At 35.8% G+C, this 115,343-nt stretch carries 107 protein-coding genes and 1 riboswitch (1 of these 108 running past the window's edge); of the genes, 62 read left to right on the forward strand and 45 right to left on the reverse strand.

All coding sequences use genetic code 11. The features are described 5' to 3' along the window. Positions 1-114: 114 nt before the first annotated feature. Complete coding sequence (locus NU09_RS03415) at positions 115-2,418, forward strand: acyl-CoA dehydrogenase (RefSeq protein ID WP_129749854.1); 2,304 nt, start codon at positions 115-117, stop codon at positions 2,416-2,418. A 31-nt stretch (positions 2,419-2,449) separates the two neighbouring features. On the opposite strand, the gene NU09_RS03420 is transcribed toward NU09_RS03415, so the two are convergent. From NU09_RS03420 to NU09_RS03455, 8 genes are all read right to left on the reverse strand, one after another. Further along, complete coding sequence (locus NU09_RS03420; RefSeq protein ID WP_129749855.1) at positions 2,450-3,088, reverse strand: NAD(P)-dependent oxidoreductase; 639 nt, start codon at positions 3,086-3,088, stop codon at positions 2,450-2,452. Positions 3,089-3,165: 77 nt separating this feature from the next. Continuing rightward, complete coding sequence (locus tag NU09_RS03425; RefSeq protein WP_129749856.1) at positions 3,166-3,981, reverse strand: helix-turn-helix transcriptional regulator; 816 nt, start codon at positions 3,979-3,981, stop codon at positions 3,166-3,168. 24 nt (positions 3,982-4,005) lie between these two features. Next, a complete protein-coding gene (locus NU09_RS03430; RefSeq protein ID WP_129749857.1) occupies positions 4,006-5,040 on the reverse strand; it encodes an o-succinylbenzoate synthase in 1,035 nt (344 codons plus the stop codon). Further along, positions 5,040-5,717 (reverse strand): metal-dependent hydrolase, encoded by a 678-nt coding sequence (locus NU09_RS03435; protein WP_129749858.1) that lies wholly within the window; start codon positions 5,715-5,717, stop codon positions 5,040-5,042. Before NU09_RS03435 ends, NU09_RS03430 begins: the two co-directional genes overlap by 1 nt. 27 nt (positions 5,718-5,744) lie before the next feature. After that, a complete protein-coding gene (locus NU09_RS03440; RefSeq protein ID WP_129749859.1) occupies positions 5,745-6,647 on the reverse strand; it encodes a 1,4-dihydroxy-2-naphthoate polyprenyltransferase in 903 nt (300 codons plus the stop codon). 29 nt (positions 6,648-6,676) lie between these two features. Further along, on the reverse strand, positions 6,677-8,191 hold the full coding sequence (locus tag NU09_RS03445) for a PH domain-containing protein (protein ID WP_129749860.1): 1,515 nt from the start codon (positions 8,189-8,191) through the stop codon (positions 6,677-6,679). After that, positions 8,181-8,723 (reverse strand): PH domain-containing protein, encoded by a 543-nt coding sequence (locus tag NU09_RS03450; protein WP_129749861.1) that lies wholly within the window; start codon positions 8,721-8,723, stop codon positions 8,181-8,183. The genes NU09_RS03445 and NU09_RS03450 overlap by 11 nt, the downstream gene beginning before the upstream one ends. Beyond that, positions 8,711-9,553, reverse strand: coding sequence for a 1,4-dihydroxy-2-naphthoyl-CoA synthase (locus NU09_RS03455; RefSeq protein WP_129749977.1), 843 nt, complete (start codon positions 9,551-9,553; stop codon positions 8,711-8,713). The genes NU09_RS03450 and NU09_RS03455 overlap by 13 nt, the downstream gene beginning before the upstream one ends. A gap of 237 nt (positions 9,554-9,790) precedes the next feature. Here NU09_RS03455 and NU09_RS03460 point away from each other — a divergent pair, with 237 nt between their 5' ends. Then, positions 9,791-10,987, forward strand: coding sequence for a serine hydrolase domain-containing protein (locus tag NU09_RS03460; protein WP_129749862.1), 1,197 nt, complete (start codon positions 9,791-9,793; stop codon positions 10,985-10,987). Between the two features lie 5 nt (positions 10,988-10,992). Here the strand turns inward: NU09_RS03460 and ygiD are convergent, their stop codons facing one another. Genes ygiD through NU09_RS03480 form a run of 4 tightly spaced genes read right to left on the reverse strand, consistent with a single transcriptional unit; the run spans position 10,993 to position 15,020 of the window. Then, positions 10,993-11,823 (reverse strand): 4,5-DOPA dioxygenase extradiol, encoded by an 831-nt coding sequence (ygiD, locus tag NU09_RS03465; RefSeq protein WP_129749863.1) that lies wholly within the window; start codon positions 11,821-11,823, stop codon positions 10,993-10,995. 9 nt (positions 11,824-11,832) lie between these two features. Further along, positions 11,833-12,666, reverse strand: coding sequence for a S1 RNA-binding domain-containing protein (locus tag NU09_RS03470; RefSeq protein WP_129749864.1), 834 nt, complete (start codon positions 12,664-12,666; stop codon positions 11,833-11,835). A 50-nt stretch (positions 12,667-12,716) separates the two neighbouring features. Further along, the gene (menD, locus tag NU09_RS03475) at positions 12,717-14,372 is read right to left on the reverse strand and encodes a 2-succinyl-5-enolpyruvyl-6-hydroxy-3-cyclohexene-1-carboxylic-acid synthase (protein ID WP_129749865.1); all 1,656 of its coding nucleotides are present in this window, start codon (positions 14,370-14,372) and stop codon (positions 12,717-12,719) included. Positions 14,373-14,414: 42 nt separating this feature from the next. Continuing rightward, positions 14,415-15,020: a glutathione peroxidase gene (locus tag NU09_RS03480; RefSeq protein WP_129749866.1), complete on the reverse strand. Its 606-nt coding sequence runs from the start codon at positions 15,018-15,020 to the stop codon at positions 14,415-14,417. 87 nt (positions 15,021-15,107) lie between these two features. Between NU09_RS03480 and NU09_RS03485 the strand changes: the two genes are divergently transcribed. Next, the gene (locus NU09_RS03485; protein WP_129749867.1) at positions 15,108-15,425 is read left to right on the forward strand and encodes a potassium channel family protein; all 318 of its coding nucleotides are present in this window, start codon (positions 15,108-15,110) and stop codon (positions 15,423-15,425) included. A 30-nt stretch (positions 15,426-15,455) separates the two neighbouring features. On the opposite strand, the gene ccsA is transcribed toward NU09_RS03485, so the two are convergent. Next, on the reverse strand, positions 15,456-18,629 hold the full coding sequence (gene ccsA, locus NU09_RS03490; protein ID WP_129749868.1) for a cytochrome c biogenesis protein: 3,174 nt from the start codon (positions 18,627-18,629) through the stop codon (positions 15,456-15,458). Positions 18,630-18,821: 192 nt separating this feature from the next. On the opposite strand from ccsA, the gene NU09_RS03495 reads away from it, so the two are divergent. The 7 genes from NU09_RS03495 to NU09_RS03525 all read left to right on the forward strand — a co-directional run bounded on the left by NU09_RS03495 (position 18,822) and on the right by NU09_RS03525 (position 28,021). Next, on the forward strand, positions 18,822-20,753 hold the full coding sequence (locus NU09_RS03495) for a M1 family metallopeptidase (RefSeq protein ID WP_129749869.1): 1,932 nt from the start codon (positions 18,822-18,824) through the stop codon (positions 20,751-20,753). 67 nt (positions 20,754-20,820) lie between these two features. After that, the gene (locus NU09_RS03500; protein WP_129749870.1) at positions 20,821-21,579 is read left to right on the forward strand and encodes a Rossmann-like and DUF2520 domain-containing protein; all 759 of its coding nucleotides are present in this window, start codon (positions 20,821-20,823) and stop codon (positions 21,577-21,579) included. Next, positions 21,563-22,090: a KdsC family phosphatase gene (locus NU09_RS03505; protein WP_129749871.1), complete on the forward strand. Its 528-nt coding sequence runs from the start codon at positions 21,563-21,565 to the stop codon at positions 22,088-22,090. The genes NU09_RS03500 and NU09_RS03505 overlap by 17 nt, the downstream gene beginning before the upstream one ends. 48 nt (positions 22,091-22,138) lie before the next feature. After that, positions 22,139-23,047 carry a geranylgeranylglycerol-phosphate geranylgeranyltransferase gene (locus tag NU09_RS03510; RefSeq protein WP_129749872.1) on the forward strand — a complete coding sequence of 303 codons (909 nt, stop codon included), beginning with the start codon at positions 22,139-22,141 and terminating at the stop codon, positions 23,045-23,047. Beyond that, positions 23,040-23,627: a Maf family nucleotide pyrophosphatase gene (locus tag NU09_RS03515; RefSeq protein ID WP_129749873.1), complete on the forward strand. Its 588-nt coding sequence runs from the start codon at positions 23,040-23,042 to the stop codon at positions 23,625-23,627. The genes NU09_RS03510 and NU09_RS03515 overlap by 8 nt, the downstream gene beginning before the upstream one ends. A 26-nt stretch (positions 23,628-23,653) precedes the next feature. Further along, positions 23,654-26,143: a PIG-L family deacetylase gene (locus NU09_RS03520; protein WP_129749874.1), complete on the forward strand. Its 2,490-nt coding sequence runs from the start codon at positions 23,654-23,656 to the stop codon at positions 26,141-26,143. A gap of 171 nt (positions 26,144-26,314) precedes the next feature. Continuing rightward, complete coding sequence (locus tag NU09_RS03525; RefSeq protein ID WP_129749875.1) at positions 26,315-28,021, forward strand: sodium:solute symporter; 1,707 nt, start codon at positions 26,315-26,317, stop codon at positions 28,019-28,021. 49 nt (positions 28,022-28,070) lie between these two features. Here the strand turns inward: NU09_RS03525 and NU09_RS03530 are convergent, their stop codons facing one another. Further along, positions 28,071-28,925 carry a DUF2911 domain-containing protein gene (locus tag NU09_RS03530; RefSeq protein ID WP_129749876.1) on the reverse strand — a complete coding sequence of 285 codons (855 nt, stop codon included), beginning with the start codon at positions 28,923-28,925 and terminating at the stop codon, positions 28,071-28,073. A 147-nt stretch (positions 28,926-29,072) separates the two neighbouring features. Here NU09_RS03530 and NU09_RS03535 point away from each other — a divergent pair, with 147 nt between their 5' ends. The 4 genes from NU09_RS03535 to NU09_RS17055 all read left to right on the forward strand — a co-directional run bounded on the left by NU09_RS03535 (position 29,073) and on the right by NU09_RS17055 (position 31,992). After that, on the forward strand, positions 29,073-29,534 hold the full coding sequence (locus tag NU09_RS03535) for an SRPBCC family protein (RefSeq protein ID WP_129749877.1): 462 nt from the start codon (positions 29,073-29,075) through the stop codon (positions 29,532-29,534). Between the two features lie 9 nt (positions 29,535-29,543). Continuing rightward, on the forward strand, positions 29,544-30,827 hold the full coding sequence (locus NU09_RS03540; protein ID WP_129749878.1) for a cryptochrome/photolyase family protein: 1,284 nt from the start codon (positions 29,544-29,546) through the stop codon (positions 30,825-30,827). Positions 30,828-30,888: 61 nt separating this feature from the next. Next, a complete protein-coding gene (locus tag NU09_RS03545) occupies positions 30,889-31,755 on the forward strand; it encodes a bestrophin family protein (RefSeq protein ID WP_129749879.1) in 867 nt (288 codons plus the stop codon). 69 nt (positions 31,756-31,824) lie between these two features. After that, complete coding sequence (locus tag NU09_RS17055; RefSeq protein ID WP_165357652.1) at positions 31,825-31,992, forward strand: hypothetical protein; 168 nt, start codon at positions 31,825-31,827, stop codon at positions 31,990-31,992. On the opposite strand, the gene NU09_RS03550 is transcribed toward NU09_RS17055, so the two are convergent. Continuing rightward, positions 31,993-33,099: a serine hydrolase domain-containing protein gene (locus NU09_RS03550; RefSeq protein WP_129749880.1), complete on the reverse strand. Its 1,107-nt coding sequence runs from the start codon at positions 33,097-33,099 to the stop codon at positions 31,993-31,995. A 27-nt stretch (positions 33,100-33,126) separates the two neighbouring features. Here NU09_RS03550 and NU09_RS03555 point away from each other — a divergent pair, with 27 nt between their 5' ends. Next, on the forward strand, positions 33,127-33,651 hold the full coding sequence (locus tag NU09_RS03555; RefSeq protein ID WP_129749881.1) for a GNAT family N-acetyltransferase: 525 nt from the start codon (positions 33,127-33,129) through the stop codon (positions 33,649-33,651). A 117-nt stretch (positions 33,652-33,768) separates the two neighbouring features. After that, positions 33,769-34,458 (forward strand): hypothetical protein, encoded by a 690-nt coding sequence (locus NU09_RS03560; RefSeq protein ID WP_129749882.1) that lies wholly within the window; start codon positions 33,769-33,771, stop codon positions 34,456-34,458. 54 nt (positions 34,459-34,512) lie between these two features. Here NU09_RS03560 and NU09_RS03565 read toward each other — a convergent pair whose 3' ends face one another. Continuing rightward, entirely contained in the window at positions 34,513-36,138 is a 1,626-nt protein-coding gene (locus NU09_RS03565; RefSeq protein WP_129749883.1) for an ABC-F family ATP-binding cassette domain-containing protein, read from the reverse strand. Between the two features lie 145 nt (positions 36,139-36,283). On the opposite strand from NU09_RS03565, the gene NU09_RS03570 reads away from it, so the two are divergent. Next, positions 36,284-37,666 (forward strand): TlpA family protein disulfide reductase, encoded by a 1,383-nt coding sequence (locus NU09_RS03570; RefSeq protein ID WP_129749884.1) that lies wholly within the window; start codon positions 36,284-36,286, stop codon positions 37,664-37,666. Here the strand turns inward: NU09_RS03570 and NU09_RS03575 are convergent, their stop codons facing one another. After that, positions 37,667-38,140, reverse strand: a complete 474-nt coding sequence (locus NU09_RS03575; protein ID WP_129749885.1) for a GyrI-like domain-containing protein — start codon at positions 38,138-38,140, stop codon at positions 37,667-37,669. It abuts the gene before it with no gap. A 137-nt stretch (positions 38,141-38,277) separates the two neighbouring features. Between NU09_RS03575 and NU09_RS03580 the strand changes: the two genes are divergently transcribed. The 5 genes from NU09_RS03580 (at position 38,278) to NU09_RS03600 (ending at position 48,099) form a co-directional block, all read left to right on the forward strand. After that, entirely contained in the window at positions 38,278-38,835 is a 558-nt protein-coding gene (locus NU09_RS03580) for an acetate uptake transporter (protein WP_129749886.1), read from the forward strand. Positions 38,836-38,944: 109 nt separating this feature from the next. After that, entirely contained in the window at positions 38,945-41,773 is a 2,829-nt protein-coding gene (gene uvrA / locus NU09_RS03585) for an excinuclease ABC subunit UvrA (RefSeq protein WP_129749887.1), read from the forward strand. A gap of 29 nt (positions 41,774-41,802) precedes the next feature. After that, on the forward strand, positions 41,803-42,528 hold the full coding sequence (locus NU09_RS03590; protein ID WP_129749888.1) for a TIGR00730 family Rossman fold protein: 726 nt from the start codon (positions 41,803-41,805) through the stop codon (positions 42,526-42,528). Between the two features lie 226 nt (positions 42,529-42,754). Beyond that, on the forward strand, positions 42,755-45,499 hold the full coding sequence (locus tag NU09_RS03595; protein WP_129749889.1) for an aminopeptidase: 2,745 nt from the start codon (positions 42,755-42,757) through the stop codon (positions 45,497-45,499). Positions 45,500-45,693: 194 nt separating this feature from the next. Then, complete coding sequence (locus NU09_RS03600; RefSeq protein WP_129749890.1) at positions 45,694-48,099, forward strand: thiamine pyrophosphate-dependent enzyme; 2,406 nt, start codon at positions 45,694-45,696, stop codon at positions 48,097-48,099. Between the two features lie 41 nt (positions 48,100-48,140). On the opposite strand, the gene NU09_RS03605 is transcribed toward NU09_RS03600, so the two are convergent. Then, positions 48,141-49,493 (reverse strand): NAD-dependent succinate-semialdehyde dehydrogenase, encoded by a 1,353-nt coding sequence (locus NU09_RS03605; RefSeq protein ID WP_129749891.1) that lies wholly within the window; start codon positions 49,491-49,493, stop codon positions 48,141-48,143. 100 nt (positions 49,494-49,593) lie between these two features. On the opposite strand from NU09_RS03605, the gene NU09_RS03610 reads away from it, so the two are divergent. Together NU09_RS03610 and NU09_RS03615 are read left to right on the forward strand one after the other, a co-directional pair. Next, entirely contained in the window at positions 49,594-50,859 is a 1,266-nt protein-coding gene (locus NU09_RS03610; protein ID WP_129749892.1) for an OmpA family protein, read from the forward strand. Positions 50,860-50,934: 75 nt separating this feature from the next. Beyond that, the gene (locus NU09_RS03615; RefSeq protein ID WP_129749893.1) at positions 50,935-51,333 is read left to right on the forward strand and encodes a glyoxalase; all 399 of its coding nucleotides are present in this window, start codon (positions 50,935-50,937) and stop codon (positions 51,331-51,333) included. 50 nt (positions 51,334-51,383) lie between these two features. Here NU09_RS03615 and NU09_RS03620 read toward each other — a convergent pair whose 3' ends face one another. The 3 genes from NU09_RS03620 to fabG all read right to left on the reverse strand — a co-directional run bounded on the left by NU09_RS03620 (position 51,384) and on the right by fabG (position 54,713). Further along, positions 51,384-51,812, reverse strand: coding sequence for an META domain-containing protein (locus tag NU09_RS03620; RefSeq protein ID WP_129749894.1), 429 nt, complete (start codon positions 51,810-51,812; stop codon positions 51,384-51,386). Positions 51,813-51,888: 76 nt separating this feature from the next. Beyond that, a complete protein-coding gene (locus tag NU09_RS03625) occupies positions 51,889-53,916 on the reverse strand; it encodes a hypothetical protein (RefSeq protein WP_129749895.1) in 2,028 nt (675 codons plus the stop codon). 50 nt (positions 53,917-53,966) lie between these two features. Beyond that, on the reverse strand, positions 53,967-54,713 hold the full coding sequence (gene fabG, locus NU09_RS03630) for a 3-oxoacyl-[acyl-carrier-protein] reductase (RefSeq protein WP_129749896.1): 747 nt from the start codon (positions 54,711-54,713) through the stop codon (positions 53,967-53,969). Between the two features lie 140 nt (positions 54,714-54,853). Here fabG and NU09_RS03635 point away from each other — a divergent pair, with 140 nt between their 5' ends. From NU09_RS03635 to NU09_RS03645, 4 genes are all read left to right on the forward strand, one after another. Beyond that, positions 54,854-55,393 (forward strand): GNAT family N-acetyltransferase, encoded by a 540-nt coding sequence (locus tag NU09_RS03635; protein WP_129749897.1) that lies wholly within the window; start codon positions 54,854-54,856, stop codon positions 55,391-55,393. Positions 55,394-55,521: 128 nt separating this feature from the next. Then, positions 55,522-55,695, forward strand: coding sequence for a hypothetical protein (locus tag NU09_RS17060; RefSeq protein ID WP_165357653.1), 174 nt, complete (start codon positions 55,522-55,524; stop codon positions 55,693-55,695). A 242-nt stretch (positions 55,696-55,937) separates the two neighbouring features. Further along, the gene (locus NU09_RS03640) at positions 55,938-56,132 is read left to right on the forward strand and encodes a hypothetical protein (RefSeq protein ID WP_129749898.1); all 195 of its coding nucleotides are present in this window, start codon (positions 55,938-55,940) and stop codon (positions 56,130-56,132) included. 30 nt (positions 56,133-56,162) lie between these two features. Continuing rightward, entirely contained in the window at positions 56,163-56,432 is a 270-nt protein-coding gene (locus NU09_RS03645) for a hypothetical protein (protein ID WP_129749899.1), read from the forward strand. Between the two features lie 58 nt (positions 56,433-56,490). Here NU09_RS03645 and NU09_RS03650 read toward each other — a convergent pair whose 3' ends face one another. Together NU09_RS03650 and NU09_RS03655 are read right to left on the reverse strand one after the other, a co-directional pair. Next, positions 56,491-57,111, reverse strand: a complete 621-nt coding sequence (locus NU09_RS03650; RefSeq protein WP_129749900.1) for an L-threonylcarbamoyladenylate synthase — start codon at positions 57,109-57,111, stop codon at positions 56,491-56,493. A 75-nt stretch (positions 57,112-57,186) separates the two neighbouring features. Next, the gene (locus NU09_RS03655) at positions 57,187-59,526 is read right to left on the reverse strand and encodes an ATP-dependent helicase (protein WP_129749978.1); all 2,340 of its coding nucleotides are present in this window, start codon (positions 59,524-59,526) and stop codon (positions 57,187-57,189) included. Positions 59,527-59,726: 200 nt separating this feature from the next. Between NU09_RS03655 and NU09_RS03660 the strand changes: the two genes are divergently transcribed. The 5 genes from NU09_RS03660 (at position 59,727) to NU09_RS03680 (ending at position 62,780) form a co-directional block, all read left to right on the forward strand. Then, entirely contained in the window at positions 59,727-60,251 is a 525-nt protein-coding gene (locus NU09_RS03660) for a hypothetical protein (protein ID WP_129749901.1), read from the forward strand. 82 nt (positions 60,252-60,333) lie between these two features. Further along, on the forward strand, positions 60,334-60,729 hold the full coding sequence (locus tag NU09_RS03665) for a hypothetical protein (RefSeq protein WP_129749902.1): 396 nt from the start codon (positions 60,334-60,336) through the stop codon (positions 60,727-60,729). 22 nt (positions 60,730-60,751) lie between these two features. Continuing rightward, positions 60,752-60,929, forward strand: a riboswitch (cobalamin riboswitch). Positions 60,930-60,987: 58 nt separating this feature from the next. Then, a complete protein-coding gene (locus tag NU09_RS03670) occupies positions 60,988-61,725 on the forward strand; it encodes a diphthine--ammonia ligase (protein ID WP_129749903.1) in 738 nt (245 codons plus the stop codon). An 18-nt stretch (positions 61,726-61,743) separates the two neighbouring features. Then, positions 61,744-62,127 (forward strand): acyl-CoA thioesterase, encoded by a 384-nt coding sequence (locus tag NU09_RS03675; RefSeq protein ID WP_129749904.1) that lies wholly within the window; start codon positions 61,744-61,746, stop codon positions 62,125-62,127. 62 nt (positions 62,128-62,189) lie between these two features. Beyond that, on the forward strand, positions 62,190-62,780 hold the full coding sequence (locus tag NU09_RS03680; protein WP_129749905.1) for a hypothetical protein: 591 nt from the start codon (positions 62,190-62,192) through the stop codon (positions 62,778-62,780). Positions 62,781-63,457: 677 nt separating this feature from the next. On the opposite strand, the gene NU09_RS03685 is transcribed toward NU09_RS03680, so the two are convergent. Continuing rightward, complete coding sequence (locus NU09_RS03685; protein ID WP_129749906.1) at positions 63,458-65,530, reverse strand: M1 family metallopeptidase; 2,073 nt, start codon at positions 65,528-65,530, stop codon at positions 63,458-63,460. A 106-nt stretch (positions 65,531-65,636) separates the two neighbouring features. Here NU09_RS03685 and recG point away from each other — a divergent pair, with 106 nt between their 5' ends. Together recG and NU09_RS03695 are read left to right on the forward strand one after the other, a co-directional pair. Continuing rightward, positions 65,637-67,739: an ATP-dependent DNA helicase RecG gene (gene recG, locus NU09_RS03690; protein WP_129749907.1), complete on the forward strand. Its 2,103-nt coding sequence runs from the start codon at positions 65,637-65,639 to the stop codon at positions 67,737-67,739. Between the two features lie 9 nt (positions 67,740-67,748). Then, the gene (locus NU09_RS03695; RefSeq protein ID WP_129749908.1) at positions 67,749-68,285 is read left to right on the forward strand and encodes an alpha-ketoglutarate-dependent dioxygenase AlkB; all 537 of its coding nucleotides are present in this window, start codon (positions 67,749-67,751) and stop codon (positions 68,283-68,285) included. Between the two features lie 15 nt (positions 68,286-68,300). On the opposite strand, the gene NU09_RS03700 is transcribed toward NU09_RS03695, so the two are convergent. The 3 genes from NU09_RS03700 to NU09_RS03710 form a co-directional block, all read right to left on the reverse strand. Then, positions 68,301-68,957 (reverse strand): HAD family hydrolase, encoded by a 657-nt coding sequence (locus NU09_RS03700; protein ID WP_129749909.1) that lies wholly within the window; start codon positions 68,955-68,957, stop codon positions 68,301-68,303. Continuing rightward, complete coding sequence (locus NU09_RS03705; protein WP_129749910.1) at positions 68,957-69,613, reverse strand: HAD family hydrolase; 657 nt, start codon at positions 69,611-69,613, stop codon at positions 68,957-68,959. The genes NU09_RS03700 and NU09_RS03705 overlap by 1 nt, the downstream gene beginning before the upstream one ends. Before the next feature lie 75 nt (positions 69,614-69,688). Then, positions 69,689-70,009, reverse strand: coding sequence for a four-helix bundle copper-binding protein (locus NU09_RS03710; protein WP_129749911.1), 321 nt, complete (start codon positions 70,007-70,009; stop codon positions 69,689-69,691). A gap of 150 nt (positions 70,010-70,159) precedes the next feature. Between NU09_RS03710 and NU09_RS03715 the strand changes: the two genes are divergently transcribed. From NU09_RS03715 to NU09_RS03725, 3 genes are read left to right on the forward strand one after another with little or no spacing between them, the layout of a single operon-like run. Beyond that, complete coding sequence (locus tag NU09_RS03715) at positions 70,160-70,702, forward strand: RNA polymerase sigma factor (protein WP_129749912.1); 543 nt, start codon at positions 70,160-70,162, stop codon at positions 70,700-70,702. Between the two features lie 30 nt (positions 70,703-70,732). Continuing rightward, the gene (locus tag NU09_RS03720; RefSeq protein ID WP_129749913.1) at positions 70,733-71,146 is read left to right on the forward strand and encodes a hypothetical protein; all 414 of its coding nucleotides are present in this window, start codon (positions 70,733-70,735) and stop codon (positions 71,144-71,146) included. A 4-nt stretch (positions 71,147-71,150) separates the two neighbouring features. Further along, on the forward strand, positions 71,151-71,591 hold the full coding sequence (locus NU09_RS03725) for a sensor of ECF-type sigma factor (RefSeq protein WP_129749914.1): 441 nt from the start codon (positions 71,151-71,153) through the stop codon (positions 71,589-71,591). A gap of 62 nt (positions 71,592-71,653) precedes the next feature. Here NU09_RS03725 and NU09_RS03730 read toward each other — a convergent pair whose 3' ends face one another. Then, positions 71,654-72,706, reverse strand: coding sequence for a WD40/YVTN/BNR-like repeat-containing protein (locus NU09_RS03730; protein WP_129749915.1), 1,053 nt, complete (start codon positions 72,704-72,706; stop codon positions 71,654-71,656). Positions 72,707-72,880: 174 nt separating this feature from the next. Between NU09_RS03730 and NU09_RS03735 the strand changes: the two genes are divergently transcribed. Next, on the forward strand, positions 72,881-73,408 hold the full coding sequence (locus NU09_RS03735) for a hypothetical protein (protein ID WP_129749916.1): 528 nt from the start codon (positions 72,881-72,883) through the stop codon (positions 73,406-73,408). A 14-nt stretch (positions 73,409-73,422) separates the two neighbouring features. On the opposite strand, the gene NU09_RS03740 is transcribed toward NU09_RS03735, so the two are convergent. Continuing rightward, positions 73,423-73,791, reverse strand: coding sequence for a DUF983 domain-containing protein (locus tag NU09_RS03740; protein WP_129749917.1), 369 nt, complete (start codon positions 73,789-73,791; stop codon positions 73,423-73,425). Positions 73,792-73,885: 94 nt separating this feature from the next. Here NU09_RS03740 and NU09_RS03745 point away from each other — a divergent pair, with 94 nt between their 5' ends. From NU09_RS03745 to NU09_RS03785, 9 genes are all read left to right on the forward strand, one after another. Continuing rightward, a complete protein-coding gene (locus NU09_RS03745; protein ID WP_129749918.1) occupies positions 73,886-74,767 on the forward strand; it encodes an AraC family transcriptional regulator in 882 nt (293 codons plus the stop codon). Between the two features lie 19 nt (positions 74,768-74,786). Next, complete coding sequence (locus NU09_RS03750) at positions 74,787-76,103, forward strand: tetratricopeptide repeat protein (RefSeq protein ID WP_129749919.1); 1,317 nt, start codon at positions 74,787-74,789, stop codon at positions 76,101-76,103. Between the two features lie 85 nt (positions 76,104-76,188). Continuing rightward, positions 76,189-77,403: an RsmB/NOP family class I SAM-dependent RNA methyltransferase gene (locus tag NU09_RS03755; protein WP_129749920.1), complete on the forward strand. Its 1,215-nt coding sequence runs from the start codon at positions 76,189-76,191 to the stop codon at positions 77,401-77,403. Between the two features lie 65 nt (positions 77,404-77,468). After that, positions 77,469-78,050, forward strand: coding sequence for a Crp/Fnr family transcriptional regulator (locus NU09_RS03760; protein WP_129749921.1), 582 nt, complete (start codon positions 77,469-77,471; stop codon positions 78,048-78,050). Positions 78,051-78,121: 71 nt separating this feature from the next. Further along, entirely contained in the window at positions 78,122-78,592 is a 471-nt protein-coding gene (locus NU09_RS03765) for an acyl-CoA thioesterase (protein ID WP_165357654.1), read from the forward strand. Between the two features lie 29 nt (positions 78,593-78,621). Continuing rightward, positions 78,622-79,395, forward strand: a complete 774-nt coding sequence (locus NU09_RS03770; RefSeq protein WP_207209748.1) for a helix-turn-helix transcriptional regulator — start codon at positions 78,622-78,624, stop codon at positions 79,393-79,395. Between the two features lie 67 nt (positions 79,396-79,462). Continuing rightward, the gene (locus NU09_RS03775) at positions 79,463-80,200 is read left to right on the forward strand and encodes an antibiotic biosynthesis monooxygenase family protein (RefSeq protein ID WP_207209749.1); all 738 of its coding nucleotides are present in this window, start codon (positions 79,463-79,465) and stop codon (positions 80,198-80,200) included. 31 nt (positions 80,201-80,231) lie between these two features. Next, positions 80,232-81,482 carry a GldM family protein gene (locus NU09_RS03780; protein ID WP_129749923.1) on the forward strand — a complete coding sequence of 417 codons (1,251 nt, stop codon included), beginning with the start codon at positions 80,232-80,234 and terminating at the stop codon, positions 81,480-81,482. A gap of 165 nt (positions 81,483-81,647) precedes the next feature. Beyond that, positions 81,648-83,072 carry an L-serine ammonia-lyase gene (locus NU09_RS03785; RefSeq protein WP_129749924.1) on the forward strand — a complete coding sequence of 475 codons (1,425 nt, stop codon included), beginning with the start codon at positions 81,648-81,650 and terminating at the stop codon, positions 83,070-83,072. Positions 83,073-83,102: 30 nt separating this feature from the next. Here NU09_RS03785 and NU09_RS03790 read toward each other — a convergent pair whose 3' ends face one another. After that, positions 83,103-83,540, reverse strand: a complete 438-nt coding sequence (locus tag NU09_RS03790) for a nuclear transport factor 2 family protein (RefSeq protein WP_129749925.1) — start codon at positions 83,538-83,540, stop codon at positions 83,103-83,105. 126 nt (positions 83,541-83,666) lie between these two features. On the opposite strand from NU09_RS03790, the gene panB reads away from it, so the two are divergent. The 4 genes from panB (at position 83,667) to NU09_RS03810 (ending at position 87,715) form a co-directional block, all read left to right on the forward strand. Then, entirely contained in the window at positions 83,667-84,485 is an 819-nt protein-coding gene (gene panB / locus NU09_RS03795; protein ID WP_129749926.1) for a 3-methyl-2-oxobutanoate hydroxymethyltransferase, read from the forward strand. A gap of 45 nt (positions 84,486-84,530) precedes the next feature. After that, the gene (locus NU09_RS03800) at positions 84,531-85,220 is read left to right on the forward strand and encodes an RluA family pseudouridine synthase (protein ID WP_129749927.1); all 690 of its coding nucleotides are present in this window, start codon (positions 84,531-84,533) and stop codon (positions 85,218-85,220) included. Between the two features lie 162 nt (positions 85,221-85,382). Beyond that, the gene (locus NU09_RS03805; protein WP_129749928.1) at positions 85,383-86,723 is read left to right on the forward strand and encodes a hypothetical protein; all 1,341 of its coding nucleotides are present in this window, start codon (positions 85,383-85,385) and stop codon (positions 86,721-86,723) included. A 131-nt stretch (positions 86,724-86,854) separates the two neighbouring features. Continuing rightward, entirely contained in the window at positions 86,855-87,715 is an 861-nt protein-coding gene (locus tag NU09_RS03810) for a neutral zinc metallopeptidase (RefSeq protein WP_129749929.1), read from the forward strand. Here the strand turns inward: NU09_RS03810 and NU09_RS03815 are convergent. Beyond that, positions 87,712-87,945: a hypothetical protein gene (locus NU09_RS03815; RefSeq protein WP_129749930.1), complete on the reverse strand. Its 234-nt coding sequence runs from the start codon at positions 87,943-87,945 to the stop codon at positions 87,712-87,714. The genes NU09_RS03810 and NU09_RS03815 overlap by 4 nt on opposite strands. Before the next feature lie 127 nt (positions 87,946-88,072). Between NU09_RS03815 and NU09_RS03820 the strand changes: the two genes are divergently transcribed. Genes NU09_RS03820 through NU09_RS03835 form a run of 4 tightly spaced genes read left to right on the forward strand, consistent with a single transcriptional unit; the run spans position 88,073 to position 93,192 of the window. Further along, positions 88,073-88,570, forward strand: coding sequence for a metallophosphoesterase family protein (locus NU09_RS03820; protein WP_129749931.1), 498 nt, complete (start codon positions 88,073-88,075; stop codon positions 88,568-88,570). Then, positions 88,570-89,853, forward strand: coding sequence for an anthranilate synthase component I family protein (locus NU09_RS03825; protein ID WP_129749932.1), 1,284 nt, complete (start codon positions 88,570-88,572; stop codon positions 89,851-89,853). The genes NU09_RS03820 and NU09_RS03825 overlap by 1 nt, the downstream gene beginning before the upstream one ends. Before the next feature lie 33 nt (positions 89,854-89,886). Further along, a complete protein-coding gene (tilS, locus tag NU09_RS03830) occupies positions 89,887-91,197 on the forward strand; it encodes a tRNA lysidine(34) synthetase TilS (RefSeq protein ID WP_129749933.1) in 1,311 nt (436 codons plus the stop codon). A 6-nt stretch (positions 91,198-91,203) separates the two neighbouring features. Further along, positions 91,204-93,192 carry a protein-disulfide reductase DsbD family protein gene (locus tag NU09_RS03835; protein ID WP_129749934.1) on the forward strand — a complete coding sequence of 663 codons (1,989 nt, stop codon included), beginning with the start codon at positions 91,204-91,206 and terminating at the stop codon, positions 93,190-93,192. 31 nt (positions 93,193-93,223) lie between these two features. On the opposite strand, the gene NU09_RS03840 is transcribed toward NU09_RS03835, so the two are convergent. Then, complete coding sequence (locus NU09_RS03840) at positions 93,224-94,579, reverse strand: FAD-dependent oxidoreductase (RefSeq protein ID WP_129749935.1); 1,356 nt, start codon at positions 94,577-94,579, stop codon at positions 93,224-93,226. A gap of 76 nt (positions 94,580-94,655) precedes the next feature. After that, on the reverse strand, positions 94,656-95,735 hold the full coding sequence (locus tag NU09_RS03845) for a T9SS type A sorting domain-containing protein (RefSeq protein ID WP_129749936.1): 1,080 nt from the start codon (positions 95,733-95,735) through the stop codon (positions 94,656-94,658). 101 nt (positions 95,736-95,836) lie between these two features. On the opposite strand from NU09_RS03845, the gene NU09_RS03850 reads away from it, so the two are divergent. Further along, positions 95,837-97,372, forward strand: coding sequence for a YifB family Mg chelatase-like AAA ATPase (locus tag NU09_RS03850; RefSeq protein WP_129749937.1), 1,536 nt, complete (start codon positions 95,837-95,839; stop codon positions 97,370-97,372). A 264-nt stretch (positions 97,373-97,636) separates the two neighbouring features. Here the strand turns inward: NU09_RS03850 and NU09_RS03855 are convergent, their stop codons facing one another. Continuing rightward, positions 97,637-98,161 (reverse strand): hypothetical protein, encoded by a 525-nt coding sequence (locus NU09_RS03855; RefSeq protein WP_129749938.1) that lies wholly within the window; start codon positions 98,159-98,161, stop codon positions 97,637-97,639. A gap of 543 nt (positions 98,162-98,704) precedes the next feature. On the opposite strand from NU09_RS03855, the gene truA reads away from it, so the two are divergent. Beyond that, positions 98,705-99,448: a tRNA pseudouridine(38-40) synthase TruA gene (truA, locus tag NU09_RS03860; protein ID WP_129749939.1), complete on the forward strand. Its 744-nt coding sequence runs from the start codon at positions 98,705-98,707 to the stop codon at positions 99,446-99,448. Position 99,449: 1 nt separating this feature from the next. Beyond that, the gene (locus tag NU09_RS03865; RefSeq protein WP_129749940.1) at positions 99,450-101,198 is read left to right on the forward strand and encodes an ABC transporter ATP-binding protein; all 1,749 of its coding nucleotides are present in this window, start codon (positions 99,450-99,452) and stop codon (positions 101,196-101,198) included. 365 nt (positions 101,199-101,563) lie between these two features. Here NU09_RS03865 and NU09_RS03870 read toward each other — a convergent pair whose 3' ends face one another. Then, complete coding sequence (locus NU09_RS03870) at positions 101,564-102,049, reverse strand: DNA-deoxyinosine glycosylase (RefSeq protein ID WP_129749941.1); 486 nt, start codon at positions 102,047-102,049, stop codon at positions 101,564-101,566. 176 nt (positions 102,050-102,225) lie between these two features. Between NU09_RS03870 and NU09_RS03875 the strand changes: the two genes are divergently transcribed. From NU09_RS03875 to ligD, 3 genes are all read left to right on the forward strand, one after another. Beyond that, positions 102,226-102,801 carry a ferritin-like domain-containing protein gene (locus NU09_RS03875; protein ID WP_129749942.1) on the forward strand — a complete coding sequence of 192 codons (576 nt, stop codon included), beginning with the start codon at positions 102,226-102,228 and terminating at the stop codon, positions 102,799-102,801. A gap of 84 nt (positions 102,802-102,885) precedes the next feature. After that, the gene (locus tag NU09_RS03880) at positions 102,886-103,668 is read left to right on the forward strand and encodes a Ku protein (protein WP_129749943.1); all 783 of its coding nucleotides are present in this window, start codon (positions 102,886-102,888) and stop codon (positions 103,666-103,668) included. A gap of 5 nt (positions 103,669-103,673) precedes the next feature. Next, entirely contained in the window at positions 103,674-106,220 is a 2,547-nt protein-coding gene (gene ligD / locus NU09_RS03885) for a DNA ligase D (protein WP_129749944.1), read from the forward strand. A gap of 49 nt (positions 106,221-106,269) precedes the next feature. Here the strand turns inward: ligD and sucD are convergent, their stop codons facing one another. The 10 genes from sucD to NU09_RS03935 all read right to left on the reverse strand — a co-directional run. After that, the gene (gene sucD / locus NU09_RS03890) at positions 106,270-107,142 is read right to left on the reverse strand and encodes a succinate--CoA ligase subunit alpha (RefSeq protein ID WP_129749945.1); all 873 of its coding nucleotides are present in this window, start codon (positions 107,140-107,142) and stop codon (positions 106,270-106,272) included. 193 nt (positions 107,143-107,335) lie between these two features. Continuing rightward, positions 107,336-107,698: a nuclear transport factor 2 family protein gene (locus tag NU09_RS03895; protein ID WP_129749946.1), complete on the reverse strand. Its 363-nt coding sequence runs from the start codon at positions 107,696-107,698 to the stop codon at positions 107,336-107,338. A 1-nt stretch (position 107,699) separates the two neighbouring features. Next, positions 107,700-108,629, reverse strand: a complete 930-nt coding sequence (locus tag NU09_RS03900) for a UDP-3-O-(3-hydroxymyristoyl)glucosamine N-acyltransferase (RefSeq protein ID WP_129749947.1) — start codon at positions 108,627-108,629, stop codon at positions 107,700-107,702. A 63-nt stretch (positions 108,630-108,692) separates the two neighbouring features. Further along, entirely contained in the window at positions 108,693-109,259 is a 567-nt protein-coding gene (efp, locus tag NU09_RS03905; protein WP_129749948.1) for an elongation factor P, read from the reverse strand. A 22-nt stretch (positions 109,260-109,281) separates the two neighbouring features. After that, positions 109,282-110,067 carry an acyl-ACP--UDP-N-acetylglucosamine O-acyltransferase gene (gene lpxA / locus NU09_RS03910; RefSeq protein WP_129749949.1) on the reverse strand — a complete coding sequence of 262 codons (786 nt, stop codon included), beginning with the start codon at positions 110,065-110,067 and terminating at the stop codon, positions 109,282-109,284. Positions 110,068-110,077: 10 nt separating this feature from the next. Next, a complete protein-coding gene (locus tag NU09_RS03915) occupies positions 110,078-111,466 on the reverse strand; it encodes a bifunctional UDP-3-O-[3-hydroxymyristoyl] N-acetylglucosamine deacetylase/3-hydroxyacyl-ACP dehydratase (RefSeq protein WP_129749950.1) in 1,389 nt (462 codons plus the stop codon). A 10-nt stretch (positions 111,467-111,476) separates the two neighbouring features. Next, a complete protein-coding gene (lpxD, locus tag NU09_RS03920; RefSeq protein WP_129749951.1) occupies positions 111,477-112,499 on the reverse strand; it encodes a UDP-3-O-(3-hydroxymyristoyl)glucosamine N-acyltransferase in 1,023 nt (340 codons plus the stop codon). Between the two features lie 23 nt (positions 112,500-112,522). Beyond that, positions 112,523-113,767, reverse strand: coding sequence for an HD domain-containing protein (locus tag NU09_RS03925; RefSeq protein ID WP_129749952.1), 1,245 nt, complete (start codon positions 113,765-113,767; stop codon positions 112,523-112,525). Positions 113,768-114,351: 584 nt separating this feature from the next. Next, complete coding sequence (locus NU09_RS03930; protein WP_129749953.1) at positions 114,352-114,585, reverse strand: hypothetical protein; 234 nt, start codon at positions 114,583-114,585, stop codon at positions 114,352-114,354. A 17-nt stretch (positions 114,586-114,602) separates the two neighbouring features. Beyond that, positions 114,603-115,343, reverse strand: partial view of a class I SAM-dependent RNA methyltransferase gene (locus NU09_RS03935; RefSeq protein WP_129749954.1) — the 3' portion only. It continues 429 nt past the right edge of the window; the window shows 741 of its 1,170 coding nt (coding positions 430-1,170); the start codon falls outside the window, past its right edge; its stop codon occupies positions 114,603-114,605.

A 115,343-nucleotide genomic window follows, 5' to 3' on the forward strand; every position in this document is an offset into this window, starting at 1 on the left:
TGTTTAGAAGTAATTATAATATCGTGTTTAACTACTTAATTGAGGCTATAATTAACACTATTTTAAAGATAAAGCATAGGAAAATGCCTATTTTTAAGGATTAATCGAAATAAGATGAATATTACTTTTTTAAATGACCCCAAGCTTTCAATACTCCTACCTGTTATCTATTTAGCTTGGCAGGATGATATTTTAACCAAAGACGAATTTAAGGCACTCAATAACTTTATAAATAATCAGGATAGCTTTACTAAAGCCGAAAAAGAGTTTCTTAAATCAAAGATAGATTTAAATACCCCTCCCGGACGGTCTGAACTTTTTCATTGGAAAGACCTCATAAACCGTGCGTTAAAAAACAATAAGAAGCCGGGTAGTTTAACCCAACTTGGTTTTTTAATTGCCAATGCCGACAGACAGGTTTATACTAAAGAGGATATACAGAAGTTTGAAAGTTCTTTTGCTCAGCTTGAATCGGATTTAGGTATTATGAGCCAGGAAGTGATTTCAGGCCTGTGTGAAACACGTGATACCATTACCAATAAGCATGAAACAGTAGAGAGCTTCAGTACACAAAAAATGACTGCTTTGCTTGATGGAAATCAGGCTCCTATTATAAATAGAATTAAAGAAATCATTAATAGCCCAGAATTCGCTTTTGAAACTTCTACAGATATTACTGTTTACAGGGAAAAAGTTTTGGAATGGTGCAAAATACTGGCTAAAGAAGGTTTTGGTTCTTATGCTTACCCTAAAGAACATGGAGGTTCAGGTGATATAGAAGGTTATTTTACCATTATGGAAACCCTGAGTTATCATGATTTAAGCCTTGTTATAAAATTTGGTGTTCAGTTTGGTTTATGGGGAATGAGTGTTATGTTTCTGGGAACTGAAAAACACTTTAAAAAATATCTTGATGATATTGGTAATCTGGAAATACCCGGAGGTTTTGCTATGACAGAAACTCATCATGGCTCTAATGTAAAAGGTATACAAACCACGGCAACTTATAATCATAAAAACAGGTCTTTTATTATCACTACCCCTACCGAGTATGACCGTAAAGAATATATTGGTAACGCTGCCGTACATGGTGAAATGGTTACTGTTTTTGCTAAGCTCATAATAGATGGACATGATTATGGTGTAAATGCTTTTATAGTTCCTATTAGAGACAAGGAAAGAAATGTATTGAATGGTGTGCGTATTAAAGATTGCGGTCATAAGATGGGACTTAACGGAGTGGATAATGGGATTATTTATTTTTACAATGTAGAAGTTCCTTATGATAATATGCTTGACCGATTTGCACAGGTAAATGAGAAAGGCGAATTTGTAACTTCTATTCCTAGTGACAACCGTAGGTTCTTTACTATGCTGGGAACACTTGTAGGTGGCCGTATAGGCATACCGCGTTCAGCATTAGCAGCAGCAAAAACAGGATTAGCTATTGCGATAAAATATGGTGATAACAGAAGGCAGTTTGGTCCCGATGGCGGATTTGAAGTACCAATACTGAATTACAGGATGCATCAGCAGCGATTAATGCCTTATTTGGCTAATGCTTACGCTATGCATTTTGGATTACAATACTTAACACAGCGTTTTTTAAAACGAACTGAAGATGATATGCAGGAAATTGAGGCTCTTGCTGCCGGAATGAAATCATACTCTTCATGGAACACACGTGATACACTTCAGGAATGCCGTGAAGCCTGTGGCGGTAAAGGATATCTTTCTGAAAACCGTTTGGATGATTTAAAAAACGACACAGAGATTTATACCACTTTTGAAGGAGATAATACTGTTTTGATGCAGTTAGTGGCTAAAAACCGTTTAGGAGAATTCCGCAAACAGTTTGGTGAAATGAATATTGCCACAATTTTCAGTTATGTATTGGATCAGGCAAAAACAGCTGTTACAGAGAAAAATCCTTTCGCTACAAGAAATACGGATGAAAAACACTTAAAAGATCCAGAGTTCCATTTACATGCTTTCAGGTATAGAGAAAAAGAACTTGTTGGCTCAGCTGCCAGAAGGTTTAAGAAGCTGGTAGATGATGGTCTGGATACATTTGATGCTGCCAATATAATGCATCCACACATGTTACAGATAGCTTACGCTTATCTTGACAGGGTGTTTTTAGAACAGTTTCAGGAGCAGTTAGAAAAAGCTGACGAGTCTTTAAAAGAGGTACTTACAAGATTATACAATCTTTTTGCTGTAAACAAGTTACTTGAAAATAAGTCATGGTACTTGGAACAGAGTTATATGGAAGGAAGTAAAACAAAGGCTCTGCGTAAACTGTTTAGCCAGTTGTGTTGGGAAATAAGAAGAGATGCTGTTCCGTTGGTTGATGCTTTCAATATCCCTGAAAATTGCCTCGCTCCTATTGTAACTACCAAATCTAAAGAAGCATAATAAAAAAACAGCCATTTGGCTGTTTTTTTGTTTAATAAGATAACCCGGGAGTTTTTCTCAGGTATGTATCGCTTTCTATTTGTTTCAGCATAAAATCTGCTACATCTGCCCTCGATATTTTTACCTGAATATTTTTTGAATCTGCAGCAAAACCATGCTGGTATCTGCCTGTGTGATTGCCATCAGTAAGATTTCCCGGCCTAGCTATTACCCACTCCAGGTTACTTTCTTTTATATGTTTTTCCTGTAAGGCATGATCGGCAAAACCTTTTTTTAAAATGTAAGGTACTATAAGGTGTTTAAAATACCAGGGAGTCCTGTCAAGTGTCTTTACGCTGTCTCCATATCCTAATGAGGTTTGGCATATAAAGCGTTTTATTCCGGCTTTATTCATTGCTTCAATAATATTTTTGGTTCCCTGAGAACGTATTACACCTATTTTATTTGCTGGTGAGCCTATACATGATAAAACAGCATCATGACCGTAAATGGCATGTTCTACTTCTACAGGATTTAAAACATCTCCTTTTACTACTTTAAGTTTAGGATGTTTAAGAGTGAAATTTTCAGGAGTGCGCACATAAGCTGTTACATTGTATCCGTTTTGTAATGCCTGCTGAGTTAAAAGCTTCCCTGTTCCTCCGGAAGCTCCAAAAATAATTAAGTTCATAGTTTATCCTTTTTTGATTAATAATGCCAAAATTATGGCAGGCATAATCCTAAAAATAGAATAAACCCGACAACAGGTTATTTCTTTAGTTGCGAAAGGTTTTCTACCACTTCTTTAGACAAGTTTTGATACTGGTTAGGGGAAAAACCTGCAAACTCCCTAAAGGAACGTATAAAATGAGACTGATCGGAATAATCATTTTCAAAAGCAACATCAGAGAGCTTTTCAAAAGTATTATTCCTCATTTGATTAAGTGAAGACTGAAAACGGCATATTCTTGTAAAAAGTTTAGGTGTAATACCTACATATTCTTTAAATTTTCTTTCAAATGTACGTTCAGACATCTGTAACTGTTCCTGCAAATCTCGAAGTATAATGTTCCCTCCCGACCGCATAATGGCTGATAATGCATAAGCCATGACTTCATTTTTATTAAAGTCATTAGCTTTAATATGCAGAAAAAGAAATGCAGAAAGAATTTCTATACGTTGTTTAGCAGTTTTGGCATCATTAAGCTGTTCTAAAAGAGAAAATCCTGTTTTCTTACAAAGTTCATTTACATCAAGACAGGAATCGGTAAGCTCTTCCGGATTGAGTCCGAAAATAAGTTTTAACGAACTGGGATGAAGATAAATGCCTATAGCATTCAGTTTCCCCTTTAAGTTAAGCTCTGTAAATTTTGTTGATTGTCCGTAAAGGAATACCTGAGGTAATGCTTTTTCTTTTTGATAAAAACTACCATCATCAGGATGCTGAAATATAATGCCGGGGCAACCATCGGCCATTGCCCTGAAACTTTGTAATGGAGCAATCTCCATACTGTTGTCCAGAGACCAGAAAAAACGAACATAAGGGTTCAGGTTTTCTGTTGGTATGTAGGTTTTATAATTCATAGCAAGAAATTATTCGGCTTAAAGTTACAAATTTACATTCCAGCTAAGTTCTTTATTATAAATTAATTGTCCCTGTTTTACCTCCAGAGGACAATCAAAGTTATTGGTGTATAATCCGCCGGTTCCTAATCCCTGCGGCATAGGATTATTTAAGGTAAATGTCCATTGTGCTATAGCGTTAAGTCCAATGTTACTCTCCAATGCAGATGTTATCCACCAGCTGATATCGTATTTTTCGGCTAATTCAATCCATTCCATGCTACCTTTAACCCCCCCTACAAGGCTGGGCTTTAAAATAATGTATTGTGGCTTTATTTTTTGTAACAGACTTTCCTTGTTTTCTTTGCCAAAAACACCAATCAGTTCTTCATCAAGAGCAATAGGTAGCGGAGTCTCTCTACATAACTCAGTCATACTATCTGGTTGATGCTGTTTAATTGGTTGTTCAATGCTATGTAATTGAAATTTTGATAATTGATTTAATTTAACTAATGCTTCACTTGAGGTAAAAGCACCGTTAGCATCAACCCTTATTTCAATTTGTTTAGCACTAAAATTACCTCTTATAAATTCTAAAAGAGCTAGTTCTTTTGTAAAATCGATAGCGCCAATTTTAAGCTTTATGCAATTGAAACCCTGCTTCAGTTTATCCTCAATCTGCTCCTTCATAAACTGCTCTTCCCCCATCCATACAAGTCCGTTTATGGGAATGTTTTCTTGTCCGGAAGTAAATTGAGAAGGGAAAAGTAAAAATGGATTTTCTGACTCAAGTGACTGAAAAGCCATTTCTACGCCAAACTGAATAGATGGAAACTCAATAAGTTCATCCCATAGTTTATCCTTGCCTAATCTGATATTTTCACAAACCCATTTAAGTTTCTCTTCATAATCGGGCCGGTCATCAATACTAAGGCTTCGAAGTATACCACACTCCCCTATTCCGGTTTTGCCATTTTCTTCTAAAATGAGAAACCAGGTTTCTTTTTCAGTAAGAACGCCCCGCGAAGTTCCGCTGGGGCGTTTAAATTTTAATATATATTTTTTGTATGAAGCCTTCATTATAATTCTAAAGATCCACCTATTTCCAAAAGCATTAAATCTTTATCCTTATCATAGAATTTCTTTTTGGCATCTTCATGATCAATCTTAATGTAGCCAAAAGTATCATAATGATATCCCAGTACTTTATCACATTCAAGGAAGTCTGAAGCTATTATGGCATCTTCAACATCCATTGTAAAGTTGCTACCTATAGGTAATATGGCTAAGTCTAACTTTGTTCGAAGCGGAATCAATTTCATATCATAAGTAAGTGCCGTATCTCCTGCAATATAAATATTTTTATGCTCACCTTCAATTACAAAACCACCCTGATTACCACCATAAGTACCATCAGGGAAAGAGCTTGAGTGGATAGCTGTAACATATTTTACTTTACCAAAATCAAAATTCCAGCTTCCTCCATGATTCATTGGATGCGTTTTGAAACCTTTCTTTTCGTAATATCCGGCAATCTCGGCATTAGAAACAATTGTAGCGCCTGTGTTTTGTGCAATAGCCTCTACGTCAAGAATGTGGTCTCCGTGAGCATGGGTGATTAGAATATAATCAGCTTTAAGCTCCATGATGTCAATGTGTTTAGCCAGTTCGTTTGCCGTAATAAAAGGATCGACAATTATATTTTTGCCTCCTACTTTTATTCCAAGGCTCGCATGTCCGTAATATGTTATCTTCATAATTTTATAGTTGTATGTTGTCTATTTTTAAAACTGTAAAACAATACTAAGTAAAACCGACAATAAAAAAGTACCTAAGGCTACCTTCTTCAGTTCCGGATCCAGTTCACGGGGAACAGTATTTTTGCTAACTGTTTTTATGTGAAGTAAAAACGGAACATAAGCTATTAAAAACAGGTACTGTAGTGGTTTAAAGTTATACAAGATAGCAAATAGAAGTGTTAAAAACAATGCCGTTAAGATTATTGTATAATGATATATCTTAGCTTTTTTAGCACCCATTTTTACTACCAGTGTGTTTTTACCTGACATGGCATCGGAAACCTGATCGCGCATATTGTTTAGGTTTAATACGGCTACACTTAACAAGCCTATCGATATTGCAGGTAGTATAATTAAGACATCAAGCTGTCTTGCAAATAAGAAATAGCAACCCAAAACACTTACCAGGCCGAAAAAGATAAATACAAACAAATCCCCCAATCCTTTATAACCGTAAGCCGAATTACCAACAGTATATTTTATGGCTGCAGCAATTGCCGCCAATCCTAAAAAGAAAAAGAATAGTGAGTACGTAAGGTTCTCTTTACCAAAAGACAAGTAAATAAGCATTACTGCAGCCACAAGGGTTAATAATGATGTTATTATAATACCCTTTTTCATAGCACCAACAGTAATAGCACCACTTTGTATAGCACGCTGAGGGCCAATACGATTTTCGTTGTCGGTACCTTTTACACCATCACCATAATCGTTTGCAAAGTTTGAAAGTACCTGTAAACCTAAAGTAGTTAGTAATGCGAAAGCAAATATGCTCCAGTTTTTCATTCCTTGTGAAAAAGCATAAAAACTACCAACAAGTATTCCGGATACTGATAATGGTAAAGTTCTTAATCGTGCGGCTTCAAGCCAGGCTTTTGCGTTTGCCATTTATATAGTCAAAAAAATTAATTTTAATATTACATCCAGTTCTTATCGGTTGTCTCTACCTGATACAGCCAATAATTAACCAGTCCCTTAAGCTTTGTGTACCCTGTTAATCCAAAAGTAAGGTTACCACCAGCCGTATGCAAAGTTACGATTCCTATATCAGGATTTTTATGCCAAAAGTACTGTGTAAGGCTAACTCCCTGTATTTTGTGAGGTGCCAGTATCTCTGTGCTTATATCCCAAGCTCCGCTTTGTTTGATAATGAAATTATTATTTACAAAGAGTTTGTAGTTTCTGAAAGAAAAGAAAATAATAATGCTTACAAAAAGTATATATACAGCAAGGAACATTACATAATCTATCATTTCCGGAGACAGGTAAACTAAAAAGAAATAAATTCCTGAAGGGATAAGAATTGCTTTTACGATCTGAAATAGTACTTTACGTATATTAGGCTTTAAACCAAGCCCCTTTTCAGGTATTTTACCTAAAAGGAACTGCATCAGGGCATCTTTTTCACTATCATTACAACCGGGTATTTCTATAGCCGATTTTAAATGGTCTTTATTAGATGTCTGGTTGTATGCCTGACGTATTCTAATATCCTGTATTTTTAGTTTCTTCTGAAAGAAGTTTCTCCCAACAGCAAGAATCTGTACCTTTTCAGGGCGAATAATAGTACTTTTAGTATTTATTAATCCGAAAGAAAGTAACAGAGAGTTTTGTTTACGAGTGATTTTAAAATCAAAGTACTTGATAATGGTGCGTAAAAGGTTTACTACCAATGTAAGTACTAATATGATAATAACAATAGTAGTTATAAACCTAAGGAATAACTCGGCGTTTATATATTCCTCTAACGGATCTTCTTCATAACCTGTTGCCTGAATTATATCTTCAATATATTGATAAATAGAGATAAAAAAGGCAAAAAGTAAGGCAAAGCTACGTGTGTAGTTTGATGTAATACCTGTTTTTAAAAGCGTAATAAAGCTTATTTGGATAAAAGGATATTCCTTTTCGTACTGTCTTATCTTTAACTCACCTTCTCTAGAAATATCACTATTTTCAGTAACTTCATTTTCGTTTTCCAGCAATCTTTCCTTAAGTAAAAGTGCCAGATTATGATCGATAGCCCTAATAGACACCTCCTTTTTGCTACTACCCGCAGTATCAACTTCTAAAGCATAAACATTAATTATCCTTTGTATAAGTGACTGATTAATGTTTACCTGCTGTATTTTATCTAAAGGGATTGCGAGCCTGCTTTTGTTTAAAATTCCTTTACGGATAACAAACTCTTCATTTTTCTCATCAAGAAAGAAAGTAAAATTCAGGTACTTAAGGTAAGCTATGATGCCGACCAAAACGATAATGACTCCGGCTCCTGCTAAAACAGAGAGTTTATTAAGTTCTTTAAACCTAAATATCCAAACAATAAGTATAGGCCATAAAGCACGTATTGCACCCTGAAAAGTGTCGGCAAACATAACCACAACACCTACTAAAGACTGTCGTTGCGGTTTACTGAAATCACTCTTCATTTGCGTTCTCCTGCTTTAATATTTTACCAACCAAAAGCTGTTTTATATTTTCAGCCTGTTGTTTTTCTATGCCTGATATTTTTATGTCACTACTGTCGCCGCCCGCAGTAAATACTTCTACTGAAGCAAGTCCGAATTTTCTGGAAAGTATACCCTCGTGTAAAGCAACGTGCTGTACCCTGTTGTAAGGGATAATTGTGACTGTAGTAGAGATAACGCCACTTTTGTAAATTACATCGTGATTACGAAAAGCAAATCCCCTGTTTTTAAAACTTAAGTTGGTAAGTACTATACTTAAAAAAAGAAAGACAGTATATATTATAATTGCAGGGATTATATAATCCCTGGTCTGTTCTATAAAATATAAAGCTGAGCCACCCGCTATAGCAATTATTGTATAAACAAGAGCTACATTAAAAAACATTATTTTTCTGTAATCAGGCTGTAATACAGTAAGAGCTGCTTCCTCAAATTTAGGTAAGGAAGCAGTATCTATAACATTATTTTCAAATTCGTTGTTTATGGTATCCATTTGATATCCCTAAAGTTAGGCTTTCTTTTTTCAAGGAAAGCATCACGGCCTTCTTTAGCCTCTTCTGTCATGTAAGTTAAACGGGTAGCTTCTCCTGCAAATACCTGTTGCCCTACCATTCCGTCATCAGTAAGGTTAAAGGCAAACTTAAGCATCTTAATAGATGTTGGAGATTTATCTAATATTTCCTGCGCCCATTCATAGGCAGTATCTTCAAGTTCAGCATGAGGGATAACAGCATTTACCATTCCCATTTCATAAGCTTCCTGAGCCGAATAGTTTCTTCCTAAAAAGAATATCTCACGGGCACGTTTCTGTCCTACCATTTTGGCCAGGTAAGCCGAGCCGTATCCACCGTCAAAACTGGTAACATCCGCATCAGTCTGTTTAAATATTGCATGTTCTTTACTGGCAAGGGTAAGGTCGCAAACTACATGGAGGCTATGCCCTCCTCCTACTGCCCAGCCAGGAACAACAGCTATAACCACTTTAGGCATAAAACGTATTAAACGCTGTACTTCAAGAATATTAAGCCTGTGCATACCGTCGTCACCTACATAACCCTGATGTCCGCGTGCTTTTTGATCACCGCCGCTACAAAATGAATAAACCCCGTCTTTAGAAGAAGGGCCTTCTGCAGAGAGTAACACTACCCCTATTGAGGTATCTTCCCTGGCATCAAGAAATGCTTCAAAAAGTTCGCTCGTGGTTTTAGGCCTGAAAGCGTTCCTTACATCCGGTCTATTAAAAGCTATACGGGCAACGCCGTTACATTTTTTATAGGTTATATCTTCAAATTCCTTTACGGTTTTCCAGTCTATAGTACTCATGTCTGTATAATATTTCCCGTAAAAATAAGCCATTTTTTGCATTTGCCAATAAAATTACCTAACTGAAAAAAGGTATACTCCATAAATTACTTTATCTCAAAAACTTAGGGGTGCTGTATAATAAAACTGCTATTTAAAGTGTTAACCTTGATAAAAAAGAAGGGTAAAAAAGTTTCAATTATTTATATTTGCGCTTCCACGCTTTTTCCTCACATATAGAATACACAATTATAAAGAATGAAGTTTTTAAGATTTATACCTTTTATACTATTATTTACTACAGCGACATCATGTAAAAAAGAGAAGCCTGTAATAGCCCAACATGTAAAAAAAGTAGAAAAGGATACTGTTTTAAGAATTAAACCTCTTAATATAAAATTAAACAAAGTACCACAAAGCTATATCAACTCTAAAAAAGCCGGTATTGATAATTTTTACAATCATATATGGCCTAAGGATAATTTAAGCGGAGGTTTTCTGGTTGCAAAAAATGGGGAAGTATTATATGAAACTTATGGAGGATTGGCGAACAGAAACACTAAAGAAGAAATCGATTCACATACACCGCTACACCTGGCTTCGGTAAGTAAGGTTTTAACTGCTGCTGTTATACTTAAGCTTATTGACTTTAAAAAGCTGGAACTGGATCAAAAGGTAAACGCTATACTTCCTGAATTTCCTTATGAGGATATTACCATAAAAATGTTGTTAAATCACAGAAGCGGACTGCCTAATTACGCCTATTTTTGTGATGACAGTAAGATTTGGGACCGTAGTATGCTGCATAATCAGGATATTCTTGATCTTATGGCAAAACACAAATTTGATCTTTACTTTAAACCGGACAAAAAATTCGGTTATTGCAATACTAATTATGCTATGCTGGCTCTTGTAATTGAAAAGGTCACGAAGATGAATTACAGGGATGCCATGAAAAAGATAATTTTTGAACCTCTTGAAATGAACGATACTTATGTGTTTAATTATGAAGAGGATAAAGAAACTGCCAGCCGTTCTTATAAAGGCAATAACGTACTATACGGTTTTGATTTCCTTGACGATGTATATGGTGATAAGAATATCTATTCAACTCCAAGAGACTTACTTAAATTTGATATGGCTACCTATTCTCACGACTTTTTAAATCCTGAGCTTGTAAAACAGGTTTTTAAAGGTTATAGTTATGAGAGTAAGGGAGTTAAGAATTACGGCTTAGGTATTCGCCTTCGTGAATGGAAAACCGGTGAAAAACTGTTTTACCATAACGGATGGTGGCATGGTAATACTTCATCCTATGTTACCCTTAAAAAAGATACGGTAACTATTATAGCCCTGTCTAATAAATTCAGCTATAAGCCTTATAAGGTTTCTAAACTGGCTCCTTTGTTTGGTGTATACCCAATGAAAGATGCCGATGAAGATTTGTTTGATTAATTGGTCTAACCAATTTTTACCGAAGTCATATTAAGGGAACCTCCCACCATTTTATCATTAAAGAAGCTTAAATCGTCTTTATTATCCTGTAATCCCAAAATGTACATTAGCGGATAGTAGTGATCAGGCGTTGGTATAGCCAACTTAGCTGCTTTATTCAGATTTTCATAATCTATCAGGGCTTTATGGTTTCCGTCAGTTATCTTTTCCTTAAAGACATTGTTCATTTCTATGGCCCAGTCAAAGCCATAATCAGGTTCGTTTAACTTTTTCCAGTCAATCATTCTAAGATTATGAACCATGTTTCCACTACCAATAATCAGTACGCCTTTTTTACGTAATAAAGAAAGTTGTTTAGCAAGCTCATAGTGATAAGAAGCAGGCTTGCTATAATCTATACTTAACTGTAATACCGGAATATCAGCATTAGGGTACATATGCCTTACTACTGTCCAGGTACCATGATCTAATCCCCAATCGTGGTCTAAACCTACCTGTGTGCTTGTAATAAGTTTTGCTGTTTCTTTAGCCAGTTCAGGATTTCCTTTAGCAGGATACTGAACATCAAACAATTTCTGAGGGAAACCGCCAAAATCGTGAATTGTTTTTGGGTCTTCCATTGCTGTTATGTGTGTTCCTCTGGTAAGCCAGTGAGCAGAAACTACAATAACAGCCTTTGGGCGGGTCATCCCTTTCCCCATTTTAGACCATGTTTGTGAGAACTCATTATCCTCTATGCCATTCATAGGAGAACCGTGACCAATAAATAATACAGGTAATTTTTCATCCTGTTCGTTAAGATTATCTGTCCAGTTTTTAAAATTATGTAATGACATAATGTTGAATTAGTCTTTTATAAGATAAATACCGTCTTCTTTTATTTCAATAAGCCTTTGTTTATATAATGAACCAATTGCCTTTTTAAAAGCTTTTTTACTCATCTTAAGAACCGATTTTATGTCTTCAGGATGGCTGTCGTCAGTAAGACGTAAAAAACCTCGACTATCACGAAGCTCTTCAAGTATCTTTTCGGCATTAGGCTCAATACCTTCAACTCCTGCTTTTTGTAAAGAAACATCTATCTTATTATCAGGTCTTATGGCTTTAATAAATCCATTCACACGATCACCTGTCCTAAGCTCTTCATATACTTCATCTTTATAAAGAAGCCCTTTATGTTTACCATTGATAATTACATTAATACCCATATCGGTAATATGAGAAACAATAAGGTCAACTTCCTCTCCTACTTCAACAGAAAGCTCTTCATTATCAAGAAAACGACTTAGTTTACTGGAACCTACAAGTCTGCCTGTTTTTTCATCAATATACATATGGATTAGGTAACGCTTGCTTTTTTCCATTGGTCTCGCCTGCTCCCTAAAAGGCACAAACAAGTCCTTCTCAAGACCCCAGTCAACAAAAGCACCGAATTTATTAATATAACTTACTCTTAAATAGGCAAAATCATTAAGGGTTATATAAGGTTTTAAAGTAGTGGCTACCAGCCTTTCCTCATGGTCAAGATATACAAATACAGCCAGTTCATCACCTATTTCAAATTTGCGTGGCACATACTTATTAGGAAGCAGTACATCTTTACTACCATCTGTTAAATACAGTCCTACACTGGTATCTCTTTCTATCTTAAGCGTATTATATTGTCCTATCTCTATCATTTGAGCTATTATATGTTATAAATGTACGAAGTTTTGCGCTACAAAACTCTTTAAGTCAGTGCTTTAAAATATTCTTTAAGTATTTTGTCATTGAGCTTTACAGGAGTAAATATCTCCAGTATTTTTGGTTGTCCCGAATTACTGAAGAAACTTTCCAATTGACTTTCCAGTTCGGGTTCATTAGTAGCAGTATGGTATTCAAATCCAAACATTTTAGCTAAATGCTCTGCGGTCTGATTATGTTCAGTTTCAAAATAGGTATTAAATACCTGATTTTCCTGATGTCCCGGTAATATCCTAAAGATACCGCCACCTCCGTTATTAATAAGTATGATTTTAAAATCTTTTGGAATATAGCTGTTCCATAATGCATTACTGTCATAAAAGAAGCTAATATCTCCTGTAAGCATTATGCTTTCTTTACCACTTGCTAAAGCTGCGCCAATAGCTGTTGATGTACTGCCGTCTATACCGCTTGTACCTCTGTTACAAAATACTTCTACGGTAGACTTTATATCAAAAAGCTGCGCATAGCGTATTGCTGAACTGTTGCTTATCTGCAACTGACTGTTGTCCGGTAAAGCCGGTAATAATTTCTCAAATACTTTAAAGTCGCTAAACGGAATATCGATAAGATATTCATTATGTTTAAGTTTTCTGTAGGCTTTTACTTCCTGAGCTCTTTTGTTATAACTACTTTCAACATAATGAGTAGCAGGTAAAAAACGGTTTAGAAAAGCGTTTGGTTCTGCTATAAAATGCTTGGTTAAAGCATCAAAGGTATCATAAGCCCTTAAAGTATCTATATGCCAATGTTCGTGTGGTTTGTATGTCCTTAAAAACGCCTTAATACGCTTTGAAACTACCATCCCCCCAAAAGTCAATAGTATTTCCGGGCTAAATGCCTTAAAATCTTCGTCTGTAAAAGGAGTTATAATAACATCAATACTGTTAAGGAAGTTTTTATGATGTAAGTTTGAGGTTGTTTCAGTCATTACAACTACAGAAGGATCTTCTGCCAAACGTTCAATTATGGCAGCATCTATTGAGTTAGGATCATTAACACCTACCAGTACCAGTTTCTTTTTGGCTATATTCCATTTTTCAACATAAGGACTTAAATCCTCTGCAAAATGGTTTTCAAAAGCAATATCCTGAATGTTTGGAGTAACAGATAATTCTTCAACCACATCATATAAAGGCTCTTCAAAAGGAGCATTTATATGCACAGGACCCTTCTCACTAATAGCTTTTTCTATAGCTACATTTATCTTATTGTCGTTCTCGTGAGAAGCCTCCTCCAACAGGTTCGCTGAATAGATAATATGATTGGCATAAACATTTTCCTGACGGATGGTTTGTCCGTCACCTATATCAATTTTATCATGAGGCCTGTCGGCAGAGATAACTATTAATGGTATCTGACTGTAAAATGCTTCGGCCACGGCAGGATAATAATTCAGCAATGCCGATCCTGAAGTACAAACTACAGCAACAGGCTTTTTAAGCTGTTGTGCCATACCTGTGGCAAAAAATGCAGCACAGCGCTCATCGGCAATACTGTAGCATTTAAAAGCCGGATTATTAGCAAAACCTATGGTAAGAGGTGCATTACGTGATCCTGGGGATATTACAATATCAGTAACGCCTTTAACCCTGCATATTTCAATAATGCTTTGGGCTAAAGGTATTTTAGGGTACATCATTTAAGTCGTTCTTTATTATGCGGAAATTAAGCCAAAGGCTTATTATGATTTGATCCAGTTTACAATTTCAGGATCTTTAGGCGTAGTACGCGGACTAACAACCTTTACAAGTTCGCCATTCTCGTTGATAAGGTACTTTTGGAAATTCCACTCCACTTCGCTATCCTGAAGTCCGTTTTTACTTTTTTCTGTAAGGAAATGGTAAATTGGAGCCATATCATCTCCTTTTACAGATATTTTAGACATCATTGGGAACGTAACCCCGTAGTTTTTCTGGCAAAATGACGCGATTTCTTCGTTAGAACCAGGTTCCTGACTTGCAAAGTTATTTGCCGGGAAACCTACAATAACAAGTCCTTTATCCTGATATTCTTTGTAAAGCGCTTCAAGTTCTTCATACTGTGGCGTAAGTCCGCATTTAGAAGCTGTATTTACAATTATTACTTTTTTCCCTTTAAGGGTTGAGAAGTCAAAATCTTCACCGTAAAGGTCTTTTACTTTAAACTTATATATGTTTTCTTTAGACATGGATTCTGTATTTTCTATGGTTTGAGCAGTCTTGGTAGTTCCTGCTATTTCTTTCTGAGTGCTGTCTTTACAACTTATAAAAACGATTAGCCCTAAGGCCAGTACTACAATTTTTTTCATGATTTTATTTTACTGTAAAATTAAATAAAAAATCGGTTAAGCTAAAGAATTCAGTATATTTAAACTTATAATACAACATTATAGCCAATGTTTTTTTTTCATACCATATTCAGTTTCTTAAAAAACAGGGAGTATAGGGATCTTCTCTATACTACAGCAATAATTTTAATAATAGGAACAGTATCTTACCATTACATAGAGGGTTGGGGTATTATAGATTCACTATATTTTTCTGTAGTTACATTAACGACAATAGGTTTTGGTGATTTTTCCCCTCAAACAGATCTTGGAAAAATTTTCACCATTATTTACATCATTTTGGGTATAGGTATTATACTTCAGTTTATAAACACAGTACAAAACCATTACAGTGAAAGCCGAAACAAACGACATAAAAAGCATTAAAAAAGCCCCTTATTTAAGGGGCTTTTAATTTTATTTGTTTTTTCTTAAATGTTTCCAGTACTGAACAAAAGAGAATCCTCCAAGAATGAAAACTCCCAGAGCCATCCAGAAGAAATACATTGGGGTCCTCACCTCTCCGCTCGCATAAGAGTGTAATCCCGTAAGATAGAAATTCACACCAAAATAAGTCATTAATATAGAGGCATAAGCCAATACACTAAAGAAGTTGAATATCCATAGTCCTCTTAATTTTGGTACAAAACGCATGTGTATAACAAACGCATAAACCATGATACTTACCAAAGCCCAGGTTTCTTTCGGGTCCCAGCCCCAGTAACGTCCCCAACTCTCATTTGCCCATTGTCCTCCAAGGAAGTTGCCAATAGTTAACATTACCAAACCAACGGTTAAAGCCATTTCATTGATATATGTTATTTCCTTGATGTTAAGGCTCATTATCTTCTTGTTCTTACTATTAGTAGACAGCATTAATAACATAGACACAAGACCCAGAACCATACCTAATGTAAACGGACCGTAGCTACCTACAATTACTGCTACGTGAATCATTAACCAGTAAGAGTTTAGTACAGGAACAAGGTTACCTATTTCAGGGTCTGTCCAGCTTTGGTGTGCTACCCAAAGTACTATTGCAGCTACAAATGCTGTTGCAGGTACCGTAAGTTCTGATTTACGCCCAAATGCCAAACCAAAAAACATTGTTGACCATGCTACAAATATAACCGACTCATAAGCATTACTCCACGGCGCATGCCCGGATACATACCAACGTGCAATAAGTCCGGCGGTATGTAATACAAATAAAACTATTGTTATAACATGGAAAGTCTTAACGGTTGTATTTATCCATTTTCTGGAATTAAATATTTTAATTATTACAAACACAAACATTAAAATCCCTACACATGCATACATTTTGTAAAGATTTTTAAAAATATCATATTTATTATATGCTATTTCAGCACTCACCTTATCGTCACTAGGCATTACTTTACCTCCAAATTTATGCTGATAATTTGTAAGTCCTTCTACCACACTGTTGGCCAGAGTATAATCTTTATCCTGAGAGGCCTTTTCTATTGCCTGTACATAGAAAGGTAATATATTTTTGGCCTTTTGTAAATCTTCATTTTTAATTTCTCCGGCTTCATTATAAGACACCCATTTATTATTAGGATCGTTAGGCACAGGAAATACTTTCAGGACACTTCCGCTAAGGGCAGAATATAAAAGGTTTATTCTTTTATCAATATCCATATAGTCCTTATCAAACTGATTAGGTACTGTTTCCCTGTAAGCTCTTTCTAAGGTTTTGGAAAGCTTGTAATTACCCTGTTGATCGAAGAAATCTGCCAAAGCAGCATACTCAGCATCTTTTTCTAATCCGGCTACAATTCTAAGACTGTCATTATTTCTCTTCAGATAAATAATAGGTACATTATACCAAACTTCCGGCAGGTGAGTTATAGATAAAAATACCTGATCGGCATTCAGATCCTTGTAAGTATCTTTTTTACTCACTTTCCTTAAAAGTTCTGAAGCAAAAGTGTTTACAGGCTTCATCCTACCTCCGGCATCCTGTATAATTACACGACCAAATTTAGCAGCATGTTCCTTACTTACTTTATAAGTACTTATTATAGAATCAAGTTGTTTTTCATTGGGAACCTCATGAACATGTTGAGAATATCCTGTAAAGCCCAGTAAAAGTAATATCATTAAACTGATTGCCTTAGCTTGTTCTGCTTTTTTAGCTCTTACCTTATCAAGCTTTCTTTTAAGATCGCCAAAGCGTGTATCCTTAGTAAATAATATTCCCATCAAACCTAAATACAGTAAAAAATAACCTATATAACTGATCCATGTTCCCCAAAAATCGTGGTTAACCGATAGTTTAGTCCCTTTTTCATCCGGATCAAATCCGGCTTGGAAAAAGCGATAACCTCTGTAGTCCAGTACATGGTTCATGTAAATACGGGTGTCAAAAGTGTTTTCTTCTTCTTTATCTAACACAGTCACTTTACTTTCAAATGAAGCATAGCTCGATTCTGTGCCTGGGTACTTTTCTGCTATGAAATCATTAAGCTTTATATCAAATGGAAGTTCGTAAGTTTTACTGCCATAAATAAGGGTATATTCAAGACTGCCTATTTTTATTGATTGTGGTACTCCCATTTTTTGTTTACCTCCTAAAAGAGTTACATCCTTCTCTACCCCTTCGTTTTTAATAGTAACCGTAAGGGCAGCATCTTCTTTGGTTTTATAGTCTTCGTTAGATATGTAAATCATTTTTCCTTTTATAGGAGCATCAGGAAATACAAATTGAGATCCTGCAACATTATATAGGGATCTGAACATTAACGGCTGTATTGAATCAGCATAAACAACGCCCTCCATTCTGTCTGCCATTCGCATAAAATTACCTCCAAAAGCAGAGTTAATTGTATAAATATCCTGAACAGAATTAATGTTTACCGCACCTTCTGTTGGCTTGTTAAAAGCAAAAAGGATATTATGAATACTTTGAACCTCACCTTCTTTAAGGTAGTGCTCATGACGGCCACCGTCTCCGGCTTCTACCATTTTAATATAGTTTACACCGTCTTTATCTTCAACTATGGTATCTTTAGCCCCAAGTAAAAAATCTTTGTATTCTATTGAAAAAGGAGTTTCGTCAAATTTTTCGTTTATAGTGAAATGATTACTTCCCAACATTCCTATAAACCAAGGCTTATCGCCTTCGGGAGTCATAAGGAGTTCTTTAGAAAAAGTCCTTCTTCTCATCTCTCCCTTATACTCACCATCAACAAGAACAGTAAGATATGTTTTATCAGAATAGAAATGATTCTCAGTCTCCCCTTCCCTTATCGGCATCATTCCTTCATAACTGATATAACGTGTAACAAAAGCCCCCAGAATAATTAATATAAAAGAAAGGTGAAGCAGTAATGTAGCCCATTTTTCTTTTTTATGAAGCTGGTAGCGTTTTATATTACCTATAAAGTTAATTATGAAAATAATCATAATGACTTCAAACCATCTTGCGTTGTAGATATACAATCTTGCAGTTTCTGTATTGTATGCGTCTTCTATAAAAGTGCCTATTCCCATAGCAGCTGCAAAAACTATAAAAAGAACGGCCATTAAGCGTGTAGAAGAAAGGAAGGAGAATACTTTATCCATGTTAGAGTGGAAAATATTGTTTTTAAATTGTTGCAAAAGTACTTAAAACTTCATTTTTAAAGTTTATTTTAACTATTAAAAATTTAAGGAAATTTCTGCCTCATATACTTTTTATAAAGTCTGTTACTTATTTTTGCTTTAAAGCTTTTGTTTTTGATAAGCTTATATCAACTGAAAAACTAAACATTATTAATGAAAAGAATCTATTGTACCTTACTGGTGTGCCTTATGGGGTTTACATCATTTGCTCAGGAGGCTGAGCCAAATAATCAGGATAAGTTTGACGATTTTATGTACAGGCGCGGCAATGTTTACAGGGCTGCATCAGGAGTGCCGGGGCCGGAGTACTGGCAAAACGGGGCTGACTATGTTATTGAAGCCGAACTTGATGATGTGAACAACATTTTAAAGGGTAAGCTTACCATGACATACCATAACAACAGTCCACAGGATTTGGATTTTGTTTGGATGTATGTGGAACAAAACCGTTTTACCCAAGATTCAAGAGGTACATTAACAACCCCTGTAGCAGGGAACAGGTACTCAGGAGATACTGATGGCGGACTTAAAATAAGTAAACTTGCAGCGAACAGTGGCGGAAAAGAATCTAACCGTTACCTGATAACCGATACCAGAATGCAGGTTTTCTTTGATAAACCTATAGCTGCTAAAGGCGGTAAAGGAATCGTTAGTATGGATTTTGAATTTAAAATCCCTCAGGAAGGTATGGACAGAATGGGCCAATACAAAACCAAAGAAGGTGTAACCTACTCTATGGCACAATGGTACCCAAGAGCTGCCGTGTATGATGATGTTGTTGGCTGGAATACCGAACCTTATTTAGGTGCCGGTGAGTTTTATGTTGAGTATGGTAATTTCGATTATAAAATAACCGTACCTTATAATTATATAGTTGTAGGTTCAGGAGAACTTATTAATGCTAAAGACGTACTAACTAAAGAAGAGTTAAATCGCCTTGAAAAAGCCGCTTCAAGCGATAAGACTGTTTATGTTATTTCTCCTAAAGAAGCAGGAAACACTTCTGTAACCAGACCGGTACAAAATGGTAAGCTTACATGGCATTTTAAAATGGAAAATACACGTGATGTGGCTTTTGCAGCAGCGAAGAACTTTATATGGGATGCCGCAAAAATAAACCTGCCAAGTGGTAAGAAAGCAATGGCGCAGTCGGTTTATACAAAAGAAAGCGACGGAGATAAAGCATGGGGGCGCTCTACCGAATATACTAAAGCATCTATAGAGCATTATTCTAAAATGTGGTATGAGTACCCTTATCCAAACGCAGTAAACGTTGCTTCAAATGCAGGAGGTATGGAGTATCCGGGAGTTTCTTTCTGCCATGCCAGAAGCCGTGAAGCCGATTTATGGGATGTTACCGATCATGAATTCGGACACAACTGGTTCCCTATGATTGTAGGCTCAAACGAACGCCGTTATGCATGGATGGATGAAGGTTTTAATACTTTTATCAATTACTATAGTACGGTTAACTTTAACAATGGTGAGTATACATCTGATGTTGCAAAAAGCCGTAATCGCGTGATGTGGTTTAGATGGAGCGGCAGGGAAAGTGTTTCTACCTATCCTGATGTTGCAAAAAGTATGAACCTTGCCTATACTGCTTATTACAAGCCGGCAACAGGCCTTATTATGTTAAGGGAATATATTTTGGGACATGAGCGTTTTGACAATGCCTTTAAAACCTACATAAACAAATGGGCATTCAAACACCCTCAACCTTCAGATTTTTATAATTGTATGGAAAATGTTGCCGGAGAAAACCTTAACTGGTTCTGGAAAGGTTGGTTTGTGGGTAATGGTAATGTAAACCTGGCAGTAACCAATGTGTCTCAATACGACAACGATTCAACCATAATTACATTTACTAACAAAGGTGATATCCCTATGCCGGTGGTATTTAAAGTAATTTATGATGACAATTCAAGCGAAATAAGAACACTGCCTGTGGAAGTTTGGCAAAGAGGTAACGAATGGAAATATCTTTTAAAATCGTCTAAAAAAGTTAAGATTATAGACATAGACCCTGGAAGGTTTTTACCGGATATTGACGGAACAGACAATTCCTGGATAAAAGAGGAATAAAAATATCAACACATTAAAGCTGGCATTTTTTTATAATGCCAGCTTTATTTTTAATAATTTAGCGACCATGTTAAAAGTAGTCGTTATAGGGTCGGGTAATGTAGCGCAGCATCTGATAGCTGTTTTTAAAGAGGCTAAGGATGTTGAGCTTGTACAGGTTTTCGCCCGAAATCCAGAGAACCTGGCTCATTTGCTAGAACCTCAAAAAATAACCAATTCTACCGACTCAATTAAGGAGGCCGATATTTATATTATTTCCGTAACAGATGATGCTATAGCACAGGTATCTTCTTCCCTACCCTTTTCAGGAAAGTTAGCGGTGCATACTTCGGGAAGCGTGGCTATGGAACAACTTGATTCAAAAAACAGGCGAGGCGTGTTCTATCCATTACAGACTTTTTCTAAAAACAAAGAGGTAAATTTTAGTATCATCCCGCTTTGTTTAGAAAGTGAAAGAAATGAAGATTATTCTATTTTAGAACAGTTAGCCAATCAGATAACAAAGAGTGTATATAATATCAGTTCGCAACAACGTAAAGCTTTACATGTGGCCGCTGTTTTTGTAAGCAATTTTGCTAACCATATGTATGCTATAGGAAGTGATATTTGTAGTCAGAATGATATTCCGTTTGATATTTTGAAGCCTTTGATTCTTGAAACGGCCGATAAAGTTTTATATCTGGATCCGGTAAAGGCCCAAACAGGTCCTGCTGTCAGGAATGACAAACAGACTATAGAAAAACACCTTGATTTTATTACAGACGAAAAACAAAAAGAAATATACAAGTTAATTACGCAATCCATTCAAAATGTCAAAAAGCTATAAAGAATTAATGAACGACATTACCACATTTATTTTTGATGTGGACGGAGTTCTTACTGATGGTACCATACACGTAACTCCTACCGGAGAAATGCTTAGAAATATGAATATTCGTGACGGATATGCTATGAAAGCTGCTGTAGAGAACGGTTATACTGTTTGTATTATTTCCGGAGGCAGTAACGAAGGTGTTCGTGTAAGATTAAGAAATTTAGGAATAACAGACATTTACCTTGGAGTTTCTGACAAAGTAGAAACCTTTGACGAGTTTACTGATATTTACAATATTAAACCTGAACAGGTACTTTATATGGGAGATGATATCCCTGATTATCATGTAATGAAACTGGTAGGCTTACCTACATGCCCGCAGGATGCAGCCCCTGAAATTAAAGAACTTAGCAGGTATATATCTCACAAAAACGGAGGTACAGGCTGTGTAAGGGACGTTATAGAACAGGTAATGAAAGTACAGGGTAAATGGATGGAACATTTTAATGCCAAATACGACTAAAATTAAATTAAGAAAACACACAGAACATAAACTTATTTAACCCATAAAATGAAATCAGCCAGACTTATACGATACGGAAACCTATTATTCTTAGCATTTACCTTTTGTGCGTTTCGCTACGGCTTCTTAGAGCAACAGCAAGGATTAACACTTGCGTTGAATCAGTTGCAGTTTCTTATGCTGGTTTTCTCTTGTGTATGTATTGCTGCAGGAGGTTTTTTGATTAATAATATAATAGATGGTAACAGCGAGATTAACTTTGGTATAAGCGAAGCAAAGGGGTATAATCTTTATGCCGCACTTAATATTGTTGGTGTAGGTATAGGTTTTTATTTGTCAAATCTTATTGGTAAACCCGGATTTGCTTTACTTTTCATCTTAATAGCTGCTACAATGTATTTTTATGCTACTAATCTTAAATATACTATAGTAGTAAATAACCTTATTATAGCTTTTTTAGTCGCAATAAGTATACTTGTTGTGGGTATTTATGATCTATACCCAATGATTACACCTGAAAATCAAAAATATTTAGGTACGCTGTTTGGCATTTTTATAGATTTTTCCATTTTTACATTTGTGATAAGCTTTATAAGAGAAATTGTAAAAAACATACGAGATGTAAATAAGGACTATAATGAAGGGATAAACACTCTTCCTATTGCTTTAGGCAAGGAAAGAATGGCAAAAGCTGCTTTTGTATTGTCTCTAATACCTGTAGGATTACTACTTTATTATGCTAACACTTATCTTATTAATGATAAGGCAACGCTACTTTATGCGCTAATCTATCTTTTATTGTTTGTTCTTGGCCCGCTTATTTATTTTATGATAGGATTATGGACTGCAAAAACAGAAAAAGACTTTGACAGGTTAAGTCTGGTTTTAAAAATTGTATTGGCTTTTGCGGCATTATCTATAGTAGTAATAACTTTTAATATTCAGAACAATGCTTAAGGAAAAATTAAAAGATTACAATGTTATACTTGCCTCCGGTTCACCCAGAAGGCAGAAGTTTATGAAAGAACTGGATATAGACTTTGAAATCCGATTAAAGGATGTGGAGGAGGTTTATCCTGAAAATTTACAGGGAGCAGAAATTACGGACTATTTGGCTGAATTGAAAGCCGCTGCCCTACTCGATACACTGTCTGATAATGATATCCTTATAACCAGCGATACAATTGTTTGGCATAACAATAAGGCATTAGGCAAACCAACTGATAAAAATGATGCTTTTGTCATGCTAAAGGCTTTATCAGGAAATGTTCACGAAGTAATTACTTCAGTTTGCATAAAAAGTAACAGCAAATCCCATATTTTTAATGAAACAACCAGAGTATCTTTTAATACCCTTAGCGACGATGAGATAAATTATTATCTTGATAATTACAGGCCTTATGATAAGGCTGGTGCTTATGGTATACAGGAATGGATTGGGCTTGTGGCAATTGCTAAAATAGAAGGCTCATATGTAAATGTTGTGGGGATGCCGGTTGATAAAGTTTATCAGCATTTAATAACTTTTACTAAATAATACAAAGGCCTAAAGCCTATAAAATCATGCATAAATTATTAAGTTACCTCTTTATATTATGTTGTGTAGTTGGTTATGCACAACAACCTCAAAAACCATCTTCAGTAGAAATATACCATAAAATAGAAAAGCTGAACTTTTTAGGTTCGGCTCTGTATATTGCTGCACATCCCGATGATGAAAACACACGGCTCATTTCTTATCTTTCTAACGAAGACATGGCTCATACAGGCTATTTGGCCCTTACCCGTGGAGATGGCGGACAAAACCTTATCGGCCTTGAATTAAGGGAATTATTAGGGGTTATACGTACTCAGGAGCTTATTGAGGCCAGAAAAATAGACGGAGGAGAACAGTTTTTCAGTCGTGCAAACGATTTTGGTTTCTCAAAGATGCCAAACGAAACACTACAGATTTGGGATAAGGAAGAAGTGCTTGAAGATATGGTTTGGGTAATACGTAAATTCCAGCCGGATGTTATTATCAATCGTTTTGACCACCGAACCCCTGGTTCAACACATGGTCATCATACTTCTTCAGCAATGCTTACCCAGGAAGCTTACAGTTTAGCAAATGATCCTCGTTATGCTGTTAATCAGCTTCAATTTGTAAATACATGGCAGCCTAAGCGAGTGTTCTTTAATGTTTCATGGTGGTTTTTTGGAGGTAAAGAACAATTTGACAAGGCTGACAAATCTAGATATATCAACCTGTCTACAGGTGTTTATTACCCAATGTTAGGCAAATCCAATCAGGAAATTGCGGCATTAAGCCGAAGCAGGCACCGATCTCAGGGATTTGGTACAAGTGGAGCACGTGGGGATGATATGGAGTACCTGGAGCTTATTAAAGGAAGTAATTTAAAAGACAAACAAAACCTTTTTGAAGGTATTGATACTTCCTGGAACAGGGTTAAAGGCGGTAAAGAGATTGGTGAAGCCGTACAGCAGATACTAAATAATTTCGATTTTAAAAATCCTTCAGCATCTGTTCCCGCATTAACAGCTGTTTATATAAATATTGCAAATATTGAAGATAAACACTGGAAAGAGATTAAGTTAAAAGAAATTAAAGAAATTATAGCAGCATGTAGCGGACTTTTTATTGAAGCTGTAGCAGAGAATCAGTCTGCCACACCGGGTAGTGATATTTCAATACGCTGGGAAGCTATAAACCGAAGTCCGGTTCCTATGGTTTTAAAATATATTGGTGTATTACCTGAAAATAAAACCTTTGTCCAGGATTTAGTTCTGGACAACAATATAGATCAGGGAAATACAATTTCGGTAACAATACCTAAAACAGCTAATTATACTTCACCTTATTGGTTAAAAGAAAAGGGAAATAAAGGAATGTATACTGTTAGCGATCAGCAAAACATTGGTATTCCTGATATTATCCGTGAGATGGAAGTTAGCTTTGTTATTGAAGTAAACGGCGTGGCTATCCCTTTTACAAAAGAACTGGTATATAAATATACAGATCCTGCTTTTGGTGAAGTTTATCAGCCTTTTGATGTAGTACCTGCCGTGACAACTAAAATAATAAACAAAGTACAGTTGTTTAAAGACAACAGAAAGCAACAGGTACTGATAAAGATACATGCAGGGAAAGACAATTGTTCGGGTAATCTTGAGCTAAGGCTTCCTAACACATGGAAAGTTAATCCTGCTTCTATTCCTTTTGATTTAAAGAATAAAGGAAGCGAAATTACCGTGAGTTTTGAGGTTACTCCACCTACTGAACCGGAAGAAGCAGAAGCTGAAAGTATTGCTTTAATTGATGGTGCAAAATATGATAAAGAACAGATAATTATAGATTATCCTCATATTGCAAAACAACAAGTGTTAATGCCTTCTATAGCTAAATTCACAAAGGTAGATTTAGAAATTAAAGGACGTAGAATAGCTTATATAATGGGTGCCGGAGACAACGTTCCTGAAAGCCTGAGACAAATGGGCTATGAAGTTACCCTGTTGACACCAGAAGCTATTTCACCGGAGACATTGACAGGTTTTGATGCCATAATTATGGGTATACGCTGTTATAATGTACTAGAATCATTAGAGTTTAAGCAGCAGATGCTTTTTGATTATGTAAAGGAAGGTGGTAACATGGTGGTACAATATAATACTACAGGACATTTGTCTATAAAAGATATAGCTCCTTATCCTATCAGGATATCAAGAGACAGGGTTACTGAAGAAGATGCAAAAGTTACGTTTTTAGATCCTTCAAATGATGTATTAAACCGACCTAACAAGATAACCAACAGAGATTTTAAGGGCTGGGTACAGGAACAGGGATTGTACTATCCGGACGAATGGGCATCGGAATTTACCCCTATCCTATCCTCTCATGATAAAGGTGAATCTCCAAAAAAAGGTGCGTTGCTTATAGCGAAGCACGGAAAAGGTTATTATATTTATACCGGCCTGAGCTTTTTCAGAGAGCTTCCTGAAGGTGTTTCTGGGGCTTACAGGCTAATGGCTAATATTATTGCTTTAGGTAAATAAAGGGATTTACATGTAACAATTAAGTTTGTTATCAGTCCTATATATCGAAGTTAAAAAGGAATTGTATGAAAGATAATCCGACAAAATGGAAAAAAAGTTATTCGTTGGTGCTGCTGCTTAACGTTATCTACATACTTATTTTTTATTTTATAATGCAAATCTTTACATAGCATGCAGACAATTGACTGGATTATACTTTCGGTTACATTACTCTTTATCGTCGTTTACGGGGTTTTAAAAACCCGCGGAAGCAAGAATGTTGAAGAATTTATACTTGGTAATAACGAAACTCCCTGGTGGACGGTTGGTCTTTCTGTTATGGCAACACAGGCAAGCGCCATTACCTTTCTATCCACACCGGGACAGGCATACCATGACGGTATGGGTTTTGTGCAGTTCTATTTCGGTCTGCCGCTAGCTATGGTAGTAATATGCCTTACATTTATTCCTATATACCATAAATTAAAAGTATTTACGGCCTATGAATTTCTGGAACAGCGTTTTGACCTTAAAACAAGGTCTTTAGCCTCTATAATTTTTCTTATACAGCGCGGACTCGGCACCGGGTTAACAATTTATGCTCCGGCAATTATACTTTCTTCCCTTTTAGGCTGGAATCTTAACTTAATGAACTTTATGATAGGTTTATTAGTTATTATATATACATTCTCAGGTGGTACTAAAGCAGTAAATGTTACCCAAAAACAACAAATGTTTGTTATAATGACGGGTATGGCAATCACTTTTATTGTATTGCTGAATAATTTACCTGATGAACTTAGTTTTGGTAATGCCCTGCATATTGCAGGTGCTAACGATAAAATGAATATTGTTAATTTTTCATTTGATCCTGGGCAACGCTATACAATATGGAGTGGTATTGCCGGTGGTTTCTTTTTGGCACTTGCCTATTTTGGAACTGACCAGTCTCAGGTACAACGTTATCTTTCGGGTAGATCTATAAGGGAAAGCCAAATGGGGCTTATTATGAACGGATTATTGAAAGTACCTATGCAGTTCTTTATTCTGCTTATTGGCGTTATGGTTTTTATATTTTTCCAGTTCCACTCTGCCCCTTTACACTTTAACCCTAATAACGTAAAGGCGCTGCAGGAATCACAGTATAAAGATGAATATAATGGACTTGAAAGGCAGCTGGATAATCTTGCTGATGAAAAGAAAGAGATCAGTATGCTCTATGTAAACCAACTTAATCAGGATTATGACAATAAGGAACTTCATAATAAAATGATTGCCCTTAATACAAGAGAAAAAGATTTAAGAGATAAAGCTAAAGAACTGATTAAAAAAGTAAACGAAAAGGCAGAAACTAACGATAAGGATTATGTTTTCCTGTACTTTATACTTAATTTTTTACCAAAGGGTCTTATCGGGTTATTGCTTGCAGTAATATTCTCGGCTGCAATGTCATCATCCGCCTCAGGACTTAATGCACTCGCCTCTACCACAGCTATAGATATCTACAAACGAAACGTAGGTAATAAATCGGAAAAACATTATGTAAATGCTACTAAGTTTTTTACCCTTCTATGGGGTATTGTAGCAATATTATTTGCCTGCGTAGGCACACTTTTTGAAAACCTTATTCAGCTGGTAAACATTATAGGTTCTATTTTCTACGGAACGGTATTAGGTATATTCCTGGTAGCATTCTATATAAAATACATAAAAGCTGAGGCCATATTTTGGGGCGCACTGATTACTCAGGCTGTTGTTATTTACATATGGTACAAATATGCCCGTGTAGATGCAATTGGTTATTTATGGTTAAACTTTATAGGTGCCATGTTAACAATTGTATTATCTTTTATATTGCAACCATTATTTAATAAAACAAAACAAGAAGAAACTATATAAATAAAAAAGCAGGCCAAAAGCCTGCTTTTTTATTATTTGGTTACTCAGATTATTTTCTGCTCCATTCAAGAATAGAATCTTTATTCATTTTTACATAATCAAAGTTGTTAGCTTTTTCTGCACCGGCAAGAGATTGTTTAGCAGTTTCTATAGCTCCTTTCTTATCCCCCATTTTAGCCTGGATAAGCGATTTTTGTCTTAAAATATAATAAGGAACATCCTGACCTTGTGGTGTTTTCGCGATAGCGTTATTAACCCACTCAAGAGCTTTGTTCATATCGGCATCAGACTGATAGTAATACTGTGCAGCTGCAAAATAATCACTTGCAGTTGGTCCTGCCATAGCTGCCTCAATACTCTTAATAGCTACTTTCTTAGTAGGCACTTCAAACTTAAGCGTAACCTTAGTTCTTTCCCAAGAAAGCTCAAGATTAGCATAATCGTTATCTATGTCAGCGATATTTAAAGTAAATGTTTCAACATTTTTAGATAAAAACTCAGGTTTTACAGTAGCTCTTAAAGCCTCTTTGTTCTCGTCCCATTTTTCAGGAAGTCCCCAGTTATTGGTATCTTTATAGAAAATAATATCCCAACTGTCTGCTTTTGGTAAAGTATATAAAGCATACTCACCTTTAGGAAGGGTTTTACCTGCAATAACTACATCTTCGCTAAAAGAAATTAAAGTGTTAGCGTTAGCCCCTGTTCTCCAAAGTTTTCCGAAAGGAACTAATTCTCCGTAAACCGATCTTCCTCTTGCACTTGGGCGGGAATAATCAATTTTAACATCTGTAAGGCCTACAGTCTGTTCAATTTTAGCATTAGGGCTGGCCATTGGTGTACGTACCTGTGCTGTTCCTGTTAAGCAACCCAGCACTATAGCTCCTGCAATAAGTAGTTTTTTCATTGTGAGTCTGATTTTTTATAGAAATATATACTGCGAAATTAATCAATAACTGTTTTACGACTGTTAAAAAATACTAAAAATAGCGATGAACAAACCTTAAATTTCCCTCGTGTTTCCTAACTTCACACAACATTTAAAAATTTAGATTTGTATACACTACACAAAAAACAAAATTTACCCGTAAGCTTACAGGAAGCCTGGGACTTTATTTCTACTCCCAAAAACCTTGCCGTAATTACACCTCCTTCGATGGGATTTGTAACTTTATCAGGAGACGACAGAAAAATGTTTGCCGGACAGATTATCCATTATACAATTACTCCCTTGTTAGGTTATAAAATGGAATGGGTTACAGAGATTACTCACGTACAGGACAAACAGTTTTTTGTAGACGAACAGCGCTATGGACCCTATAAATTTTGGCATCATAAACATTTTCTGAAAGAGATTCCGGGAGGAGTTGAAATGGAAGATATAGTTCATTACAAAATCCCCATGGGAATTTTAGGTAAAATGGCTCATCCAATCTTGGTAAAACCTAAGCTGGAGAAAATTTTTGAATACAGAAGAAATAAATTAATTGAGCTTTTTGGCGAATTTAAAGGATAAGGAACAGAAATGAATATATTTTGGTTTAGAAGGGATTTGCGTATTAATGATAATACAGGTTTGTATGAAGCCTTAACATCAGGAGAGAAAGTACTCCCTATTTTTATTTTTGACCCTAATATTCTTGAAGAATTGCCTAAAGATGATGCTAGGCTTACTTTTATCCATCAGTTGTTAGAGCAGATAAATACAGAACTTAAAAAGTATAATAAATCGTTGGCGGTATTTTATGATACTCCTGAAAAAGTATTCAAACAATTACTTTCAGATAATGATATTAATACTGTTTTTACCAATCATGACTATGAGCCTTATGCTTTAAAAAGAGATAAACAAATACTTCAATTATTAAAGGATAACAATATTGATTTTAAAACTTTTAAAGATCAGGTTATTTTTGAAAAAGATGAAGTAGTTAAGGATGATGGAGACCCTTATGTGGTTTATACTCCATATATGAAAAAGTGGAAAGAGAAGTTTATCGTTAAGGATATAAGACAACATCATCCAGAAGATAAGCTATCTGAAATAGCATCCCACTCCTATCCTTTTTTAGACCTTAAAGATTTAGGTTTTACAGAAAGTACCATTAAGGTAAAATCTTATACCGTTACCACTACGCTTATAGATAATTATGAAGACACACGAAATATTCCGTCTATAGACGGGACATCTTATTTGAGTCCGCATTTAAGGTTTGGTTCTGTAAGTATTAGGGAAATGGTAAAAAAAGCCCTTGAAAGTAAAAACGGAACATTTTTAAATGAACTTATATGGAGAGAGTTCTTCATGCAGATATTGTGGCATTTTCCTGAAACTGTAAATAAAAGTTTTCGCTCTAAATATGATAATATTAAATGGAGGAATAACGAAAAGGAATTCAAAGCATGGTGTGAAGGGAAAACAGGTTATGCAATGGTTGATGCCGGTATGCGTGAACTTAACACTACCGGTTACATGCATAACAGGGTAAGAATGGTTGTTGCAAGTTTTTTATGCAAGCACCTGCTTATCGACTGGCGTTGGGGTGAAGCCTATTTTGCCGAAAAGCTGTTAGACTACGAACAGTCCAGCAACGTAGGTAACTGGCAATGGGCTGCAGGAAGTGGTGTTGATGCCGCACCATACTTCAGGGTATTTAACCCTATGGAACAGGTTAAAAAGTTTGACGGAGATTTTAAATATATAAAAAAATGGGTTCCTGAGTTTCAGGAGTTAAACTACAGGCCTATTGTAGATCATAAAGAAGCGAGGGAAAGGGTTTTGAAAGTTTATAAAGAAGCCGTTCAATAATGTTTGTGCAACTGCAAACTTTAAATAAATTTGTGAAGCAAAACAATTTACAACTAACCCAATGATTACATATAACCCTAAAGAGTGGTTTTCGTTTATATTCCGATTTCATAAGGGAGATACTTTCAGAAAATTATTACCTATAATGCTGGGTATTGCAGCCTATTCTTTTATCATAGCCTATCTGGAACTGGAATACTGGAAACTATCTGAATTAAGCCACATAAAAAATATTACTGTAATGCATACATTACTGGGTTTTGTAATATCCTTATTGCTTGTATTTAGGACAAATACTGCCTATGATCGCTGGTGGGAAGGCCGTAAAGCCTGGGGTGCATTGGTTAACAATAGTCGTAATTTAGCCATTAAAGTAGCTGTAATGATTAAGGCCAAAGAAGACAAGGAGATTTTCAGGAAACTTATACCGGCATACTCTTCGGTATTAAACCTGCATTTAAAGAATGCTGATATAAGTCATGAGCTTTTTGAGGATGCTATACTTGCTGCAGATCATTACAAGCATAAACCCAATCAAATAGCTAAAACCATAATAGCAAAAGTGAATGAGCTATATGAGCAGGGAAAAATTACAGGCGACCAGCTTATCGTATTAAATGCGGAAATACAATCGCTAACAGATATATGTGGTATTTGTGAAAGGATTAAAAATACTCCTATCCCCTATTCTTACAGCGCCTTTATAAAGAAGTTTATTTTTATATATGTTATGACACTTCCTTTCGGGTATGTTTTTATGTTAGGCTATCTGGTAATACCTGTTGTTACTATCATTTTTTATGTACTGGCAAGTTTGGAGCTTATTGCTGAGGAAATTGAGGATCCTTTTGGTTATGATCCAAACGACCTCCCTACTGCAAAACTGGCAGAAATGATACAAAAAAACGTCGAGGAGCTTATTTACTAATAATTTTAGGTCATTCTTAACAAAAAGAAATTCTTCAAATTCCTAATATTACATTTTAAAAAGATATTTATGGAAGATGATAAAAAACATGAAGGCACAACCCAATCAAGTGATAATGTAGATAATAACGCGCATTATGATAAGTCAGGTGAGCCAACAAGGGAAGATTACAGAGACGAAAAAGACAGTGTAAACGACTGGTTTGCCGAAAAAAACAGATCAGGCAGGCACCGATAATTAATAATTCTCTGCAAGACTTGTTAATAATTCCGGCCACTGCACTTCTCCATAGTTTTTACCTAATCGTACAATTATAAGATCTTTGGATGGATACACATAGATAAACTGTCCCAAAAGCCCTTTAGCCATATAGCTGCCCCCGGATGAAAGCCACCATTGATATTTGTAATAATCAACATTTCCAATACCAGTGTCGGGTTTTGTAGATTCCTCTACCCATTTTTCTGATACAATCTGCTTTCCGTTCCAGTTTCCTTTATTAAGGTATAATCTTCCTATTTTAGAAAAATCCCTTGCCCTGGCATTAATACAGCAAAAAGTTTTTTCCAGGCCGTTTTTCTCACTGTCTAAACTCCACGAAGCATCATATTCCATACCAAGAGGTTTCCATATCTTTTCGTCAAGATATTCGGTTATGGTTTTTCCTTTTAAAGAGCGCTCTAAAACCAAACCTAATAATTGTGTATCACAACTGCTATATGAAAATTCGGTGCCGGGTTCACGCTCAGGTTGCATTTTACTTAAAGCTTTCCTTAAATCAGTTCCATAATAATAGGTAGCTGCATCCCCAAAAGGATTTATATAGCTTTCTTCACACTTAATTCCGCTTGACATTTGCAACAAGTGTTTTATCGTGACTTTTTCAAGCCCGTTATCCTTAAGCTCAGGAACATAATTAATAACAGGCTCATCAACCGACTTTATAAAGCCATCATCCAAAGCACAACCTATAAGTATGGAAGTTACCGATTTTGCCATGGAAAAAGACGCTACAATCGACTCCTGTTCATACCCGTTAAAATACTTTTCGTACTGAATAGTATCGTTCTTAATAATTAAAAAAGCTACTGTTTTATTATCAGCAAGAAAATCATCAAAAGCAACTTCACTTCCATTGTAATTAATTTTCTTAGGGGCTTTTGCTTTGTCCTGCTCTGTTGTATAATAATGAAACACTATTGAATCATTTACAAGAGGTCTCGAAGGGAATATTTTATAGTCGGTAATATTTGCAAGATTGTAGTATACAAAACGTCCTACTTTGCAGGAAACACAACATAATGTTAAAAATAATAAACTGAGAATGATTGGTAACTTTTTCATTAACTTGGGGTAAATTATAAGACAAATATGCTTAAAAATAAATTATCTGTACGGGAAATCCAAGATAAAGATGTAAAACTAATTGCTGATTACTGGTTTAAAGCTGATAAGGAATATCTTATTAATATGGGGGTCGATATAGAAAAGCTTCCCGCCAGAGAAGATTTTACTGCCATGCTGCAAACTCAGCTTACGTTACCATATGAAGAAAAGAAAGTATATGGAGTAGTATGGTATGTGGATGACGAACCTATAGGTCATAGTAATTTAAACCCATTAACCTACAAAGATCATGGTTTTATGCACCTTCATATTTGGAAGACTGATTACAGAAATAACGGTTATGGCGTAGATTTTATAAAAATGACCCTTCCCTATTATTTTAATAATATAAAACTTAAAAAGGTTTATTGTCAACCCAATGCCTTTAATCCTTCCCCTAACAGGAGTCTGGAGAAAGCAGGTTTTAGACTCATAAAAGAATATGTTACAACTCCCGGTTCTATTACTTTTGAACAGATTGTAAAACTATGGGAAATTGAAGCAGAATAAAATAACAGCTTTTACGTTGTTACACTTTAATACTTATTGACTTATTTTTCATTAATTTGTATTAGCTAAGTTTTAGGCACATTAATTGCTTATACTATTTTAGCTCAAAAACATATTATGCGATACCTGTTTATACTATTCCTTTTTTTATGCATTAGCCCTAAGGTTATGGCCCAGGGTGGTGATAAACCACAGGGAGGTATAGCTATTCCGAGGGAAAAAGATCCTCAGGTATCTCCCGAGCCTTCTAAAGAGGATAACACACCAAGTATATTTACCATAAAGCCGCCTAAAAAAGAACTTGATCCCCGTTTTCAGATTGGTGTGGATAAGACTGATACTTCTCCCATGATCATTGAAAAACAGTATGCAGATTCCGGAGAAAACTATGAAGACCGTGTAAAGATAAGGCAACAGGGAGAATCGAGTGAAGCTTATAAAGGAAACCAGTTTTTAGGGGAAATACGAACAAAGTCTGAATATATAAACTCCTACGTTGCTGACTTCGGTCTTCAGGATGGTGACAGGATAAGGGTTTGGATAAACGACCATATTGTAATAAGTGACTTTGTTCTTACCAATAATTCATCTGCTATACAGATACGATTACAGCCAGGATTCAATAAAATTGAATTTGAGGCATTAAATCAGGGAACTACAGGGCCTAATACTGCAGACATCAGGATTGTAGACGACCAAAAGGATGTCCTTCATTCAAGTCAGTGGAATTTGGCCACAGGATTCAGGGCTAAGGTGATTGTCGTAAAAGAGGATGCCACCGAAGGAACAACCGTTTCAAAACAATAATAATTTATATAAAGCATAAAAAAAGCCCAAACATTTTGTTTGGGCTTTTCTATATTATTTAGCATACATGCTTTTTCTTAATTCTTTTACCTTATCGTCATCCAGATAATCATCAAACGACATGTAACGGTCTATAACTCCGTTTGGTGTTATTTCCAGTACCCTGTTAGCTACTGTTTGAGCAAACTCGTGGTCATGTGTTGTAAACAATACAGACCCCTTAAAGTTTTTAAGTGAGTTGTTAAATGCAGTAATCGATTCAAGGTCAAGGTGGTTTGTAGGTTCATCAAGCATTAATACATTAGCCCTAAGCATCATCATTCTTGAAAGCATACAACGTACTTTTTCCCCTCCTGAAAGAACTCTTGAAGATTTAAGAGCCTCTTCACCACTGAAAAGCATTTTACCAAGGAATCCGCGAATATAAACTTCATCACGCTCTTCCTCTGTAGTAGCCCACTGGCGTAACCAGTCAACCAGATTTAGATCTGTATCAAAAAACTCATGGTTTTCTACCGGAAGGTACGATTGAATTGTAGTTACACCCCATTCAAATTTACCGCTGTCCGGCTGCATATTACCGTTAATGATTTCATAGAAAGCAGTTGTAGCACGAGAGTCTCTTGATACTACTACTATCTTATCACCTTTTGCCATATTCAGGTCAAGGTTTTTAAATAAAACCTCACCTTCAACAGAAGCGCTAAGTCCCGAAATGTTTAATATCTGGTCACCGGCTTCACGTTCCTGATCAAAAATAATTGCTGGATATCTTCTGCTGGATGGTTTAATATCGTCAACTTTAAGTTTTTCAAGCATTTTTTTACGGCTGGTAGCTTGTTTAGATTTAGCCACGTTAGCACTAAAACGCATGATGAACTCCTGAAGTTCTTTTTTCTTTTCTTCAGCTTTCTTGTTTTGCTGTGCTCTTTGTTTAGCTGCTAGTTGGCTTGATTCGTACCAGAAAGTATAGTTACCTGAGTAATGATTGATCTTACTAAAGTCTATATCAGAAATATGTGTACAAACAGCATCAAGGAAGTGACGGTCGTGAGATACAACGATTACTGTATTATCGTAATTAGCAAGGAAGTTTTCAAGCCATGATATTGTTTCAAAGTCAAGGTCGTTGGTAGGCTCATCCATAATAAGAACGTCCGGGTTACCAAATAGTGCCTGAGCTAATAGGACACGAACCTTAAGTTTGTTATCCATGTCTCCCATTAGTGTATAATGGTGCTCATCTCCAATGCCTAAACTTGATAAAAGTGCTGCAGCATCAGAATCGGCATTCCAGCCATTCATTTCTTCAAAAATAACCTGAAGCTCACCTACCCTTTCACCATCTTTATCAGAGAAGTCGGGTTTAAGGTAAATTTCATCCATTTCTTTTTTAACAGAGAAAAGCTGTGTATTCCCCATCATCACTGTTTCAAGAACGGTATGCTCATCAAACATGTTATGATTCTGGTTAAGTACAGACATACGTTTGCCCGGTTCAAGAAATACATGACCCGATGTAGGATCTACATCTCCTGCTAATATTTTTAGAAAAGTGGATTTACCGGCACCATTTGCGCCAATGATACCATAACAGTTACCTTGGGTAAAAGAAGTATTTACTTCGTCGAATAATATCCTTTTACCAAACTGAACCGATAAATTTGAAACTGAAAGCATTTTAAAAAATTTTTGCAAAAGTAAGAAAAATAAAGAACTATTAGGTCTATTAAGAGTAATATAACAAGCCTTATATTTTTAACTGTCTTTTAACAAAATATGAAGGTCAGAAAAAATATTTTTGTTAAAGTACGGAAAAGACGCAATGGCACTATTAAGAAAAAAACTACTATTACTTATTGTCTTTTTGTTATCGCTTGCATCCTGTGGAAATAGCGATAATTATGAAGCATATTTTGGAGGCGAAGTATCAAGCCCCCAGTGTCGGTATATTCTTTTTTGTCGCGACAATAAAGTAATAGATACATTGCCTCTTGATGAAAAAAACAGATTTTTTGTAAAATTTGATTCCCTTACTCCAGGACTTTATAGTTTTAAAAACGAACCCGACTTTCAATATGTTTATTTTGATAAGAACGACAGTATAATGGTCAACTTAAATGCTAAGCATTTTGACGAATCTTTGGTATTTAGCGGACGTGGTAATGAGAAAAACAATTTTATGATGGAGCTTTTTCTTATGAACGAAAAAGACCGCACCAAATCGGCCTTTATCTATGATTATAATCTAAACGATTTCATGCATACAATCGATTCGATAAATAATGAAAGAATTTCTTATTACAATACTGAAAAACAAAGAATTGGCTGGAATGAGGATTTTGATTTTTATGCAAAATCCAGAGTAGACCTTAATTACTACACCAAAAGAGAGTATTATCCTTATATCCATAAAAGACATACAGATGAAGATATAAGAGACCGTATGCCTGATGATTTTTACAATTTCAGGAAAGATGTAGCACTTAATGATCCCCGGCTAACTAATTATTCCCCTTTTATGAGATATGTAACAGCAATGATAAATAACATTGCTCAGGATAAATACAATCAGGTAACAGGAAACGATTCAGAGATAAATATTATTAAGCTTAATGTAGCCGATTCGGTTTTTACAAACCAGTCGGTAAAAAACCAGGTTTTAAACACCCTTGCCTTTAATTATCTGCTTGAAGATCAGAATATGATTAATAATCAGGCTTTCATTCAACGATATGATGAGCTTTGTACAGATGATAGTGACAGTAATGAGATAATGCGAATTGGCAGAGCTGTACGACAATTAAAAGCAGGTAATAAACTGCCTGAAATAGCTTTAGTGGATTCTTATGACAATCATGTAGATATTAATAATAATATAGATAAAGAAACGGTTATTTTCTTTTGGAGCAGTTGTTCAAATAACCGAACCAAATTAGTTCACAATAAAGTAAATGCTTTACAGCAGCAACATCCTAACGTAAACTTTATTGCTGTTAATATAGACGAAGATGCCGAATGGAAAAAATTGATTAAGCAATATGATTTTAAAAGTATATGCCAATTAAGAGCTTCGGATTTCAGGGCTTTAAAAGACAAATGGGTACTTACTAAAATAAACCGAACAATTATACTGAATCCTGACGGTACCATTAAAAATGCCTTTACCAATTTGATGGATTCCAACTTTAGTCAAAACCTACAGTAATTACCGTATTGGTATCCAGATTTCTTCTTCAGATTCATCACCGTTATTCTTATACTTATCTCCTAAAACCTCAAAATGAGGTCGATTATCTAATTGGTAACCCGACTGCGGCAACCATTCCTGTAAAATATAACCCATCAACTCTGCTCCTTTCGCAGAACTTCCCTTGTAATGAAATACGGCATATTGTCCTTCCGGTAATGTAAACATTTGCATACCATCAGGTGCTTGATTAAAATCAGTAACTTCCACCAAAGCCCATTTAGTAAATTCAACAGTAGGGTTAAATCGAGAAAAGTAATTCTCACTGTAAACCTGTAGCGAATACAAATCGTTGCTAATAGCATTAGCAATTTCTTTTCGCCTTGGCATAAATATTTGCCATAATTCAGCTGTTTTATTTTCAACGTATGACATGGTTAAGCTTAAACCAACCAGTTTTTTAGATGGTATAGATTTTATTTCAGGAATCATATTCAAAATTAAGGAGAAGAGATTATTTATACCACTAAATAAAAGATTAGTTTTTGATGAAATAGTATATAAAAAAAATTAACATTTAAATTAATAAAAATGTATTTTTGACAGAACCGATAAATTAAAAATGCAATATGGAATCAAAACTAGGTAATCCGGCTCCGTTAGGCCTTATGGGCTTTGCAATGACAACAATCCTTCTTAATATTCATAACATCGGCTTTTTCCCTTTAAGCTCTGTTATACTATCCATGGGGATTTGCTATGGCGGACTTGCACAGATAATCGCCGGAATATTATCCTTTAAAAAAGGAAACACTTTTGCAGGAACAGCCTTTACATCTTACGGATTCTTTTGGTTATCGCTGGTAACAGTATGGTTATTACCGGGTCTTAACATGGAGGTTGCACAGGCTACCCCTCCTGATTTCTTAGGTTGGTATTTAGCTTTATGGGGAATTTTCACTGCATTTTTATGGGTAGGAACTTTTGGAAAAAGTAAAGTTCAGCAGTTTGTGTTTTTATCATTAACCATACTGTTTTTCCTTTTATCCATTTCGCTATGGACAGGAAACGGAACTATACATAAAATAGCAGGTGTCGTAGGCGTAATATGTGGAAGTAGCGCTTTTTATCTGGCTATGGCAGAGCTACTTGAAGAAGTTAAGGGCAAAAGAGTTTTGCCTTATTAAACAATTTCAATCTGTATAAAAAGGAATAACACTTTAACAATTTCTTACTTCAACCTCATTTAAAAAATACCTTTAAAATCAGTATCTTTGCGTTTTGCACAAATTTGCTATGCTAAACGAAGATACTATTGAAGTACTGGGTGCACGTGCCCACAACCTTAAAAATATAGATGTTTCCATTCCCCGCGAAAAACTTGTTGTTATAACAGGTCTTTCAGGCTCGGGAAAATCATCACTTGCTTTTGATACCATTTATGCCGAAGGGCAGCGCAGGTACATCGAGACCTTCTCTGCTTATGCGCGTCAGTTTCTTGGCGGACTGGAACGCCCTGATGTGGATAAGATTGATGGGTTATCTCCGGTTATTGCAATAGAACAGAAAACGACTAGTAAGAGTCCCCGCTCTACAGTAGGTACAATTACCGAGATTTACGACTTTTTAAGGCTGTTATATGCCCGTGCCGGTGAAGCATACAGCTATGTTACCGGAGAAAAAATGGTTAGCTACAGCGACGACCAAATCAAGGAACTTATTGTTGAAAAATTTGATGGTAAACGTATCACTATCCTTGCACCTATTGTTCGTGCACGTAAAGGTCATTATCGTGAATTGTTTGAGCAAATTTCTAAACAGGGCTTTCTTAAAGTTCGTGTTGACGGCGAAATAAAAGACATTGAAAGCGGAATGAAACTGGACCGCTACAAAACCCACGATATAGAAACGGTTATAGACCGTATGCAGGTAGATACCAGTGCCGATTTAGATAAGCGTCTTAGCGAAAGTATTAAAACGGCCATGTATCATGGTGATGACGTGATGATGGTTATAGAGCACGATACTAACGAAGCGCGTTACTACAGTCGTAACTTAATGTGTCCTACCTCGGGTATCTCCTATGCCAATCCTGAACCTAATAACTTTTCTTTCAACTCCCCTAAAGGAGCTTGTGATAATTGTAATGGTTTAGGAACCGTAAATGAAATAAACCTTAACAAAATAATACCTAACCCTAAACTATCTATAAAACAGGGAGGTTTTGCCCCTCTTGGTGAATATAAAAATTCATGGATATTTAAACAGCTTGAGGTAATAGGTGAAAAATTCGGTTTTAAACTTACCGATGCGATAGAGACCATTCCCGCCGACGCTATGGATATGATAATGAACGGCGGTAAGGAAAAATTTACCATCAGTTCTAAAACACTGGGTGTTAATCGTGAATACAAAATTGATTTTGAGGGTATTTCCAGCTTTATCAAAAACCAGTATGACGAGAGCGGATCTTCTTCTATCAAACGATGGGCTAAAGACTTCATGGACGAAGTGGAATGTCCTGTTTGTAACGGTACCCGACTTAAAAAAGAATCACTATACTTTAAAATAGACGATAAAAATATAGCCGAACTCTCATTAATGGATGTATCAGACCTTGCAGAATGGTTTGATAATCTTGATGAAAGGCTTACGGAAAAGCAAAAGGTAATTGCTTCGGAAATCGTCAAGGAAATCAAGGCCAGATTAAGCTTCCTTCTGGATGTAGGCCTTAATTATCTTGCCCTTAACAGAAGCTCTAAATCACTTTCCGGTGGTGAGGCACAACGTATAAGGCTTGCAACACAAATAGGCTCTCAGCTTGTAGGGGTATTATATATCCTGGACGAGCCAAGTATCGGTCTTCACCAGCGCGATAATGAAAAACTGATTCACTCGTTGGAACAGCTAAGAGATATAGGTAACTCGGTTATCGTAGTGGAACACGATAAGGACATGATTGAGCGAGCTGATTATGTTATCGATATTGGTCCTGCTGCCGGTCGTTTTGGCGGCCAGATTGTTAGTAAAGGTACTCCGGCAGAGCTTTACAAGGAACATACATTAACGGCAGCTTACCTAAATGGAGAGAAACAGATTGAAGTTCCTAAAAAGCGTCGTGAAGGAAATGGAAAAACCATTAAACTAACCGGAGCAAGCGGTAATAACCTTAAAAACGTTACGGTAGAGTTTCCGTTAGGTAAGCTTATTTGTGTTACAGGTGTTTCGGGCAGTGGTAAATCTACCCTTATTAACGAAACCCTATACCCTATTCTTAACACCCATTTTTTTAATGCGGTAAAAAAACCACAGCCTTATAAAAAGATTGAAGGTCTTGAAAATATTGATAAGGTAATTGATATAGACCAGTCACCTATCGGGCGCACGCCAAGATCTAATCCTGCTACCTATACGGATGTGTTTTCTGAAATCCGCAGGTTATTTACACAAACGCCGGAAGCGATGATCAGAGGGTACAAACCAGGCAGATTCAGTTTTAATGTTAGTGGCGGCCGTTGTGAAACCTGTGAGGGATCGGGACTTAGGGTTATTGAAATGAACTTCCTTCCTGATGTTTATGTAGAGTGTGAAACCTGCCAGGGTAAACGCTTTAACCGTGAAACCCTTGAAATACGTTACAAAGGTAAATCCATATCTGATATACTGGAAATGACCGTGGATGAAGCTGTTCCGTTTTTTGAGAATATCCCTAAAATATACCGTAAGATCAAAACCATTCAGGACGTAGGTCTAGGGTATATCACTTTAGGACAGCAAAGCACGACCCTTTCAGGAGGTGAAGCACAGCGTATTAAACTGGCAACTGAGCTTTCTAAAAAAGATACAGGTAATACCTTCTACATACTGGACGAACCTACCACAGGACTTCATTTTGAAGACATAAGAGTATTGATGGAAGTCATTACAAGATTGGTAAACAAGGGTAATACTGTTCTTATTATAGAACATAATATGGACGTTATTAAACTTGCCGACTATATCATAGATATTGGTTATGAGGGAGGTAAAGGCGGAGGCCAGCTCGTAGCTAAAGGTACACCGGAAGAAATAATAAAGAATAAGAAAAGCTATACTGCAAAATTCCTTAAAAAAGAGCTATCTTAGTTCTATACCTAAAAATATAAACTGTTGCTATGTCAAAAGAACATTACGAAAATGAAGACGACAAAATTCTTGAAGGCTTAAAACAAAAACCATGGAGTGAAATAAGAAGTAACGACTCCTGGGTAATCTTCAAGGTAATGTCAGAATTTGTAAACGGATTTGAATCGATGGCCCGTATAGGTCCCTGTGTTTCAATTTTCGGTTCTGCCAGGACAAAATCAAGTGACAAATACTATCAGTTAGCTGAAAGGATTGCCGAAAAAATTTCTAAAGCAGGTTATGGCGTTATAACAGGTGGTGGCCCCGGTATTATGGAGGCAGGAAATAAAGGCGCCGCTAAAGGGATGAGTCCATCTGTAGGGCTAAATATAGAACTTCCTTTTGAACAGCATTTTAACCCATTTATAGATCAGGATAAGAACCTTAACTTTGACTACTTTTTTGTTCGAAAAGTAATGTTTGTTAAGTATTCTCAGGGATTTGTGGTTATGCCCGGAGGTTTTGGTACCCTGGACGAAATGTTTGAGGCAATTACACTTATACAAACGAAAAAGATTGCTAAATTCCCTATTATACTTGTAGGTACTGAGTTTTGGGGCGGATTAATGGACTGGATTAAAACTGTTTTGATAGAAAAATATTTTAACGCAAGTCCCGAAGACCTGAAACTCATAAAACTCGTAGATACTGAAGATGAAGTTCTTGAGGTTATAGATACTTTCTATAAAAAATATAATCTTAGCCCTAACTTCTAATCTTATTGATGAGTTTTAACTTTTTTACAGGCAACCAGTTGCAATAATTCTCATCTTTTTAAGTAAATATTAATGCATGCATAGTTTGTAATACGCATGTAAATCCTATTTTAGTAATATTGATTAGTAATTAATTTAAGCCATACCTTTGAAAAGTAAATTCGGGATCTTACTTCTTTTATTTCTGATTTTTTCATCAGTTTCCCATGCACAACATCTCAATAAAATGAATGTTGAACTGGACTATGAAAACAAGGTCCTTAAAGTAAACCAGGAAATTACTTTTTATAATCAGTCTCAGGATACTTTAAGAGAGTTTATCCTTAATGACTGGAACAATGCTTATTCAGATAAAACCACTCCCCTTGCAAAGCGTTTTTCAGATGAATTTGTACGCTCTTTTCATAGGGAAAAAGATGAAAATCGCGGAAAGACAACTATCTATTCCATATCAAATCAGTATGGTGTACAGCTAAAAAGAAAACGACCTGAAAATCATCCAGATTTAATTGATATACAATTAATTAAACCCATTTACCCAAATGAAAAGTTTATAGTGAATATTGTATACGATGTTAAGCTGCCAAATGATAAATTTACACGCTACGGATATGGTAATAACGGTAACCTGATACTTAAGGATTGGTACCTTACCCCTGCACGTATTGAAAAGGGAAAGTTTGTAAAATACAGTAATGAAAACCTTGATGATATAGCCAATACTTTTTGCGACTATCAGCTAACCCTTACCACTCATAATAAGCTTACGATAAGTAGCGATTTATATCAGGGAAATGTTACGCCTACTGATGATGGTGAAAAATATTTCTTTATAGGTGAAAATCGTGCCGGTTTCAGCATGATAATCCAACAGCAAAACGATTTTAATGTTTTTAGCAGTTCCTCAGTAATTGTAGAAACAAACCTTACAGATAGCAGGGTTACCGATTATCAGAAAGCTCATTTAATCGATAATATTATCAAATTTACCAATGAGAATCTGGGTAGTTACCCTAACGGAAAGATAGTAGTTAGCGAAGTGGATTATGAAAAAAATCCGGTTTACGGATTAAACCAGCTCCCTTCATTTATAGCCCCTTTCCCCGACTCTTTTATTTATGAGGTTAAATTCCTAAAAACCTACCTAAATAACTACCTAAAAAACACATTGAATATAAATCCGCGTGAAGACAACTGGATTTATGATGCTATGCAAACCTACCTAATGTATAAGTATGTTGAGCAGTATCATCCGGATAAAACCATGGCGGGAATAAAATGGGGAATATTAAAAGGATATAACCTTTTTAGGGTCCCTTACAATGATCAGTACAGCTATCTGTATCTTTTAATGGCAAGAAAAAATCTGGACCAGCCTATTGGCGATCCAAAAAACACTTTTATAAAATTCAATGAACAGTTAGCGGGAAAATATAAAGCCGGAATAGCACTTAACTATTTAGAAAGTTATTTGGGAAAAGGCACAGTGAGTACTTCAATAAAAGAGTTTTTTGAGCTAAACAAAAGCCAACAGACAAACAGAACGGACTTCAGAGAGATAATAGACTCTAAAACCGATAAGGAAACAGCCTGGTTTTATAATACATTAGTAGATGACAGAGCTATTATAGATTTTAAATTTGGTAAGGTCAAAAGAGATAAGGATTCTGTAGAGGTAACTATAAAAAACAAGACACAGACCAATGTTCCGGTTTCTTTATACGGACTCAAGGATGGGCAGATTGTTTTTAAACAATGGCTTGAAAACATTAAAAACGATAGTACTTTTACTATAGCTAGACAGGATGCCGACAAGCTTTCCATAAATTATGAAAACGAAATACCTGAATATAACAGGCGTAACAACTGGAAAAAACTAAACAAAGTAGTAATAAACAATAAACCTGTTAAGTTTACTTTCTTTCAGGATCTTGAAAATCCGGGCTATAATCAGATTTTTTATGTGCCTAACTTTACCTTTAACCTTTATGATGGGGTTTCGGTAGGGCTTCGTTTTCACAATAAATCTTTGCTTGAAAAACCTATTATTTTTGATGTCACCCCTACTTATTCCAGTAAGACAGGAACGTTGATAGGTTCAGCCTCTATGCTGTTTAACCAGTATATAAGGGATGGTGGTAGCCTGTATAATATCAGATATGGTTTAAGCGGTTCAACATATCATTACGAGCCTGATGCTGCTTATGTAAAGTTTACCCCAAGTGTACAGTTCCGTTTTAGGGATACAGATTTGCGCAAAAACAAAAAGCAATATCTCCTTTTTAGATATGTTTCTGTAAACAGAGAGCAGTCGGCTTATAATTTTGATAAGCAAAATGAAGATTATTCGGTATTTAATGCCCGATACTCTTCCGCAGAATCCGAAATCATTAGGCATATTGACTATTCTACCGATTTACAGATAGCAAGTAACTTTGGTAAATTGGCAGGAGAAGTCCAGATAAGAAGATTGTTTTATGATAATACGCAGTTAAACCTGCGTTTTTACGGAGGTATGTTTATGTATAGAGATACCAGTTCCGACTATTACAGCTTTGGTCTTGACCGCCCTACTGATTATTTATTTGATTATAATTTTTATGGAAGATCAGAAACTACAGGTATATACAGCCAACAGTTTATAATGGCTGAAGGAGGATTTAAGTCAAAACTGGATACAAGATATGCCAACCAGTGGATGACTACCGTTAATGCCAGTATAAATGTATGGAACTGGGTTGAAGTATACGGTGATATGGGATTTTTGAAAAATAAATATGAAAATGCCGAATTTGTTTACGATACGGGAATCCGTTTAAATCTCCTAACAGACTATTTTGAATTATATTTACCCGTATACTCTTCAAACGGTTTTGAGCTGAATGACAGCAATTATAGCCAAAATATAAGGTTTGTAGTTACTTTAAGCCCGGGAACACTTTTAAAATTATTCACAAGAAAATGGTTTTGATATAGGTTTTATAACGAAATGAAACTTGTTTAAAAATACATTTTATTCATTTTTTAGAAGATTTCATTGAAAATATTTTATCTAAAAATATTCAAATCCTCTTTTCACTGCTAAAAGTGAAATCATTTTTTTCTTCAAATTTTATGAAATTACATTCTTTTAATTAAATTTGTAGTCATACAACATGCGTATTTATGACTGAGACAGAAACAAAAAAATCACTTTCGTTCGACGATTTTAAAGCCGAAGTGCTTAATGATTATAAAATTGCCGTAATAAGCAGGGAGTGCAGCCTTTTAGGCCGCCGTGAAGTACTTACCGGGAAAGCCAAGTTTGGTATCTTTGGTGACGGTAAAGAAGTACCACAGCTGGCTATGGCTAAAGCTTTCCGTAATGGTGACTTCCGTTCCGGTTATTATCGCGACCAAACCTTTATGATGGCTATTGGTCAGCTTACAATACAGCAGTTTTTTGCCGGATTATATGGTCACAGCGATTTAGAGCATGACCCAATGTCTGCAGGCAGGCAAATGGGCGGGCACTTTGCCACTCACAGCCTTGATGCAAACGGGAACTGGAAAAGCCTTACTCAACAAAAAAACTCCAGTGCTGACATCTCTCCTACTGCCGGACAAATGCCAAGACTTTTAGGTTTAGCACAGGCATCTAAAATCTACAGAAATGTTAGTGGTATTGAAAATAAAACAAACTTCTCTATAAATGGTAATGAAGTAGCTTGGGGTACCATAGGTAATGCAAGTACTTCTGAAGGGCTTTTCTTTGAAACCATTAATGCTGCCGGTGTACTTCAGGTACCAATGGTAATGAGTGTTTGGGATGATGAGTATGGTATTTCTGTACATGCACGTCATCAAACCACAAAAGAAAATATATCTGAAATATTAAAAGGATTCCAAAGAGACGAAGATTCTAAGGGATATGAAATAATAACAGTTAGGGGTTGGGACTACCCTGAACTTGTATCAGCTTATGAAAGAGCATCTGTAATAGCAAGAGAACAGCACATTCCTGTACTTATACATGTTTATGAGCTTACACAGCCACAAGGACACTCAACATCAGGTTCTCATGAACGTTATAAAGATGCTGACCGTTTAACATGGGAAGCAGAATATGACTGTATCGCTCAAATGAGAAAATGGATGATTGAAAACGAAATGGCTGTTGAAGAAGATCTTGATGCTATTGACGAGCAGGCTAAAAAAGACGTTCTTGAGGGTAAAAAAGCTGCATGGTCTGCTTATGCTAATCCTATTAAAGAAGAGCGTGACGAGCTTGTAAATATACTTAAAGATATTGCTGGCCAAAGCCCTAACAAAGTTTTTATTGAAAAACACATCTCTGAGCTTTCTGCTATAAAAGAGCCTATAAGAAAAGAGATTCTTATTACAGCAAGAAAAGTACTGAGAATAATAGTTAAAGAAAGTGGTAAAAACACTCTTTCTGCCTGGATTTCCGATTATACAGCAAAAATACAGCCCAAATACAGCTCTCACTTATTCTCCCAGTCAGATAAAAATGTATTCAGCGTAAGCGAAGTACTTCCTGAATATGGAGAAAATCCTGAAGAAGTAGACGGGCGTGTGGTAATTCGTGACAATTTTGATGCAATATTCAGTAAACATCCGGGAACGCTTGTTTTTGGAGAAGACTGCGGACATATTGGTGATGTTAACCAAGGGCTTGAAGGTATGCAGGAAAAATACGGAGATTTTCGTGTTTGTGATGCCGGTATACGTGAAGCAACTATTTTAGGACAAGGTATAGGTATGGCTATGAGAGGCCTTCGACCTATAGCTGAAATTCAGTATCTGGATTACCTGTTGTATGCTATACAGATAATGAGCGACGACCTTGCTACATTACAGTACCGTACATCAGGCAGACAAAAAGCTCCGCTAATCATCAGAACACGTGGACACAGATTAGAAGGTATATGGCATTCAGGATCTCCGATGGGAATGATAATTAATGCTATTCGTGGTATTCACGTACTCGTACCAAGAAACATGACTAAAGCAGCCGGTTTCTATAATACACTTTTAGAAACAGATGAGCCTGCATTAGTTGTAGAGTGCCTTAACGGATACCGTTTAAAAGAGAAAAAACCAACTAACCTTGGAGATTTTAAAACTCCTATTGGTGTAGTTGAAACTATAAAAGAAGGTAAAGACATCACCCTTGTTTCTTATGGTTCAACTCTTCGACTTGTTGAGCAGGCTGCTAAAGAATTAATGGAAGTAGGTATTGATGCAGAGATTATAGACGTTCAGTCTCTTTTACCTTTCGATATTAACCATGATATCGTTAAGAGTGTAGCTAAAACAAACAGGTTATTAGTAATAGATGAAGATGTACCAGGTGGTGCTTCGGCTTATATCTTACAACAAATACTTGATGAGCAAAATGCTTACAAACATTTAGACAGCAAACCTGAAACATTAACAGCAAAAGCCCACAGACCTTCTTATGGCACTGATGGTGATTATTTCTCTAAACCATCTGCTGAAGATATCTATGAGAAAGTATATGCAATAATGCACGAGGTTAATCCAAATGAATATCCTGAATTATACTAATACTAAAATCCCCGCTTACAGCGGGGATTTTTATTTTCCTTTTATTTTATGTAGACGGTTTTTACGTTCACAAATTCCTTTATACCATTTTCGGCAAGTTCACGTCCAAAACCTGACTTTTTCACTCCCCCGAAAGGCAATGCCGGGTCGGATTTAACCATAGCATTTACAAACACAGCACCTTCTTCAAATAGATGAATTTTTTCTTTTAGGGCTTCTACATCCTTTGTAAAAATATTTACCCCTAATCCGAAAGACGAATTATTACTCAATTCAACAGCTTCCTCAAATGTATCAAAGGCCATTACAGGAGCCACAGGGCCAAATACCTCTTCATTAAACACAGGCATGCCAGTAGTAACATCAACAAGTACTGTAGGTTCGTAAAAAGCATCTTTACGCCTCCCTCCGGTTACTATTCTTGCACCCATCTCTACAGACTTATCTACCTGTTTTTCTATATCCTCAGCCAAGTCTACCCTAGCCAATGTTCCTATTTCTGTACTTTCATCTAAAGGGTCTCCACATTTCATTTTACTAACCTCTTCTGTAAAACGGGAAACAAATTCGTTATACAATGATTTATGAACTATAAATCTCTTGGCAGCAATACAGCTTTGCCCTGTATTTTGCATCCTGGCAGTTACTGCCACAGGTATTGTTTCATCAAGATCAGCATCTTTAAGAACTATAAAAGCATTACTACCTCCGAGTTCAAGCACTGATTTTTTTATTAGACTAGCAGCTGTCGAAGCTACTGTTGCTCCTGCTTTTTCACTCCCTGTAAGAGAAACTCCTTTTATAATAGGATTCTCTATTACATTCTTTACCTGCTCACCGGAAATTTGCAGGTTTTGATATACAATCTCCGGAAATTCGGCTTGCTTAAAAATATCTTCTAATAATGCAGCACAGCCTGCTACATTAGATGCGTGTTTGACAACCACAGTATTACCGGCAATTATAGCAGGTATAGCAAACCTGAATACTTGCCAGTAAGGAAAATTCCATGGCATTACCCCTAAAATTACACCTAAGGGTTCATATGTCACAAAACTTTCACCTGCATCTGTTTTAATATTTTTGTTTTCGAGAAAACTTTCTGCATGTTCCAGGTAATATTCGCACAACAATCCACACTTTTTTACCTCTGCAATAGCCTGTTTTATGGGCTTTCCCATCTCCATAGAGCATGTTTCGGCTAGTAAATGTTGTTGTTTTGTTAAAACAAATATTAAATTTTTGATAAATTTCATCCTTTTTTTTAAGGGTGTTTTTCCCCATTTTTGAAAGCTTTTCTGACTAATTTCAAGCATTTGAATCACCTGAAAGTCAAGAAAATACTGATATTCCGAAAGGGTTTCTAAGTTGTAGGGATTAGTAGTTACTGGCATAATAAAGTTTAAAATTGAAAAAATAACACATATTTTCTTAGATTTAAAATTACTACATTTACAAAAAATTTCAAAGTACTGATAACAATAAACAATTATTATGAAGAAAGTTGTACTACCTTTATTAATGATTTGCCTTACTTCGGCAAGTTTAAAAGCACAGGACGTGCAGGAGACCGGAAACATGAATGACTATAACAAATGGTCAATTGATGTTAACGGTGGTTTCAGCAAGCCCGCTAATCCAATGAGCCCGGGCTATCATTCATCTGCATTTAATTTCTTTCATGCAGATTTAGGTTTCAGGTACATGTTCAACACCAAATTTGGTTTAAAACTTGGAGCTGGCTATGATAAAATGAGTGAAGATGATGGACCTGAATTCGAATCTACACTATTAAGCGCTAACTTACAGGGTTATGCTAACCTTGGGCGTATTATGGAGTTTGAGTCATGGACTAAAACATTCAACCTTTTAGGTCACATGGGTGTTGGCGTTGGTCAACTTAAAAATGATGATCGTTTTGAAGGTGAAGACTGGATTGGTAGTTTCCTAATCGGTTTAACCGGACAAGTTAGATTATCTGACAGAGTAGCTTTAAATGCTGACTTTACAATGGTAAATAGCTTCTCACAACAAAAGACTTGGGACGGTGGAGCTTATAATCCAGGAAGCCAACAAGGTTTTGACAGCACTCTTTACAATGCTACTTTAGGTCTTTCTATCTATTTAGGTAAACACCAACAGCATGCTGACTGGTTTGTTGATGAAAAACTTGACGAACTTGAAGCTCTAGAGCAAAGAATTGGTGAAATCGAAACTATGATGAATGATACTGATAAAGACGGTGTGCCAGATTATCTAGATGCTGAACCAAACAGTGTAACAGGTGTTGCTGTTGATACTAAAGGTAGAGCTATTGATAAAAACAACAATGGTGTGCCGGATGAGCTAGAGTCTTACCTAGATCAAAGAACTAAAGAAATCAAACAAGAAGTTAGCGAAGGTGTAAGCGGAGACTTAGCCGGTCTAATCAACAACGGTTATGTAAACGTATACTTCGATTTCAACTCAGACAAGCCAAATGCACAGTCTGTAAGCGGAATCAACTTCCTAATCAAGTATCTAAAACAAAATCCTTCAGTTTCTGCTGACGTAGTAGGTTATGCTGACGAAATCGGTAACAGCGATTACAACAAAAACCTTTCTACAAGAAGAGCTGAAAACGTTAAGAAAATTTTAGTTGACGCTGGTATTGATGCTGGTAGACTAAACATTGTAGGTAACGGAGAAGATGCTTCTGTAAACAAAGACTCTAAATACGCTCGTCAGGTAGTAAGAAGAGTTACTTTCATCCTGAAATAATAAATTCAGATAAATAAAAATTAAAACCTCTGCATAACGCAGAGGTTTTTTTATATCTTTAAGAAAAAGAAAAATATGAACCAACGTGATACAGCTATCCTTTCTATGCGTGGGGGAGCTATTGGCGAAGTAACTGAGCAGTCTTCACAGGAAGAAATATTTCAAAATAAAACCTTACGACCAATCCTTAAATTACAAAACGACCTTTTTGTAGAATCATTTCTTAATTATGTAAATAAGCATAAAGGTGATTTTTATAATCTCTCTATTGAAAAGAAGTTATTTTTTATAGAGAATGCTATACAAAAAGATATTAAGTTTAGAAATGCCCTTAAAGGCATGGTTATAGCATTATTTACAGTTGAGGAATTTAGAGACTATATAAAAAACTCATCTAACCTTAATAAAAGGATGATGAATATACTTATTGAACGTCTTAAAGATCAGGTACAGGTTTTAGTAAAACCCGAATAACAAAAAAGGAGCTTAAAAGCTCCTTTCCTATTTATATAAAATATTTTAGTTTATTCTGTTTTTGGAACAAATACCATAACTTCTTTATCTTCATGTAGCAGAGCAATTCTGTTTTTTTCAGTTTTAATTTTATCAGCTTTGCCCAGTGCTTTAAAGAACTCATTCTCACCTTTAGCATCTTCACAATACATTTTAGTAGCAACAACTTTATCTGTTTTAAAGCTTCCGTTCTCGCCTATTGTATAAGTCCCCCTATAACCATTACATCCTCCATTACCGGATATTGTGTTATCAGCAGCAAAAGTTACAGTAGGTAAAATTCTTTGAAAATCTGCCGGATTAGGAGCTTTTCCATTAAGCATAGATAATTCCCATGAATTGTTGGTTAAAACTGCTTCAGAAGCCTTTTGTGTGCATTTACAAGATACCACACATATTAAAGCGAACAATACTAAAGCTGAAAGTGCTATTTTTTTCATAACTCGATTTTTTGATTATATCAAATTTAGCCAAATATCGTCAGAAAATATAGCTGTTATAATATTTTTAAGGTTTTTATAAAAGTCCGTTATACTTTCTTGTAAACCATTCTATCGCTAATGATAAACAAAGTATAATCAGTAAAGTAAGCCACTCAATCAATGGCGATTTTGTAGTTTTTACTTTTTGTGTCGCTTTATAAGTATCATTTTTAGAAAGGAAATCAATAAGCTTTTCTATTTGAGAAGAATAGTAAACTTCACCATTTGTATTAACAGCCGTTTGCTGTAAACGGGTAAGATCAGGGTTTACAAACTGTTTTTCAATTTCAAAATCAAGAACTTCAAAACTTCCATTTAAAGTAGTGTTTGAGGTATTTTCTTTTACAGTAAAAGTATATTTTCCTGTAGGTAATCCGTCCATATTTACCTTATACTCATTGTTTCCTTTTAGGAAATCATACGTTTTACTAAAGTCAGAATCCTTACCTTTTACAACAATAGTCAGCCTGGCATTTTCGTCAAACTCATAGTTTTTATTAAAATACTGGGCTGTTATAGCAATTGGTTCTCCTGAATTGTAAAAGCTCTCATTATTTACAGTAAGTGATTTTCTTTTGGAATTTGTGGCAAGATACTGAATGGTTTTATCTATAAAGATATCAAACTCATCATACGATTTGTTTCTTATATGTGTTTCCAGCCTCCATTTCCAGATATTTTCTCCTAAAAGGAAAGCCCTGCGGGAAGCACCACTCTCAGAAAATACCATTAAAGGGTTCTCTGTAGCGACATTTCGTATTCTTGCCTGTAATAGAGTATTTGTGCCTGCACTAAGCCTAACAGTACCAAATGGATGTTCCAGGGGAGGAAATTGCTCAAAACCTATATTCTGGGTAGCAAACAAATTAAATGAGGAAATATAATCTGCCAAATAATCTTCCTTTTGAGATGTCATCTTAAAAGAAAGCATCTGCTGATACTGGTTAAGTAAATTAAAATCGGTATGCGTGCCGGTTATTATCCAGGCATTCAAGCCTGCATTTTTATTCAGGTCTAGCAATCCTTTAAATGAAGCATCGGGCTGATATAAAACCAGAACATTAAAGTCGTTTAAAGATTTTATTTCGTTTGGTTTGAGTATAGTTACCTTTCGTTGCTGATTGGTTTCAATGGCACGTTTTATAGCTCCCAGATCAGGATGGTTTAAAGAGGATATTATTGCAACCTCACTACGTTGGTCTATAACCTCTACAGCAAAATTCTTTATATTATTATACTTGTTCTTTTCCTCTTCAGGTGACAATATAACAGCTCTGAAGGTTTGTACTCCTACCCTTTCTGCGTCCAGTAATACACTAATTGACTGTGCTTTTTTGTCTTTATTAAAAATAATATTTTGCTTAGTTAAAGTAGTATTACCCTGCTGAATACTAAATACCGCATTAACTGTTTTGTTTCCGTTATACTGAATGAATACTTCTACCGGAAATTTGTTTTTAAGGAATGCGTACTTATTTACGTTAAGCTGATTGATCTTTAAATCAGGGAAAACCGTAGTGTCACCTAAAACAACGGGATATGCAGCCGTATTTTGCTGAAAGCTGTAAACGTAGTCATTTCCTATAGTCTGATTACCATCAGTAAGCAATACAACAGGATAAGATGTGTTTCTGTAAAATTGCTTCAAATTTTGTACTGCCTGATCTATGTGTGTCTGCTTTCCTGTAAAATCAGGTTCCTTTCCGGTTTCAAAACCATCGGAAAAAGTATAAAGCTGAACATCATACTTATCTTTAAGCGAATTATTCCCGGTTATTTTTTCAGCCAGTATCTTAGCTATACTGTCCTGACCAAGTTCCTTAACAGATAATGAATTATCTAAAAGTACTGGCAATGGTGTTTTTACCGTCTCAAAATCTTTTTTAGTTACTACAGGATTTATGAGAAGTAAAAAAACCGAAAGTAATGTTATAAAACGTAAAAAAGCCAAAAAGAAAAACACAATGCTTCTCTTTTTGGCTTTAAATAAATATTGGTAGAACGATAACGCAAAGGCTACAAGTGCAGATACTATTATTAATAAAACTGTAGATGTAGTCATTAGTTGGTTATCGGTATTTCAATTATTTTTAAATTTTAGTTTTTGCTTAATTAGGTAAGCATACCACCGTCTACATTAAGTGTCTGGCCGGTAACATAAGCAGATAGATCTGAAGCAAGGTACACACAAGCGTTAGCAACATCTTCAGGAGTACCTCCGCGTTTTAACGGAATGTTCTCTGTCCACCCTTTAATAACGTCTGCTCCCAGTTTTTCTGTCATTTCAGTTTCAATAAATCCCGGTGCAATAGCATTACAACGAATATTTCTAGATCCTAGTTCAAGTGCAACCGACTTCGTAAAACCAATTACACCTGCTTTAGAAGCTGCATAATTAGTTTGCCCTGCATTACCTTTAACACCAACTACAGAACTCATGTTGATGATAGAGCCATGACGCTGCTTAAGCATTGTTCTTTGTACAGCCTTCGTCATGTTGAAAACCGATTTAAGGTTAACTTCGATAACTTTATCAAAATCCTCCTCAGAGATTCTCATTAAAAGGTTGTCTTTTGTAATACCTGCATTATTTATTAGTATATCTACTGTACCAAAAGTTTCAACTACTTCGTCTACCAGTTTTTGAGCTTCATTAAAATCTGCTGCGTTAGACTGGTAACCTTTCGCTTTAATACCCATTGCCATTAACTCATCTTCTAATGTTTTTGCAGCTTCTGCAGAAGAACTGTAAGTAAAAGCTACATTAGCACCATGTTTAGCAAAAACCTGGGCAATACCACGGCCAATACCTCTACTCGCTCCGGTAATGATAGCCGTTTTTCCTTCTAGTAATTTCATATGTTCGTATTGTTTGTTTCTTTATTTATAGAGCAACAAATATAATAAAATGTTTGTGGTTTACTTACCCTGTTACTGTTTTACAAACTAAGGGTTGTTTATTTTTGTAGGGAAACTCATTATTAAGCTGTTATGAAATTATGAAACATATTTATAACGAACATACTTTGCCCGATGGCAAAAAAATAATAATACGCAACGGAAAAATAGAAGATGCCCCTGCCCTTATAACGCTTAAAAAAAGTTATATAAAAGGGACTACCTCTATACCTCTATATGAGGATGAATATAATAATAGCATAATGGAGGAAACGGCTTGGATTAACAGGTTTAACAATGAAGATAACAGCCTTTTACTTGTGGCTGAATATAATAGTAACCTAATAGGCAATATAGACCTGAACGGGAATCAGCGTAGGAAGCTTTACCATACGGCAATGATAGGTATGGGAATAGCTTATGACTGGCATAATAAAAAAATAGGTTCGTTATTAATGGAATGCACTATAAAGTGGGCACTTACATCAAATGTAAAAATAATATGGCTTGAAGTTTACTCCACAAACACAGGAGGAATAAAGCTGTATGAAAAGTTTGGTTTTGAAGAATGTGGCATTATTAAAAACTTTTTTGAAAAAGAGAATCCAGCCGACAAAATAACCATGGTAAAGTATTTCTAAGTTTACGAAAAAACTAACTTAATGCTAATTAACTCTTTAAATATTAAAGTTTTATTAAAGACACAGGGCTTTCGATTTACTATTTGTAATTTTATGCTTGAAAAGAAAAATCAAATAAAAAAAGCGTAATGATTAAGATTAACCTTGTAAAACAAAAAGAAATGAAACTGGTAAAATTTTTCCTGGCAATGCTCGCAGGATTCGGACTTATAAAAGTCTATAATTTTGTGGCACAAATGGAACTTGAAGAAGAAGAGAGTGACATCTATGATGACGAACACGAATATCCTCTTTTTGTATAGTTCCGCTATACATATTAAATTTTACTAAAGCACCTTACACTTAGGGTGCTATACTCTTTTAAGCCTATACTATATTTTAGGCTTATATATTTCCTGAATTTTCTCTTAACATTTTAACACCTAATAGAGCAACGTATAATAAAACGTTAAACTACAAAGGTTTATACTGGTTTTAAGACATCCTTAATACACTAACGGTTTTAGAATGCTTAATTTAGTAAAGCGTCTTAAAAACATGTATTATGGAAAATCAAAATATACATCACGATAAGGATCCACTTCCTAAAAATATGGTGCCTAACCAAAACCCTAAGCCTCTACCCCAAAAGGACAGAAGCATAGCATCTGGTTATTTAGGTAATAAGGATGACATAAGACGCGACTCAAAATTAGAGAAAAGCGATGTAAAAGCAGACCGGAAAAGTGACAACAAATAATATTTTATTAATTATATAAATTAAACAGCTATGAGTAACAAAAAAGTAGTATTAGGAATTGCAGCCGGTGTTGCAGCCCTTGCAGTAGTAGGAGTAATGTTAAAAAGAAAAGGATACCTTGACGGAGCTTGCGAAAAAGCTGAAGAACTTGGTAAAGACCTTAGAAACAAATACAAAGATGTAAAAGAAAGTGCACGCAAAAAATTTGATGAAATGGTGTACAAAGGCGGAGAAATAGCCGACAAAATGAAAACTGAAGCAGAGACTACTGCTAAAAATATTGATCCGGCAACAAACTAGCTAATCAATATTATTCCATAAAAAAAGCTGCCATTGGCAGCTTTTTTTATGCTTTTACTTAAAAAATATCAGGGTCACCCTTACCTTCCCTAACCAGCTCTGGTTCATCACCCGAAAGATCTATAATCGTTGAAGCTACATTATCACCATATCCGCCATCAATAACAGCATCTACAAGGTTTTGCCATTTCTCAAAAATAAGTTCAGGATCTGTTGAATATTCCAATATCTCATCATCATCATGAATAGATGTGGAAACTATAGGGTTACCCAACTGACGGACAATTTCCAGTGCTATATTGTTGTCCGGGATACGTATACCTACAGTATTTTTCTTTTTAAATTCCTTAGGTAAGTTATTATTACCCGGAAGGATAAAAGTATAAGGCCCCGGCAGTGACCTTTTTAATATTTTAAAAGTACTGGTGTCTATCTGCTTAACATAGTCGGAAAGATTACTTAAATCACTACAGATAAAAGAAAAATTAGCCTTATCCAGCTTTATGCCTTTTATCCTTGCTATTTTTTCCAGTGCCTTGCTGTTTGTTATATCACAACCTAGTCCGTAAACCGTGTCTGTGGGATATATTATAAGCCCTCCGTCCTTAAGTATTTTAATTACTTTCGCAATTTCTCGCTCATTCGGATTTTCGGGATATATTTTAATGAACTGTGCCATAGGTTGTCAATTTCAGTTTTCGAACTTTAAAGTTACGAAAGGGATTTATTATAAGCGTTAATTTAAATGTAAAGCTTATCCTATAACATCAAGTTTTGCAAAACGTAATAAAAGCTTTTTAATTCCTCCTACATCAAATTTAATTTCAGCTTTCTTATCAGGTCCGGCTCCTTCAATATTAAGCACCTGACCTTTACCAAAACGTTCATGCATTACAATGTTACCTACTGCCAGTTTACTGTCTGGCATGGCAGGTTCTGATGAAGCTGATGCAGAATTGCCCGACATAGGTTTAAGTCTGCGTATACCACTATCCGGTTTAGGATCATTATCGGTAACCCACTTAGGCGGAATGCCGTTTGTAGGCTTGTTCAGTCTTAGTTTTGATTTATCTACATCACCAAAAATATCGTTGTTTATCATTGGTTTGTAACGATAGTTTGTTTCTACAGGGGTAAGATATTCCAGGAATGAATCTGTAATTTCCTCTATAAATCTTGAAGGTTCACTATCCACCAGTTTACCCCATCTGTAACGCGATTGTGCATATGTAAGGTAAGCCTGATGCTCTGCACGTGTAAGTGCCACATAAAACAGCCTTCGCTCCTCTTCCAGTTCGCTACGTGTATTCATACTCATGGCACTAGGGAACAAATCTTCTTCCATACCCACAATAAAAACGTGAGGGAATTCAAGGCCTTTTGCAAGGTGTATGGTCATAAGCGCTACCCTGTCATCATCACCGGTATCCTTGTCCATATCGGTAGCCAGAGCTACATCTTCAAGGAATTCAGATAGTGCTCCACGTGCACCGTCAACCTCTTTCTGCCCTTCAATAAAGTCCCTTATACCGTTTAGTAATTCTTCTATATTTTCTATACGGGCAATACCTTCCGGAGTTGCGTCTTTTTTAAGCTCCTGTATTAACCCCGTTTTCTTAGTAACGTGTTCTGCAAGATAGAAAGCATCCTGAGCCTCATTAATTATCTGGAAACTCTTAATCATGGTTACAAAATCCTGAATCTTGTTTTTTGTACCGGAATTCAGTCTAAGGTCTATCCTGTCTATGTTTTCCATTACTTCAAAAATGGAACGCTTATAGTGGTTTGCAGCAACAGTAAGTTTTTCTATAGTCGTACCCCCTATTCCCCTTGTAGGATAGTTGATAACCCTTACCAGTGCCTCTTCATCTTTAGGATTGATAACAAGCCTTAGATAAGCCAATACATCTTTTATCTCTTTTCTTTGGTAGAACGATAATCCTCCGTAAATCCTGTAAGGTATATCACGTTTACGCAAAGCATCCTCAATTGCCCTGGATTGTGCATTGGTTCTGTACAGCACTGCAAAACTTCCGTTTTTAAGCTGATGCTGCATTTTCTCCTCAAAAATGGTACTGGCAACAAATCGGCCTTCCTCACCATCGGTAAGGCTTCGGTGAACTTTTATTTTAGGTCCGTCCTCATTGGCCGTCCAAACCACTTTATCAAGCTTGGTTTTATTCTTATCTATAATAGAGTTTGCTGCCTCTACAATGTTTCGTGACGAACGATAATTCTGCTCCAGACGGTACATCTGTACATTATCATAATCCTTTTGGAAATTAAGAATGTTGTTGATATTAGCCCCCCTAAAAGCATAGATACTTTGTGCATCATCACCTACCACACAAATATTCTGGAACCTATCAGACAAAGCCCTTACAATAAGATACTGTGAGTGATTGGTATCCTGATACTCATCTACCAGTATATAACGGAAACGATCCTGATATTTCATCAGTACATCCGGGAAACGGTTAAGCAACTCGTTAGTACGCAACAAAAGGTCATCAAAGTCCATCGCTCCCGACTTAAAGCAACGCTCCACATACTGCTCATATATTTCACCAAGACGTGGTTTTTTAGACATTGCATCTGCTTCCTGAAGTTCAGGATTGTTATAATAAGCTTTAACGGTAATAAGGCTGTTTTTATAAGTAGAAATACGACTTAGTACCTGCTTTGGCTTATAAACATCCTTATCAAGCTGCATTTCCTTTATAATAGAACCTATAAGGCGTATGCTGTCCTGAGAGTCGTAAATAGTAAAGTTTGACGGATAACCAAGCTTATCGGCCTCAAAACGCAATATTTTAGCAAAGATAGAGTGAAAGGTACCCATCCATAGGTTCTTGGCCTCAGAGTTACCTACAATGTCGGCAATACGCTTTTTCATTTCTCGGGCTGCCTTATTGGTAAAGGTAAGCGCAAGTATATTAAAAGCATCTACTCCCTGTGCCATAAGATAGGCAATACGCATGGTAAGTACCCTTGTTTTACCCGATCCTGCACCCGCAATTACAATCATAGGCCCGTCTTTCTGTAAAACCGGAGCCCTTTGCGCATCATTTAACTGGCTTATATATCTGTCTATTTCCGTCATAACTTTTATAAAGAGCAAAAGTAACGAATTTTGGTTGGGATTAAAACCTCTTATTTATGTCTAATACCCTACTTTTTGTTAAAAATTATTCACAATAAATTTACCTTACAAAAAGTATTTGATTATTTTCGCCTCTTACAATTTTATAATAAAAAACTGCGTTACACTATTACACCAAACTATTACTAAACATGGATTTTACAAAATTTATTGATGTATTTGCCTATACAATACCTTCTATAATCGTAGGATTTGTTGCCTACTATTTTTTTGATACACAACGTAAAAATGATGAAGGCCGCCGCCGTTACCTTTTACATAAAGATGCACAAAAGCATTCTATGCCTTTAAGGCTTCAGGCTTATGAAAGATTGGTACTTTTCCTTGAAAGGATTAATCCTTCTAAACTGCTTATAAGAATTGCACCGCAGTCATCAAACAAGCTTGATTATGAAGATTATGTAATTGCACAAATTGAGCAGGAATATGAACATAACCTAACTCAGCAAATATATATATCGGCTGAAAGCTGGGATATAATCACTACTGCTAAAAATGCTACCATACAAATGATACGTAAAGCAAGTATGAGTGAAAAGGTAGATTCTGCTAACAAATTAAGAGAGGTTATCCTTACTGATTTATTTGATAAACAAAGCCCCAGCAGTGTAGCTGTTGCTTATCTTAAAAATGAGGTAGCAGAAATGTGGCAATAACATCTTTACAATATTTTTATATAAGGCATCCAAAAAAAGGATGCCTTTTTTATTTTATGTTTGTATACCAATCTCTATAATAATGAAATTTAAATTATTCATCATTTTATTGTTTATATCATTAAGTTTTTCTTTTTCGAAAGAATTTGACTTTGCATACTATGCAGGGGGTAGATTTGGCTATTGCTCGCTTGAATTAAAATTATATAAAGACTCTACTTATTCTTTTCATGAATGGAACCACATGAGAAACATTTCTGATAAAGGAAAATGGTACAAAGACAAAGACAACTATATATTAAATTCTAACAAGAAAACCAGATGGAGAAATAAAGGTGGAAAAAATTCAAAAAAGGAATACCTCTTTAAAAAACAAAAATTTATTTTCATTGCAGACACATTAAAATTCATTCATAAAGAGAAAGACGCTAAAACTAATTTTAATGAATACTACCCTATGTATAAACAGCATCAATAAATAAGCTTTTTATTTATACATTTGTCAAAAATAATTAAAAGGTTTTGCTTAACGCAGATTAATAGGGAACCGTGTGAAAATCGCGGGCTGTCGCGCAACTGTAAAGTACTGCAAAAGTTTTATCAAAATATCCACTGCCAGTGCGGGAAGGAAGATAAAATGTACAAGCCAGGAGACCTGCCTTACTAAATAATGACTATGCTTTCGCGGTTAAAGTGATGTCCTGGCACTACTCTTTGTTTAAAGGGAAATTGTACCATGCCTTCACCCTACTCCGCAAAGCATTATAAACTCAAAAAAGTGACGGAGAACAAACAAAAAACTTATTTTAACTGGAGCAGCGGTAAAGACAGTGCGCTGGCACTACACTATCTTTTACAGGATAAAAATTATAGTGTAGACTTCCTGCTTACTTCGGTTAATTCACATTACGATCGTGTAAGTATGCACGGACTACGAAAAGAACTTCTTTTAAAACAGGTTGAAGCCATTGGTATACCTATGACAACCATAGAGCTTCCGTTACAACCTAGCAATGAAGATTATGAGGCTATAATGCGTGCTAAAGTTGACGAATTGCTTGAGCAAAATTATACTACGGCTGCTTTTGGCGATATCTTTTTGGAAGATCTTAAAGTTTATAGGGAAAAGCAACTGGAACCATTTGGTATTAAGGCAGTGTTTCCTCTTTGGAAAAAAGATACCAAGCAATTACTTACCGAATTTATAGACTCAGGATTTAAAACAATAACCGTTTGTGTAAACGGGACCAAGCTAGACAAATCATTTGTAGGCCGTGTTATTGACCATGACTTTATTAAAGAGCTTCCGGACGATGTAGACCCGTGTGGTGAAAATGGAGAATTTCATACCTTTTGCTTTGACGCCCCTTACTTTAAAAAGCCGGTAGATTTTACTATTGGTGAAACCATTTACAGAGAATATGATAATCACGGCACCAAAACCGGATACTGGTTTTGCGATTTATTGCCCTAAATAATAACTTCCATAAACATGACATCTGAAGAAAAAATAAAACTATCGGAAACAAGAATATTTAAAGCTGTTTTTCCAAATACCACAAACCATTATGATACCTTGTTTGGAGGGACTGCCATGCACTTAATGGACGAAGTTGCTTTTATAACGGCAACACGTTTCAGCCGTCAGCGTATGGTAACTGTCAGCAGTGACCGTATCGACTTTAAAAAGCCTATACCCGCAGGAACTATTGTAGAACTTATAGGTAAGGTTACTTATGTGGGTACTACCAGCCTAAAGGTTCGTGTAGAGATTTATGTAGAGCAGATGTATGAAAACAGCAGGGAAAAAGCCGTAACGGGAGAATTTACTTTTGTGGCTATAGATGAAAATAAAGTCCCGGTAAAAATCGTTTAATTAAAAGGCATCTGGAATCGGATGCCTTTTTTGATTATGTTTGCTACTAAATAATTTAAGCCATGAAAAAGACATTAATAGCCCTTTTACTTCTGTTAAGCGTAAGTTCTGCCTTTGCACAAAAAATATACAATAACAAGGCTTTCGGATTTACTATAGAGATTCCGCAAACATGGTGGGAAGACAACCGTGACGGATTCCCTGCGCACATTGAGGTTAGCGATGCCGAAAGAAGAAAAATACTGGACGACAGCCGTTCTGTATTCCTTACTCTTTTTTACGACAGGGAAACTATTAAAGAAGGTGGTAATTACACTCCTAAAATGCAGTTTAATGTAGCTGGTAATTCTGAAAAAGACCCTAAAAAACTTTTAAAGGCTACTGAAAAGAATGCCGAAGCCTTAAAGAAATACCAACTGGACTTTAAATTTGTACAGAAGCCTAAACAAATAGAAATTTCAGGTATAAAGAGCGTATATTATATTGCTACCTACTCTATGATGGTAAACGGCAAAAATACTACAATACGCACCTATACCTATGTTATACCTTATAAAAACTATGTTTTCCATCTTAATTTTACCGATGAGATAAAAGGTAAAGACCGCTCTAAAGAATTTGAAGAAGCGGTAAAGACCATAAAAATCGGGTAAATAAGGAAACTGTTTTTTATACTCCTTTTAGCTATTTCTTGCGGGAAAAAGACAGAAAGCATACAAGTACAGTCAGAAAATTTTGAAGAATTCAATCAACATTTCCATTCAGATTCTGTTTTTCAGCTATCAAGGATAAGTTTTCCTGTTGAAGGTATCCATAGAGACGGCTGGGAAGAGTACAAATGGACAAAAGAGAACTGGGAAATTCTGAAAAATCCGGTAACCAAAACAAGCCCTTTTCCAAATGAGTACAAACATCAACTCATTAGTACTGATACTCTTGTTATCGAAAAATACTGGATAGAAGATAGTGGCTTTCAGTGTGAAAGAAAGTTTCAGCTAATTAAAGATAAATGGTTTCTGGTAAGTTATTATGACATGAATTTATAGATAATAATCTTAAATTTAAATAACACATGGAAAATGAACTGTATGATAAGCAAATTACAAGCAGGAAAGATTTTGTTGAGTTTCTAAAACTTCTGCATAAATACTACACCTCAAAACCAGAAGATTGGGAGAACAATACCCTCGAATCTTTTTTAGAAGCACTCTGCTTACGCTGAAGATATAACTGGATCTTCTAAAAAAACAAAACAAGACAGAAATCCTGATATTGCAGACTGGCACGTGTTTGCAGATATACTAAGAGGAGCCATTATTTACGAATAACTCTACTCAGCCAATAACTGTTCCAGTCTTTTTCTTTCGTTATTCTTAAGTTGTGGTAATATTGCTGTAAAAGCATCCCTGTAACCTTCTTTTTTAAGAAGTTTTCTTATGTTGTCACGGCCAAATTTGGCAAACTGCCATTTGTGATGCTGTGTGGCACGGGCAAGGTTAATTAAAACCACCTCGTCCTGTTTATCTATATACATAAGGTTAGACAATGCATTTTGGCGGATACTGCTTTCATATTTTGGAGAGGCATACTCCTGAAGTTCGGTGTAATAGTTTTCTTTAAGTTCACTACGATATCCTTCGGTAGTATAGGCGAAGGTAAGCCACAGAATGCGAAGATTTTTGTCGTTAAACCCAACCCAGGTATCCGACATATCCAAAAACTCCCCTATCTTTTCAGGGAAGCGGGTACAAAGTACATTCAAGGCTATTTCCCTTGTAATGTATGATTCATCCTTCATTAAAGATTTGTATTCCTCAAAAAACTCATCCGGAATAGTTGTAACTGTTCGTGCTACAGCCTGCCTAATTTTTACATTATTTGTTTTCATGGCAGCGCGAACTATTGGAGCCTTTTTATCAAAAGGAACTTCTGCCAGCTGGAATAGTACCTCCTCCTTTAAAGGCCAAAAAGCATCTGACTCCATTATGTTTGCAAACATTTCCTGATTTTCCTCAAAAGGCTTATCCTGTAGACTACCAATAGCAAAATACTGCTGAATGAATTCGTTTTTCTGCAACAGGTCTATTGCTTCTCCTACTTCAAACTTCGGGCTTTCCAGCCAACGCTTTTTAAACGATTGGGTATCATAATCGGATACTTTATTTATCTCTTCCAGAAAATCATCAGTGTTTACATTTTTAAAAGCATACTTTTCAAGATAAGTCTTTACTGCTTTCCTAAAGTTTTCATGTCCCACACCTTCTCTTAAAACATGCAATGCAAAGGCACCTTTTTGATAAAAGCTTAAAGAGCTTGCCTTTTCATTAAGTATTGGTATCGTATCGGTTTTTGAAGCCTGCTGAAGCCTTTCGGCCATTTGATAGAGTTCATAGTAAAAATGATTATCCCCAAAAAGCTCCTGTTCTGCAAGCAATGCATAATAGGTTGCAAAACCTTCCTGAAGCCAGTGATGTTCACCTGATTTTGCCGTAATAAGATCGCCAAACCACTGGTGAGCTAACTCATGAGCATTTACATTTACATAAGTACGGTCGTTAAAACCGATATTGTCTACCACATAATCCTGAGAGAATATGGTAGATGTGGTATTTTCCATCCCGGCATAAAGGAAATCCAATACCGGTACCTGCCTGTAAATTTCCCAAGCATACTGTACGCCTATTTCTTTTTCAAAAAAATCGAATATCTGTTTGCTGTAACGATAAGTCGGTTCAAATTTGTCTCTGTCTTCCGGGCGGTAATAAAACTCCAAAGGAGTACCCGAAGCCGACATTTGCTCTTGCTTTTCAAACTTCCCTATAGCCATCATTAACAGGTAGCTGCTCATAGGGTTTTGCATTTCGTAATTCCATTTTTGCAGATTACCCTCAGCCAATTTACTTTTCAGTTCACCGTTAGCCAATACTTCAAACCCATTCTGAAATCCAACGGAAAGATTGAAAACCACCTTTTCATTCATATCATCAAAACTTGGCAACCAGTGACTGGTGTATTTGCCCTGTCCCTGTGTCCAAATCTGCAGGCCATCTTCCTCGCCAACAAAATACAGTGTTTGCTTTGGCTGTGCTGTATAATCAAACTCAAGTGTATTTTTTCCTTTCTTATAGCCTTTGTATAATTTTAGAGCATGCTGGGCATCTACATAACCTGCTTTCTTTCCATTTATCGTAACATTGGTGTAATCCATATCATGGGCATCAATGGTAATGGTGTCGGTTTTTTCAAGTAAATCAAAAGTATATTTTACCTTACCCATCACTTTTTTATGAGAAACATCAAACGTAAGATAGGCATCGAGCGTTTTAAAGTCGGCTTTTTTATATTGTTGGGCAAAACCCGAAAGGCTTAGTAAGAGTATAGTGACTGAAATATAATGTTTCATGAAAATTCTTAGCATTTATACAAATCTAATAAATACCGAGGTAAATATTACGTTTTACTTTTATTGAATAATCTTTATCTTCGTAACTCAATCCTTACAAGCCAAAATGAATAACCTGTTAGAAACTCCTATAGAATACCTAAAAGGCGTAGGCCCTGCCCGGGGTGAACTGCTACGCAAGGAGCTGGGCATTCATAAATATGGCGACCTTATAAATCTTTACCCTAACCGATATATAGACCGTACACGCTATTACCGTATTAACGAACTGCAAAACAGTAATTCGGAAGTACAGATAGTTGGTAAGGTTGTAAATATTAAAACCGTTGAGCAAAAGCGCGGTAAACGCCTTGTAGCTACGTTTACAGATAATACCGGACAAATGGAACTGGTTTGGTTTCAGGGGCATAAATGGATAAGGGAAAACATAAAGATTAATGTTCCCTATGTTATTTTTGGTAAGGTAAGTTCGTTTAATGGCGTGTTCAATATGGCGCACCCAGAAATGGAGCTGCTTGCAGAACATGAGCAAAGCCTGCGTAGTGCCATGCAGCCTATTTACCCAAGTACCGAAAAGCTTACGCAACGCGGTATTACCAACAAAGTGGTAAACAAGATAATGCAACAACTGTTTATAGAAACACAGGCATTGTTTAAGGAAACGCTTCCGGCAGGCCTGTTACAGGAATTGCAGCTTATCCCTAAAAATGCAGCACTGTTTAATATTCATTTTCCTAAAAGCCAGGAAATACTGGCTAAGGCACAGTTCAGGCTAAAGTTTGAAGAACTGTTCTATATTCAGTTGCAACTGATAACAAAAAACCTTATCCGTAAGCATAAAATAAAAGGACATGCATTTGATAAGGTTGGCGAAATGTTTAATGGTTTTTATCAAAATCATTTGCCATTTGAACTTACCAATGCCCAAAAACGTGTGCTTAAAGAAATAAGGAATGATATGGGGCAGCCTGCACAAATGAACCGATTATTACAGGGAGATGTGGGTTCAGGTAAAACCATAGTGGCATTAATGAGTATGCTATTGGCTCTTGATAATGGTTTTCAGGCATGTCTAATGGCACCTACCGAAATTTTGGCTAACCAGCATTTTTCAGGTTTGTCTGAATTAGCTAAACCACTGAATTTAAACATAAAAATACTTACCGGTTCAACTAAAACTTCAGAAAGAAAAATTATTCATGAAGAGCTTGAAAACGGTACACTCAATATAATAATAGGTACTCATGCCCTGCTGGAAGATAAGGTACAGTTTAAAAACCTGGGGCTTGCTGTTATAGATGAGCAGCATCGTTTTGGTGTGGAACAGCGTTCCAAACTATGGAAGAAAAATGAAATTCCGCCTCATATATTGGTAATGACGGCTACCCCTATTCCGCGTACACTGGCTATGAGTTTATATGGTGATCTTGATATATCTGTTATAGATGAACTTCCTCCGGGGCGTAAACCTATTAAAACAGTACACCGTTACGACAGTAACCGCCTAAAAGTATGGGCTTTCCTTAAAGAGGAAATTGCTAAAGGAAGACAGGTTTATATAGTATATCCGCTTATTCAGGAAAGTGAGAAAATGGATTATAAAGACCTGATGGACGGCTACGAGAGTATTTCGCGTGATTTCCCTTTACCGCAATACAGTGTCAGTATAGTACACGGACAAATGAAACCCGCCGAAAAAGACAGCGAGATGGAACGTTTTGCGAAAGGTAAAACCAACATAATGGTTGCCACTACTGTAATTGAGGTTGGTGTAAACGTACCTAATGCCAGTGTTATGGTTATAGAAAGTGCCGAACGTTTCGGACTTTCTCAGCTGCATCAGCTTAGAGGACGTGTAGGCCGTGGAGCCGAACAAAGTTACTGTATTATGATGACAGGAGGTAAACTTAGTAACGACAGCAAAGTGCGTATGGATACTATGGTAAGAACAAATGATGGCTTTGAGATTGCGGAAGTTGACCTTAAACTGCGTGGTCCCGGAGATATTATGGGCACACAGCAAAGTGGTGTGCTTAACCTACAAATAGCCGATTTGGTTAAAGACCGGGAAATACTGCAAATGGCGAGGCATTTTGCTATTAGATTACTTAAAGATGACCCTAACCTTAACAGACCGGAACATGCTGCCTTAAAGCATACTTTTATAGAGCTTACAAAAAAGAAAAATATCTGGAATTACATTAGTTAAGATTACCTTATGGAAAAAGAGGATTTATTTAAAGAAATTATTCTGATAAATGACTTGAGTCTGAAAAACGATTTGTTTGATTATATAAAACAAAATACCCTTTGGGATGAATCTTTTAAGTCAAGGAAAACTGCCAGCTATGGTGTACCATATAATTATTCCGGGATTTCTTATGAAAATACGGCTTTCCCCGACTATTTAAGTGAGCTAAATAATTTAGTAGAAAAACATTGTGGTTATAAGCCAAATAACTGCCTTATAAACTATTATATAGATGGCCTGTCTAAAATGGGCTTCCATTCCGATCAGTTTGACATTCTTGCAGATAAAACCGGTATTGCTATATTTTCATTAGGAAATAAGCGAATAATGAGATTTAAAAATAAGAATGATAAAAACCAGATTATTGATATCACTTTAGAGCCAAACAGCTTATTCTATATGACTCAGGAAGTTCAAAAATACTGGCTTCATTCAATACTGGAAAGTAACAATGAGAATGATGAAAGAATTAGTATAACACTACGTAAATTAATAGTTCAATAAACAATAAAGGGTTTGTTATAACAAACCCTTTATTGTTTTATAATCAAGCTGTTTAAAGTCTGTTATAACCTTATCTGCCAGCGAAGTATCTTGCCCCATTGAGTGCTCGCTCTGGTAACCGATACAAAATACACCGGCTCCTTTTGCAGCTTTTATACCGTTAGTACTGTCTTCTATAACTATACATTCCTCCTTAGGGAATCCTGTTTGTTTTACAGCTTCCACAAATATCGCGGGATTAGGTTTTGATTGTTCAAAATCCTCACCGCTTATTTTGGTTTTAAAGTATTGATGCAGATCAAATCTCGTAAAAACGGCCTCAATCTTCCTTTTTGCAGCAGAAGACGCCAATACTAAAGTCATTCCGTTATTATACAGGTCTATAATAAGATCTTTAACTCCAGGCAACAGTTCAAGGTCATCACTGCTTTCAAAGGCATCAAAATAATATTTGTAGCTCTCTTCAAGCAGGTCTTCTTCTGTTTGTTGCAACTCAAATATATTGCGAAGCTTCTGTATAATATTCTTATCGGAATTACCTATAAAATCAGAATAGATCTCATCGGTAACATCTATTCCAAGAGTTTTATAAAATTTACGGTTCGCTTCAAGTCCTACGGGTTCAGTATTAACCACTACCCCATCCATATCAAAAATTACAGCATTTACCATTACTTAATATCCTTTATCTTTTGGTAATTAAGCTCACTAAAATCACCAATAATCATATCGGCCTCGGCTAGCTCCTGTAATTTTGAATTTTCACTTTGGTAACCTATGCAGTAAATACCCGCAGCTTTGGCTGCTTTAATTCCGTTAGTACTGTCTTCTATAACCACACACTCTTCTTTTGGCGCTACAGACAATGAAGCTGCATGTTCAAAAATAGCAGGGTGCGGCTTAGATTTAGGGAAATCTTCTCCACTAACAATATGTGTAAAATACTGATGAAGCCCGAAACGGTTAAAAACCCTCTCAATAGTAACTTTTGATGCCGAAGAAGCCAATATCAACTGTACTCCGTTATTATAAAGATCTACAATAAGTTGTCTTACTCCCGGTAAAAGGTCAAGATCTTCCTTAATATCAAAAGCTTCATTAAATAAAGATCTTTTGGTTTGTACCAAATGCTCTACCTCATGCTCAAGACCAAAAGCCTCTTTTAATTTTTGATATACATTTTTTGTTGAGTTTCCGGTAAATGTAGCATACATTTCGTGGGTAACTTCAATATCAAGGTTTTTAAAATGTTGGTAGTATGCAAAATGATGTACAGGCTCTGTATCAACAATAACCCCATCCATATCAAATATTACAGTCTTTATCATAGTGAAAATTAAAGCTGCAAAATTACAACATACAATTGGAAGCCAAAAGCTTTAGGGAATTAAGATGACGTTAAATTAGTAGGCCATACATTCTTCTGCACATTTACGGCAGGCTTCTGCACACTCTTTGCAATGGTCGTGTTCATCTGCAAATTTTTCACACTCATCGGCACAGGCATTACAAACATCAGCACATAATTTCATTAATTGCTCATTATAGTCAGAGCCTCTGCTCATAAACTTAACGCACAACATACATATTTCGGCACAATCACGGCAGGTGGCAATACATTTTAAATGTTCTTCATTTACCATTTTAATACATTCGGTAGCACACAGTTCACATGCAGCAAAACACGCAAGGCATGCATCAATCATAGTTTGATTTTTTTTCATGACTAATTATTTAAGGTTGAACTTATTACAAAGTTACCAAGCACATTCCCTAATGCTCGTAATGCTATGTTAAACGTTTCTGTAAAAAATTATAAATAATTTATTTAAACCTTTTGCCTTAACTTTAGTCTTATCAATAAACAATTAAAATTGCAGGACGAAAAGGCCTTTATAGCAGAATTGCTTAATCCTGAAACGCAAAACAATGCGTTTAGGCAGCTTGTATCTCAATACAGCAGGCCATTGTATAGTCATATCCGTAATATTGTGCTGGACCATGATGATGCTAATGATGTGATGCAAAACACCTTTATTAAAGTTTTTCGTAACCTGTCGAACTTTAAAGGCGAAAGCAAACTTTTTTCCTGGATTTACCGCATTGCTACAAACGAAGCCCTTACCTTTATTAGCCAGAAAGCCAAAAAAGTAGGAATAAGTAATGAAGATGTATTAGAGAAACAGACACAGGAACTGCATGCTGACAATTACTTTGATGGCGATGAAATTCAGTTAAAGTTGCAAAAGGCAGTTGCCAAACTTCCTGAAAAGCAACAGCTTGTTTTTAAGATGCGATATTTTGAAGAAATGAAGTATGAGGACATGTCGGAAATATTGGATACTTCTGTCGGAGCGCTTAAGGCTTCCTATCATCATGCGAGTAAAAAAATTGAAGATTATTTAAATAACGATTAAACCTTTTGTAAATTATTCAGTCTTAAATATATGAAACCATTTAATTTAGATAAAGAGCCAAAAATAAAATCAGGGTTTACCACACCTGATAATTATTTTGATGACTTTACCGAAAAACTGATGCAGCAGCTTTCTGAACAGGAGGTTAAGGTTGTACCATTATACAAAAAGGTAACGGTTTGGGTATCATCAATAGCGGCTATATTAGTGGTAGCACTTGGGGTTTCGGTGTTTTTTAAAACGAATACACGAACAGTCGCTCAACCAGATGCAACAACCCTGGAAAACTATCTGGTTTACCAAACGGATATAACACCAAGTGATTTCATTCAGGGATTGGATGAAAGTGACATCAAAGAACTGGAAGCTTCTATCGCTGTTAGTGATGAGGCTATAGAGAACTATTTTTCTAACGAGAACTACGATATTTATATAAATGAATAAGACTATGAAAGCAAAGTTATTACTAACCTTATTTTTAAGTTTTTCTTTAAGTGTTTTTTCACAGGGGCACAAAGAAAAACGGGATCAGATTAAGGCTTTAAAAGTGTCTTTTCTAACAACCGAGCTTAATCTTACCAGCGATGAATCTGCTAAATTCTGGCCGGTATATAATAATTATGAGGAAAAAGAATATCAAATAAGACACGATAAAATGCGCTCTATCATTAAAAAGATAGACCAGGCTGGAAATACATTGACCGAAAAAGATGCCAATACTTACCTTACTCAACTACAGGAAGCTGAAGAAGAGCTTTTAGCCTTGAGAAAAAAAATGGTTACTGAGCTAAAACCAATAATAGGTGCAGTAAAGGTTATAAAACTGCAAAAGGCAGAATTTGACTTCAACAGAAAATTACTCTCTAAATACAGAGATAAAAAGAAATAGTTCAGTTAGGTTATTTTTGTTTACTTTGGATAGAAGACCAGTTGTTTATACGACTGGTTTTTTTATTTAAGATTTATCCTTATTATTTTGTTTTGCCCTGCCGCTATAATAGTCTTATTGTCGGCAAAACGTAAGGTATGTAACTCTTTATCGTCTAATATTTTTTTCCAGGACCTACCTCTGTCATAAGAATAGAATACTCCCGAAGGGCCTGCAGTAACCAGTTCGTAACCTTCACTATCTGGTAAAAACTGCACACATGACGCATAGCCAAAACCTATTCCATCACCAACATTCTTCCATCTCCTGCCCCCTTTTACGGTAACAATCTTATTCCCTCTATTCATATCCGGCTTGGTATAGTCTCCACCTACGGCAAAACCAATATTCTCATCATAGAAATCGGCAGAATATATTCCCTCAGTTTCCGTACCCTGAACAATAGGGGTTTTATACTGTTTCCATTTATTTCCTTTATCCGGCGAGTAATACACTCTCGATTTTTTACCTCCCGAAACAATCCATGTCTTATCTCCTTTTACAATGAGGTTTGTATTGCTTGCCGCAAAAGCAGCCTCTCCCTCTTCTACTTCAGGAAGTTTATCGCAAGATAATTTACTCCAGCTTTCACCCCCATCTCTGGTAATAATTACAGAAAGACAGTCATCGGTAGGGTCTCCCATAGCAATACCTTCTTTGTCATTATAAAACTGCATACTATCATAAAATACTTTACCTCCTTCTTCAGTATACACTACCTTATTACTCTTTCCGTCTTTAGCTATTTTATAAAGTTTGGCGGGTGAACCCACATTAAGAATAAAAATATCTGTTTCGGTTTGAGCTATAGCCCTAAACTCGGGTAAACCACTATCCATAGCCATTACGCCGGTAAAAGCCTTTCCTTCCCCTAAAGTGACATAACCATATTTACCCCTGCTGCCTGCATACCAAACCTTATCCTTATCCTTATCAATAGTTATAGCACGTATGCTAATACTGTCTGTAAGCAATTTATCTGTTTCTACCACAGTAAACGAGGGTTTAAAATCTTTTTTTTCCTCTTTACAGGAAACTAAGGTAAGTATAAGCAGTAAAGGTAAAATCTTTCTCATAAGCTAAAATTTAGCCCTAAATTAATAAAATTGCTTAATAAGCTTCATAATTAAAACTTTATAGCATATGTATTTCATCGGTCGTATTTAACACTTCAACTAATCCTTACAGTCAGATTATCAGTGTTTATGGTTAAAATTTTATATTTACTGGTAACCATAAACCAACCAAAAATGAAAAAAGTTATCTTGACCATGGGACTCCTGTGTCTCATCAGCTCAGGGTATGGTCAAAGCCTTCAGCTACCTACGGTTGACCCTGTTACCCTTGAATCACTACCCGCTGCAGTATCAAGAAGTATCGAACTTAAAGAATTTGAAAAAGCAGCACTACAGGCTTCCGATTTTATTATAGCCTCACCTGTTAACGAGGTAAACGATGAAAAGGTTAAAGCCAGTAAAGGATATTTATTAGGATGGATGCAGGATAGTCCGGACTTTAATTTTGCAGTAGACCATACCATAGCGGTATTTGAAGACAATGACCCTTTAATGTGGATCTATATGGCATGTATGGCAAAATACACCATAGAACACAAGGAACAATCGGGTAATACCGATTACATAAAACTGGGCACTTGGGAACTCGTAGCCGGTTATATAGACAATCCTGATAACCGTGTTGCTAAAACAGAAAAGCTTAACATGCTTTGTAATGCTTACCGAAGCGGAGAGCTTGATGCATTTTTAAAAAGCTTATAATAAAAAAGAGCAGGTTAAACCTGCTCTTTTTTTTCTTCCTTACTGTCAAACATATATATCCAAAGCATTCTTGACAACCTGAAATTAAACATACTGAGTGCTACTGCCATAAAAGCTATAAGTGCCAGCATGTACCCGAAATCTTTTATGAAAAAGTGTGCTATAGCGTATACACCAATCATTTCGGCTACTGTTAATCCATAACTTACATACATTGCACCGAAAAAATATCCGGGTTCCCTCAAAAATTTATGATCACATACTTCGCAGTGCTCATTCATTTTAGGTAAGCGAAATAAAAACAAGCTTCCTTTGCTTTTAAATACTTTACCCTGTCCACATTTAGGACATTTTTCCTCTATTATATCTGTGAATTTTGACATCTTGTTTTTTATTTCAAATTTACGGCAACTATTAAAATACGGCAATAGCTTATTTACGCAATAATTTGTACTTTTAGGACATATTAAATTAGTCATGAAGAAGACAGCCATATTAGATATAAGTCAGTTTAAACAAACGGGACTTGAGGATTTTTATGTGAATACGCTGGAAAACCACCTTATTACAAGCCATAAGGATATCGCTTTGCCTCATAAACATAACTTCTATCTGGCAATACTATTTACCCATGGCACAGGAATGCATGAAATTGACTTTACCGTTTATGATGTTAAACCCGGTAGTCTTTTTTTTCTTAATCCGGGACAAACACATCATTGGGAGTTGTCTCCAGATACTAAAGGCTATATCTTCTTTCATACACAGGCGTTTTATAATTTATATTATACCCAAAATCATATCAACAATTTCCCATTCTTTTATAGTATGCATAGCTCTCCATGCATTTACCTTGAAGGCGAAGAACTCAAAGACGTAACACTCCTCTTTAAACAAATACTGAAAGAAAATGAAAGAGATGAGATATTGAAAAAACATCGCATCATTAACCTGGTTCAATATGTATATATAGAATGTACCCGTATTTATGCCAAACAAAATCCGGTAGCCGCTTTAGATACTCATAACAGTTATTACAGTAAGTTCCTTAAGCTGGAAGATTTAGTTAACGAGCATTTCGTAAAAGAGAAATCTCCTGCCGTTTATGCAGAGATGATGCACATGACACCAAAGCACCTTAATCGTATTACACAGGCGGTTGCAGGTAAAACAACATCAGACATTATAACAGACAGGGTTTTACTGGAAGCCAAGAAAGAACTGATTTTACATCAGGATAATTTTGCCGGAGTCGCCGAAATGCTGGGGTATGAAGATTACGCCTACTTTTCCCGGCTGTTTAAAAAGAAAACCAATGAAACACCAAGTAAGTTTTTAAACAGGTATAAGAAAGGATAGATTCATATATTTGTAAACTATGAAACATCTTACTACACTACTATTAATGGCTGCCTCTATGGTCAATGCCCAGTCTCTTACAAGAAATATCGAGAAAAAAGAAGCTGTTGCAAAACACATAGAAGCAGATATAAAAAACTTTCAATCTTGTTTACTTACTGATGACCTTGACGGTTGTATTGCTAACCTGATTAAAAAGGGAGACGACGCTTATGAAAAATACCTGATTGGAGGAGCTCTCTATTCTATTGATAAGGATAAATCTTTCCTAATGCATAAAGAGGCTTATATGCAAAACCAAAGTGATGTTGATTTTACTTTAGAATATGCAATTGAATTACACCGAAAAGGTGATTATAACGAAGCCATTAAAATATATAATTTATATAAAACTGCTGTTCCACAAGATTACAGGGCCCATGTTTGGCTATCTGACTGTTATATGAATATTGGTGAAACTGAAAAAGCAATAGAGAATTGGAAGAATGTGAATTATACTAAAAACCATGTAAACATTGACTTTGCAATTAGTACCATTTATGAAGACACTACACTGTTAAAACTCAGAGATGATTACAGGAAAAAAATAAAACAAGGAAATACCGGTTTACTTTATGATCTTATTTACCTGGATTTAAATTGGAAAATTGACTGGTGGAATGAAATAATCCAGGAAGAATTGCTGGAAGAAGATATTAAATTGCTCAAAAGTACTTTAGCCGAAACAAACCCTGATTATAAAGCTATTCAGGCTTATATAGAAGTACGAAAACTGGATTCTTTAGAGGATACAGATGGTATAAAAACTATTTTAAATAACAGCAATCTTATTTTAAACAATAAACCTTTGCTTAAAAATGGAAACATGACATCTAATATTTTAAAGATTTGTTTCTTTAGAGGATTACTAAATATGAGTGATTTTTACAAAAGCCGTGGTAAAGAACTCCTTGATATAGCTAATAAAAACAAAGACATTGAAATATTAAATATTTATGCTTACCTGCAGGCAACTATTGACGGTAAGGTAAATCGGGAGACAGACAAGTTAGGCTGGACAGATTATAACGACGAAAGATTTGCAATAAGCTATTTTATAGGCAAAGGAGAAGAAAATTTTTATGACAATCCTGAATTAACAAAAGCAATTAATGACTTTCCTGATTCTGCAAAATTACAATGGGTTAAACTTAATTGTGCTTATATAGAAGGAAAACCTTTTAAAGAAATTCTTATTGACCTAATAAAAAAAGAATTCAAAACACTGGGATCAGATCCAAATCATTACTCTTATTCTTTAAATATGTACTTTTCACTTCTTGAAAAAGAAAGTTAACCTTCTTTACTATTTATACTAATACCTAAAGTGCTTAACTAACTTCTGCTAAAAAATAATACCTTTGCAGCTTCAATTCACAAAAATGAGATTACACAGAAATTTAGTGTTTACGGTTATCGACTCCCTTAACTTTATATTTAATGAGGGAGAATATGCCGATAAGGTTGTGGCAAAGGCTTTAAAGAAAGACAAACGTTGGGGAAGCCACGACAGAAAATTTGTTGCGGAAACAATATATGAAATAGTTCGCTGGAAACGCCTGTATGCAGAAATTGCAGAGGTTAAAGAACCTTATAACAGAGATAACCTTTGGAGGGTATTTGCTGTTTGGGCTGTACTTCGCGGATATAACCTGCCAGACTGGAAATATTTTGAAGAAACTCCGGTACGCCGTATAAAAGGCCGTTTTGATGAGCTTTCTAAAGTAAGAAAGTATCGTGAGTCTATTCCTGATTGGATGGATGAGCTTGGTGTTAAAGAGCTAGGTGAAAAAAAATGGGAAAAAGAACTTGCCGCACAAAATGAGCAGGCAAAAGTTATACTTCGCGTTAATACCCTAAAAACTACAAAAGAACAGCTTCGTGCCATTTTAATGGACAGCAATATAGAAACCGAATTCCTTAAGGAATATCCGGATGCACTTGTATTAACAGAGCGTGCTAATGTATTCCTTACACAGGCATTTAAAGATGGACTTTTTGAAGTTCAGGATGCGTCGTCTCAACTTGTGGCACGTTTTCTTGAAGTAGAACCAGGTATGAGAGTAGTTGATACCTGTGCAGGTGCAGGAGGTAAAACACTTCACATGGCTTCTATGATGGATAACAAAGGACAGATTATTGCTATGGATATTTATGAAAGTAAATTAAAGCAATTAAAACTGCGTGCTAAAAGAAATAGTGTTTTCAATATTGATTACCGTGTAATTGAAGGGACTAAAACTATTAAGAAACTTCATGAAAAGGCAGACAGGGTTCTTATTGATGCACCTTGTAGCGGACTTGGGGTTCTAAAACGTAATCCGGACAGTAAATGGAAATTGGAGCCTGAGTTTATTGATAACATCAAGAAAACACAGAGAGAAGTACTGGAAAGTTATTCTAAAATAGTGAAGCCGGGAGGTAAAATGGTTTACGCAACCTGCTCGGTATTGCCTTCTGAAAACGAAGAACAGGTAAAACATTTCCTTACTACAGAAATAGGTCAACAATTCACTTTCATAAAAGAAAATAAAGTATTGGCTTCAGAATCCGGATTTGACGGATTCTATATGGCGCTTCTTGAAAGAAAAAAATAATTTAAGCCTCCCAATCGGGAGGTTTTTTATTTGTGTAACTTTGAGTTATCCAAATAATTACTGCTATGCTAAAAACAGAAAAGAAAGTCAGTTTTTTTGACAGCGTCTCCCCTTTTGTAAAAGTAAGTCCGCAAAGTAAATCGGCACTTCTTTCTGTAATGGTAAAAGAACATTTTCCTAAAGGGCATGTCTTAGTACCTTTGGGTAATATCTGCAGGCATGTATATTATATAGAAAAAGGATTATCCCGTACATTTTACATAAAAGACGGCAAAGAAATAACTGAGAATTTTTGCATAGAAAACACCTTTACCTGTTCTATGCCGGCATCCATAACCAATATACCAGACAACAGACAGATTGAGCTTTTAGAAGCTTCCATTATTTGGTCTATGTCATATACTGAATTAGAAAAACTATATGACGATTACCATGATATAGAAAGACTGGGGCGTTTTGTAGTTACTAACGAGCTTGTAGGCATGCATCAACGATTAAGTGATCTTCAGTTCCGTTCTGCAGAAGAACGTTATAACAACCTTGTTCAAAATAATCCTACCCTGTTACAAAGGGTTTCCCTGGGACTCATTTCTTCCTATCTGGGTATAACTCAGGAAACATTAAGCCGCATACGCTCCAAAAACTGATTTTTTGATAAATGTCAAAGGAAAAGCCTTTGTACTGTTCCAACTTTGTTTTCATCAAAAAAGAAACAATTATGGAACTAAAAACATTTTACAAAATCAGGTTTAACGACTGCGATTCTTTTAAACACCTTAATAATTCAGGCTATATAGATTATATGCTTAATGCCCGTGAAGATCATTTAAAAGAATTTCACGATATAAGCATGACTTACCTTTACAGTAAAGGATCTGGATGGATGGTAAACAAACATGAAATAATTTACCTTAATCCTGCCAACTATGGCGAGCAGGTATGTATTAAATCAAACCTGATGAAGTATGGCAATGACTCATTAATGGTAGAAATGACAATGTGGGATGAAAACGAAACTCATATCAAAGCCATTTTATGGACAAAATTCATACATATAAACCTGCTTACAGGTAAAAGGGATAATCATCCTGAATGGTTTGAAAAACTTGCCATACCACTGGAAAACAGTGGAATATTAGAGAGCTCATTATCAGAAAGGCTTAAAGTTTTAATGGCTCAAAAAGTATAATTTGTAAATTTGAATAAAGTTTACAGGAAATGAAAATCAACAACTTTTCTCCTTCTCCTTCATTAAAACCTTATATAAAAGGTTACATGGTTATTGAAAGTAAGGAAGGGATGAATACTACAACACTTCCTGACACTTCAATTGTAATAGCTTTCAGGTTAAGGGGGAAAGTTAGTTTTACTCATAACAATACAGTCAATACTATAACATCAAGCTCGATTAGCGGATTACGCAAAGGCGTACGCCAATTTAATTACTCCGCTGATACTGCTACCCTGTTGGTAAAATTTAAGGAAGGCGGAGCCTCTGCCCTTTTTAAAGATCCCATGCACGAGCTATTTTCACACACAGTGTCTTTAGATAATCTTGTTAGAAATTCCGTATTAAGAGAAATTGAAGAAAGAATAGCCGAAGCTGACGATTATTATCAGGCTGTATTGATACTTGATGGCTTTCTTATGACCCTAGTTAAGAATAATGAGAAGGACAGCTTAATACACGAGGCCATAAAAAGAATACAATTTACCAAAGGAAATATAAGGATAAACGAACTTGCCGGGTCTTTACCTATAAGCAGGGATCCTTTTGAGAAACGTTTCCGTAAAATAACAGGCACTTCACCAAAACAGTTCGCATCCATTATTCGTTTAAGGGATGTGATTGATAATCATAAAGAAAGTACCAATCTAACTACCATAGCTTTTGATGCCGGATATTACGATCAGTCACATTTTATAAAAGACTTCAGGCTATTTACAGGAAAAGCGCCTAAGGACTTCTTTACTTCCGGTCAATGGTGGTAATTCAATGATTTTTTACAATTACAGGGTTTTTATAGCAGCTAGCTTTGTATAAGCTAAATAAACTGATATGAAAACAAAATTTTTAATGCTGTTATGTCTCTTAGGCATCCAACAGCTAACTGCACAAAATAATAAACCTGTAAACCAAAAAAACATGAACGAATACACGCTGTTTTTCCACTACCCCGTCATCAATTATTCTGATAAGCAAAACGAACAACTTAAGCAACAATGGCAGGCCTTGCTTAAAAACTGGAAAGAGAGAGGTATCTATATCTCTGCAAATGTGTATCAGCCTAATGCTATAATTGTTGAGCAAAACAACAATAAGGAAACCGACTTCTCTTCCGAAGGTAATTTTGTGGGAGCCATCGTAAAAATCAAGGCTGCCAATAAAGATGAAGCTATAACCTTCACAAAAGAAACACCTGTTTTTTCTGTTAACGGCAGTGTAGAAATAAGAGAAGAAAGACCTAGACCTAACAAAACAGTTCCAGTACTATTTATAGATACTTTTACTGTTCCTGACAAAGCAAAAACAGATTTTTTGGAACGTGTAAAAATAAACAGGGATTTACTAAAAACCTTACCCGGATTTATTGAAGATCATGCTTATGAAAAAACTGCAGGTAATAGTAGTTTTAATTATGTTACCATAGCGGTTTGGGAAAATGAAGAGGCTATTGAAAATGCAAAACAGCAAGTAATGGCTTCTTACAAAAAATCAGGATTTAATATGCCCGAATTCTTAAAGAAGAACAAGATAATACTTCATCGGGCTGCATATAAAGAAATAGAAAACTAATTTTACGTATGTTTGTTTCAAACCTTACCCTATGAAGCAAACATTTTTCTTCTTGTTTTTATTTCTTACCAGCCAACTCTTAACCGCTCAGACTAATAATATCTCCGTTATTTCTGTTGAAAAAGCAAACATAGTTTACAGAGGTATAAGTAATCCTATCAAAATTGCTGTGCCGGAAGCCAAATCATACAATGTTACCAGCAGTGGTAAACTGACCAAAAAAGATTCATTAGGTAATTACTATTTAAACGTTAATGGCATACAGGGCAAAACAGTAAAAATAAATATCGAAACTACTCTTGCCAATGATAGTATTATAAAAGAATACAAAGAGTTTGAAGTAAGAGATATTCCTCGTCCCAGAGCAAATATAATTAGCAGTTATAATGGAGGTGCCTGTGAGATGACTTTATCCCAATTAAAAGAACTCAAACTTAATGTAGTTATTGATAATATGGCTTTTAATTTCGATCAGAATTACAGTAAAGTAATGTCTTTTATTATCAAGGCTGAAGGATATGAAAATATATGGATTGAAGGTGATTCAATAACCCCTAAAGCTTATTCAGTTCTTAAAAATCTTAAAGCTGGAACTGAATTATATATTTATGATGTACATCAATATAATCCTCATAATTATTGTCTTCGCTCTCTCGGTCCTATTATAATAAAAATAGTTGAAGAAGTAAACTATGACATACCAGTACCCGAAGTAACAACTCAATACAACAGTAATATTGTTTACAGAGGTATTAAAGACACTTTAAAAATATCAGTGCCCAACGCAAAATCGTTTAAGGTAAAAGGAAAAGGACTCAAAGTACTACCTGACAGTATTTATGTAATGGATGTAGGTAAAATAAAAAAAGACAAAACCTATCTGGAATTTGAAATAGTAAATCAAAACGATTCTGTAATCTATACTAAAGAACTCCTCTATGTAAAAAATAGAGATACTTCACCTAAAAAAATTACAGTAAACGGAAAAGGTTGCAGTAACTGCATTCAGAAAATGACATTACAGGAACTAAAAGATGCTGTTATTGATATAACGGAAGATGATGAGCAAAGTTCTTTAACTCAATATGTGGTTTTAGGTTTTAATATACAATTGCCTGATGGTAGTAATATAGATGTAAATAACAATATAATTACAGATACTGTTTTTGAGCAACTCTCTACCCTACAGCAAAACTCAATTATTGAGATAGACGTGTTTTATTCTTTGTTTAGTTATTCTCTCAAACTTACACCATTAAAGGTGATGATTGTATCAGAATAATTGTTACTCAACCAACAAAAAATTTAAAAACTAACAATTTAAATATTGTTTGTTATAAGCATTTTACCATATCAACAATTTTTCATCTATATCGTTTTAGTATCATCAATTTAATTACCTTTGGGCGCTTTGATTAAGCAGCAATAATTATATTTTTGTATTACTATGAATGAATGTATTTCAGTTTTCGATATGCTTAAAATCGGCGTTGGCCCATCAAGTTCGCACACTTTGGGACCATGGCGTGCTGCCGAACGTTTCCTTCAGGAGCTTCGTGATCAGGGCATTTTTGAAAAAATAGACCGCGTTAAGGTAGACCTGTACGGTTCACTTTCCCTTACAGGAAAAGGCCATGCTACAGATCTTGCCGTAATGCTTGGTTTAAGCGGTGCCGACCCTGAATATGTTCCCATAGAAAGTATTCAAACAACTATAGATGATATTAACCTGCAAAAACAACTGTTTTTAGGCAGCCTTAAGGTTATACCGTTTAACCCTGAAACTGATATTATTTTCAATAGGGACTTTCTTCCTTTTCATGCTAACGGAATTACTTTTACAGCTTATTATGACAAGGTTGAGTATATCTCTACATTTTATTCTATAGGAGGCGGTTTTGTTGTTAAAGAAGAAAGAACCAATGCTCTGGAAAATGCCATTATTAAATGTGCATTCCCTTTCCCTACAGATAAGGCTGATGACTTGTTGAAATTTACACAGCAGGAAAACAAAATGATATCTGAGATTGTGTATGAAAATGAAAAATCCATACGCACTGAAGAAGAAATTCATAACGAGTTAATGCGTATATGGAATACCATGTTGGAATGTATGTATATTGGTTGCCATAGCGAAGGTGTATTACCAGGCGGACTTAATGTTCGTCGCAGGGCTTTTGATATGCACCGTAACCTGATTGGCGAGCTCCCGTACAACAGCCCTCAGGAATGGCTTCAGGTAATTAGAAAAACTGAGGTTAAATTCCGTCAGATATTAAAATGGGTAAGCTGTTTTGCACTTGCCGTAAACGAGGTAAATGCAGCACTGGGCCGTGTGGTTACTGCCCCTACTAATGGTAGTGCAGGTGTAATACCGGCTGTACTTATGTACTATATGGTAATTGAAAACCACGATGCTAACGAAGAACACATAAAACAGTTCCTTATGGTTGCAGGAGAAGTAGGCAGTATCTTTAAAAAAGGTGCTACTATCTCTGCTGCTATGGGAGGATGCCAGGCAGAAATAGGTGTATCATCTGCTATGGCTGCAGCTGCACTTTGTGAAGTTATGGGCGGTTCTCCCGAACAGTGCCTTATTGCTGCCGAAATTGCAATGGAACATCATTTAGGAATGACATGCGACCCTATTGGCGGACTTGTTCAGGTTCCTTGTATAGAGCGTAATACCATGGGTGCAATTAAAGCTATTAATGCTGCCGAGCTGGCACTTGAAACAGATCCTAAAAATGCTAAAGTACCATTAGACAAAGTGGTAAACACTATGTGGCAAACGGCAAAGGATATGAACAACAAATACAAAGAGACATCAGAAGGCGGACTAGCCGTTACAGTAAATATTGCCGATTGCTAATAAAAAGGCCTGCTGATAAAGCAGGCTTTTTTATGCTCTTTTTCGGGTATCTATAATGTATATTATTTTCCAGACTCCATTGTCATTAAAAAGCTGAAAGGAGTTTACTCCCTTATGGCTTAGCTTGCCATCAACATAAAACTCATAAGGTGTCCATACATGTGCCATTGCACCGTCATACTGAATTTTATATTCCAATAGTTTTTCTTCAAGTTTTATCGCATTAGGGACCGCAGCAATAGCAGCAAAAAACTTAGCTGCCTCATCAGTTGTAAGCGACACCTCCCCTTTCTCGTTCTGGCTTACCGACTGCAGCTTAAGCCCTTCATCACATACCGATTGTATTTTAGTAACATCTTTAGAATTAAGTCCTTCAAAAAATACATCTATTGCTTTTTTAATTTCTTTATCCTGTGCAAACAGTCCTGTGGTACATACTACAAAAACCAACAAAAATATTTTTCTCATAATCTGTAACTTTTACATAATAGTAAATGTAGTGCTTTATTGTTATAATACAAGTCAATAAAAGCTACTTATTATACCTATTCTTAGTGCAATTTAGTACATTTACGGTCTTAAAATTTTCAGGTTATGTCTACAGCTAAAAAAGATTATAAAAGAATTACTACAAGATCATTAATAGAAATGAAAGCTAACGGAGAAAAAATCTCTATGCTTACTGCCTACGATTATACTATGGCAGGCATTACAGATGGTGCCGGAATAGATGTAATACTTGTAGGAGATTCTGCTTCAAATGTAATGGCAGGTCATGAAACTACATTGCCTATTACACTTGATCAGATGATATATCATGCGTCTTCTGTAGTAAGAGCTGTAAAAAGAGCTCTTGTAGTGGTTGATTTACCTTTTGGTAGCTATCAGTCAGATCCTAAAGAAGCCCTTAGGTCATCTATCAGGATTATGAAAGAAAGTGGAGCTCATGCCGTTAAACTTGAAGGTGGGAGTGAAATAAAAGATTCTATTAAAAAGATATTACACGCAGGTATCCCTGTAATGGGGCACTTAGGGCTTACCCCTCAGTCTATTTATAAATTTGGTACTTATACTGTTCGCGCCAAAGAAGAAGAAGAAGCCGAAAAACTGATACAAGACGCCAAAATGCTTGAAAAGCTGGGTTGTTTTGCTGTTGTGTTGGAAAAAATACCCGCTAAACTTGCCAAAGTCGTTGCCGAAAGTATTTCTATACCTGTAATAGGTATTGGTGCCGGTGGCCAGGTCGACGGGCAGGTACTTGTTATACACGACATGTTAGGTATGAACAACGAATTCAGTCCACGATTTTTAAGACGATACCTTGACCTTTATACAGAAATGACTAAAGCTATATCACAATATGTAAGTGATGTAAAAGCTAAGGAATTCCCTAACGAAAACGAGCAATATTAATATCTAGATTTTTAGATCTATTGGATTATTTGATTATTTGCCTAAATGAAGATAGTATCAGATAAAGACAATCTCCAAGTCCTTTATGAAGACAACCATATTATAGTGGTTAATAAGCGTGTGGGAGACATTGTACAGGGAGATAAAACCGGAGACAAGCCCCTAAGCGATGTGGTAAAAGAGTACATCAAACAAAAACACGACAAGCCGGGTAATGTATATCTTGGAGTAGTACATAGGCTGGACAGGCCTACTACAGGTATTGTCCTTTTTGCCAAAACATCTAAAGCGCTTTCAAGGTTAAACGATTTGTTTAAAAACCGGGAAACCCAAAAAACATATTGGGCAATAGTTAAAAACAGACCTGAAAAGGACAGCGATACTTTAGTACACTATCTTAAACGCAATGAAAAGAGCAATACTTCCAGAGCACATATAAAAGAAGTACCAAACAGTAAAATGGCAAGTTTGGATTACACCATTATCAAAGCGCTGGATAATTATTATGCTTTGGAAATAAACCTGCATACGGGACGCCATCACCAGATAAGATCACAACTTTCTGCAATAGGCTCTCCTATTAAAGGTGATTTAAAATATGGCTTTGACAGGAGTAATCAGGATGGCGGCATACACCTGCATGCCCGTAAACTGAAACTTATCCACCCTGTGACCAAAGACCTTTTAAGCATTACAGCCCCTGTGCCTGATGACAGGATATGGAAATCAGTATAAAAATTAAAATACCCAGTCTTGGGTATTTTTTTTGCCTTGTAAATACCTGAAATTTGTTTAGTAGTAATTATAATTAAGTTGTTATAATGTTATTTTTTCACAATTTTACTGCTTAAGTAGCACATATTTTCTAAATTAGTTACACCAAAAACAAACAATTATATGAAAAGAACTTTACTACTCTCGCTAGGTCTCTTAGCAACAAGCAGTTATGCACAAGAACATTTTTCAGGTATAAACACTTCAAAGCGAACAGGTATCCTTAATGCATCTGTAAATCCGGCTGAACTTGTTAATTTAAAAAATGATAACGAAGTAAATGTATTTACATTCAGTGCAAACGTGTCTAACAATAAAATCACTTTTGGTGATCTGGTAGGCGGCGAAGACTTGGGCGACCTAATATTTACGGGAAGCGAACCCGTTAACATGCGTGCTGATGTTGAAATTTTAGGACCTTCATTCGCCATGAAATATGAAAAATGGGCTTTTGGTGTAACTACCGGAGCTAAAATTAAAGCCAGCCTTGTTGATATAGATGTAAATCTGGGAGATGCATTAGTAAATTCAGATATTAACTCTTTGTTATTCAATCAGGTAGATATTAATACAGATTATAATCAAAGGGCGACTTCCACAGCCTGGGGCGAAATTGGCTTCTCAGCAGCAAGGGAAATTTTTGAAAACGATATTCACAAGTTCTCAGGAGGTGCAACTTTTAAACTTATATTCCCCGGTACCTATGCGAACATGTCGGTAAGCCAACTTAATGGTACAATAGAATATGCCGGGCCTCTTGTTGGGCTGACCGATGCTACTGCTAATATAAACCTTGCCTACTCCGGAGCATTAGGAGACAGCTTTACAGATAGTGGTAATTTTAGTGAATTCTTTGCTGGAGGGCTAAACGGTTTTGCTGCCGATTTAGGTGCTAATTATCAATGGAAAAACGAAAACGGCGGATATAAAATAAATGCAGGTGCTGCGGTAAAGAACATTGGCTCCATGACATTTAAGGATGATAATAATGTAAACCGTAATTATGATCTTAATATACCACAGGGAGAATACTTGGATTTAAGACAGTTTGAAGATGTTGATAATATTGATGAGGTAGAAGAAATATTAGTTAATAGTGGCTATGCTACACTTACAGAATCTGAAAAGGATTTCAAGATCAAACAGCCTACCGTACTATCATTATATGCCGATGCCAATGTTTACAATAATTGGTATGTAACTGCTTATCTGCAACAAAAACTTAGCGATGCCAGCGATAATAACAGGGTTGGTTCTCAAAATATCTTTACGGTTACACCTCGATATTCGACAAACTTCTTCGAAGCCTACGCCCCATTTTCAAGTAATGAGATCTCAGGATTTACTGCCGGTATAGGGTTTAGGATTGGCGGATTCTTTATTGGATCCGGTTCAATACTTTCTGCGGCTATTGGAGACACAACACAGGCAGATGGCTACCTAGGCTTCCGTTTCGGTTTATAATAGGTAAACTAAATTATAAAATAAAAGAGCTGTTTAAAACAGCTCTTTTTGCATTTATTTATCACTAAAAAGAATTTACATCATAAATTTTATTAGTAAATTCACTACATCAAAAAATAATCTTTATTCTTATGAAATGGAAAGGCCGAAGAGAAAGTGGTAATGTTGAAGACCGCAGAGGTATGTCTAGCGGTAAAATTGCTGCCGGAGGTGGTGTAATTGCTATAATTGTTGTGCTTCTTAATATGTTTATGGGTGGAGATAGTACAGAAGTTATAAACGAAATCAATAATCAGCTACAACAACAAACCACAACCGAAGAGCCTGTTCCTTTAAGTGCCCATGATGAAGAAATGGGTAGAATGGTAAAAGTAATATTGGCTGATACCGAAGATGTGTGGCATAAAATATTTCAGGAAAACGGAATGGTCTATGAAGAACCGACATTAGTTCTTTTCCGTAACTCTGTTCAAACTGCCTGTGGAGGAGCTTCTTCTGCTTCAGGGCCTTTTTACTGTCCTTTAGATCGTAAAGTATATATGGATTTATCCTTTTTTGAAGAGTTACAATCACGCTTTGGTGCAAAAGGAGGCGATTTTGCAATTGCCTATGTAATTGCCCATGAAGTAGGCCATCATGTACAAACACTATTAGGGACTTCTGCAAAAGTTAGGGAGCTGCAACAGCAAATGTCGCAAACACAAGGTAACAAACTATCAGTGGCTTTAGAACTTCAGGCTGATTTCTATGCCGGGTTATGGGCACACTATAACGAAGAAATGAATCAGGTTCTTGAAGCCGGAGATATAGAAGAAGCTTTAAGTGCAGCACATGCTGTGGGCGATGATGCTATACAAAAGAAAGCACAGGGGCATGTAGTACCTGATTCTTTTACACATGGTACATCTGCACAACGAGAGTATTGGTTTAAAAAAGGGTTTAATACAGGCGACTTTAACGCCGGGACAACATTTGATGATCTTGAACGCTAATTATTCTTTTTAGCGTTCATTATCTGCCACTGGTCTTCTATGTATTTAATTTTTCTAACCTCTTTCATTATAGACTCCAGTTCATCTTCATAATAATCAGCATCATCTTCCTTATTTATAGAATCAAGGTCCTCTGCCCTTTCTAGTAATATATCTATAACAGGCATAACCCTGTTTTTTACGTATGGCGACAATTTGCCAAATGCTTCCTGTAGTTGTGCTTTAATCATATTACAAATTTGGTGATTTTTAAATTAGCTTCCTTACCAAAAAGCATATTTTTTAAAACTCAACCATGCTTGGCGATGTACTGCCAAACTTGTAACTTTGACGTTTAAACAATAACCGGCATAACCGTTGAAAAAAATACTTCTCCTTTCAGATACCCATAGTCATCTAGACGAAACCATAATGAAATATGTAATACAGGCAGATGAAGTTTGGCATGCCGGTGATATTGGTGACCTTTCCGTTACCGACACCATTAAAAAAGAAAAACCGCTTAAGGCCGTTTACGGAAATATAGACAGTGCCGAGGCTAGGCTTGAGTTTCCTTTAAATAATAGGTTTCTTTGCGAAGGTGTAGATGTATGGATTACACATATTGGCGGTTATCCGGGAAAATACAATCAGGCAATAAGGGAAGAAATCATGGCAAATCCTCCCAAATTATTTATTTGCGGACATTCGCACATACTTAAGGTTATGCCCGATCCAAAACTTAATTTAATACATATGAATCCCGGTGCGGCAGGAGTACATGGTTTCCATCAGGTTCGTACCATGCTTCGTTTTGAAATAAACGGCGATAATATTCAAAATCTTGAAGTAATAGAAATAGGCAAACGCGTTTAATGAGAACTTCAGTTATTCATATACTAAATAACCCAAAACTGTTTAAGCAACAGCTCCTTAAATGGGCACAACAATACAGGGAAGTTGAATTTTTAGACAGTAATGATTATCATCAGCATTACTCATCTTTTGATGCTGTTTTAGCTGCAGACGCTCTCACGTCTGTGAAAACAGATTTCTTTAGGGCTTTTGATGATTTAAGTGCCTATCAGCAAACTACAAGAGACTGGCTTTTTGGTTATTTATCTTATGATTTGAAGAATGATACAGAAGCCTTACTTTCCAATAACTATGACGGACTTGAATTTCCTGATTTGTTTTTCTTTCAGCCAAAAAAGTTGTTCTTTATAAAAGGAAATACGGTTGAGATAGCCTATCTGGCAATGTGCGATGACGAACTGGAAGATGATTTTAAGGAAATACTTTCAACAACTATTGATTCTGTTACCGATTTGCCGCTAAGAATCAATCAGCGAATTTCTAAAGAAGCTTATATTGAGAAGACAAACAAAATGTTAGAGCATATACACGTTGGTGATATATATGAGGCTAACTTTTGTATGGAGTTTTATGCTGAAAATGCTGTTATTAATCCGTTCTATAAATATCTGGCTTTAAATGCCATATCAGAACCTCCTTTTGCAGCGTTCTTTAAAAACCATAAGCATTATTTGCTATCCGCTTCCCCGGAAAGATATATCAGAAAAGAAGAAGAGAAAATTATCTCTCAACCTATAAAAGGAACAGCAAGGCGAAGTACTGATGCAGTTGAAGATGAAGCCATAAAACTGGAACTGACACAAAACGAAAAGGAACGATCGGAAAATATTATGATTGTTGACCTCGTGCGTAATGATTTGTCAAGAACTGCAAAAAAAGGTTCGGTTAGTGTGGAGGAGTTATGTGGTGCTTACACCTTTAAGCAGGTTCACCATTTAATATCAACAGTTGTATCAAGACTGGATTCAGAATTTAAATCTGTAGATACAATCAGGACCTCATTCCCTATGGGAAGCATGACGGGTGCACCAAAAATTTCGGCCATGCAGATTATTGAAAACCTTGAGGAAACCAAACGCGGACTTTACAGTGGTGCTGTAGGTTACTTTACCCCTACCGGAGATTTTGATTTTAATGTGGTAATAAGGAGTATACTTTATAACGAAGAAAATAAATATATTTCATTTTCTGTTGGTAGTGCCATCACATCTAAAGCCATACCTGAAAAGGAATATGAAGAATGCCTGCTTAAAGCACGTGCCATGAGGAGTGTTTTAGAGTAGTGTCTTAAATTCAAAAATTCATTACTTTTGGAGATGCTTTTAAAACTGCAGAAACATCTAAATCAAAACCTTCCTTTTTTACAGGATAAAAAACTGTTACTTGCCATAAGTGGTGGTATAGACAGTATGGTTTTGGCAAATCTTTTCCAAAAACTGAATTATGACATTACTATTGCTCACTGCAATTTCGGTTTAAGAGGAGAAGAAAGTGACGGAGATGAGAATTTCATTAAAGACTACGCTACTCAAAATAATATAAAAATATTTGTAACTCATTTTGATACAAATAAATATGCTTCAGATTTTAAACTATCCATTCAACTGGCTGCAAGACAGTTAAGATATAACTGGTTTTACGATTTGATGAAGGAAAAGCAGTTGGATTATCTTCTTACCGCACACCATCTAGATGATAGCCTGGAAACTTTTCTAATAAATCTTAGCCGTGGCACAGGAATTGAAGGGCTTACCGGCATACCACAACAAAACGATAAAATTATTCGTCCGTTACTTCCTTTCAGCAGATATGAAATTGAGGAATATGCCAAGGAAAATAATATCAGTTGGAGGGAAGACAGTAGTAATGCCTCAAATAAATACATGAGAAACAAACTACGTCATGATGTGGTTCCTGTTTTAAAATCCCTGAATCCATCTTTTATGGACTCATTTCAGGATACTCTTATACATTTACAGCAAACACAATCGCTTGCTGAAGATGCATCGGTATTAGTTTATAAACAGGTTGTTACAGAAAAAGAAAATCAAAAGCTTATTAATATAAATGAGCTTAAAAGATTACCTAACTATAAGGCCTATTTATACCAATGGTTAAATCCGTTTGGTTTTACAGCGTGGGATGACATTTATGAATTATCTGACTCACAATCTGGCAAACTGGTATTGTCCGATAGGTACAGGCTGTTAAAAGACAGGGAATACCTTATTTTGGAACATATCGTAGAACCTGTTACAAATGTTTATGAAATACCCGAAGGTATAACAGAAATATCACAGCCGTTTCATATAAGGTTGATAAGTGTTAATAAAACATTAAAAAAAATTGAGAATAATGCAATTTACGTGGATGCTGCTACGTTAAAATTCCCGTTATTTGCAAGGAAATGCAAGGAAGGTGACTATTTTTGTCCCGCCGGCATGAAAGGACAAAGGAAAAAGGTCTCTAAATATTTTAAGGATGAAAAAATGTCATTAAGTGAAAAAGAGAAAACCTGGCTGCTTTGTTCTGGTGATCAGGTTGTCTGGATCATTAATAAACGTGCCGATGAACGATTTAAGGTTACCGACCAAACAACACAAATTTTAAAAATAGAAGTTTTATAAATTAAAATGAAAAAAGCTGCTTTACTATTCTTGTTCCTGTTTTCATTTATAGCAGGAAGTGCACAAATTCTGGAGCCGGTAAAATGGAAATCCAAAGTTGAAAAAAAATCAGACACAGAATATATTATATCTTTTGACGCAACAATTGACGAGCACTGGCATATGTACTCTCAGTTTTCTGCTGATGGTGGCGGACTTCCCCTTGAAGTTAGCTTCAATAATTCTGAAAATAACTATGAAGCCGTAGGTAAAGCTACCGAAAGCGAAACTAAAAAAGAGTTTAATGATACCTTTGGTGTTGAAGAAACCTTTTTTGAAAAAGAAGCTCATCTACAGCAAACTATAAAAATATCAAACCCTGATATTGCTCTTGTACAGGTTGTTCTTAATTATCAGGTTTGTAAGGAGTCTTGTATATGGGGCGAAAATCTATTTGTAGTAAACCTTAAAGACCTTACTGTTAAAGAAGTAAAAAACTTTGAGGAAGTTGTTGTTCCTGCCGGTAATAAAGAAGAGGTTAAAGCTTCTGCATCTGAAGGCAGTGATAATAAAAAAAAAGAAGAAGAAAAGAATGATCCATGGGGAATTTTTATAGGGACACTTATAGCAGGTATACTGGTAACCTTTACACCATGTGTATTCCCTATGATACCTATGACTGTAAGCTTCTTTATAAAACAAAATACAAGTAAGACAAAAGGTAAATTCAATGCAGTATTCTACGGTCTTTGCATCATTGTTATTTATGTATTGATATCCCTGCCTTTCCACATATTTGAAGGACTTGATCCAAACATATTTGCTAACATTTCTACAAACGTTTACCTAAATCTTTTCTTCTTTATAATATTTGTAGTATTTGCAATTTCATTCTTTGGAGCCTTTGAAATAACAATGCCTAACAGCCTTGCCAACAAGGCAGATAACGCATCAAACCTTGGTGGTTTACTAGGCGTGTTCTTCATGGCATTAACTCTTATCATTGTATCGTTTTCATGTACAGGTCCAGCTTTAGGCTTTATATTAGGTAGTGTACTTTCTACAGAAGGCGGAGCAACTTTACTTACCATTGCTATGTTTGGTTTTGGGCTTGGTTTAGCAATGCCGTTTATGTTGTTTGCTATTTTCCCTAGTTTAATGAGCAACCTTCCAAAATCAGGAGGATGGCTTAACTCAGTAAAAGTTGTATTTGGTTTCATTGAGTTAGCTTTAGCATTTAAATTTTTATCAAATGCTGACCTTGTTTTACAATTACACCTTATCGAAAGAGAAGTATTTATAGCTATTTGGGTGGCGATATTTGCAGCCCTAACATTATACCTTTTCGGAAAATTCTCTTTACCTCATGATAGTCCGCTATCGCACTTATCAGTAGGAAGAATGCTTTTAGGTATTATATCAATGGCATTTACTGTTTATTTAGTTCCGGGGTTATGGGGTGCGCCATTAAAATTAATCAGCGCCTTCCCTCCTTCATTAAAATACAGTGAATCACCTTTCGGTATAGGCGGATCGGGTGCGGCTGTTTCTTTAGATAAATTACCTGAAGGAGCTAATTTAGCCGCTCATGGTATTATAGCTTTTGAGGATTATGACAAAGGTTTAGCCTATGCTAAAGAAATGAACAAACCTGTTATGCTTGACTTTACAGGATATACATGTGTTAACTGTCGTAAAATGGAAGAGCTTGTTTGGTCTGACCCGGCTATACTTTCAATCTTAAAGAATGATGTAGTACTTATTTCTCTTTATTGTGATGATGAAAAAGATCTTCCGGAAAGTGAGCAGTATGTATCTGAAACAGGTAAAAAGATTGAAACATATGGTGAAAAATGGAGTGATTTTGAAATTTCAAAATACAAAACCAATGCAAGGCCATTCTATGTTCTAATGAATCATGAAGGAAGTAACCTTAACGAACCGGTTGCTTACACTCCGGATATACAGGAATATTTAAACTGGTTGCAGGAAGGAACTGCAAACTTTAAAAAATAGTAAAAAGCCCTCTATGTTGAGGGCTTTTTATTTATATATCATTAATTAGTTTCCTTGCTGCTGTCTGTACAGGATCCCAAACCGGGGAAAATGGAGGCGCATATGATAAATCTAAATCAATAATGTTTTGAAGCGTAAGATTGTGGGTTAAAGCAGTTGCCAGTACATCAATACGTTTTGCTGCTCCCTCCTCTCCTATTATCTGTCCTCCCAATAACCTTCCGCTATTTTTCTCGGCAAGGAGCTTAACAACTATCTTCTTGGAACCCGGATAATAATGTGCTCTTGTTCGGCTTTCTATTTTTGCCGTTACATAATCAATATTCAATTTTTGCAATTGCTTCTCTAATAATCCCGTACGGGCAACTTCATAACTGCATACTTTACACACTGCAGTACCCACTACACCTGGAAATACTGCCTTCTCTCCGGCTATACTACCTCCGGCTACAAGTCCGGTTTTATTAGCAATTGTACCCAAGGCAATATACACCTGCTCCTTACTTACCAAATGATGGGTCAGCGCACAGTCTCCGGCAGCCCAAACATCAGGAATATTTGTTTGTTGTTGGGCATTAACCTTAATAGCACCTTTGCTGTCTAGCTCAACAGCACTTCCCTTCAAAAAATCGGTATTAGGTCGGGAACCCATCCCTAAAACAACCATATCTGTAGGGATATTTCGTTTGTTACTTATTACGGAAGTTACTTTACCATTATTCACCTCAAAACCTGCCAATTCCTCATTTACAAGTAACTTTACACCTAATCCTATTATAGCTTCCGATACCAATTCTCCCATATCGGGATCAAGAGTATTCATAACCTGTTCAGACCGGTTAATCATGGTAACTTCAAGTCCGCGCTCTAAAAGCGCTTCAGCCATTTCAAGACCAATATACCCACCTCCTACTATTACCGCATTTTTAGGTTTCTTTTCCTCAATATAGCATTCTATATTGATACCGCTTTTAAGCGTGGTAACACCAAAAACATTTTCAGAATCATATCCTTTTACATCAGGACAAAAAGCCTTACCTCCAGTGGCAATTAGTAACTGGTCATAACTTTCCCATAACTCCTTATCCTCTTTTTTGTTTAATACTTTGATTTTTTTATTATCAGTGTCAACCTCAAGAACAAGATGTTGAGTGCGCACATCGATATTATATTTATTCCTGAAAGTTTCAGGACTTCGTACAATAAGTTCTTCATAGGTCTTAACCTTTTCCGAAACAAAATAAGGTATACCGCAAGCCGAATAAGATGTGTAATCTGATTTTTCAAAAACTATGATTTCCCTTTCAGGTTGTTCCCTTCTTACTTTAGATGCAGCAGTCATACCGGCGGCATCACCACCTATAATTACCAACTTATTGTTTGCCATTTTTCGTTGTTACTCTTGGTTATCTACTAAAGATAGTAAGAAATTTAGTGGCATTGGGTTAAAAAGGATTTAAAAGCTATTCAATAATAATCTTTTTTGAGATTCTCTGTCCGGTGCTTAATTTAAGTTCTAATATATAAGTCCCGGAAGACGCACCTGAAACATAAAATTCATCGAAACTTTTGCTACTGAAATCCCTGATAATTCTTCCTGAAATATCATATAATCGTGATTCCAAAATATCATTTTGGCTTATGTTAGTTTCAATCTCAATTTTATTGGTTACAGGATTAGTAATATTGATGTAGTTACTTGCCTGCCTAGTATCCGGTATATCCAGACTATTGCAAACAGCATCTGTAGAGAATAAATCATATAATGCGGCTGCACCTTCTACTTTTCCGGGTAATTCCATTACCTGCGGATAAAGTATTTTATTTTGTAAATCAAGTTCATGCAAAGTACTATTGTCCAGATAAGTACTGTAAACAACTATATAGGGTGTTGAACTATCTCCATTATTTATGCTAAATGCACCATTTGGATGATACCCTTCAGGCAAATAATCCTCAAAGCTCATATAGGGGCAACTTTCCGAAACATTCTGCATATTTATTTGGTATATTTCATAAAAAGAAGAATCTGTTTCTTGACAAACTAAAAATAATTTGTTTTCATAAAAAAACAAGTCTCCAAGCGGACGTATATTATTAGGTAGAGAACCCATAACTTCAAATGTTTCGAGCTCAATATTATATTGATACATATAGGCATTATTATTTGTATAACCTGTTGCATAAATAGAACTACCTGCCACACATAATGAGTTTAGGGGATAATAAACTGTATTATAAATACTTTCACAGTATTCATTTCCATTTATACTTATTACATAGAAATCAGTAGACTTACAATAATAAATACTATTATTACTGTCTATACCTATATCTTTAATTGCATTACTATAATAAGAGTTTGAATTACAGGTGTTAATCTCTTGCAGGCTTAAATCGTTTAAATTTATTTCATAAAGATAATTCTCTGTATACCATTGCGAACCAGTATATATCATATCTGTCGCAGTTATATATGCCTGTTGAGAGAAACATAATGATGAAATAAAAAAAAGCAGTAATAAAGATGTGGTTGTTCTCATATTTTTACAATAATTTATCAGCACAATTTATAGAAAATCAAATTAAAATAAATAATTAATTTCTTACTTTTAGGCCACTTTTTAAAACCTTACCTTATAATATGCTTATAAAAGTATTTGGAAGCGCCGTATTTGGAGTTGAAGCCACAACAATAACCGTTGAAGTAAATATTGATAAAGGAATTGGTTATCACCTTGTGGGGTTGCCCGATAATGCCGTGAAAGAAAGCAGCTACCGCATAGCTGCCGCGTTAAAGAACAACGGTTACCAGTTACCCGGTAAAAAGATAACCATAAATATGGCTCCGGCCGACTTAAGGAAAGAAGGCTCTGCATACGACCTTACCCTTGCTATAGGCATTCTTGCTGCTTCCGGGCAAATACCATCAGAAGATGTTGATAAATACATCATTATGGGTGAGCTTTCTCTTGACGGAAGCCTTCAGCCTATTAAAGGAGTGTTACCTATTGCCATAAAAGCCAAAGAAGAAGGTTTTAAAGGTTTTTTCCTGCCGAAACAAAACGTAAAGGAAGCTGCTATTGTTAGCGGGCTGGATGTATACGGAATTGAAAACGTAACCGAAATAATAGATTTCTTTAACGGGAATGCTACCGTACAACCTACAGTAATAAATACACGCGAAGAATTTTATAAAACACTCGACTTTCCTGAGTTTGACTTTGCCGATGTGAAGGGACAGGAAAGTATTAAACGCTGTATGGAAATTGCAGCAGCAGGCGGACATAACATTATACTTATAGGTCCGCCGGGAGCAGGTAAAACAATGCTGGCTAAACGATTACCCAGCATCCTCCCTCCTATGACTCTTAAGGAAGCACTGGAAACAACCAAGATACACAGTGTGGCAGGAAAGATAAAAGATGTTGGCTTAATGAACCAACGCCCATTCAGGAGCCCACATCACACTATATCGAATGTGGCATTGGTAGGCGGTGGTAGTTTCCCTCAGCCGGGAGAAATATCTATGGCTCACAATGGTGTACTCTTTTTAGATGAGCTACCCGAATTTAAACGAGAAGTACTGGAAGTAATGCGCCAGCCACTTGAAGACAGGGAAGTAACCATTTCAAGAGCCAAGTTTACCATTACCTATCCGTCATCATTTATGTTAGTTGCCAGTATGAACCCTAGTCCGGGAGGTTATTTTAATGATCCTGATGCTCCTGTAAGTTCCTCTCCGCATGAAATGCAACGCTATTTAAGTAAAATATCAGGTCCGTTACTAGACAGGATTGATATACATATTGAGGTAACTCCTGTACCTTTTGAAAAACTCTCTGATAAACAGGTGGCTGAAAGCAGTGTGGAGATTCGTAAAAGAGTTACACAAGCAAGGGAAATACAAACGAGGCGTTTTGAGCATCTGGAAAATACACATTACAATGCACAGATGAGTACGAAGCAGATTCGTGAATACTGTGAACTGGATGAAACTTCATTGTTGTTATTAAAAACGGCTATGGAAAGGTTAAACCTTTCTGCTCGTGCGTATGACAGGATTTTAAAAGTTTCGCGAACCATTGCTGATCTGGACAGCTCTCCAAATGTTGAACCACAACATATATCAGAAGCTATACAGTACAGAAGCCTTGACCGTGAAGGATGGTTGGGGTAAATAAGTATGGTTTATATAGTAAACAAGTTTTAGGGCCCAATTTCTTTAGCTAAATTATTCATTTACGAATCACTTCAAGAAAAAGCAATAAAATTAAGGCATTTTTAATAATGTTACAATAGCTGTAGTGGTGGATATGGTAATCCTGATGAATTCGGTATTGAATTTATTTGGGTAATGCATAATTAAAACTAATTATTAAATGCAATACTTTTAATAAAGTAAAAGGGTAACAATTAAGTTACCCTTTCTTTTGTTCAAAATTTAATGTTTCTTTATCATAGGGTAATCCAAAGACAATACTATGTAATCAAAAGAAGGGTCTTTTTGGATTTGCTCTAAAATAGGAGTTATATGCTTTTTAATATTTCGTTTTGTCAAGTCACTACCATAAATAAAAATAACTGTCTTTTTATCCTTATCAAAATGTATATTTCTTAAATAAGATATATCAATTATTTTTCTATTATTTACATTACTATCTCCTACATTAATGCTTTGGCACAAATCTCGAAATTGTCCCCAACAACTTGGGTTTTCCATTTGAGCTGCACTAAAAATTTCGTCATTATACGCAATGCCGTAAAAGGTAAAAAGATGGTTATTAACCACATCGTCTGCAAAACCATCAATATTTATAAAGTCCTCTATGAGAATTTTACTTCTATCAAATTGTGTTTTTTTGACCGTTATATCAAGATATTCTTCCGTTGTTTGAAAAAAAGCTTGAGCATGGTTTAATTGTGTTATAAAACAACACAGAAAAACAAAAAATTTTATTTTCTTCATTAAATTACTAAATCTACAGTTATTCTTATTTCAGTAGAAGTTATTACAGGGGTATAATCACCAGCTCTAACTCGCAAACCATTAATCTCATAATCCTCATCAAAACCAAATCTATCAAAGTCTTCAGCTTCAAATTAAAGATTACAATTTTAAAAAAAGATTACTATTAACAAATCATAATAAAATGTTAATTTTAAATATATTTATACAACAATAACACAATAAATACACGGATATTTAACATTGTACCATTTTAATCAAAATAAATAAATAAATTATAATTTTCAATAAAGTGACTATTTAGTTATATTACTCCTTTATTAAATTCAAATTCCTTTTAAGTGGCTCAACTTTCTATCAAAATATTAATTAATTTTAAAACTATATCATTAATTTTTTTTACTTTTTTAAACTGTTTATATTCCAAACCTAACTCAAATTTAACACTGTTAAATAATTAAATTTATTACTTTGCCTGTCTGTAACTTTGCGCCTGCGATATTTAAAAAAGAGTATCTTTGTATAAAAAATTAGCTACAGGTTTTGAGGTATTTTATTGAATTTGCTTACAACGGAAAAAATTATCATGGATGGCAGTATCAGCCACATAGTATTTCGGTACAGGAAGTATTAAACAAAGCCCTCTCTACCCTGCTAAAACAACCTATTGATGTTACGGGAGCCGGTCGTACCGATACCGGTGTACATGCCAAACAGATGTATGCCCACTTTGATTACGACAGTGTGATTAACAGTGACTTCTTAACTCAAAAACTCAACTCTTTTTTACCAAAGGACATTGTAGTATACAGGCTTATACCACTGCATGACGATGCTCATGCCCGTTTTGATGCTACAAGCAGGACTTATGAGTATCATATACATACTTTTAAGGATGCCTTTATTGGCGAAGGCAGCTGGTTTCATTTTCATCCGTTAGATATGGATAAGATGAATGAGGCAGCCAAAATTCTTTTTGAGTATAAAGATTTTAAGTGCTTTTCTAAAACGCATACAGACGTAAGAACGTTTAACTGCGTTATTATGGAAGCAAACTGGAAAAAGGAAGGCAACAATCTTGTTTTTACCGTTGCTGCCGACCGATTTTTAAGAAATATGGTAAGGGCTATTGTAGGTACACTTGTAAATGTGGGCCTTGGCAAGATTACCTTACAGGATTTCAGGGAAATTATTGAAAGCCGCGACAGAAATAAAGCCGGCTTCTCGGTCCCTGCACACGGGTTATACTTAACAAAAGTAGCATACCCTTATATACAGGAAGATTAATATGAAAGCTATAAAATCCACATCATTAAAAAAGGTTTTAAAATTTGCAAAGCCTTACCGCACACGTTACTATCTCGTTGTTGTTTTTGCGGTATCCCTTTCACTATTTGCAGCAATAAGGCCTTATCTTTTAAAAAGAACGGTTGACGAATACATCGACCCTAAAGATGAAACCGGACTATTATTCTATATAGTGCTTATGGGTGCTGCACTTATGTTTGAGGTAGCATCACAGTTTTATTTTGTATACTGGGCAAACTGGCTGGGTCAGGACATTGTAAAAGATATTCGTGAAAAACTGTTTATGCACATTTCACGCTTTAAAATGAAGTTTTTTGACAATGAACCTGTAGGAAAGCTTGTTACCCGTACGGTATTTGATATCGAATCGATAGCACGAATATTCAGTCAGGGACTTTTCATGATAATAAGCGACTTATTAAAAATGATAGTTATCCTTGGCTTTATGTTCTACATGAACTGGAAGCTTACGATTATTGTATTACTGGCTATGCCTATACTGTTGTACGCTACAAGGGTTTTCCAAATCAAGATGAAAAGTGCTTTTGAGGAGGTTCGTGCACAGATAGCAAACCTGAATACTTTTGTACAGGAACGTATTACGGGTATGAAAATCGTTCAGCTGTTTAATCGTGAAAAAATTGAATACGAAAAGTTTCAGGATATAAACAGGAAACATAATAAAGCCTGGTTAAGAAACATATTGTATAACTCTATCTTCTTCCCTATTGCCGATATTATATCCTCAGTAACATTAGGTATAATAATATGGTATGGTGGTGTGAGTATTCTTAACGGAGATAATGTAACAACTCCGGGAGACCTGTTTGCTTACCTAATGTTTATAAGCATGCTGTTTAACCCTTTACGACAGATTGCGGATAAATTTAATGAGCTTCAGATGGGAATAATAGCTTCAGACAGAGTATTGGAATTGTTAGATTCAGAAATGCAGGTACAGGATGCCGGTACGCTTATAGCAACTCACTTTAAAGGCAATCTTGATTTTAAAGATGTACACTTTAGCTATGTAGATAATGAAGAAGTAATCAAAGGGATTAACCTTAAGGTTAAGGCGGGAGAAACTATTGCTATTGTAGGTGCTACTGGTGCAGGTAAATCTACCATTATAAACTTGTTAAACCGTTTTTATGAAATAAATGGCGGAAGCATAAGTATAGACGGCACTAACATTAACGACTTTAACCTGGAAAGCCTGCGCAGGCAAATTGCCATAGTTCTTCAGGATGTATTCCTTTTTGCCGATACTATTTATAATAATATAACGCTCAACAATCCGGAAATTACGCGCGAACATGTTATTACAGCCGCAAAAAACATAGGTGTACACGACTTTATTATGAGTCTGCCTAACGGGTACGACTATAATGTAAAAGAAAGAGGTGTAATGCTTTCGTCCGGACAGAGACAGCTTATTGCCTTTTTAAGGGCTTATGTAAGCAACCCAAGCATACTTATCCTTGATGAGGCTACTTCGTCTATCGATACTTATTCAGAAGAGCTTATACAAACTGCTACCGAAACAATTACTGCCGGTAGAACATCAATAGTTATAGCACACAGGCTGGCCACAATTATTAATGCCGATAAGATTATAGTTATGGATCAGGGTAAAATTGTGGAAGAAGGCACACACTACGAACTCATTAACCGTGATGAGGGTTATTATAAAAATCTCTACTACTCACAGTTTGCTGTTGAAAGTTAAGATGTTAAGCTACCCTTCGGTAGCTTTTTTTATACTTAAAATCCATTTTTTAGATAATTACGTAAGTAATGTTTTATTAAAGTACAATAATATAAGAATTAATGCGTTAATAAAATTATAAATACTCATTTATTAACAGAAACTTTTAATAAAAATTTAATATAATATTAGGCTTATTTAAAAAGTAAATACGGAACTTGCAAGTATCAAAATCAACCCCACTTATTATGACACTGAACAACTTTAAAAACAGGCTAAAGCTCCTTATAGAAGCCGGAATTAGAAGTTACCGACAAAAAAGGTTAAGGAGGTATTTTATGTCGTGAGCAATTTAAACAATCACGAAAAATTTTTGCCATTGGTTTTTAAATCAGTGGCAAAATTTTTTTAGACCATTCCTCTAACTTTTCACTAAACGATTTTGTGGCGTTTGCCCCACTTGGCGAAGGCAGTATTTCATAATTTATATCCGGTTTTCTGCCTACATATTTATCATAGTATTTAGCAGCATTCTTACTCGAAAAAAATACATATTTAATATTAGGATAGTTTATATAAAAACTCTCAAAATCATTAAATGTTTCATTCTTTATATTACTATCAAGGCTTCCCTCCCGCTCACATATTTCCAAAACATCCCACAAAGCAATATTATGTTGTTCAAGCAATGCTTTACGTTTGTCATAATCGTGGGTAAATTCAGTATTCAGTAACGTGAAAAGCAGCCTCCAGAACTGATTCCCCTTATTACCATAATATTGTTGTAGCTCTAAAGATTTTTCTCCGGGCATTGTACCCAATATCAATATTTTACACTTTTCATTCACAAGTGGCGGAAAAGCTTTTTTCATAAACAAAACAAAAAAATTAGGTATTCCTTAAGTCAATTTTAAGCAAGATATAGCATTAGCAGTTAATTAAATGTTATACCTAACACATTTATGATTTAATTAATAATCAACACATTAACTCTTATCTAACTTTACTTAAAAAGCAATAACAAGCTAATCATTTAAATATAAAAAATATGAAAACAGCAACAAAAACAACAGCTAAAAAAAATACACCTGCTAAAAATGCAGCAGCAGGAAAAGTAAAATCTAAATCTATTGCCGCAGAAGCATTACACGATCTTTATATAGATAGCCTTAAAGACATTTACTGGGCCGAAAAAGCACTTTTAAAAGCTTTACCTAAAATGGCTAAAAATGCCACTACAAAAAGCCTTAGCGATACAATTGAAAGTCACATGACTGAAACAGAGGGCCAGATTGAAAGGCTGGAAAAGGTTTTTGAACTAGCAGGAAAAAAAGCATCAGGAAAAAAATGTGAAGCTATGGCAGGATTACTTAAAGAAGGAGAAGACATATTGGAAAGCACCGAACCGGGAGCAGTAAGAGATGCAGGTATTATAGCTGCCGCACAAAAAGTAGAGCATTATGAGATAGCAACTTACGGTACATTATGTGCTTTTGCAAAAACACTTGGTTATGATGAAGCAGCAAAAATTCTTCATGAATCACTAATGGAAGAAAAAGCAGCCGACCAAAAGTTAACTGATAATGCTTACAACAAAATAAATTTTGAAGCTACTGAAAACTAAGTAAACAAAAATAACGCGATTTATAAGCTATGGCCGGTATATACCGGCTTATGGCTTTTATAGTTAACCTTAAAAAAACTTATTATGAAAGCACTATGGAAAGGAAGCATCAGTTTTGGGTTGGTTAATATTCCCGTAAGATTATATAGTGGTACAAGTCCGCACAGGATTGATCTGGATATGATAAGGCAAAAAGACCAATGCCCTATCCAGTATGTGCGTGTTTGTAAAAAAGACGGTAAGGAAGTGCCTTGGGAGGAAATTGCCAAAGGTTACAGAAAGGAAAACGGTGATTATGTCGTTTTAGATAAGGATGACTTTAAAAAAGCTTCACCCGAAAAAACACAAACCATAGATATCTTTGAATTTATAAAGGAAGAGGAAATCCCTTCTAAATATCTGGAAAAGCCCTATATAATAGAACCTGCCAAGGAAGCTAAAAAAGTGTATGCCTTACTGAGGGAAGCACTTAAAAAATCGGAAAAAGTGGGGCTATGCAAGTTTATTATGCGTACTACCGAACACTTGGGTATATTGAAAGTTGAAGATAATGTTATACTTTTAATACAAATACGATTTAATGATGAGCTAAGAGATCCCGGTGATGCAAAGATACCTTCAAACATAAAAATCACTAAGAAAGAGCTGGACATGGCTCTCTCCATTATCGATCAGCTTACAGATAAGTTTGAACCTGAAAAGTATAAAGACACCTATAAAGCAGAGCTTATAAAGATGATTAAAAAGAAAGCTACGGCAAAATCCGGAGCTAAAGAGCCAGCCCCAAGAAAACGAAGAAAAACCGCGGCTGCAAAAGATGATTTGCTGGAACAGCTTAAGGCAAGCCTGGCAGCTATTAAAAATTAATAGTCATGAAATTATCCGAATACAATAAGAAAAGGGATTTTTCTAAAACCGCCGAGCCAAAAGGTAAAATAAAAAAAGTCGGAAAGGAGTTGCATTTCGTAGTACAAAAACACGATGCCTCTCACCTGCATTATGATTTCCGGCTCGAAATAGATGGTGTTTTAGTAAGTTGGGCGGTACCGAAAGGACCTTCGGCAGATACCACTGTAAAGAGACTTGCAATGCACGTGGAAGACCATCCTATGGATTATATTGATTTTGAAGGGACAATTCCGAAAGGGCAATATGGTGGCGGTACGGTTATGGTTTGGGATACAGGGACTTATTTAGCCGAAGGCAGTGACAATGCAACAGAAAGCGAAAAAATACTGAAACAGCAATATGCCGAAGGAAATATAAAGGTAGTTCTAAACGGAGACAAACTTAAAGGTTCGTATCATTTAGTGCATATGAAGGGTAAGGACAAAGAGTGGCTTTTAATGAAAGGGAAAGATGAATTTGTTACTAAAAAAGATTTTGACCAACACTCCGTTCTGACAGGAAGAACTTTAAACCAGATTGAAAAAGATAAAGATTCAGATACTTGGGAAAGTTCCCCTAAGAAAAATAAAAAGAGTAACAACGATAATATTCTTTCAGAGTCTGACAAAAGTAATACAGTATTTAGTGCTGATGACGTTAGCAATGCAAAAAAACTGAAATCCTTTCCAAAAGACTGGCGACCACAACTTGCTACCCTAACCGATGAAGTTTTTGATAACGCCGAGTGGATATTTGAGAATAAGTTTGACGGCTACAGGGCACTTATCGAAATAAAAAAAGGGAAAGTAAACCTAGTATCAAGAAACGGTATTTCCTTCAACAAAAAATATCCTGAACTGGCTGAAGCTTTTTCAATAATAAAAGAGGATGTAATACTGGACGGTGAAATTGTCGTGGAAGACTCTAAGGGTAAAAGTCATTTTCAATGGCTGCAATACTATCAGGATGAGCCTGACAGAGGTACTTTAAAATGTTATGTTTTTGACATATTATATTTTAACGCATATGACCTTACCGGCCTTGAACTTCTAAACCGTAAAAAAATACTAAAAGCCCTGCTTCCTAAATCAGATGTAATAGTATATTCAGAACATACTGTTGGCAAGGGCACAAAGGCATTAAAGGAAGCCCAAAAGAGAAAGAGTGAAGGACTTATTGCTAAAAAAGCAGATTCCCGTTACCATTTAAGCAAAAGGTCTGCAGACTGGCTTAAAATAAAAGTAACCAACGAGCAGGAAATGGTTATAGGCGGTTATACCGAACCTCAGGGTTCACGAAAAGGTTTCGGCGCACTTCTTATTGGATTTTATGATAGAGATAAACTGATATATGCAGGAAAAGTTGGAACCGGTTTTAATGATGACTTATTAATGGAGCTTCATACCCAACTTGAAAAAATAGAGCGAAAAACATCTCCTTTTTCAGGAGAGACTGGTGAAAAGAATGTGCATTGGGTAACACCTACCCTTGTGGCACAAATTAAATATTCTGAATGGACTGAAAGTGGGAGCCTGAGGCATCCCGTATTCATTGCTTTGAGAAATGATAAAGATGCCAAAGACGTAGTACGCGAAACCAACAAAAATATAAATCCGGATAAAAAAACTACCCTAAAGAAGAAAAAAGATACTGATACTGATAAGGTAGAATTTACCAATACAGATAAAATATTCTGGCCCAAAGAAAAGATAACCAAAGGCGATGTAATTGAGTATTACAAGGAAATGGCACAATATATACTCCCTTTCATTATAGACAGGCCACAATCGCTAAGAAGAAACCCAAACGGAATAAAAGATCAGGGGTTTTTCCAAAAGGATGTTTCCGGTGCTGTTCCAAACTGGATTAAAACCCGAAAACTTAAATCTAAATCAACCGGAGAAACTATAGAGTATCTTATCTGCCAGGATAAAGAAACGTTGCTGTTTATGGCAAACTGGGGTTGTATTGAAATAAACCCCTGGAGCAGCAGATTAGGTAGCCTTAATAATCCCGACTATATTATATTTGATTTGGACCCCAACGAAGCCTCAATAAAAGACTTGGTAACTACAGCAAAAAAGGTAAATGAAATACTCGATAGTATTGGTATAAAAGGATATTTAAAAACCTCCGGAGGTAAAGGCCTCCATGTTTTTATCCCTGTATTGCCAAAATATACATACAATCAAACCCGTGATTTCTCACACATCATCAGTCAGCATGTTAATAAGGCCTTGCCCGATATAACCAGCTTGGAAAGGTCACCATCGAAAAGAAAAGGCAAGATATATCTGGATTATCTTCAAAACGGAAAAGGTAAAACTATGGCCTGTGCCTACTCTCTACGTCCTCGTGAAGGAGCAACGGTAAGTACGCCTTTAGACTGGAGCGAACTTACCAATAAACTAGATTTAAAAGCTTACAACATAAATACCATAAGAGAAAGAATTAAGAAGAAAGGCGATTTGTGGAAAGACTTTTTCGATAATGCCATAGACCTGAAAAGCGTATTAGATAAATTGGGCTAAATAAAAAAGCCTCACATTATGTGAGGCTTTAATTTTATAGGGAAAGAAATTATCCTAAAACTTCTTTTACTTTTTTACCAATTTCTGCAGGAGAGTCAACAACGTGAATTCCGTTCTCTCTCATGATGCGTTTTTTAGCTTCAGCTGTATCATCAGCACCACCAACAATTGCACCTGCGTGACCCATTGTTCTACCTTTTGGAGCAGTTTCTCCGGCGATGAAACCAATAACCGGTTTTCTGTTACCGTCTGCCTTGATCCATTTAGCAGCATCAGCCTCAAGCTGACCACCAATCTCACCAATCATGATGATAGCTTCAGTTTCTGGATCATTCATTAAAAGCTCAACAGCTTCTTTAGTAGTAGTACCAATGATTGGGTCACCACCAATACCGATAGCTGTAGTGATACCTAAACCTTGTTTTACAACCTGGTCTGCAGCTTCATAAGTAAGAGTACCTGATTTAGACACAATACCTACTGTACCTTTTTTGAATACAAAGCCCGGCATAATACCAACTTTAGCTTCACCCGGAGTAATTACACCCGGACAGTTAGGCCCTACTAAACGGCAATCTCTATCTTTAATATAATCGTAAGCTCTAATCATATCTGCTACAGGAATACCTTCAGTAATAGCGATAATTACTTTGATACCAGCTTCAGCAGCTTCCATAATTGCATCAGCAGCAAATGCCGGCGGAACAAAGATTATAGATGTATCAGCACCTGCAACATCAACTGCATCTTTTACAGTATTAAAAACAGGACGGTCTAAGTGAGTAGTACCACCTTTACCAGGCGTTACACCACCTACAACGTTAGTGCCATATTCAATCATTTGGGTAGCGTGGAAAGTACCTTCGCTTCCTGTGAATCCCTGTACAATTATTTTGGAATCTTTATTAACCAGAACACTCATGATATATTTTTTAAATTATTTTTTAAATCGCATTGCAAAAATAGCTTTTTACTAATTATATATAAAGCTTTTTTTAATTTTTATAGAGTTATTTCATCAAAAAAAGCCTACAGCATAATTTTGACTTTTTAAGTTACAAATACCTAAACTTTACCTAACAAAATAACCTTTATAAACTCGGGGTTAATTTAAATTAACCTAACTGACTCATTAAGTAGCCTTTATAAAATTGATTGTCTTTTACTTCCCAAATAATCATAAAGTTAGCCAGTACCATTTCCTCATCAGGATTTTCAAAAGCATGGACATAATGTGTATATCTTACACACACATTTCCTTCTTCTTCAATAATATGTGAAATAGCAACGCGGGAAGAAACATATGACTTACCGAGTTCCTGTGCCAGTGCCAGTAAATCGTTTTTATCAAGTTCAAGGTAGCCTTTAGAACTGTGCCATTGCAGCACAAGGTCATTATGAATAAAACGTTTCATGGCCTCCACATTTCTGTATGCACCGGAATTATAATACTCTTTAACCAGTTCTTTTGCCTCCATCTTATTTAAGTTTTTCTATTATCTCAGGTATACGTTTAACGTAAGCCATCTGTTTAAGCTTTTCTCTCGACTCTTCTGCCGGAGTACCAAAGTAAACCTTACCGCCTTCCAGCGATTTACTAATTCCAGACTGTGCAAATAATACTGCTTTACTTCCTATGGTTATTCCGCTGGTTGTACCTACCTGACCCCAAATGGTAACTTCATCCTCAATTACCACACATCCCGCAATACCGGTTTGGGCTGCAATAAGGCATTTTTTACCAATAACAGTATCATGGCCAATATGTACCTGATTATCAATTTTCGTGCCTTCGCCAATGGTAGTGTCTCCGGTAACACCTTTGTCTATAGTACAAAGTGCACCAAGCCCTACATTATCCTTTATAACTACACGGCCTCCTGAAAGTAGCTGATCGAAACCTTCGGGACGTTTTTTATAATAAAAAGCATCTGCACCTAAAACAGTACCGGCATGTATAATTACATTATCACCTATTACAGTATTATCATAAATAATAACATTAGGATGTATTAAACAGTTTTTACCGATTTTTACATTATGCCCAACAAAAGCATTAGGCTGAATTATGGTCCCCTCTCCTATTTGGACAGTTTCAGATACTGTAGCATTAGCAGCCTTAAACGGCATAAAATGCTTAGTAAGTTTATTAAAATCCCTAAACGGGTCATCCGAAACCAAAAGCGCTTTGTCCTCAGGACATTCAACCTCTTTGTTGATAAGTACGATAGTCGCTGCCGACTGTAAAGCCTTATCATAATATTTAGGATGGTCTACAAAAACTATATCTCCCGGCTCTACAACATGAATCTCATTCATGCCGTGAACAGGAAAGTTTTCATCGCCCACAAACTCACAGCCAATAATTGCTGCAATTTCTTTAATAGGATATATTTTAGGGAACTTCATAAAATTAGTTAAGATAAAAAAGCCAATTTGAAATTGCTCTCAAATTGGCTCGTGTCGAATAAATTATTCTTTAACACGCTCTATATAAGAGCCTGTTGCTGTATCAATTTTAATTTTGTCACCTTCGTTGATGAATAAAGGAACGTTTACAGATGCCCCGGTTTCAACTGTTGCCGGTTTTGTAGCATTTGTTGCAGTGTTACCTTTAACTCCAGGCTCAGCATAAGTTACTTCAAGAACAACTGAAGCAGGCATATCTACTGAAAGTGGAGCATCAGTCTCTGTATTAATGATAACCATTACCATTTCACCTTCTTTCAGTAAGTCCGGTGCATCAAGAATTTCTCTGTTAAGAGATATTTGCTCATACGTTTCAGCATGCATAAAGTGGAACTGATCTCCTTCTGGATACAGGTACTGGAACTTGTGAGTTTCTACCCTTACATCCTCAATTTTGTGACCTGCAGAGAAAGTATTATCTAATACTTTACCTGTAGTTAAACTTTTAAGTTTTGTTCTTACGAAAGCTGGGCCTTTACCCGGTTTTACGTGAAGGAACTCAATAATCTTATAGATATCGTTGTTATACTTAATGCATAATCCGTTTCTAATATCTGAAGTACTTGCCATTTGTATTTAGTTTGTATGTATATTAATAAATTCCTGTATATCCTTTCATGATACCCCTTGAAGAGTTTCTGATGAAAAGAATAATCTCATCACGCTCAGGTGTAGCTTCCATTTCTGCTTCGATAAGGCTAAGTGCCTGAGTAGTGTTATAGTTCTTTTGATACAATATCCTGTATATATCCTGTATCTCTCTTATCTTCTCCGGAGTAAATCCTCTTCTTCTTAAACCGATAGAGTTGATACCTACATAAGAAAGCGGCTCTTTTGCTGCTTTTGTAAAAGGAGGAACATCTTTACGCACAAGCGAACCACCTGAAATCATTGCATGGTCACCAATACTTATAAACTGGTGTATTGCTGCAAGTCCGCCGATAATTGCAAAGTCGCCAACTGTAACGTGACCTGCAAGCGCAACTCCGTTTACAATGATGGCATTATCTCCAATATGGCAGTCGTGTGCAATATGTGCCGTTGCCATAATAAGGCAATTTTTACCAATTTTTGTCTGGCCTGATGCAATAGTACCCCTGTTAATGGTTACACACTCACGAACAGTTGAGTTATCTCCTATAATAGCAAGTGAGTCTTCGCCTCCAAATTTTAAATCCTGCGGAACGGCAGAAATTACTGCTCCGGGAAATATATTACAGTTTTTACCTATTCTGGCCCCTTCCATAATAGTTACGTTAGAGCCTATCCAGGTACCTTCACCTATCTCCACATTATTATGGATAGTTGTAAAAGGCTCAATCACTACATTTTTAGCGATTTTTGCTCCCGGATGTACATATGCTAATGGTTGATTCATAAAGTCTGTTTTAGCTGTTTTTGACAATTTGCGCCATAAGTTCTGCTTCTGCTGCCAGTTTACCGTTAGCATAAGCATTTGCCTGCATATGGCAGATACCTCTTCTTATTGGAGATATAAGGTCGCATTTAAATATAAGCGTATCACCAGGTAATACTTTTTGCTTAAATCTTACATTGTCAATTTTCATGAAATATGTCAGATAGTTTTCAGGATCCGGTACAGAACTTAAAATAAGTATACCTCCTGTTTGAGCCATTGCCTCAACAATAAGAACTCCCGGCATTACCGGCGCCCCAGGAAAGTGACCAACAAAGAAACTTTCGTTCATTGTTACATTTTTAAGGCCAACCACATGATTGTCGCTCATCTCTATTATCTTATCAACTAACAGGAATGGCGGACGGTGAGGCAGCATGCTCATAATTTTGTTTACATCCATAAGCGGCTCCTGATTTAAATCATATGCCGGAACCTGGTTGCGCTGCTCTATCTTAACCATTTTAGACAGTTTTTTAGCAAACTGAGTGTTTACAAAATGTCCTGGTTTGTTAGCAATAACTTTTCCTTTAATTCTTGTACCTATTAAAGCTAAGTCTCCTATCACGTCAAGAAGTTTGTGACGGGCAGCTTCGTTAGGGTAATGAAGGGTAAGGTTATCTAAAATACCGTTTGGCTTAACGGCAATAGATTCTTTACCAAAAGCCACCTTAAGGCTCTCCATAGTTTCAGGAGAAATCTCCTTATCTACATAAACAATAGCATTATTTAAATCACCACCTTTAATAAGGCCGTTGTTTAATAATGTTTCGAGTTCATGAAGGAAACTGAAAGTTCTTGCATCAGCAATTTCAGTTTTAAAATCTTTAATATTTTTTAGGGTAGCATTTTGAGTACCTAATACTTTAGTACCAAAATCAACCATGGTAGTTACCTGATAATCATCTGAAGGCATAACGATAATCTCGCTGCCTGTAGTTTCATCTGTATAAGATATAACTTCTTTTACTACATATACTTTACGCTCTGCATCCTGTTCTACTACGCCTACCTTTTCAATAGCTTCAACGAAGAATTTAGAAGAACCATCCATAATTGGCGGCTCAGAAGCATCAAGCTCTATTATTACATTATCAACATCACAACCCACAAATGCTGCAAGAACATGCTCTGAAGTTTGAATCTTAACTCCTTTTTTCTCAAGGTTTGTTCCTCTTTGTGTATTTACCACATAATTGGCATCGGCCTCTACTATAGGCTGACCTTCAAGATCTACCCTTACAAAAGTATAACCATTGTTTACAGGAGCCGGTTTAAAAGTCATTGTAACTTCCTTACCGGTGTGTAAGCCAACACCTTTTAATGAAATTTCGCTGTTGATTGTGGTTTGCTTAACCATATATCTGTATTTATTGTTTTATTTGTTGTTTAATATCTTCTACCTCGGCTACTATTTTAGGAAGGTTCCTAAAATGTACATACGACTTATTGAAGTCGGCATAACCAAGGGCTGGTGTTCCCTGTACGGCTTCTCCGTCAGGTATGTTTTTTGAGACTCCCGACTGTGCCTGTATACGCACATTATTACCTATAATAATATGGCCTACAATACCTACCTGTCCGCCTATAATACAGTTCTTACCTATTTTGGTAGATCCTGCAATACCGGTTTGAGATGCAATAACCGTATTTTCACCTATTACAACATTGTGTGCAATTTGTATTTGGTTATCAAGTTTTACACCTTTCTTTATAACTGTAGAACCTAGTGTTGCCCTATCTATAGTAGTACAGGCTCCTACATCTACATTGTCTCCCAGAATTACATTACCTATTTGCGGTACCTTACTGTACACACCTTCTTCGTTAGGAGCAAATCCGAAACCATCAGATCCTATAATAGAGCCTGAATGAATGGTACAGTTATTTCCTATCTGAGTTTCAGAATATACCCTTACTCCTGCAAAAAGAATGCTGTCATCTCCTATGGTAACATTATCACCAACAAAACTGTTAGGATAAATTTTTACGTTGTTACCTATTTTTACATTCTTACCTATATAGCAAAAACTACCAAGGTAAAGCCCTTCTCCATATTCTACTCCTTCTGAAATAAACGAAGGTTGTTCAATGCCTGATTTCATCAGTTTAACCTGATTGTAATATTCAAGCAGTTTAGAAAATGATTTATAGGCGTCATCAACCTTAATAAGGGTTGTAGCAAGTTCGGCTTCAGGTTCAAAAGTCCTGTTTACAATAGTAATAGTAGCCTTAGTCGTATATATATATTGAAGGTACTTTGGGTTAGCCAAAAAAGTAAGGGAACCATCTATACCCTCCTCTATTTTAGCCAGTGTATGAACCTCCGCATTGGGATTTCCCACTACGTCCCCTTCTAAAATACCCGCTATTTGTTCCGCTGTAAATTTCATCCCGACAAAAATATAAAATTTAATTAAATCACTGCTTTTTCCAAAAGCACTTTTGGAAAGCACAGGTAGTACTTGGTTACGGGCTTAGATAAAGCCTTCAGATTCAGCTGATCTGATGCTTCAACCACGTCTTCCACACTTCTGTCTTTTTTAAGTATATGTATAGGCTCACCTGTTTTATTGTAAGCCTGATTTTTAATTTTACCTTTAAACACAAAGTACTCCGCTTCTTTTTCAGAAAGGTTATACTCTGTTTTAAATTTCTCTCTTAACGCTATAACTTCTTCCTTGCTTACCTTTTCTGCCTGAAGCCTTATTTTTGGCAGGTCACGGTTAATAGTCATCCTGCATAACTGGCTTAATACAAAGTCGTCATCAAACTGCCACTCTTTAATAGCCGAGATAACATCAAAGTCATCCAATAAAGAAAATGTGTAAAGCACATCATCATTAAAATCTTCAAGTGTAATTTTATTCTGAAGAAAAAACTGTAATGGTTTACTGGCATGTAATACCCTACCTTGCTGGGTAAGTTCTTTTGCTCTCTTTAATATCTTGGTCAGTACTAATTCTGCCGCTAAGCTGGTTTTATGTAAATAGGCCTGCCAGTACATTAGCCTGCGGGCCACAAGAAATTTCTCAACAGAATAAATACCTTTTTCCTCAATCACAAGTTTATCATCTTCCACATCAAGCATTTGTATCAGCCTTTCAGAATTTATATTTCCTTCGGCAACACCCGAATAAAAACTGTCTCTTTTAAGGTAGTCCATCCTGTCCATATCAAGCTGACTTGAAATAAGGTGCAACATAAACTTTCTGTGGTATTCTCCTTTGAATATTTTTATTGCTAAATCAAGCTGACCGTTAAACTCACGGTTAAGTTTATCCATAAACAGTAGCGAAATGGATTCATGGTTTACATCTTCCACTATACTATGCTCCATAGCATGAGAAAACGGACCATGACCTATATCGTGTAGCAAAATAGCTATATATAGTGCATTCTCTTCTTTATCAGATATTTCAACTCCTTTAAAACGCAACACCTGAATGGTTTTCTGCATAATGTGCATACAACCTAAAGCATGATGGAAACGTGTATGATGTGCCCCCGGATAAACAAGGTAAGACATTCCCATTTGTGAAATACGTCTTAATCGCTGAAAGTAAGGATGCTGTATAAGGTCGTAAATAAGCGGGTTGGTAATGGATACAAATCCGTAGATAGGATCGTTAAATATTTTAAGTTTATTGATGTTATTCACTAATTGAGAAATTTTAAACAAATATACAATTTATGCCCTTGGCTAAAAGAAGGTTTGCGTGTTTTTTTAACACTTAAATGAGCGGAATTAACGCAAATTAATAAAGTGTGTTAAACATTGGTTAATGCGCTTGTAAATACCAAAGTTTAGGTTCGAAATTTTTAAATTTATACTGTTTAATTAAAGAAATGCGAATACACTCCAACTCAACCGAAAAAAGGTTATTAACAAAAAGTCTTCAACCACCTGAAGAAAACAATAATAACGTTATTTTTTGTTACTTAGGTTATTGAAGGAAAAGGTCTGTAAACAAAATTTACAGGCCTTTTTTGATTATATTAGACGCCGTTAATATCACTTGAGAATGATAAAGATAATCCTTTACCACTTCCTTACATTTATAGTACTGTGTGTAATTTTTTTGTTAGTTTCAGAAACAATCACACAGACCCTGTTTTACGGTTACGACAATGTTATCTTATGGCTAGGTACCTTAGCAGCAGGAATTCTTTTTCTATTCGCTGCTATTTGTGTCTCTTGTATTGTTTTTATCCTTAAAAAGAGAAAGAAATCAAGAAAACAGCTTACTTAACCTCCTTAATACCTTTTACAAAGAGCCATTTCATAAATATCTTTTCCTCTCCCTGAAAACGGGCAACCTGGAATTTTGGTGATAATATTGTTGAAATTACAGCTGCTGTAATAGGTATCCAATAACCCGTTAAATGAGTAAAAGTGATTATTAGAAAATAAGCTACTATGTAAAAAAAAGCAAAACCTATAAAGTTGTATAAAAATGACTTGGTCTTTTTGCTCATAATTGTATTATTTTAGGTTACTGATTATCTCTATTTTGAAATTTGGTACGCTTGCTTCCCTCATACATTTCATACTTCACCAGTCTGGCTTCCAGCTTACCGTTAAACAGTTTTATTTTACGTGAAGGTTTTAAGCCTACAAATTTAAGCGCTTCAAGGTTTGCCGTTATAAACCATGCATTTGTGTTAGGGTAACTCTGTTTAAGAGTGTCTCCTATCTCCCTGTAAAAACGCTCTAAATCTATATCAAGCCTTTCGCCATAAGGCGGGTTAAACACCATATGTAAAGGGCCTTTGCTTTGTTTTTGGGTATCAAAAAAGTTCTCCTGAGAAATGGTTACATATTCATCAAGGTTTGCATTTCTTATATTATCTTTTGCTTTCATAACTGCAGACGGAGCCTTATCATATCCTTTAATGGTATAATGAAACTCTTTCGTCTTTTTCATCAGGGAATCCATTATGGTATCAAAAAGATCGTTATCCCAATCGTTCCATTTTTCAAAAGCAAATTCCTTACGGTTTATATTTGCCGGAATATTACAGGCTATCATAGCTGCTTCTGCCAGTATAGTACCACTACCACACATAGGATCAAGGAAATCTCCCTGACCATCCCAGCCTGACAACAGTAACATACCTGCCGCCAGCACCTCATTTATAGGGGCAATATTAGTTGCAGTTCTGTAACCTCTGTGGTGCAGCGATGCTCCCGAAGTATCTAACGCCACAGAACACTGATCTTTCTGGATATGTAT

The organism is Flavobacterium beibuense (genome assembly GCF_004151245.1).
Lineage (GTDB): Bacteria > Bacteroidota > Bacteroidia > Flavobacteriales > Flavobacteriaceae > Flavobacterium > Flavobacterium beibuense_A.

Excerpts from the sequence above, each read along its gene's own strand:
- NU09_RS03415 (WP_129749854.1), top strand. The coding sequence starts at position 115 with ATGAATATTACTTTTTTAAATGACCCCAAGCTTTCAATACTCCTACCT.
- NU09_RS03420 (WP_129749855.1), bottom strand. The coding sequence starts at position 3,088 with ATGAACTTAATTATTTTTGGAGCTTCCGGAGGAACAGGGAAGCTTTTA.
- NU09_RS03425 (WP_129749856.1), bottom strand. The coding sequence starts at position 3,981 with ATGAATTATAAAACCTACATACCAACAGAAAACCTGAACCCTTATGTT.
- NU09_RS03430 (WP_129749857.1), bottom strand. The coding sequence starts at position 5,040 with ATGAAGGCTTCATACAAAAAATATATATTAAAATTTAAACGCCCCAGC.
- NU09_RS03435 (WP_129749858.1), bottom strand. The coding sequence starts at position 5,717 with ATGAAGATAACATATTACGGACATGCGAGCCTTGGAATAAAAGTAGGA.
- NU09_RS03440 (WP_129749859.1), bottom strand. The coding sequence starts at position 6,647 with ATGGCAAACGCAAAAGCCTGGCTTGAAGCCGCACGATTAAGAACTTTA.
- NU09_RS03445 (WP_129749860.1), bottom strand. The coding sequence starts at position 8,191 with ATGAAGAGTGATTTCAGTAAACCGCAACGACAGTCTTTAGTAGGTGTT.
- NU09_RS03450 (WP_129749861.1), bottom strand. The coding sequence starts at position 8,723 with ATGGATACCATAAACAACGAATTTGAAAATAATGTTATAGATACTGCT.
- NU09_RS03455 (WP_129749977.1), bottom strand. The coding sequence starts at position 9,553 with ATGAGTACTATAGACTGGAAAACCGTAAAGGAATTTGAAGATATAACC.
- NU09_RS03460 (WP_129749862.1), top strand. The coding sequence starts at position 9,791 with ATGAAGTTTTTAAGATTTATACCTTTTATACTATTATTTACTACAGCG.
- ygiD (WP_129749863.1), bottom strand. The coding sequence starts at position 11,823 with ATGTCATTACATAATTTTAAAAACTGGACAGATAATCTTAACGAACAG.
- NU09_RS03470 (WP_129749864.1), bottom strand. The coding sequence starts at position 12,666 with ATGATAGAGATAGGACAATATAATACGCTTAAGATAGAAAGAGATACC.
- menD (WP_129749865.1), bottom strand. The coding sequence starts at position 14,372 with ATGATGTACCCTAAAATACCTTTAGCCCAAAGCATTATTGAAATATGC.
- NU09_RS03480 (WP_129749866.1), bottom strand. The coding sequence starts at position 15,020 with ATGAAAAAAATTGTAGTACTGGCCTTAGGGCTAATCGTTTTTATAAGT.
- NU09_RS03485 (WP_129749867.1), top strand. The coding sequence starts at position 15,108 with ATGTTTTTTTTTCATACCATATTCAGTTTCTTAAAAAACAGGGAGTAT.
- ccsA (WP_129749868.1), bottom strand. The coding sequence starts at position 18,629 with ATGGATAAAGTATTCTCCTTCCTTTCTTCTACACGCTTAATGGCCGTT.
- NU09_RS03495 (WP_129749869.1), top strand. The coding sequence starts at position 18,822 with ATGAAAAGAATCTATTGTACCTTACTGGTGTGCCTTATGGGGTTTACA.
- NU09_RS03500 (WP_129749870.1), top strand. The coding sequence starts at position 20,821 with ATGTTAAAAGTAGTCGTTATAGGGTCGGGTAATGTAGCGCAGCATCTG.
- NU09_RS03505 (WP_129749871.1), top strand. The coding sequence starts at position 21,563 with ATGTCAAAAAGCTATAAAGAATTAATGAACGACATTACCACATTTATT.
- NU09_RS03510 (WP_129749872.1), top strand. The coding sequence starts at position 22,139 with ATGAAATCAGCCAGACTTATACGATACGGAAACCTATTATTCTTAGCA.
- NU09_RS03515 (WP_129749873.1), top strand. The coding sequence starts at position 23,040 with ATGCTTAAGGAAAAATTAAAAGATTACAATGTTATACTTGCCTCCGGT.
- NU09_RS03520 (WP_129749874.1), top strand. The coding sequence starts at position 23,654 with ATGCATAAATTATTAAGTTACCTCTTTATATTATGTTGTGTAGTTGGT.
- NU09_RS03525 (WP_129749875.1), top strand. The coding sequence starts at position 26,315 with ATGCAGACAATTGACTGGATTATACTTTCGGTTACATTACTCTTTATC.
- NU09_RS03530 (WP_129749876.1), bottom strand. The coding sequence starts at position 28,925 with ATGAAAAAACTACTTATTGCAGGAGCTATAGTGCTGGGTTGCTTAACA.
- NU09_RS03540 (WP_129749878.1), top strand. The coding sequence starts at position 29,544 with ATGAATATATTTTGGTTTAGAAGGGATTTGCGTATTAATGATAATACA.
- NU09_RS03545 (WP_129749879.1), top strand. The coding sequence starts at position 30,889 with ATGATTACATATAACCCTAAAGAGTGGTTTTCGTTTATATTCCGATTT.
- NU09_RS17055 (WP_165357652.1), top strand. The coding sequence starts at position 31,825 with ATGGAAGATGATAAAAAACATGAAGGCACAACCCAATCAAGTGATAAT.
- NU09_RS03550 (WP_129749880.1), bottom strand. The coding sequence starts at position 33,099 with ATGAAAAAGTTACCAATCATTCTCAGTTTATTATTTTTAACATTATGT.
- NU09_RS03555 (WP_129749881.1), top strand. The coding sequence starts at position 33,127 with ATGCTTAAAAATAAATTATCTGTACGGGAAATCCAAGATAAAGATGTA.
- NU09_RS03560 (WP_129749882.1), top strand. The coding sequence starts at position 33,769 with ATGCGATACCTGTTTATACTATTCCTTTTTTTATGCATTAGCCCTAAG.
- NU09_RS03565 (WP_129749883.1), bottom strand. The coding sequence starts at position 36,138 with ATGCTTTCAGTTTCAAATTTATCGGTTCAGTTTGGTAAAAGGATATTA.
- NU09_RS03570 (WP_129749884.1), top strand. The coding sequence starts at position 36,284 with ATGGCACTATTAAGAAAAAAACTACTATTACTTATTGTCTTTTTGTTA.
- NU09_RS03575 (WP_129749885.1), bottom strand. The coding sequence starts at position 38,140 with ATGATTCCTGAAATAAAATCTATACCATCTAAAAAACTGGTTGGTTTA.
- NU09_RS03580 (WP_129749886.1), top strand. The coding sequence starts at position 38,278 with ATGGAATCAAAACTAGGTAATCCGGCTCCGTTAGGCCTTATGGGCTTT.
- uvrA (WP_129749887.1), top strand. The coding sequence starts at position 38,945 with ATGCTAAACGAAGATACTATTGAAGTACTGGGTGCACGTGCCCACAAC.
- NU09_RS03590 (WP_129749888.1), top strand. The coding sequence starts at position 41,803 with ATGTCAAAAGAACATTACGAAAATGAAGACGACAAAATTCTTGAAGGC.
- NU09_RS03595 (WP_129749889.1), top strand. The coding sequence starts at position 42,755 with ATGAATGTTGAACTGGACTATGAAAACAAGGTCCTTAAAGTAAACCAG.
- NU09_RS03600 (WP_129749890.1), top strand. The coding sequence starts at position 45,694 with ATGACTGAGACAGAAACAAAAAAATCACTTTCGTTCGACGATTTTAAA.
- NU09_RS03605 (WP_129749891.1), bottom strand. The coding sequence starts at position 49,493 with ATGCCAGTAACTACTAATCCCTACAACTTAGAAACCCTTTCGGAATAT.
- NU09_RS03610 (WP_129749892.1), top strand. The coding sequence starts at position 49,594 with ATGAAGAAAGTTGTACTACCTTTATTAATGATTTGCCTTACTTCGGCA.
- NU09_RS03615 (WP_129749893.1), top strand. The coding sequence starts at position 50,935 with ATGAACCAACGTGATACAGCTATCCTTTCTATGCGTGGGGGAGCTATT.
- NU09_RS03620 (WP_129749894.1), bottom strand. The coding sequence starts at position 51,812 with ATGAAAAAAATAGCACTTTCAGCTTTAGTATTGTTCGCTTTAATATGT.
- NU09_RS03625 (WP_129749895.1), bottom strand. The coding sequence starts at position 53,916 with ATGACTACATCTACAGTTTTATTAATAATAGTATCTGCACTTGTAGCC.
- fabG (WP_129749896.1), bottom strand. The coding sequence starts at position 54,713 with ATGAAATTACTAGAAGGAAAAACGGCTATCATTACCGGAGCGAGTAGA.
- NU09_RS03635 (WP_129749897.1), top strand. The coding sequence starts at position 54,854 with ATGAAACATATTTATAACGAACATACTTTGCCCGATGGCAAAAAAATA.
- NU09_RS17060 (WP_165357653.1), top strand. The coding sequence starts at position 55,522 with ATGATTAAGATTAACCTTGTAAAACAAAAAGAAATGAAACTGGTAAAA.
- NU09_RS03640 (WP_129749898.1), top strand. The coding sequence starts at position 55,938 with ATGGAAAATCAAAATATACATCACGATAAGGATCCACTTCCTAAAAAT.
- NU09_RS03645 (WP_129749899.1), top strand. The coding sequence starts at position 56,163 with ATGAGTAACAAAAAAGTAGTATTAGGAATTGCAGCCGGTGTTGCAGCC.
- NU09_RS03650 (WP_129749900.1), bottom strand. The coding sequence starts at position 57,111 with ATGGCACAGTTCATTAAAATATATCCCGAAAATCCGAATGAGCGAGAA.
- NU09_RS03660 (WP_129749901.1), top strand. The coding sequence starts at position 59,727 with ATGGATTTTACAAAATTTATTGATGTATTTGCCTATACAATACCTTCT.
- NU09_RS03665 (WP_129749902.1), top strand. The coding sequence starts at position 60,334 with ATGAAATTTAAATTATTCATCATTTTATTGTTTATATCATTAAGTTTT.
- NU09_RS03670 (WP_129749903.1), top strand. The coding sequence starts at position 60,988 with ATGCCTTCACCCTACTCCGCAAAGCATTATAAACTCAAAAAAGTGACG.
- NU09_RS03675 (WP_129749904.1), top strand. The coding sequence starts at position 61,744 with ATGACATCTGAAGAAAAAATAAAACTATCGGAAACAAGAATATTTAAA.
- NU09_RS03680 (WP_129749905.1), top strand. The coding sequence starts at position 62,190 with ATGAAAAAGACATTAATAGCCCTTTTACTTCTGTTAAGCGTAAGTTCT.
- NU09_RS03685 (WP_129749906.1), bottom strand. The coding sequence starts at position 65,530 with ATGAAACATTATATTTCAGTCACTATACTCTTACTAAGCCTTTCGGGT.
- recG (WP_129749907.1), top strand. The coding sequence starts at position 65,637 with ATGAATAACCTGTTAGAAACTCCTATAGAATACCTAAAAGGCGTAGGC.
- NU09_RS03695 (WP_129749908.1), top strand. The coding sequence starts at position 67,749 with ATGGAAAAAGAGGATTTATTTAAAGAAATTATTCTGATAAATGACTTG.
- NU09_RS03700 (WP_129749909.1), bottom strand. The coding sequence starts at position 68,957 with ATGGTAAATGCTGTAATTTTTGATATGGATGGGGTAGTGGTTAATACT.
- NU09_RS03705 (WP_129749910.1), bottom strand. The coding sequence starts at position 69,613 with ATGATAAAGACTGTAATATTTGATATGGATGGGGTTATTGTTGATACA.
- NU09_RS03710 (WP_129749911.1), bottom strand. The coding sequence starts at position 70,009 with ATGAAAAAAAATCAAACTATGATTGATGCATGCCTTGCGTGTTTTGCT.
- NU09_RS03720 (WP_129749913.1), top strand. The coding sequence starts at position 70,733 with ATGAAACCATTTAATTTAGATAAAGAGCCAAAAATAAAATCAGGGTTT.
- NU09_RS03725 (WP_129749914.1), top strand. The coding sequence starts at position 71,151 with ATGAAAGCAAAGTTATTACTAACCTTATTTTTAAGTTTTTCTTTAAGT.
- NU09_RS03730 (WP_129749915.1), bottom strand. The coding sequence starts at position 72,706 with ATGAGAAAGATTTTACCTTTACTGCTTATACTTACCTTAGTTTCCTGT.
- NU09_RS03735 (WP_129749916.1), top strand. The coding sequence starts at position 72,881 with ATGAAAAAAGTTATCTTGACCATGGGACTCCTGTGTCTCATCAGCTCA.
- NU09_RS03740 (WP_129749917.1), bottom strand. The coding sequence starts at position 73,791 with ATGTCAAAATTCACAGATATAATAGAGGAAAAATGTCCTAAATGTGGA.
- NU09_RS03745 (WP_129749918.1), top strand. The coding sequence starts at position 73,886 with ATGAAGAAGACAGCCATATTAGATATAAGTCAGTTTAAACAAACGGGA.
- NU09_RS03750 (WP_129749919.1), top strand. The coding sequence starts at position 74,787 with ATGAAACATCTTACTACACTACTATTAATGGCTGCCTCTATGGTCAAT.
- NU09_RS03755 (WP_129749920.1), top strand. The coding sequence starts at position 76,189 with ATGAGATTACACAGAAATTTAGTGTTTACGGTTATCGACTCCCTTAAC.
- NU09_RS03760 (WP_129749921.1), top strand. The coding sequence starts at position 77,469 with ATGCTAAAAACAGAAAAGAAAGTCAGTTTTTTTGACAGCGTCTCCCCT.
- NU09_RS03765 (WP_165357654.1), top strand. The coding sequence starts at position 78,122 with ATGGAACTAAAAACATTTTACAAAATCAGGTTTAACGACTGCGATTCT.
- NU09_RS03770 (WP_207209748.1), top strand. The coding sequence starts at position 78,622 with ATGAAAATCAACAACTTTTCTCCTTCTCCTTCATTAAAACCTTATATA.
- NU09_RS03775 (WP_207209749.1), top strand. The coding sequence starts at position 79,463 with ATGAAAACAAAATTTTTAATGCTGTTATGTCTCTTAGGCATCCAACAG.
- NU09_RS03780 (WP_129749923.1), top strand. The coding sequence starts at position 80,232 with ATGAAGCAAACATTTTTCTTCTTGTTTTTATTTCTTACCAGCCAACTC.
- NU09_RS03785 (WP_129749924.1), top strand. The coding sequence starts at position 81,648 with ATGAATGAATGTATTTCAGTTTTCGATATGCTTAAAATCGGCGTTGGC.
- NU09_RS03790 (WP_129749925.1), bottom strand. The coding sequence starts at position 83,540 with ATGAGAAAAATATTTTTGTTGGTTTTTGTAGTATGTACCACAGGACTG.
- panB (WP_129749926.1), top strand. The coding sequence starts at position 83,667 with ATGTCTACAGCTAAAAAAGATTATAAAAGAATTACTACAAGATCATTA.
- NU09_RS03800 (WP_129749927.1), top strand. The coding sequence starts at position 84,531 with ATGAAGATAGTATCAGATAAAGACAATCTCCAAGTCCTTTATGAAGAC.
- NU09_RS03805 (WP_129749928.1), top strand. The coding sequence starts at position 85,383 with ATGAAAAGAACTTTACTACTCTCGCTAGGTCTCTTAGCAACAAGCAGT.
- NU09_RS03810 (WP_129749929.1), top strand. The coding sequence starts at position 86,855 with ATGAAATGGAAAGGCCGAAGAGAAAGTGGTAATGTTGAAGACCGCAGA.
- NU09_RS03815 (WP_129749930.1), bottom strand. The coding sequence starts at position 87,945 with ATGATTAAAGCACAACTACAGGAAGCATTTGGCAAATTGTCGCCATAC.
- NU09_RS03825 (WP_129749932.1), top strand. The coding sequence starts at position 88,570 with ATGAGAACTTCAGTTATTCATATACTAAATAACCCAAAACTGTTTAAG.
- tilS (WP_129749933.1), top strand. The coding sequence starts at position 89,887 with ATGCTTTTAAAACTGCAGAAACATCTAAATCAAAACCTTCCTTTTTTA.
- NU09_RS03835 (WP_129749934.1), top strand. The coding sequence starts at position 91,204 with ATGAAAAAAGCTGCTTTACTATTCTTGTTCCTGTTTTCATTTATAGCA.
- NU09_RS03840 (WP_129749935.1), bottom strand. The coding sequence starts at position 94,579 with ATGGCAAACAATAAGTTGGTAATTATAGGTGGTGATGCCGCCGGTATG.
- NU09_RS03845 (WP_129749936.1), bottom strand. The coding sequence starts at position 95,735 with ATGAGAACAACCACATCTTTATTACTGCTTTTTTTTATTTCATCATTA.
- NU09_RS03850 (WP_129749937.1), top strand. The coding sequence starts at position 95,837 with ATGCTTATAAAAGTATTTGGAAGCGCCGTATTTGGAGTTGAAGCCACA.
- NU09_RS03855 (WP_129749938.1), bottom strand. The coding sequence starts at position 98,161 with ATGAAGAAAATAAAATTTTTTGTTTTTCTGTGTTGTTTTATAACACAA.
- NU09_RS03865 (WP_129749940.1), top strand. The coding sequence starts at position 99,450 with ATGAAAGCTATAAAATCCACATCATTAAAAAAGGTTTTAAAATTTGCA.
- NU09_RS03870 (WP_129749941.1), bottom strand. The coding sequence starts at position 102,049 with ATGAAAAAAGCTTTTCCGCCACTTGTGAATGAAAAGTGTAAAATATTG.
- NU09_RS03875 (WP_129749942.1), top strand. The coding sequence starts at position 102,226 with ATGAAAACAGCAACAAAAACAACAGCTAAAAAAAATACACCTGCTAAA.
- NU09_RS03880 (WP_129749943.1), top strand. The coding sequence starts at position 102,886 with ATGAAAGCACTATGGAAAGGAAGCATCAGTTTTGGGTTGGTTAATATT.
- ligD (WP_129749944.1), top strand. The coding sequence starts at position 103,674 with ATGAAATTATCCGAATACAATAAGAAAAGGGATTTTTCTAAAACCGCC.
- sucD (WP_129749945.1), bottom strand. The coding sequence starts at position 107,142 with ATGAGTGTTCTGGTTAATAAAGATTCCAAAATAATTGTACAGGGATTC.
- NU09_RS03895 (WP_129749946.1), bottom strand. The coding sequence starts at position 107,698 with ATGGAGGCAAAAGAACTGGTTAAAGAGTATTATAATTCCGGTGCATAC.
- NU09_RS03900 (WP_129749947.1), bottom strand. The coding sequence starts at position 108,629 with ATGAAGTTCCCTAAAATATATCCTATTAAAGAAATTGCAGCAATTATT.
- efp (WP_129749948.1), bottom strand. The coding sequence starts at position 109,259 with ATGGCAAGTACTTCAGATATTAGAAACGGATTATGCATTAAGTATAAC.
- lpxA (WP_129749949.1), bottom strand. The coding sequence starts at position 110,067 with ATGAATCAACCATTAGCATATGTACATCCGGGAGCAAAAATCGCTAAA.
- NU09_RS03915 (WP_129749950.1), bottom strand. The coding sequence starts at position 111,466 with ATGGTTAAGCAAACCACAATCAACAGCGAAATTTCATTAAAAGGTGTT.
- lpxD (WP_129749951.1), bottom strand. The coding sequence starts at position 112,499 with ATGAAATTTACAGCGGAACAAATAGCGGGTATTTTAGAAGGGGACGTA.
- NU09_RS03930 (WP_129749953.1), bottom strand. The coding sequence starts at position 114,585 with ATGAGCAAAAAGACCAAGTCATTTTTATACAACTTTATAGGTTTTGCT.